At 69.0% G+C, this 111874-nt stretch carries 108 protein-coding genes and 1 tRNA gene (2 of these 109 running past the window's edge); 60 read left to right on the forward strand and 49 right to left on the reverse strand.

What is annotated here, in order from left to right:
* The 3 genes from NL115_RS10780 to NL115_RS10790 form a co-directional block, all read left to right on the forward strand.
* Positions 1 to 584: the final stretch of a hypothetical protein gene (locus NL115_RS10780; protein WP_254829373.1), read on the forward strand. Its footprint begins 1351 nt before the window's first position; 584 of the gene's 1935 nt are visible here — the last part of the coding sequence; the start codon falls outside the window, past its left edge; the stop codon is at positions 582 to 584.
* A gap of 114 nt (positions 585 to 698) precedes the next feature.
* Positions 699 to 2018 (forward strand): polysaccharide deacetylase family protein, encoded by a 1320-nt coding sequence (locus NL115_RS10785; RefSeq protein WP_254829374.1) that lies wholly within the window; start codon positions 699 to 701, stop codon positions 2016 to 2018.
* A 637-nt stretch (positions 2019 to 2655) separates the two neighbouring features.
* Positions 2656 to 2811 carry a hypothetical protein gene (locus tag NL115_RS10790; protein WP_254829375.1) on the forward strand — a complete coding sequence of 52 codons (156 nt, stop codon included), beginning with the start codon at positions 2656 to 2658 and terminating at the stop codon, positions 2809 to 2811.
* A 207-nt stretch (positions 2812 to 3018) separates the two neighbouring features.
* Here NL115_RS10790 and NL115_RS10795 read toward each other — a convergent pair whose 3' ends face one another.
* Positions 3019 to 4095, reverse strand: coding sequence for a glucosamine inositolphosphorylceramide transferase family protein (locus NL115_RS10795; RefSeq protein WP_254829376.1), 1077 nt, complete (start codon positions 4093 to 4095; stop codon positions 3019 to 3021).
* Positions 4096 to 4438: 343 nt separating this feature from the next.
* On the opposite strand from NL115_RS10795, the gene NL115_RS10800 reads away from it, so the two are divergent.
* The 3 genes from NL115_RS10800 (at position 4439) to NL115_RS10810 (ending at position 8267) form a co-directional block, all read left to right on the forward strand.
* Positions 4439 to 6550: a right-handed parallel beta-helix repeat-containing protein gene (locus NL115_RS10800; protein WP_254829377.1), complete on the forward strand. Its 2112-nt coding sequence runs from the start codon at positions 4439 to 4441 to the stop codon at positions 6548 to 6550.
* A 120-nt stretch (positions 6551 to 6670) separates the two neighbouring features.
* The gene (locus NL115_RS10805) at positions 6671 to 7999 is read left to right on the forward strand and encodes a glycosyltransferase family 4 protein (protein WP_254829378.1); all 1329 of its coding nucleotides are present in this window, start codon (positions 6671 to 6673) and stop codon (positions 7997 to 7999) included.
* 73 nt (positions 8000 to 8072) lie between these two features.
* Positions 8073 to 8267, forward strand: coding sequence for a DUF7511 domain-containing protein (locus tag NL115_RS10810; protein WP_254829379.1), 195 nt, complete (start codon positions 8073 to 8075; stop codon positions 8265 to 8267).
* Between the two features lie 508 nt (positions 8268 to 8775).
* On the opposite strand, the gene NL115_RS10815 is transcribed toward NL115_RS10810, so the two are convergent.
* A complete protein-coding gene (locus NL115_RS10815) occupies positions 8776 to 9390 on the reverse strand; it encodes a metal-dependent hydrolase (RefSeq protein ID WP_254829380.1) in 615 nt (204 codons plus the stop codon).
* The gene (locus tag NL115_RS10820; RefSeq protein ID WP_254829381.1) at positions 9391 to 10356 is read right to left on the reverse strand and encodes a DUF1616 domain-containing protein; all 966 of its coding nucleotides are present in this window, start codon (positions 10354 to 10356) and stop codon (positions 9391 to 9393) included.
* Positions 10357 to 10722: 366 nt separating this feature from the next.
* On the opposite strand from NL115_RS10820, the gene NL115_RS10825 reads away from it, so the two are divergent.
* The 13 genes from NL115_RS10825 (at position 10723) to NL115_RS10885 (ending at position 26130) form a co-directional block, all read left to right on the forward strand.
* Positions 10723 to 11826, forward strand: a complete 1104-nt coding sequence (locus tag NL115_RS10825) for a DegT/DnrJ/EryC1/StrS family aminotransferase (RefSeq protein ID WP_254829382.1) — start codon at positions 10723 to 10725, stop codon at positions 11824 to 11826.
* Positions 11819 to 12805 carry a Gfo/Idh/MocA family protein gene (locus NL115_RS10830; protein WP_254829383.1) on the forward strand — a complete coding sequence of 329 codons (987 nt, stop codon included), beginning with the start codon at positions 11819 to 11821 and terminating at the stop codon, positions 12803 to 12805. The genes NL115_RS10825 and NL115_RS10830 overlap by 8 nt, the downstream gene beginning before the upstream one ends.
* Before the next feature lie 372 nt (positions 12806 to 13177).
* The gene (locus tag NL115_RS10835) at positions 13178 to 13759 is read left to right on the forward strand and encodes an acyltransferase (RefSeq protein WP_254829384.1); all 582 of its coding nucleotides are present in this window, start codon (positions 13178 to 13180) and stop codon (positions 13757 to 13759) included.
* Entirely contained in the window at positions 13756 to 15081 is a 1326-nt protein-coding gene (locus tag NL115_RS10840) for a nucleotide sugar dehydrogenase (protein WP_254829385.1), read from the forward strand. Before NL115_RS10835 ends, NL115_RS10840 begins: the two co-directional genes overlap by 4 nt.
* 32 nt (positions 15082 to 15113) lie before the next feature.
* Entirely contained in the window at positions 15114 to 16190 is a 1077-nt protein-coding gene (locus NL115_RS10845) for a DUF354 domain-containing protein (RefSeq protein WP_254829386.1), read from the forward strand.
* On the forward strand, positions 16183 to 17457 hold the full coding sequence (locus NL115_RS10850; RefSeq protein ID WP_254829387.1) for a glycosyltransferase family 4 protein: 1275 nt from the start codon (positions 16183 to 16185) through the stop codon (positions 17455 to 17457). Before NL115_RS10845 ends, NL115_RS10850 begins: the two co-directional genes overlap by 8 nt.
* A gap of 299 nt (positions 17458 to 17756) precedes the next feature.
* On the forward strand, positions 17757 to 18770 hold the full coding sequence (locus tag NL115_RS10855; protein WP_254829388.1) for a glycosyltransferase family 2 protein: 1014 nt from the start codon (positions 17757 to 17759) through the stop codon (positions 18768 to 18770).
* Between the two features lie 209 nt (positions 18771 to 18979).
* Positions 18980 to 19600: a DUF7344 domain-containing protein gene (locus NL115_RS10860; RefSeq protein WP_254829389.1), complete on the forward strand. Its 621-nt coding sequence runs from the start codon at positions 18980 to 18982 to the stop codon at positions 19598 to 19600.
* A gap of 22 nt (positions 19601 to 19622) precedes the next feature.
* Positions 19623 to 20114 carry a helix-turn-helix transcriptional regulator gene (locus NL115_RS10865; RefSeq protein WP_254829390.1) on the forward strand — a complete coding sequence of 164 codons (492 nt, stop codon included), beginning with the start codon at positions 19623 to 19625 and terminating at the stop codon, positions 20112 to 20114.
* Between the two features lie 436 nt (positions 20115 to 20550).
* Positions 20551 to 22365, forward strand: coding sequence for a glutamine--fructose-6-phosphate transaminase (isomerizing) (gene glmS / locus NL115_RS10870; RefSeq protein ID WP_254829391.1), 1815 nt, complete (start codon positions 20551 to 20553; stop codon positions 22363 to 22365).
* Between the two features lie 393 nt (positions 22366 to 22758).
* Positions 22759 to 24120, forward strand: coding sequence for a hypothetical protein (locus NL115_RS10875; protein WP_254829392.1), 1362 nt, complete (start codon positions 22759 to 22761; stop codon positions 24118 to 24120).
* Positions 24121 to 24235: 115 nt separating this feature from the next.
* A complete protein-coding gene (locus NL115_RS10880) occupies positions 24236 to 24757 on the forward strand; it encodes a hypothetical protein (protein WP_254829393.1) in 522 nt (173 codons plus the stop codon).
* Between the two features lie 155 nt (positions 24758 to 24912).
* Complete coding sequence (locus tag NL115_RS10885) at positions 24913 to 26130, forward strand: S8 family serine peptidase (protein WP_254829394.1); 1218 nt, start codon at positions 24913 to 24915, stop codon at positions 26128 to 26130.
* Between the two features lie 117 nt (positions 26131 to 26247).
* Here the strand turns inward: NL115_RS10885 and NL115_RS10890 are convergent, their stop codons facing one another.
* The 4 genes from NL115_RS10890 to NL115_RS10905 all read right to left on the reverse strand — a co-directional run bounded on the left by NL115_RS10890 (position 26248) and on the right by NL115_RS10905 (position 28377).
* Positions 26248 to 26520, reverse strand: a complete 273-nt coding sequence (locus NL115_RS10890) for a DUF7521 family protein (protein ID WP_350355310.1) — start codon at positions 26518 to 26520, stop codon at positions 26248 to 26250.
* Positions 26520 to 26879: a helix-turn-helix domain-containing protein gene (locus tag NL115_RS10895; protein WP_254829396.1), complete on the reverse strand. Its 360-nt coding sequence runs from the start codon at positions 26877 to 26879 to the stop codon at positions 26520 to 26522. The genes NL115_RS10890 and NL115_RS10895 overlap by 1 nt, the downstream gene beginning before the upstream one ends.
* A gap of 131 nt (positions 26880 to 27010) precedes the next feature.
* Complete coding sequence (locus NL115_RS10900; protein WP_254829397.1) at positions 27011 to 27556, reverse strand: hypothetical protein; 546 nt, start codon at positions 27554 to 27556, stop codon at positions 27011 to 27013.
* A complete protein-coding gene (locus NL115_RS10905) occupies positions 27553 to 28377 on the reverse strand; it encodes a DsbA family protein (RefSeq protein ID WP_254829398.1) in 825 nt (274 codons plus the stop codon). Before NL115_RS10905 ends, NL115_RS10900 begins: the two co-directional genes overlap by 4 nt.
* Before the next feature lie 879 nt (positions 28378 to 29256).
* On the opposite strand from NL115_RS10905, the gene NL115_RS10910 reads away from it, so the two are divergent.
* The 9 genes from NL115_RS10910 (at position 29257) to NL115_RS10950 (ending at position 38711) form a co-directional block, all read left to right on the forward strand.
* Positions 29257 to 29949, forward strand: a complete 693-nt coding sequence (locus NL115_RS10910) for a twin-arginine translocation signal domain-containing protein (RefSeq protein ID WP_254829399.1) — start codon at positions 29257 to 29259, stop codon at positions 29947 to 29949.
* Between the two features lie 55 nt (positions 29950 to 30004).
* The gene (locus NL115_RS10915; RefSeq protein WP_254829400.1) at positions 30005 to 31873 is read left to right on the forward strand and encodes a spermidine synthase; all 1869 of its coding nucleotides are present in this window, start codon (positions 30005 to 30007) and stop codon (positions 31871 to 31873) included.
* Positions 31870 to 32472, forward strand: coding sequence for a DUF2617 family protein (locus NL115_RS10920; RefSeq protein ID WP_254829401.1), 603 nt, complete (start codon positions 31870 to 31872; stop codon positions 32470 to 32472). The genes NL115_RS10915 and NL115_RS10920 overlap by 4 nt, the downstream gene beginning before the upstream one ends.
* A 40-nt stretch (positions 32473 to 32512) precedes the next feature.
* Positions 32513 to 33478, forward strand: a complete 966-nt coding sequence (locus NL115_RS10925; RefSeq protein WP_254829402.1) for a DUF8108 domain-containing protein — start codon at positions 32513 to 32515, stop codon at positions 33476 to 33478.
* 162 nt (positions 33479 to 33640) lie between these two features.
* Positions 33641 to 36016: a pentapeptide repeat-containing protein gene (locus NL115_RS10930; RefSeq protein WP_254829403.1), complete on the forward strand. Its 2376-nt coding sequence runs from the start codon at positions 33641 to 33643 to the stop codon at positions 36014 to 36016.
* 296 nt (positions 36017 to 36312) lie between these two features.
* A complete protein-coding gene (gene rpl18a, locus NL115_RS10935; protein ID WP_254829404.1) occupies positions 36313 to 36489 on the forward strand; it encodes a 50S ribosomal protein L18Ae in 177 nt (58 codons plus the stop codon).
* On the forward strand, positions 36486 to 36962 hold the full coding sequence (gene pfdA / locus NL115_RS10940; RefSeq protein WP_254829405.1) for a prefoldin subunit alpha: 477 nt from the start codon (positions 36486 to 36488) through the stop codon (positions 36960 to 36962). The genes rpl18a and pfdA overlap by 4 nt, the downstream gene beginning before the upstream one ends.
* Positions 36963 to 36966: 4 nt before the next feature.
* Positions 36967 to 38274 (forward strand): signal recognition particle-docking protein FtsY, encoded by a 1308-nt coding sequence (gene ftsY, locus NL115_RS10945; protein WP_254829408.1) that lies wholly within the window; start codon positions 36967 to 36969, stop codon positions 38272 to 38274.
* A 50-nt stretch (positions 38275 to 38324) separates the two neighbouring features.
* Complete coding sequence (locus NL115_RS10950) at positions 38325 to 38711, forward strand: hypothetical protein (RefSeq protein WP_254829409.1); 387 nt, start codon at positions 38325 to 38327, stop codon at positions 38709 to 38711.
* A 32-nt stretch (positions 38712 to 38743) separates the two neighbouring features.
* Here the strand turns inward: NL115_RS10950 and NL115_RS10955 are convergent, their stop codons facing one another.
* Together NL115_RS10955 and NL115_RS10960 are read right to left on the reverse strand one after the other, a co-directional pair.
* Complete coding sequence (locus NL115_RS10955; protein WP_254829410.1) at positions 38744 to 39748, reverse strand: histone deacetylase family protein; 1005 nt, start codon at positions 39746 to 39748, stop codon at positions 38744 to 38746.
* Positions 39748 to 40203, reverse strand: a complete 456-nt coding sequence (locus tag NL115_RS10960; protein WP_254829411.1) for a histone — start codon at positions 40201 to 40203, stop codon at positions 39748 to 39750. The genes NL115_RS10955 and NL115_RS10960 overlap by 1 nt, the downstream gene beginning before the upstream one ends.
* 137 nt (positions 40204 to 40340) lie before the next feature.
* Between NL115_RS10960 and NL115_RS10965 the strand changes: the two genes are divergently transcribed.
* Complete coding sequence (locus NL115_RS10965; RefSeq protein ID WP_254820982.1) at positions 40341 to 40727, forward strand: hypothetical protein; 387 nt, start codon at positions 40341 to 40343, stop codon at positions 40725 to 40727.
* Between the two features lie 94 nt (positions 40728 to 40821).
* Positions 40822 to 42369: an aldehyde dehydrogenase family protein gene (locus NL115_RS10970; RefSeq protein WP_254829412.1), complete on the forward strand. Its 1548-nt coding sequence runs from the start codon at positions 40822 to 40824 to the stop codon at positions 42367 to 42369.
* A 70-nt stretch (positions 42370 to 42439) separates the two neighbouring features.
* On the opposite strand, the gene NL115_RS10975 is transcribed toward NL115_RS10970, so the two are convergent.
* Positions 42440 to 43423 carry a hypothetical protein gene (locus NL115_RS10975; protein ID WP_254829413.1) on the reverse strand — a complete coding sequence of 328 codons (984 nt, stop codon included), beginning with the start codon at positions 43421 to 43423 and terminating at the stop codon, positions 42440 to 42442.
* A gap of 156 nt (positions 43424 to 43579) precedes the next feature.
* Between NL115_RS10975 and NL115_RS10980 the strand changes: the two genes are divergently transcribed.
* Positions 43580 to 44203: a riboflavin synthase gene (locus NL115_RS10980; RefSeq protein ID WP_254829414.1), complete on the forward strand. Its 624-nt coding sequence runs from the start codon at positions 43580 to 43582 to the stop codon at positions 44201 to 44203.
* Between the two features lie 109 nt (positions 44204 to 44312).
* Here the strand turns inward: NL115_RS10980 and NL115_RS10985 are convergent, their stop codons facing one another.
* On the reverse strand, positions 44313 to 44522 hold the full coding sequence (locus tag NL115_RS10985; RefSeq protein ID WP_254829416.1) for a hypothetical protein: 210 nt from the start codon (positions 44520 to 44522) through the stop codon (positions 44313 to 44315).
* Between the two features lie 254 nt (positions 44523 to 44776).
* On the opposite strand from NL115_RS10985, the gene NL115_RS20835 reads away from it, so the two are divergent.
* Entirely contained in the window at positions 44777 to 44971 is a 195-nt protein-coding gene (locus NL115_RS20835; protein WP_491536937.1) for a DUF7317 family protein, read from the forward strand.
* A gap of 54 nt (positions 44972 to 45025) precedes the next feature.
* On the opposite strand, the gene NL115_RS10990 is transcribed toward NL115_RS20835, so the two are convergent.
* Positions 45026 to 45145: a rubrerythrin-like domain-containing protein gene (locus NL115_RS10990; RefSeq protein ID WP_254829417.1), complete on the reverse strand. Its 120-nt coding sequence runs from the start codon at positions 45143 to 45145 to the stop codon at positions 45026 to 45028.
* Between the two features lie 95 nt (positions 45146 to 45240).
* Here NL115_RS10990 and NL115_RS10995 point away from each other — a divergent pair, with 95 nt between their 5' ends.
* Positions 45241 to 45699 (forward strand): MaoC/PaaZ C-terminal domain-containing protein, encoded by a 459-nt coding sequence (locus NL115_RS10995; RefSeq protein WP_254829418.1) that lies wholly within the window; start codon positions 45241 to 45243, stop codon positions 45697 to 45699.
* Positions 45696 to 45968, forward strand: a complete 273-nt coding sequence (locus tag NL115_RS11000; RefSeq protein ID WP_254829419.1) for a DUF8152 family protein — start codon at positions 45696 to 45698, stop codon at positions 45966 to 45968. Before NL115_RS10995 ends, NL115_RS11000 begins: the two co-directional genes overlap by 4 nt.
* Before the next feature lie 8 nt (positions 45969 to 45976).
* Here the strand turns inward: NL115_RS11000 and NL115_RS11005 are convergent, their stop codons facing one another.
* The 8 genes from NL115_RS11005 to NL115_RS11040 all read right to left on the reverse strand — a co-directional run bounded on the left by NL115_RS11005 (position 45977) and on the right by NL115_RS11040 (position 53008).
* Positions 45977 to 46312, reverse strand: coding sequence for a DUF7977 family protein (locus tag NL115_RS11005; protein WP_254829420.1), 336 nt, complete (start codon positions 46310 to 46312; stop codon positions 45977 to 45979).
* Between the two features lie 50 nt (positions 46313 to 46362).
* The gene (gene corA / locus NL115_RS11010; protein WP_254829421.1) at positions 46363 to 47349 is read right to left on the reverse strand and encodes a magnesium/cobalt transporter CorA; all 987 of its coding nucleotides are present in this window, start codon (positions 47347 to 47349) and stop codon (positions 46363 to 46365) included.
* The gene (locus NL115_RS11015; RefSeq protein WP_254829422.1) at positions 47349 to 47600 is read right to left on the reverse strand and encodes a hypothetical protein; all 252 of its coding nucleotides are present in this window, start codon (positions 47598 to 47600) and stop codon (positions 47349 to 47351) included. The genes corA and NL115_RS11015 overlap by 1 nt, the downstream gene beginning before the upstream one ends.
* Before the next feature lie 60 nt (positions 47601 to 47660).
* The gene (locus NL115_RS11020) at positions 47661 to 48419 is read right to left on the reverse strand and encodes a DUF6517 family protein (protein ID WP_254829423.1); all 759 of its coding nucleotides are present in this window, start codon (positions 48417 to 48419) and stop codon (positions 47661 to 47663) included.
* A 69-nt stretch (positions 48420 to 48488) separates the two neighbouring features.
* Positions 48489 to 49988, reverse strand: coding sequence for a cysteine--tRNA ligase (cysS, locus tag NL115_RS11025; RefSeq protein WP_254829424.1), 1500 nt, complete (start codon positions 49986 to 49988; stop codon positions 48489 to 48491).
* Positions 49989 to 50056: 68 nt separating this feature from the next.
* Positions 50057 to 50542 (reverse strand): DUF7523 family protein, encoded by a 486-nt coding sequence (locus NL115_RS11030; RefSeq protein ID WP_254829425.1) that lies wholly within the window; start codon positions 50540 to 50542, stop codon positions 50057 to 50059.
* Between the two features lie 764 nt (positions 50543 to 51306).
* Positions 51307 to 52188, reverse strand: coding sequence for a ZIP family metal transporter (locus tag NL115_RS11035; RefSeq protein ID WP_254829426.1), 882 nt, complete (start codon positions 52186 to 52188; stop codon positions 51307 to 51309).
* Between the two features lie 133 nt (positions 52189 to 52321).
* Entirely contained in the window at positions 52322 to 53008 is a 687-nt protein-coding gene (locus NL115_RS11040; protein WP_254829427.1) for an SDR family NAD(P)-dependent oxidoreductase, read from the reverse strand.
* Between the two features lie 592 nt (positions 53009 to 53600).
* On the opposite strand from NL115_RS11040, the gene dapA reads away from it, so the two are divergent.
* From dapA to NL115_RS11070, 6 genes are all read left to right on the forward strand, one after another.
* Positions 53601 to 54500, forward strand: a complete 900-nt coding sequence (dapA, locus tag NL115_RS11045; RefSeq protein ID WP_254829428.1) for a 4-hydroxy-tetrahydrodipicolinate synthase — start codon at positions 53601 to 53603, stop codon at positions 54498 to 54500.
* Positions 54497 to 55255 (forward strand): 4-hydroxy-tetrahydrodipicolinate reductase, encoded by a 759-nt coding sequence (gene dapB / locus NL115_RS11050; protein WP_254829429.1) that lies wholly within the window; start codon positions 54497 to 54499, stop codon positions 55253 to 55255. The genes dapA and dapB overlap by 4 nt, the downstream gene beginning before the upstream one ends.
* A 6-nt stretch (positions 55256 to 55261) precedes the next feature.
* Complete coding sequence (locus NL115_RS11055; RefSeq protein WP_254829430.1) at positions 55262 to 56095, forward strand: 2,3,4,5-tetrahydropyridine-2,6-dicarboxylate N-succinyltransferase; 834 nt, start codon at positions 55262 to 55264, stop codon at positions 56093 to 56095.
* 348 nt (positions 56096 to 56443) lie between these two features.
* Positions 56444 to 57760: a diaminopimelate decarboxylase gene (gene lysA / locus NL115_RS11060; protein ID WP_254829431.1), complete on the forward strand. Its 1317-nt coding sequence runs from the start codon at positions 56444 to 56446 to the stop codon at positions 57758 to 57760.
* A gap of 80 nt (positions 57761 to 57840) precedes the next feature.
* Positions 57841 to 58806, forward strand: a complete 966-nt coding sequence (gene dapF, locus NL115_RS11065) for a diaminopimelate epimerase (RefSeq protein ID WP_254829432.1) — start codon at positions 57841 to 57843, stop codon at positions 58804 to 58806.
* On the forward strand, positions 58781 to 59917 hold the full coding sequence (locus NL115_RS11070) for a M20 family metallopeptidase (protein ID WP_350355241.1): 1137 nt from the start codon (positions 58781 to 58783) through the stop codon (positions 59915 to 59917). The genes dapF and NL115_RS11070 overlap by 26 nt, the downstream gene beginning before the upstream one ends.
* A gap of 190 nt (positions 59918 to 60107) precedes the next feature.
* On the opposite strand, the gene NL115_RS11075 is transcribed toward NL115_RS11070, so the two are convergent.
* On the reverse strand, positions 60108 to 60635 hold the full coding sequence (locus NL115_RS11075; RefSeq protein ID WP_254829434.1) for a DUF5813 family protein: 528 nt from the start codon (positions 60633 to 60635) through the stop codon (positions 60108 to 60110).
* 76 nt (positions 60636 to 60711) lie between these two features.
* Between NL115_RS11075 and NL115_RS11080 the strand changes: the two genes are divergently transcribed.
* Positions 60712 to 61935 carry an SPFH domain-containing protein gene (locus NL115_RS11080; RefSeq protein ID WP_254829435.1) on the forward strand — a complete coding sequence of 408 codons (1224 nt, stop codon included), beginning with the start codon at positions 60712 to 60714 and terminating at the stop codon, positions 61933 to 61935.
* Positions 61936 to 61946: 11 nt separating this feature from the next.
* Here NL115_RS11080 and NL115_RS11085 read toward each other — a convergent pair whose 3' ends face one another.
* Together NL115_RS11085 and NL115_RS11090 are read right to left on the reverse strand one after the other, a co-directional pair.
* Positions 61947 to 62567: a hypothetical protein gene (locus tag NL115_RS11085; RefSeq protein WP_254829436.1), complete on the reverse strand. Its 621-nt coding sequence runs from the start codon at positions 62565 to 62567 to the stop codon at positions 61947 to 61949.
* Positions 62568 to 63776 (reverse strand): pentapeptide repeat-containing protein, encoded by a 1209-nt coding sequence (locus NL115_RS11090; RefSeq protein WP_254829437.1) that lies wholly within the window; start codon positions 63774 to 63776, stop codon positions 62568 to 62570. It lies immediately after the preceding gene.
* A 119-nt stretch (positions 63777 to 63895) separates the two neighbouring features.
* Between NL115_RS11090 and NL115_RS11095 the strand changes: the two genes are divergently transcribed.
* Positions 63896 to 64519: a winged helix-turn-helix transcriptional regulator gene (locus NL115_RS11095; RefSeq protein ID WP_254829438.1), complete on the forward strand. Its 624-nt coding sequence runs from the start codon at positions 63896 to 63898 to the stop codon at positions 64517 to 64519.
* 54 nt (positions 64520 to 64573) lie between these two features.
* On the opposite strand, the gene NL115_RS11100 is transcribed toward NL115_RS11095, so the two are convergent.
* From NL115_RS11100 to NL115_RS11115, 4 genes are all read right to left on the reverse strand, one after another.
* Entirely contained in the window at positions 64574 to 64834 is a 261-nt protein-coding gene (locus NL115_RS11100) for a DUF7123 family protein (protein WP_254829439.1), read from the reverse strand.
* A gap of 486 nt (positions 64835 to 65320) precedes the next feature.
* Positions 65321 to 66541 carry a proteasome-activating nucleotidase Pan2 gene (gene pan2 / locus NL115_RS11105; protein ID WP_254829440.1) on the reverse strand — a complete coding sequence of 407 codons (1221 nt, stop codon included), beginning with the start codon at positions 66539 to 66541 and terminating at the stop codon, positions 65321 to 65323.
* Positions 66542 to 66673: 132 nt separating this feature from the next.
* Entirely contained in the window at positions 66674 to 68467 is a 1794-nt protein-coding gene (pepF, locus tag NL115_RS11110; protein ID WP_254829441.1) for an oligoendopeptidase F, read from the reverse strand.
* A 53-nt stretch (positions 68468 to 68520) separates the two neighbouring features.
* Positions 68521 to 69516, reverse strand: a complete 996-nt coding sequence (locus NL115_RS11115; protein ID WP_254829442.1) for a phosphate signaling complex PhoU family protein — start codon at positions 69514 to 69516, stop codon at positions 68521 to 68523.
* A 553-nt stretch (positions 69517 to 70069) separates the two neighbouring features.
* On the opposite strand from NL115_RS11115, the gene NL115_RS11120 reads away from it, so the two are divergent.
* The 9 genes from NL115_RS11120 (at position 70070) to NL115_RS11160 (ending at position 79189) form a co-directional block, all read left to right on the forward strand.
* The gene (locus tag NL115_RS11120) at positions 70070 to 71152 is read left to right on the forward strand and encodes a PstS family phosphate ABC transporter substrate-binding protein (RefSeq protein WP_254829443.1); all 1083 of its coding nucleotides are present in this window, start codon (positions 70070 to 70072) and stop codon (positions 71150 to 71152) included.
* On the forward strand, positions 71149 to 72192 hold the full coding sequence (gene pstC / locus NL115_RS11125; protein ID WP_254829444.1) for a phosphate ABC transporter permease subunit PstC: 1044 nt from the start codon (positions 71149 to 71151) through the stop codon (positions 72190 to 72192). Before NL115_RS11120 ends, pstC begins: the two co-directional genes overlap by 4 nt.
* A complete protein-coding gene (gene pstA / locus NL115_RS11130) occupies positions 72189 to 73811 on the forward strand; it encodes a phosphate ABC transporter permease PstA (protein ID WP_254829445.1) in 1623 nt (540 codons plus the stop codon). Before pstC ends, pstA begins: the two co-directional genes overlap by 4 nt.
* 26 nt (positions 73812 to 73837) lie before the next feature.
* The gene (gene pstB / locus NL115_RS11135) at positions 73838 to 74746 is read left to right on the forward strand and encodes a phosphate ABC transporter ATP-binding protein PstB (RefSeq protein WP_254833083.1); all 909 of its coding nucleotides are present in this window, start codon (positions 73838 to 73840) and stop codon (positions 74744 to 74746) included.
* Between the two features lies 1 nt (position 74747).
* Positions 74748 to 75416, forward strand: coding sequence for a phosphate signaling complex protein PhoU (gene phoU / locus NL115_RS11140; RefSeq protein ID WP_254829446.1), 669 nt, complete (start codon positions 74748 to 74750; stop codon positions 75414 to 75416).
* A 650-nt stretch (positions 75417 to 76066) separates the two neighbouring features.
* Positions 76067 to 76657, forward strand: a complete 591-nt coding sequence (locus tag NL115_RS11145) for a 50S ribosomal protein L15e (protein WP_254829447.1) — start codon at positions 76067 to 76069, stop codon at positions 76655 to 76657.
* A 150-nt stretch (positions 76658 to 76807) separates the two neighbouring features.
* A complete protein-coding gene (locus NL115_RS11150) occupies positions 76808 to 77215 on the forward strand; it encodes an ArsR/SmtB family transcription factor (protein WP_254829448.1) in 408 nt (135 codons plus the stop codon).
* A complete protein-coding gene (locus NL115_RS11155) occupies positions 77212 to 77640 on the forward strand; it encodes an arsenate-mycothiol transferase ArsC (protein WP_254829449.1) in 429 nt (142 codons plus the stop codon). The genes NL115_RS11150 and NL115_RS11155 overlap by 4 nt, the downstream gene beginning before the upstream one ends.
* 229 nt (positions 77641 to 77869) lie before the next feature.
* On the forward strand, positions 77870 to 79189 hold the full coding sequence (locus NL115_RS11160) for a hypothetical protein (RefSeq protein ID WP_254829450.1): 1320 nt from the start codon (positions 77870 to 77872) through the stop codon (positions 79187 to 79189).
* Positions 79190 to 79262: 73 nt separating this feature from the next.
* Here the strand turns inward: NL115_RS11160 and NL115_RS11165 are convergent, their stop codons facing one another.
* The 4 genes from NL115_RS11165 to NL115_RS11180 form a co-directional block, all read right to left on the reverse strand.
* Entirely contained in the window at positions 79263 to 79670 is a 408-nt protein-coding gene (locus NL115_RS11165; protein WP_254829451.1) for a helix-turn-helix domain-containing protein, read from the reverse strand.
* Positions 79671 to 79849: 179 nt separating this feature from the next.
* Positions 79850 to 82651 carry an alanine--tRNA ligase gene (alaS, locus tag NL115_RS11170; RefSeq protein ID WP_254829452.1) on the reverse strand — a complete coding sequence of 934 codons (2802 nt, stop codon included), beginning with the start codon at positions 82649 to 82651 and terminating at the stop codon, positions 79850 to 79852.
* Between the two features lie 243 nt (positions 82652 to 82894).
* On the reverse strand, positions 82895 to 85111 hold the full coding sequence (locus NL115_RS11175; protein ID WP_254829453.1) for an ATP-dependent DNA helicase: 2217 nt from the start codon (positions 85109 to 85111) through the stop codon (positions 82895 to 82897).
* A gap of 93 nt (positions 85112 to 85204) precedes the next feature.
* Positions 85205 to 86461, reverse strand: a complete 1257-nt coding sequence (locus NL115_RS11180) for a hypothetical protein (RefSeq protein ID WP_254829454.1) — start codon at positions 86459 to 86461, stop codon at positions 85205 to 85207.
* Between the two features lie 203 nt (positions 86462 to 86664).
* On the opposite strand from NL115_RS11180, the gene NL115_RS11185 reads away from it, so the two are divergent.
* Complete coding sequence (locus NL115_RS11185) at positions 86665 to 87324, forward strand: hypothetical protein (RefSeq protein WP_254829455.1); 660 nt, start codon at positions 86665 to 86667, stop codon at positions 87322 to 87324.
* A gap of 78 nt (positions 87325 to 87402) precedes the next feature.
* Here the strand turns inward: NL115_RS11185 and NL115_RS11190 are convergent, their stop codons facing one another.
* Positions 87403 to 88350 carry a cation diffusion facilitator family transporter gene (locus NL115_RS11190; protein ID WP_254829456.1) on the reverse strand — a complete coding sequence of 316 codons (948 nt, stop codon included), beginning with the start codon at positions 88348 to 88350 and terminating at the stop codon, positions 87403 to 87405.
* A gap of 84 nt (positions 88351 to 88434) precedes the next feature.
* On the opposite strand from NL115_RS11190, the gene NL115_RS11195 reads away from it, so the two are divergent.
* A complete protein-coding gene (locus NL115_RS11195; RefSeq protein WP_254829457.1) occupies positions 88435 to 88968 on the forward strand; it encodes a metallophosphoesterase in 534 nt (177 codons plus the stop codon).
* A gap of 176 nt (positions 88969 to 89144) precedes the next feature.
* Here NL115_RS11195 and NL115_RS11200 read toward each other — a convergent pair whose 3' ends face one another.
* Positions 89145 to 90158, reverse strand: a complete 1014-nt coding sequence (locus tag NL115_RS11200; RefSeq protein WP_254829458.1) for an ArsR/SmtB family transcription factor — start codon at positions 90156 to 90158, stop codon at positions 89145 to 89147.
* Positions 90159 to 90293: 135 nt separating this feature from the next.
* On the opposite strand from NL115_RS11200, the gene NL115_RS20615 reads away from it, so the two are divergent.
* Positions 90294 to 90428 carry a DUF7859 family protein gene (locus NL115_RS20615; RefSeq protein ID WP_286666403.1) on the forward strand — a complete coding sequence of 45 codons (135 nt, stop codon included), beginning with the start codon at positions 90294 to 90296 and terminating at the stop codon, positions 90426 to 90428.
* 30 nt (positions 90429 to 90458) lie between these two features.
* Here NL115_RS20615 and NL115_RS11205 read toward each other — a convergent pair whose 3' ends face one another.
* The 3 genes from NL115_RS11205 to sufU all read right to left on the reverse strand — a co-directional run bounded on the left by NL115_RS11205 (position 90459) and on the right by sufU (position 92263).
* On the reverse strand, positions 90459 to 91370 hold the full coding sequence (locus tag NL115_RS11205) for a ketopantoate reductase family protein (protein ID WP_254829459.1): 912 nt from the start codon (positions 91368 to 91370) through the stop codon (positions 90459 to 90461).
* 91 nt (positions 91371 to 91461) lie between these two features.
* Positions 91462 to 91761: a DUF7130 family rubredoxin-like protein gene (locus tag NL115_RS11210; RefSeq protein ID WP_254829460.1), complete on the reverse strand. Its 300-nt coding sequence runs from the start codon at positions 91759 to 91761 to the stop codon at positions 91462 to 91464.
* A gap of 85 nt (positions 91762 to 91846) precedes the next feature.
* Positions 91847 to 92263 (reverse strand): Fe-S cluster assembly sulfur transfer protein SufU, encoded by a 417-nt coding sequence (gene sufU, locus NL115_RS11215; RefSeq protein ID WP_254821031.1) that lies wholly within the window; start codon positions 92261 to 92263, stop codon positions 91847 to 91849.
* Positions 92264 to 92372: 109 nt separating this feature from the next.
* Between sufU and NL115_RS11220 the strand changes: the two genes are divergently transcribed.
* A complete protein-coding gene (locus NL115_RS11220; protein ID WP_254829461.1) occupies positions 92373 to 92816 on the forward strand; it encodes a hypothetical protein in 444 nt (147 codons plus the stop codon).
* 98 nt (positions 92817 to 92914) lie between these two features.
* Here the strand turns inward: NL115_RS11220 and NL115_RS11225 are convergent, their stop codons facing one another.
* The 6 genes from NL115_RS11225 to NL115_RS11260 all read right to left on the reverse strand — a co-directional run bounded on the left by NL115_RS11225 (position 92915) and on the right by NL115_RS11260 (position 102319).
* Positions 92915 to 93355 carry a hypothetical protein gene (locus NL115_RS11225; RefSeq protein WP_254829462.1) on the reverse strand — a complete coding sequence of 147 codons (441 nt, stop codon included), beginning with the start codon at positions 93353 to 93355 and terminating at the stop codon, positions 92915 to 92917.
* A 431-nt stretch (positions 93356 to 93786) separates the two neighbouring features.
* Positions 93787 to 95637 (reverse strand): DNA-directed RNA polymerase subunit A'', encoded by a 1851-nt coding sequence (locus tag NL115_RS20720; protein ID WP_350355242.1) that lies wholly within the window; start codon positions 95635 to 95637, stop codon positions 93787 to 93789.
* A complete protein-coding gene (locus NL115_RS11245; protein WP_254829463.1) occupies positions 95630 to 98602 on the reverse strand; it encodes a DNA-directed RNA polymerase subunit A' in 2973 nt (990 codons plus the stop codon). Before NL115_RS11245 ends, NL115_RS20720 begins: the two co-directional genes overlap by 8 nt.
* 21 nt (positions 98603 to 98623) lie before the next feature.
* A complete protein-coding gene (gene rpoB / locus NL115_RS11250; protein WP_254829464.1) occupies positions 98624 to 100450 on the reverse strand; it encodes a DNA-directed RNA polymerase subunit B in 1827 nt (608 codons plus the stop codon).
* Between the two features lie 73 nt (positions 100451 to 100523).
* On the reverse strand, positions 100524 to 102089 hold the full coding sequence (locus NL115_RS11255; RefSeq protein ID WP_254829465.1) for a DNA-directed RNA polymerase subunit B'': 1566 nt from the start codon (positions 102087 to 102089) through the stop codon (positions 100524 to 100526).
* A 2-nt stretch (positions 102090 to 102091) separates the two neighbouring features.
* Positions 102092 to 102319, reverse strand: a complete 228-nt coding sequence (locus tag NL115_RS11260) for a DNA-directed RNA polymerase subunit H (RefSeq protein WP_254829466.1) — start codon at positions 102317 to 102319, stop codon at positions 102092 to 102094.
* Between the two features lie 368 nt (positions 102320 to 102687).
* Between NL115_RS11260 and NL115_RS11265 the strand changes: the two genes are divergently transcribed.
* From NL115_RS11265 to NL115_RS11275, 3 genes are all read left to right on the forward strand, one after another.
* Positions 102688 to 102760: transfer RNA gene (locus NL115_RS11265), tRNA-Asp, on the forward strand.
* An 82-nt stretch (positions 102761 to 102842) separates the two neighbouring features.
* Positions 102843 to 103256: a group I intron-associated PD-(D/E)XK endonuclease gene (locus tag NL115_RS11270; protein ID WP_254829467.1), complete on the forward strand. Its 414-nt coding sequence runs from the start codon at positions 102843 to 102845 to the stop codon at positions 103254 to 103256.
* Between the two features lie 174 nt (positions 103257 to 103430).
* Positions 103431 to 104006 carry a response regulator transcription factor gene (locus NL115_RS11275; protein WP_254829468.1) on the forward strand — a complete coding sequence of 192 codons (576 nt, stop codon included), beginning with the start codon at positions 103431 to 103433 and terminating at the stop codon, positions 104004 to 104006.
* Between the two features lie 12 nt (positions 104007 to 104018).
* Here the strand turns inward: NL115_RS11275 and NL115_RS11280 are convergent, their stop codons facing one another.
* From NL115_RS11280 to NL115_RS11295, 4 genes are read right to left on the reverse strand one after another with little or no spacing between them, the layout of a single operon-like run.
* On the reverse strand, positions 104019 to 105038 hold the full coding sequence (locus NL115_RS11280) for a fumarylacetoacetate hydrolase family protein (protein ID WP_254829469.1): 1020 nt from the start codon (positions 105036 to 105038) through the stop codon (positions 104019 to 104021).
* Positions 105035 to 105883 (reverse strand): cyclase family protein, encoded by an 849-nt coding sequence (locus NL115_RS11285; RefSeq protein ID WP_254829470.1) that lies wholly within the window; start codon positions 105881 to 105883, stop codon positions 105035 to 105037. The genes NL115_RS11280 and NL115_RS11285 overlap by 4 nt, the downstream gene beginning before the upstream one ends.
* Positions 105884 to 105931: 48 nt before the next feature.
* A complete protein-coding gene (crcB, locus tag NL115_RS11290; RefSeq protein WP_254829471.1) occupies positions 105932 to 106279 on the reverse strand; it encodes a fluoride efflux transporter CrcB in 348 nt (115 codons plus the stop codon).
* Positions 106276 to 106686 (reverse strand): fluoride efflux transporter FluC, encoded by a 411-nt coding sequence (locus NL115_RS11295; protein ID WP_254829472.1) that lies wholly within the window; start codon positions 106684 to 106686, stop codon positions 106276 to 106278. Before NL115_RS11295 ends, crcB begins: the two co-directional genes overlap by 4 nt.
* 31 nt (positions 106687 to 106717) lie before the next feature.
* Between NL115_RS11295 and NL115_RS11300 the strand changes: the two genes are divergently transcribed.
* Both NL115_RS11300 and hmgA read left to right on the forward strand, forming a co-directional pair.
* Positions 106718 to 107218 (forward strand): DUF7382 domain-containing protein, encoded by a 501-nt coding sequence (locus NL115_RS11300; protein WP_434083995.1) that lies wholly within the window; start codon positions 106718 to 106720, stop codon positions 107216 to 107218.
* A 254-nt stretch (positions 107219 to 107472) separates the two neighbouring features.
* On the forward strand, positions 107473 to 108726 hold the full coding sequence (hmgA, locus tag NL115_RS11305; RefSeq protein WP_254829474.1) for a hydroxymethylglutaryl-CoA reductase (NADPH): 1254 nt from the start codon (positions 107473 to 107475) through the stop codon (positions 108724 to 108726).
* A gap of 414 nt (positions 108727 to 109140) precedes the next feature.
* On the opposite strand, the gene NL115_RS11310 is transcribed toward hmgA, so the two are convergent.
* From NL115_RS11310 to NL115_RS11320, 3 genes are all read right to left on the reverse strand, one after another.
* Positions 109141 to 109605 (reverse strand): hypothetical protein, encoded by a 465-nt coding sequence (locus NL115_RS11310; protein WP_254829475.1) that lies wholly within the window; start codon positions 109603 to 109605, stop codon positions 109141 to 109143.
* Positions 109602 to 110129, reverse strand: coding sequence for a DUF5817 domain-containing protein (locus tag NL115_RS11315; protein WP_254829476.1), 528 nt, complete (start codon positions 110127 to 110129; stop codon positions 109602 to 109604). Before NL115_RS11315 ends, NL115_RS11310 begins: the two co-directional genes overlap by 4 nt.
* A 119-nt stretch (positions 110130 to 110248) precedes the next feature.
* On the reverse strand, positions 110249 to 111874 hold the 3' portion of the coding sequence (locus tag NL115_RS11320; RefSeq protein WP_254829477.1) for a sensor histidine kinase. Its footprint extends 177 nt past the window's final position; the window shows 1626 of its 1803 coding nt (coding positions 178-1803); the start codon falls outside the window, past its right edge — the gene reads right to left on this strand; the stop codon is at positions 110249 to 110251.

Consider the following 111874-nt stretch of genomic DNA (forward strand, 5'->3'; position numbering starts at 1 on the left):
CGATGACGGCGTTCACGCTGCTGCCGCCGCTCATCGGTATCGGGACGTTCCTGTCCGGGCGCTGGTTCGCCTTCCTGTTCGCCGTGATGGCGGTCCTGACGGCGGTCGGGTTCGGCCACCTCCGGCGCGGGCTCGCGCCCACGCTGATGGTCGTCTTCCTCGTCGTCTTCCTCTACGCGTACCCCATCGCGATGGTCGCGTCGCCGAAGGCGACCGTCGACGCGCCGATGCTGGAGCACGAGCGCCCCCAGTTCAGCTACACCGAGGAGGAGCTGGCCGCGATGCGGACCGTCGGGTCGGTGACGACCGGGAGCGACGAGGACCCCATCTACACGGACTTCCCGTACAACTCGGCGTTCAACCGGTACCACTCCGAGCGCTTCGGGACGGCGACGGTGCCACCCGACGCGCGGGTGAACGAGTCGGAGGTGATCTACCGCCGGTACCAGACCGACGCCGCCCCCTACTTCAGCGACGGTGACGGCATGAACCGCATCCACCGGGTGCGCAAGTCGGCGATGTGCCCGACGGACCGCAACGTCGTCTACACGAACGGCGACGTGACGTTCTGCCGCGCCCCCTGAGCGGCGGAACCGCCGTCACTGTTTCACTCGGCGATTATCCACCGCGTAAACCGTCGAACGTGTAATTATTCCCCACATAGGAAGGGGTCTGTCGCTCCGTAGGGTGGCGTACAGATGTCCGACCGCAGTGACACGCGACGACGAGCGTTCCTGGCTGGCATGGCCGCTACGACCGCCGGCCTCGCCGGCTGTAGTATGCTCGACTCGGACGGGGGCTCGGACGGGGGCTCGGGCGGCACCACGAGCACGGCGACCGCCACCCCGACCGACACGGCGACCGCCACCCCGACCGACACGAACGACGGCTCGAACCAGAACCAGAAGACGCCGGACGACCCCGGCACCTACAAGCCGATGGAGCCCGCCGCGGCCTCGTTCGAGGACCTGTCGTACTGGACCTCGGACGCGGGCGTCAAGCTCCAGGCCGACTCCGAGACCTACTATCAGGCGACGCAGTCGGCCCGCATCGAGGGGCGTAGCGGTACAATCCGCCGGCAGTTCCCCGTCCCCGTCAACCTCCAGGGGAAGGATCTCTCGCTGGCACTGAAGATCGGCGGACCCCTCCCCACGACCGTCCGCATCTACCTGTACGATACCGGCGGGAACACTACCCGGCTCCTCCAGAACTACCACGGCAAGCAGCCCGAGGGCTGGGTCCGGGTCAACCCCTCGATCAACTCGGCGGGTGCGGACATGAGCAGCATCGAGCAGGTCCTCATCACGATCGACGGCCCGGCGCCGAACAAGAAGTACTGGGTCGACGACCTCAAGTTCCACGACAAGGCTGCGAAGCAGGGCCAGGTGATGTTCTCGTTCGACTACATCACCCGGAGCATCTACGAGGTCGCGTTCCCGATGATGCAGAACCGCGGCATCAAGGGCGCCGTGGCGGTCCCGGCCGACAACGTCGGCAACGCCGACCGACTCAACTGGGACGAACTGAAGGAGATGCAGAACGCGGGCTGGGAGATCTGCAGCATGACCAACGACTGGGAGTCGATGTACGGCCAGTCGCGGAACATCCAGCGCCAGCGGATGGAGCGGGCCATCCGGCTCATCAAGGACAACGGTCTCGGCACGCCGAAGGCGCTGATGTACCCGAAGGGCTTCGCCGACAACACGACCTACGAACTGGCCCAGGAACTCCACGATATCTCGTTCGTCCGGTACGGGAACACCGAGGCTGGCCTCTCGCAGTCGGCCATCATGGGCCCGACGTTCGTCAACCGCTCGCGGCCGAACACGCCGGAGGCGGTGAAGAACCAGCTCGGACCCATCAGCGACTACAACGGGCTCTACACCATCGTCCACAACCGGATCGGTGGGGACGCCCAGAACACGCGGTCCGAGTTCCGGGCCATGCTCGACACGGTTCGGAAACGCCAGAACCAGGGCGACATCCAGGTCGTCACACCGTCCGACGTCATCCTCTGACCGGCGCGTACCGACCTGCGCCCGGACGCGGCTTCCCGTCCCGCGTCCTCGGGCCCTCCGTCCCCGACGGGGGATAGGTGCGGGCCGACACGGTTCCTGTCATGTCCTTGCGACCGCGGCCTTCCTCCGTGATTCCTCGCTCGAGTTCGGGTGGCAACGCCCACGGTTGGGTGAACCTCCGGAGGTCCTCCTCCGTCGACCGTTCCATCACGTGGCGCCGGGGCTCTCGGTGGTGAAAGAGTTCGCTGTAGAATCATCAGGAGTATCATCTGTTTTGCTGGCCGCAACGAAGGGGGTAGAGTCCGCTCGGCTCGGTAATGGACCCTGAGAACGTCCACTCACGGCGGAGCGTACTCGGATCGATCGGCGGCCTCGTCGAGAGCGCCCTCCTCGGAGGTGCCGGACTGGCACGAACGAACAGTCAGGAGTCGAGCGCCTCGGATGCGGCTCCGTCGGTCGAGTGGAGCCGGCAGTACGGCGGCGAGAGGCGAGCGTACGAACTGTACGATCTGGTGACCGTCCTCCAGGCCGACGATGGCGGGTACACGCTCCCGGCGGAGGGGGCGCCCGTCCAGCGGTCCGGGGTGGAGGAGCCCCAGTTCGGACTCGTCCGTGTGGCCGCCGACGGGACGAAGCAGTGGGGGCGTTCGCGCCCCCCCTGGGCGGGACGGGCGACTTCGACTCCCCGCGCCAGCAGAACTTCTCCCCCACCGGCGACGGTGATGGTTCCGGGGGGTCCGCCGACGAGACGACGGACGAGACGACCGAGGCCGACGACCGTCCGGACGAATAGAGCCACTCTCCCCGTTCTCTCCTCTATTTTGAGAAAAATATGCGATATATGATGTCTGAAGCAAATACAAATAAGATATATCTGGTATCATCTGTCTGTGTTCCTGTCGGGTGGCGCGCATGTGGACTGACTGCCACCCCACGAACACAGCCACCGCTGGCGGGGTAATGCACGGGGACGGAGGGGGCCGAACCGCGACGGAATAGCCTACTGCGTGGTGTTGCCGCTCTCGTTGCCGCCGGGCGTGGTGCTCGCCGTGTCCGTCGACTCGCCCGAGGACTCACCCTCCGGGGGGACGTGGTAGATGCCGATGGACCAGCTCTGCTCGCCCCGTCCGTTGCCGTCGACCGCGCACCGCCAGCCCTCGCCGTCGCCGAGATACCACGGGTCGTAGTGGTGCATCCGGATCTCGTTCCAGTCACGGCCGTTCTCTCCTGAGCCGTCGATGACGGGTGACTCGGGCACCTCGCTATCCTGGAACGAGGTGGGGGTCAGGTCGCTGATGCTGTAAGCCCGAACTTTCTCGCCGTAGAAATCGACGCTGTCCTGGTAGAACATCAGGATATCGTCCTCGCGGACGATGGGTCGGCCGGCGGGGCGGGCGGCCTTCTTCCGGTTCTCGATGATGGGGTTGTTCTCGTGGGGCTGGTACTCGCCGGTGAGCGAGTCGCTGTAGTAGGCCCGGAGCCCGCTGTTTCCGATACCCGCCAGGTCCCACCACCTGCCCTCCCACTGGAACAGGACGTGGTCGGTGATGTCGTGGCCGTACTCGGTGGGGTCGTAGAGGTCCGTCTGGTGGGTCCACGTCGTCGGGAATTCCTCGGCCCGGTAGAGACGGGGCTTCGCGTTTGAGCGGCCCTCTTCGGTCGTCATGTAGTACTCGCCCTGCCACTTGAACACGTACGGGAACGAGAGATGGTACGGTCGCTGGAGGACGACCTGGTCGTACTTCCATGTCTTGCCGCGGTCGTCGCTCGTGGCGTGGCTGATGACGCCCCCGGAGTCGGTCGCCACCTCGAAGAACATGTGCCAGTCGTCGTCCTCCGTGACGAAGAGGAACGGGTCGGCCACGAAGTTGGCCTCCGCGTCCGTGACGTAACTCGCCTGCATCGCGGGGCTCAGTGACTCGGGGTCCGGTTCGGCCGCCAGCGGGGGGACGTCGTGGTCCCGGTACGGGTAGCTCGGGATGTTCTGCCCGCCGGCTGCTGGGGTGGGGGTTCCCGTATCAGTGGGGCTGGCTCCTCCCGTCCCCCCGCTATTGTTGGGCGTGCTGTCGTCCGACATCAACGCCTTGGTCGAACAGCCGGCGAGCCCGGCTGTACCGGCCGCAAGGCCCCCTAGCAACGCGCGTCGACTGATATCCCGCTGTGAACCGTCCATACGCTAGCTCCCCGCTACAACCGCTTTGTTACCTGTCGGCTAACTGGGATACCGGGTGGGCGCCACTGTGACCCAGTCGCAGTCTATCGATTTCACGGATATGTTCTAGAATCGTATAATTTCAATCGTATATTTCAATCCACACCATTTCAACCGCTTAAGTTCTATTTTTCTATGCTAAAACTGCCTGAATGGCCTCTCTGAATCGGTTTGTTTAACTCGCTCTCCCTCTCGTTCCCATCCAGCTATGGGAGACAGAGATGCCGGTTTCAGTCGCCGGACCTACCTTGGGATGGTTGGAGCAGCGTCGGGAGCGACACTGCTCGCGGAGCCGACGCTCGCCACAGACGAATACAGCGAGGTCGTCGATATCGTCGAGGCGGGTGCCGACAATACGGGCAACGAACCGATCGACGAGGTCTTCCAGGAACACGCGGAGGACGACACGCTCATCGAGTTCCCGGACGGGACGTACGTCGTCAACCAGCTCATCGTCTACCAGCTCTCGAACTTCGCGATGGTCGGGAAGGGCGACGCGACGCTCGTCCCTGGGGACAACTACGAGGAGGAGCAGTGGATCGCAGGCGCCGAAACCCGCGATCTCACCGTCCGGAACTTCACCCTCGACACGACCGAGGACGGCGTTTCGCCGGAGATCGACATCAGCGCGTACGATGGTCTCGAGTTTCGCGATATCGTCAAACGCGGCTATCAGGACAATGGCGGGGTCGCCATCGGACTCCGCATCATCGACAAGGACGGGAGCGGACTGATTCAGAACGTCAGAGCTCCCGATGGGGGGGAGAGCGTCGGTCTCTACATCGAGTCCGACGGGCCGATGACGGTCCGGAACTGCCAGTTCGAGGAGTTCTGTGACAACGGCGTCTACGCCTCAGCGTCCGCTGCCCCCATCCGAGTCGAGGGCGGCTTCTTCCGGAACAACAACATCTCGCAGGTCCGGCTGGGGAGTCCGGACAGCGTCGTCCGCGACGCAGAGATGGTGGTCGACAAGTCCGTGACGGCCGACGACAATCCAGTCAACATGCGCGGTGTCCGCGTCGCCGACGGTCCCGGTCCCGTCTACGTGGAGAACTGCGACATCAGCATGACTGGTGGCCAGGGGAATGGTGGTATCGTCAATGCCTTCTCGGGCGGCTCGATGGTCGTCCGCGACACCCGCATCAACGTCGGGGAGGAGTACACGACCGTCGGCTCCGACGGGAGCCGGACGAGCTTCGGCATCTTCGTCGACGACGCGACGGAGGCTGACCCCGGAAGCCGGACCCTCGAGAACGTCTCCATCACCGGCGGCGGTACCTACCGCGCGGCGATACTCCTCCGGCGGGGAGACAACACGATGGACGGGCTCTGTATCGACCAGTCCGGCGAGGGCCGGAACGGCATCATCCTTGAGAACTCCAGCAACAACACCCTCACGGACTCGGTCATCGACGTGTCCGACGAGGAGATCGTGCTGCGCGACTCCTCGGTCCGGCGCGCGGGCGTCGAGACCAGCGGCTCCTGTCCGGAGCCGGGGGAGCGTCTGAGTACCTCCCCCGGCGAGGGCTCCGGTCTCCCGGGCGAGGTCGGGTCGGTCGCCCACGAGCAGACCGCCGACGGTGACTGGCACGGCGTCGGCTTCGAGCGCACCCACGAGGCGCCGGTCGTCGTGAGCAAGCCGCTCTCCTACGCCGACGAGACGCCCTGCCATGTCCGGCTGAAGAACGTCACCGACGACGGGTTCGACCTGCAGCACGAGGAGTGGCTGTACCTCGACGGCGACCACCGGCCCGAGACCAGCCACTTCCTGACGCTCGCGGCGGGCGGCCACACGGTCGACGGTCGTCCCGTCGAGGCCGGCCGGGTCCGCACCGACAACCGGTTCACGGGTTTCTCGTTCGACACGGGGTTCGAGGACCGACCCGTCGTGTTCGCCCAGTCCCAGACCTACGAGGGTCCCAACCCGGTCGTCACGCGGCTCCGGAACGTCACGGCCGACGGCGCCGAGGCGATGGTCCAGGAGGAGGAGGGCGAGGAGCGCGGCGGCGCCCACCGGACGGAGACGGTCGGTTACGTCGCGGTGCCGACCGGCACGGGCACCGTCGACGGGCAGCCGTTCGAGGTTGGCGTCACGAGCGCCCACGAGGAGTGGCGCCGCATCGACTTCGAGCAGGACTACGAGGACCCGAAGTTCGTCGCCGGCATCCAGACGTTCCACGGGCCCAACACGGCCAACCTCCGCTACCGGGACCTCTCGGCGTCCGGCGTCGAGGTCCACGTCGAGGAGGAGCAGAGCCAGGACGAGGAGACGCTCCACCGCTACGAGCGCGTCGGCTACGCCGTCTTCGAGGGCGCCTGAGTCCACCGGGGACGCACCGGGCAGCACCGGCACCGTTCTCGCGCTTACGCCGGCGATAACTAACCCCGCGGACACCCTCGTTCCCCGTATGTACACAGCTCGCCAGCGGGTGGTGGCGCGGTGAGTGACGCGTCGACGGACCCGACGAGCGACGCGGTGGCGGCCGACGGGCGCCTCGACGTGGGGTTCGTCCCGGCCGAGTGCCCGGGTGCGGAGGCGACGGGCGCGGTCCAGACCTCGACACTGCTCATCGAGCACCTCTCGCGACACCACGACCTGACGGTGTACGTCGCGAGCCAGCTGGACGCGAGCGAGCGCGACCTGCCCGCGCAGGACCGCGTCGACTACGTCCTCCACGACGACCTGCCGAGCCTCCCTCATCCCATCTCGGTCATCGTCGACGCGCTGCGCGAGGAGACCGACGCACTGGAGACCCACGACCTCGTCCACGCGTACTCGCCGGCGTTCCTCCCGGTGCTGGCGGACCTCGAGACGCCGACGCTGGTGACGCTGAACTCCTACGTCCCGGTCTGTCCGAAGGGTGACATGATGTACGGTGGAACCGAGAAGTGCTCCGGCCCGGGCTACGCGAAGTGCGTCGGCTGCGTCGGCCGCACCGCCCTCGACCGGCAACAGGGCGTCGAGAACGAACTCCGGGCGGCCTACACCTCGCTCGGACGGCTGGGCTTCGTCCACGAGAACCTCGAGCGGAGCGACGATATCGACGCCTACCACGCGCTCTCACCCCACCTCGTCGAGGATTACGGCGACCTCGGCTTCCCGACCGACCGCATCGAGGTCATCCCCCACTTCTACGACGACGCGTTCCACCGGCCCGAGGCGGCCCCCGAACCGCCCGGTGACGACCTCTCCCTGCTGTACGTCGGTGGCCTGCAGGACATCAAGGGCGTGGACGTGCTGTTGCGCGCGCTCCCACATCTCGCCCGGCGCGGTATCGACGTCTCTCTGCGAATCGCGGGCACGGGACCGCTGGAGTCGAAACTGCGGGGGCTGGCCGCCGACATCGGTGTCGCGGACCGCGTGACGTGGCTCGGCTACGTCGACCACGCCGACCTCCCCGCCGAGTACGACCGCGCGGACGCGTTCGTCTACCCCGGGCGCATCGACGAGCCGTTCGGGCGCGTCCTGCTGGAGGCGCTCGCCAGCCGGACACCCGTCGTGGCCTCCGACGTGGGCAGTACGGACTACATCGTCGGGGAGGCAGGCGTCCGGTTCGCCTCCGAGTCCCCCGAGTCGCTCGCCGACGGCTGTGTCGACCTCGTGAACGAGTACGAGTCGTACGTGGGGGCCGTTCCCGCACAGCTGGAACGGTTCACGCCGGAGACCGTCGTCGGTCGGTTCCGCGACCTGTACGCCGCCGTCGCCCGCGGTGATTCCGATGCCGAGGACCGCGCTGAATCGCCTGAACGGGCGCGAAAAACGGTCTGAACGGTGTGAACGCGGTTCGACTGTCGGCACGGTTGAAGGGCGGTCCCGTCGTCGGCTGGGGCAGGGAAGACCGATGTCCACCGACAGCCACACCCTCGACCGGCGGACGGAGTCGTTCGACGACCCCGGCCTCTGTGTCCACTTCGAGCCGGACCCCGACGGAACGACGTGTACGATGTACCCACCGGATGTCTCGGCGCACGAGTGGACCACGACCTGGATAAGCGCTGATGCGGGCTCGTACGTGACGCTCTCGGAGATGCGGTGAGCGGGCCCGCGGCTACCGTCGGAGCTGTCGTAACTCGACGGTGAATGCTCGGCTGTATCTCTTCGACTTCGGCGTTGTTTATTGGCCCGCGCGCGAGGACCCGAGATTAGTCTCGCCGTCGTCGTGGTCGAGGTGTTCTTTCCGTTCGATCGATTGAACTGAAGCAATCGCTGCAAGCACACCAGCGCATCGGTTACACAGCTCTTCCTCCACAGCAGATCTGTTTAGAACGATATATCTGAATACCCCCGTGGCCTCCTGCGAACACATCCCACATTCCCCCATGACTCGGATGTGTATTCGTTCGTATATAGTGTCATCTACCAGTGTCACCAATGGAGAACGCTCAGTTAATCAGCGGAGGGAAGATCCCGCCGAGCGACTGACGACCTTCTGCTACACTCGCGCCCTGTAGTCAGCACGACCGGCGAAACCAATCATCGATTGAGGGGCCCAATATAAACGCTATCTCCTCTATTATCGAATAATACTGGGTATATTGCCGAATTTATCGGGATTGGTCATCAGTCCGCTCCTCCCCGTGCCGGCCTGCCGCGCCGTCGTCGCGGACCCAGGAGGGGCGCGGCACGCCGGGGACGCCGTCGACGAGCCAGAGGCAGAACGCCCCGAGCAGCGTCCCGACGTAGAGGGCGACGAGCCAGCCCTGGTCGGTCGCCAGCAGGTACTCGGCCCACTCGACGGCGTACTCGAGGACCCGGCCGGTCACGGCGCGTTGCTCGCCGGCCGGGAGGGCCGCAACCGGCCACAGCACGCGCTCGATGGCGTAGGGGTTCCGCAGCGCCACGCCGAACAGCACGTCACCGAGCAGGTGCGAGAGGTGGCCCACGGCGAACGCCAGTCCGGCCTCGGTCCGGTCGTACCGTGCGGCGAGCGAGACGACGAGGACGGCCAGCGGCACCGCGACGAAGACGGAGTGGCCGACGGTGTAGCCCTGGCTCGTCACGCCGAGCACCCACGCGAGTGGCTTGTCGAGCAGGTCGGGGAACTGGGTCCCGAGCGCGAGCGCGAGCGCGCCCGCCGCGGACGGGCCCCGCCGCCGGAGCAGGCGCACGGCGGGCGAGTACAGCAGGTAGCCCAGCGCGAGATGTCCCCACGGCCACATCTACGAGCCCCCGACGGAGACCCAGAGCCGCGACTCGCGGTACGCGTTCTCCGGTGTCGGGTTCTCGGGGACGTCGCCCCGGTAGAGGAGGAAGGAGAGCCGGAGGCGGTCCCCGGTCTGCTGGGGCGAGACGGTCGCCCGGACCCGTTCCGTCTGCCCGGCGCCGATGGTGGTGCTGAACCGGTCTCTCTCCTGCCCATCGAGCGTCATCACGACCGTGTACGGGACGCGCTGGCCCTCGTGGTTGCCGATGGCAACGTACAGGTCACGGGACTCGCCGGCCGCGAACTCGGTGGGGAGGTCCTCGGCGACGAACTCGCCGTTCTCGGTCTGCGTCAGCAGGTAGAACTCGCTGAACGGCTCGTCGTCCTGCGGGGGCGTCACGGTGGCGTAGCCCGCGGTCGCCGCGAGCGTCAGCAGGCTCACGACGAAGAAGACGTTGAGGAGCTGCTGGCCGCTGGTCGAGGGCTTCAGCGCCGGCGACATCCGGAGGTCACGGCGCGCCACCGAGAGAAAGGAGCCGGTGGTCTCGTCGAACCAGGCGCCGAGCGAGACGGCGTGGCGTCGCTCGCTCGGGAGCGAGAGCCGGCGGAGGACGGCCACCAGCGCGAGGAAGACGGTCAGGCCACAGACCGCCAGCAGCAGCGGCCGGAGGAAGAACCCGTACGTGTAGTTCACGACGAACCCGACCATCGGGACCAGCACGATGCTCAGGACGACCGAGAGGCCGAATCGTTCGACCCCCGTGAGGCTCATCGTCTCGTCCTCGCCTGCGGTGTCGGTCCCGAGCGCCTCGGGGAACAGCGCCGAGACGAGGCTGTAGCCGGGGAGCAGTACGACGAGCGGGACCGCCAGAACGGTCCTGACGGTTCCCGGTGGCAGGCCGGTCAGGACGGCTGCGCCGGCCGCGAGCGTCCACGCGAGTGCGACCAGCAGGTCTCCTGTCGACCGGAGGGGGCGACTCATTGCTCGGGTCTATCGTACGACCGGACAAAAGCGGGCCAGACCGTTCGGCATCGTTCCGGCTGATACGGGCCACCTAACCATCCCTCCGCCGACATGCTCGCTCCCTGAACGGCCTTACTGGACGCCTTACCGCCCGCCAGTGTGCGGTTCAGCCGCTTACCGCCTCTATAAGAAAACCGTGTCGTGTCCATCCACGGAACAGAACCGGGCGGTCCGGCCGCCTGACTGATCCATGACAACAGTACCACCACGGGCGCCCCTCGACGGGGGCGTCCGACGACACAGGAGACAGACAGCGCCGCCGTCGACGGCCACGGCGGGCGGTGTGACGCGTGGTGACCGGACGATGCAGGGGGTGCGTTCGGCGTGAGCGAGGTCCCCATCGCCGACCCGCAGCTCGGCGTCGCCGAGCGCGAGCGGGTCGCGGACGTGTTCGACTCGGGGATGCTCGCGGCCGGCGAGGAGGTCGCGGCCTTCGAGGCCGAGTTCGCCGACCACTGCGGGACCGACCACGCCGTCGCCACCACGAACGGGACGACCGCGCTCCACGCGGCGCTCGAGGCCGTCGGCGTCGGTCCCGGCGACGTGGTGGTCACGACACCGTTCTCGTTCGTCGCCACGGCCAACGCCATCCGGTTCGCGGGTGGCATCCCGAAGTTCGCCGACGTGGACCTCGAGACGTTCAATCTCGACCCCGAGGCGGTCGAGGCACGCATCCGGGCCATCGACGGGCCGGTCTCGGCCATCGTCCCCGTCCACCTGTACGGGCTGCCGGCCGACATGGACCGCTTCCGCGAACTCGCCGACGAGTACGACGCCGCGCTCGTCGCCGACGCTGCGCAGGCCCACGGTGCCTCGTACGGGGGCGAGCCGGTCGGCTCGCTCGCGGACGCGGCCACGTTCTCGTTCTACCCGACGAAGAACATGACCACCGGCGAGGGCGGGATGGTCACGACCGACGACCCGGACGTGGCCGACGCGCTCGAGCGGTTCATCGACCACGGACGGCCGGTCGACGGTGACTCGTACGAGCACGTCGAGCTGGGGCACAACTACCGGATGACGAACCTCGCGGCCGCCATCGGCCGCGCTCAGCTGGAGAAGCTCCCCGAGTTCACCGAGACCCGCCGCGAGAACGCCGCCGCGCTCGATGCGGCGCTCGCGGACACGCCGCTCCGGACGCCGACGGAACCCGACGACCGGCAGCACGCGTACCACCAGTACACGGTCCGGACGGACGACCGCGAGGCCGTCCGTGACCGGTTCGACGAGTGCGGCGTCGGCTCGGCGGTCTACTATCCCGAACTCATCCCCGAACTGGACGCCTACGAGGGGGCCGCCCACTCCCTCCCGGTCGCGGAGCGGCTCACGGACGAGGTGCTCTCGCTGCCGGTCCATCCCGGCCTCGACGAGGCGGCCCTCGAACGGATCGCCGACGCCGCCGCCGGCATGGAGGTGCCTCGTGTCTAGCGCCGCCCCGGTCCGGGCCGGCGTCATCGGCGTGGGGACGATGGGACAGAACCACGCCCGCGTCTACCGCGAACTGCCCGAGGCAGAGCTGCGCGGCGTCTTCGACGCCGACACCGAGCGCGCCACGCAGGTCGCCGAGACGTACGGCACCGAGTTCCGTTCGATGGACGACCTGCTCGACGGCGTGGACGTGGTCTCCGTGGCGGTCCCGACGGAGTACCACTACGAGACCGTCCGCGAGTGCATCGACGCGGGCGTCCACGTGCTGGTCGAGAAGCCGTTCGTCGCGGAGCCGGAGAACGGCCACCGCCTCGTCGAGTTCGCCGAGGACCGCGGGGTCACGCTCCAGGTCGGCCACATCGAGCGGTTCAACCCTGCCACCCGCAAGTTGATGGACATCGTCGAGGACCTCGATGTCATCGCGGTCGACGCCCGGCGGCTCGGTCCCCCGGTCGACCGCGACATCGACGACTCGGCGGTGATGGACCTGATGATCCACGACATCGACATCGTGACCGCGCTCGTCGACGAGGAGGTCGTCACCCTCGACGCCATCGGCAACGACGACGTGGACTACGCCGCCGCGAACCTCCAGTTCGACTCCGGCGTCGTCGGCCAGCTCACCGCCAGCCGGGTCACACAGGAGAAGGAGCGCCAGCTCTCGCTCTCGGCGGAGAACTGCCGGGTGAAGGTCGACTACATCGACCAGACCATCGAGATCCACCGCCAGTCCGCCCCCGAGTACGTCGAGGAGAACGGCGACGTCACCTACCACCACGAGAACGTCGTCGAGCGGGTCTCCGTCGAGAAGCGCGAGCCGCTGAAGAACGAGCTGTCGGCGTTCGTCGAGGCCGCGACCACGGACGCAGAGCCGGTCGTCACCGCCGAGGACGGCCTCCGGGCACTCCGCCTGTCCCGGCTCATCGAGGACCTCGCGGACGAGCGGACCCCCGTCGAACAGCCGGTCGCGGTGCGGTAACGTCCTTCCTGCTCGGTCTGTCGGGCGGTCGGTCGCGGTGCGGTAGCGTCCTTCCTGTTCGGTCTGTCAGGGCGGCCGGTCGCGGTTCGGACCCCTTGCTGACACCGGTCTCACGTCTCCGCCTCGAGAGTGAAACAGCCGATTTCGGCCCTAGCACGGCCCTAAGACGGTGCTTACCTCACGGATAAGAAAGCCGGCACGTCCCCCAGCGGCTGACACGAGCGAGTAGCCCAACCCGCTACCGCCCTCAACCATGACACACACGAGAACACTCATCGCCGTACTGGGAATCGCCGCACTGCTCCTGGGCCTCGGGAAGGCCCTCGGCAGTGTCGAGAACCGGCGGCCGACAGTGGAGATGGTGGTCTGACCATGCCCGCCCAGCTCGGCGATGACTGCCACGTCGACGACGGCGCCACGGTCGGCTACCAGCACCCGGACCACCCCGAACCGACCGTCCTCGGCGACGGCGCGACCGTCCGCGCGGGGACCATCGTCTACACGGGCGTCGAGGCCGGCGACGGACTGACGACCGGCCACAACGCCCTCATCCGCGAGGCGACCGTCATCGGCGACGACGTGGTCGTCGGAACGGACACCGTCATCGACGGGGCCGTCACCATCGGCTCGGACGTGAGCCTCCAGACGGGCGTCTACGTCCCGCGCCAGACGACCATCGGCTCGAACGTCTTCGTCGGGCCGAAGGCGACGCTGACGAACGACCCGTACCCGGTCCGCAAGGACGTCGAGATGGAGGGGCCGACCATCGAGGACGGCGCCTCCGTCGGCGCGAACGCGACCCTGCTGCCTGGCGTCACCGTCGGCGAGGGGGCGTTCGTCGCCGCCGGCGCCGTCGTGACCGAGGACGTGCCGCCGGAGACGCTCGCGATGGGGTCGCCTGCCGAACACCGTGACCTCCCCGCGGACCTCGAGGGGGTGAATGCCCTCGCATGAGCGGGAGTGTCCAGCAGGAGTTCGCCGAGACGGTGCCCGAGAGCGCGACCGTCTGTGTCGTCGGTCTCGGCTACGTCGGCATCCCGCTCAGTCTCGGCTTCGACGAGGAGGGGCTCGACGTGGTCGGCTTCGACATCGACCCGGACAAGGTCGAGCGCCTCGACAGCGGCGTCGACGTCACCGGCGACCACGGTGACGAGGCCGTCGCCGCCAGCGACATCGAGTTCACGGCCAACGAGGCCCACATCTCGCAGGCCGACTACGTCATCATCACGGTCCCGACGCCGGTCGACGACACCAAGAACCCGAACCTCGACTTCGTGAAGGCCGCCGGGCGGACCGTCGGCGAGTACCTCTCCGAGGGCGCGACGGTCGTGCTGGAGTCGACGGTGTACCCCGGCGTCACGCGCGATGTCCTCGGCCCGGAGATCGCGGCGGCCTCCGGACTCGAGATGACCGAGGAGTTCAACCTCGGCTACTCGCCCGAGCGCCTCTCGCCGGGTGACGAGGGCCGTGGCCTGCGCGACGTGATGAAGATCGTCAGCGGCGACACCGAGGAGACGCTCGACGAACTCGCCGCGCTGTACGGGATGGTCGTCGATGCCGGCATCTACCGTGCGCCCAACATCGAGACTGCCGAGGCCGCGAAGGTGACCGAGAACGTCCAGCGCGACGTCAACATCGCGCTGGTCAACGAACTCGCCATCATCTGCGACCACATCGGTATCGACAGCGACGAGGTCCTCGACGCCGCCGGCACGAAGTGGAACTTCCACGACTACCGTCCCGGCCTGGTCGGGGGGCACTGCATCCCTGTCGACCCGCTGTACCTCGCGCACGGCTCCGAGCGCGCGGGCTACTCGCCCGACCTCATCCTCACGGGCCGCGAGGTCAACGAGTACATGCCCAAACACGCCGCGGAACTGGCGCTGCGGGCACTCAACGAGAGCGGGAAGGTCCTCAAGGACTGCCGCCTGCTCGTCCTCGGGCTGTCCTACAAGCCCAACGTCGGCGACATCCGCACCTCCGAGGTCGGCGGCGTCATCACGGAACTCGACACGTACGGCATCGACGTCGAGGGCCACGACCCGCACGCGCCGGACGAGGCCATCCGGGACCAGTTCGGCATCGACACCGTCGACGACCCCGACTTCGAGGGGTACGACGGCGTCGTCCTCGCCACGCCGCACGAGGCGTACGCGGACCTCGACGTCGAGGCGATGGCGGAGTCGCTCAACGACGACCCCGTCCTGCTCGACGTGATGGGCACCGTCGAGGAGGAGCGGGCCCAGGAGGCGGGCCTGACCTACCGCACGCTGTGACCCGTGAGCCACGACACCACGCCCAGAACCCAATGAAGTACGTCGTCACCATCCAGCACCCCGGCCACGTCCACTTCTTCAGGCACGCCATCCGCGAGCTGGAGGACGCGGGCCACGAGGTCCACGTCTTCTGCAAGGACCTGGAGGTGGTCTGTGACCTGCTCGAGGAGTACGGGCTGGCGTACGAGGCCCTCGCGGGCGACCGCGGGAGCCTGCTCAACCTCGCGGTGACCCAGCTCACCTACGAGGCGCGGCTGCTGCGCCGTGCGCGGGCCATCGACCCGGACGTGATGACCGCCATCGGCGGCACCGCCGTCGCACACGTCGCGCCGCTCGTCGGGGCCCGCTCGGTCGTCTTCACCGACACCGAGCACGCGCCCGGCAACCGGGTCACGTTCCCGTTCGCCGACGAGGTGTGGACGCCCGAGTGCTACCACGGCGACGTGCCCGACGAGCACCACACCTACCCGGGCTACCACGAACTCGCCTACCTCCACCCGGACCGCTTCGAGCCGGACCCCGCGGTCGTGGCGGCGGCCGGCCTCGACCCGGACGACCGGTTCGTCGTCCTCCGCCTGACCGCGTGGGACGCCTCGCACGACGTGGGGCAGGGCGGCTTCGAGGACATGGCCGACGCCGTCGAGCGCCTCGAGGCAACGGGCGCGGAGGTGCTCGTGACGAGCGAGGTGGACCTCCCGCCCGACCTCGAGGACCGCCGCGCCAGCGTCGCACCCCACCGGATGCACCACCTGCTCGCCGCCGCCGACCTGTTCGTCGGCGAGGGGGCGACGATGGCCGTCGAGAGCGCCGTCCTCGGCACCCCGGCGGTCTACGTGAACACCCTGCGGATGGGCTACACGGACGAGGTGGAGGCCCGCTACGGCCTCCTCTACAACTGCCAGGGCTCGTTCCGGCACCAGCGCGCCCTCTCGACCGCCGAGCGCATCCTCGCCGGCGAGGAGGGCGGTGACTGGGCCGACCGCCGCGAGGCTCTACTCGCCGACACGGTCGACACCACCGAGGTCGTCCTGGCCGCACTGCGCGACGAGACACCGCCGACCGGCGCCGGGACCGACTCCACGGCGACGGTCGCCCCCGCCGATGACTGACCCCGACGACCCCCCGTCACTGACGGGGAGCGAGTGGTCTCGGTCCGGGGTGCCGGTGGCGCTCCGTGGCCCCGCCGTCGGCGACCGTGACCGGACCGACGACGGTGGCGACGCCGGCGACCGCGCCAGCCCCGATGTGGACGGTATCCCCCTCGCGGGGACGCCACTCCTCCGGGACGGCGGACAGCGCCCGGCGTCGGTCCCGGCTCCGGACGCGTCCGGCGGCGCGGGCGACACTCCGGATGGTGCCGCGGCCGACACTGGCGACGACACCCCGGACGGCACCGCAGGGACGGCCCCGGCGGCCAACACGACCGCCGACACCCCCGACGACGACCTCCGGGAGGCCGTCTCCGGCCTGCGCGTCCTGCAGCTGACGAGTTCGCGCCGGTCGTTCTTCGAGAAGCAGGTCGAGGGGCTGGAGGCCCTGGGCATCGAGTGCGAGACGGTCTCGGTCCCGACCCGTGACGGGCGCGAACGGGGCCGGGGCCCTCGCGAGTACCTCGCGTTCGCGCTCCGGACGCTGGGGCGTGGGCTGGAGGAGTTCGACCTCGTCCACGCCAACTACGGGATGCTCGGGCCGCTCGCGCTCGCCCAGCCGACCCGCCCGGTGGTGCTGACGCTCTGGGGCTCGGACCTGCAGGGCCCGGGCTGGCTCTCGCGGACCAGCCGGCTCTCGGCCCGCTTCGCCGACCGGACGGTCGTCCCGTGGCCGTCGATGGCCGCGGACCTCGACACCGACCACGACCTCGTCCCGTTCGGCGTGGACACGGACCTGTTCCGGCCCATCCCTCAGGACGCGGCCCGCGACCACCTGGGCTGGGCCCCCGACGAGCGCGTCGTGCTGTTCCCCTACGCCCCCGACCGGCCGGTGAAGAACCACCCACTGGCCGAGCGCGTGGTCGAGCAGGTCCCCGACGCCACCCTCCGGACCGTCTCGGGCGTCGACTACGAGGCGATGCCGTACTACATGGCGGCGAGCGACGCGCTGCTCGTGACCTCCGACCGCGAGAGCGGGCCGATGGTGGTCCGGGAGGCCGCCGCCTGCAACCTCCCGGTCGTCTCCCGCGATGTCGGCTTCGCCGCCGACGCCCTCGACGGGGTCGCCAACTGCGCCATCGCCGAGGGTGAGGCCGGCCTCGCGGCCGCCCTCGAACGCGTCCTCGACGCCGACGGCCGCTCGGACGGCCGCGCGACGGTCGACGAACTGGGTATCGACGAGACCGCACGCCACCTCGCGCAGGTGTACCGGTCGGTGCTGGACTGAGCGCCCCGGTCCTGGTCCCCCGTCCCGCTCCACGATTTTAGATTTCTGAGTGATATTCTTGGGAAATATCTTCCTTTCGCCGGAAATATCGACATTTCGTCATATCTGTTGGCGGGGTGGCCCCGTGGTACGGTTTCGAGAGGGCCTTACGCGGTCGCTAACGCTCCGCTCTCGCAGATTGTCTATCTCATAGTAAACTCGTTGTACCCTCCACGGGGACGTGATGACTCACGTCTCGCTGACGATGGGCGTGCCGGGTCGGTCCGGCGTCGTCCACCCGGCGGCAGGGGGTGTCGACCGTGTATAGGGACCACACCGTCGGTGTGGTCGTCCCGGCGTACAACGAGGAGACGCTGGTCGGTCGGGTGGTGGAGACGATGCCCGAGTTCGTCGACCGCGTCTACCTCGTCGACGACGCCTCGACCGACGACACCTGGGCGGAGATCAACGACGCCGTCGCGACCGCTCGCGAGGCGGAGGCCCTCGACGACGGCTCCATCCACGGCGCGTTCGACGAACGCTGGGTCCCCATCCAGCACGACGACAACCAGGGCGTCGGCGGGGCCATCCTCACCGGCTACCGGCGCGCGCTCGCCGACGACATCGACGCGACGGCGGTGATGGCCGGCGACGCGCAGATGGACCCCGACGTGCTGCCGCGCCTGCTCGACCCCGTGGTCGAGGGCGAGGCCGAGTACGTGAAGGCCAGCCGCTTGCTCCGCCGCGAGGACTGGACGGGGATGCCGCCGTTCCGCCTGTTCGGGAACCTCATGCTGACCGGGCTGACCCGCATCTCGAGTGGCTACTGGCGGATGACCGACCCGCAGAACGGCTACACCGTCATCTCCCAGCACGCGCTGACGGAGCTGGACCTCGATACGCTGTACGAGGACTACGGCTTCGCGAACGACCTGCTCGTCCGGCTCAACGCCCACGGGATGCCCATCGCCGACGTCGAGACCCCCTCCGAGTTCTTCTACGAGGACGAGGAGTGGGACAGCCACATCGACCTGAAGACGTTCGTCCCGAAGACCTCCGTGCTGTTGCTTCGGAACTTCTTCTGGCGGCTCCGGCGCGACGGTGGGCCCGGCCCGGTCCGGTCGTTCCTCGCGCTGTACGCCGTCGGCGCGGTCGGCGTGGTGGTGGCGCTCGTGCTGTTGCTCTCGAGCGTCGTGGCCCCCGCGGGTGATTCCCTCGACGGCTCCCCGTCGCTGCTGGTGGCCGGTGGCCTCTCACTCCTGCTCGGGTTCGCCCTCGACCTCGGCTCGAACGCGGGGCTGCACACGCGGGTGTACGCCGGGGCCGACGAGTGAGTCGCTGTCTACGCACGCTGCGCCCGACGGCCGACCGGTACTCGATGTCTCGTCCAGTCCTGTCGCGCCCTTCGGTTCAGGTGGGGTCCGGCATCGTCCCGAACAGCGACGCTATGCACGGTCTAAGGGCGTCTCGGGCCGTGCAACGGAGTGAAACAGGTGACAACAATCTCGGTCGTTTGTATGCCTCTGTTGCCAACGGTGGGTCGATGACAGCGACACGCGATGGCGCTCCCCCGGCGGAGCCGGCCGCCGAGGAGGAATCGGGGCCGCCGTCGGCCCCCGCTGGTACGTCGCCGCCCGGACTCTCGGCCGACGAGTTCTTCCACGCACTCCAGGAGGAACGTCGCCGGTACGCGCTTCGGTGCCTGCTGGACCACGAGGGGCCGGTCGAGGTCGACCGGCTCGCCGAATGGGTCGCCAGCCGGGAGCACGGGCAGGACCACGGCGGCCCGTCGGCCGAGGCGTGCCAGCGGACGTACCTCTCGCTCTATCAGTGCCATCTCCCCAAGCTGGACAGCCTCGGCCTCGTCGACTACGACCAGTCGAACGAGACCGTGACGCCGACCGTGACGGCCGACCACTTCGCGCCCTACCTCGGCGCCCCAGTTCCGGGCGACGAGCACGATGCCACTCCGGACGAGCCTCCTGCTGGCGGTGGGTGGTCCCGGGCGCTCGTGGGCGCGAACGCCCTTGGCGTCGGCCTGCTGGCGCTCGCGTGGTTCGGCCCCGTCGCCGCGCTCGCGGTCTCTTTCCGCGTCGCGGCGGCCGCCGTCCTCGCCATCCACACGGCACTGACGGCTGTCCTGGTCATCGACCGCGGACTCTGACCCAGCGATTCATCCTGTAGCTATGACATTCACGACCACCACCCAGCCGACAGCCACGCTCGCCCCCTCGGAACCCGGGGTTATCGCCCGCCCCTCGTTCGCCGTCCTCGGGACCGGTGTCGGTGAGCTCCAGCTGGCGTTCACCTTCCCACTGCTCGGGCTGTTCCTCGTCGGGGTCGCGGCCGTCCTCGCGTTGCTCACCAGCGTTCGCGACTGGCTGTCCGATGCCGTGGCCGCCACGAGAGTCGCCGACCGCCTGTCCGACGACGAGCCCGAATCGACGGCCGGCATCCCGTCGGCGGCGCGGCTCTCCGAGGAGGAGCAGTTCGTGGTGGACCTGCTGCGGCGAAACGAGGGTCGCATCCGGCAGTCGAACATCGTGGAGCTGTCGGACTGGTCGAAATCGAAGGTGAGCCGCCTCCTCTCGACGATGGAGGCGGAGGGCTACATCGAGAAGGTCGCCGTCGGGCGCGAGAACATCATCGTCCTGCCCGGCGAGGAGCCGGAGCGGTAGCCGTCCCCGCCCGGTCCGTCCCGGCGGTGCTCACCGGTACTTGCACGACCCCCACCGGGTCCGTCACGGCGGGGATGTCGATACGGTGACGACCCACGCCGGCCGCTTATCGTCTGACAAATCGGTTGTCGCGGCGATTATTACGCTCGTAATAGCCGCCGACCGGCGGGAACGCGTGTGCAAACCGCGGTATTACGGCTATACTGTCATCCGTACTCCCTCCGGCCCCGGATGCTGACGCGGTCGGTCCGCTTACCCGGCCGATAGTAATGGAACGTACTGCTCATTGGATGGTCACGGAGAGACGGACCCCCCGGCTCCGTGTGATTCGACCAATGACCCACCAGATACCTGCGACCCGGTTCCGACGTCCCCGATCGCCCGACGACCACGGCACGCCCGCCGTCAGCCCTGCCGGCCAGCGAGGGGGCTGACCATGTGTGGCATCATCGGCTGCGTGGGAACCGAAGACACCGCGTACCGCCTCGTCTCCGGGCTGGAGAACCTGGAGTACCGCGGCTACGACTCGGCCGGCATCGCCGTCCGGAACGGGCAGGACATCCGGGTCGAGAAGAACGCCGGGAAGGTCACCGAGCTGAAGCACGCCATCGTCGACGACGTCCCGCGCGGACAGCTCGGCATCGGCCACACCCGCTGGTCGACCCACGGCGCCCCGACCGACGAGAACGCCCACCCGCACACGGGCGAGACGGGCGAGGTCGCGGTCGTCCACAACGGCATCATCGAGAACTACGACGAGCTCCGCGAGGAACTCGAGGCCGAGGGCCGCGAGTTCACCAGCGAGACGGACACGGAGGTCGTCCCGCACCTCATCGAGCGCTACCAGGCAGCGACCGAGGACCTGACGGGTGCCTTCGAGCGTGCCGTCGACGACATCGCCGGGAGCTACGCCATCGTCGCGGTCGCCGAGTCCGCGGACCGCATCCTCGCGGCCCGCGAGGACTCCCCGCTCGTCGTCGGCTTCGACGACGACGCCACCTACATCGCGAGCGACGTGCCCGCTTTCCTCGAGCACACCGACGAGGTCGCCTACCTGCAGGACGGCGACACGGCGATGCTGTCGGCCGACGGCCTCCGCGTGACCGACGCGGACGGCGACGAGGTCCAGCGCGAGCGCGAGGTCGTCGAGTGGGACGCCGAGGAGACCGGCAAGGGCCAGTACGACCACTTCATGCACAAGGAGATCGACACCCAGCCCGAGGCCATCACCAACGCGCTGCAGGGCCGTGTCGACGACGGCGACGTCTCGCTCGAGAACTTCCCGCCGGGGACGTTCGAGGGCGTCGCGGCCGTCCAGTTCGTCGCCTGCGGGACCTCCTACCACGCCGGGCTCTACGCCGCCCGCCTGCTCAACAAGGCGGGCGTCCCGGCCAACGCCTACCGCGCCAGCGAGTACGCCAGCGGTGACATCCCCGCGACCGGGGACACGCTGGTCGTCGCGGTCACCCAGAGCGGGGAGACCGCCGACACGCTCAGTGCGCTCCGGAAGGCCCAGGATATGGGCGCGCGCACGACGACCGTTACGAACGTCGTCGGGTCGACCGCGGCCCGCGAGGTGGAGACGCCGCTGTACATCCGCGCCGGTCCCGAGATCGGGGTCGCCGCGACGAAGACGTTCTCCTCGCAGGTCACGACGCTCGCGCTCCTGTCCGAGCGCATCATCGACGACGTCGAGCCCGGGACGCCCCGCGAGGACCGCGCGTCCTACCTCGAGTCGCTCCAGCGCCTCCCCGACCAGATCGGCGAGGTGCTCGGCACCTCCGAGGCCGAGCGCGTCTGCCGCAACCACGTCCACAAGGAGGCGTACTTCTTCATCGGCCAGGGCGTCGCCTGCCCGGTCGCGAAGGAGGGCGCGCTGAAGTTCAAGGAGATCACCTACGAGCACGCCGAGGGCTTCGCGGCGGGCGAACTGAAGCACGGGCCGCTCGCGCTCGTCACGCCCGACACCGTCGTCTTCGCCGTCTTCACCGGCGGGGAGCGCGACGAGAAGACCCTCAACAACGCCAAGGAGGTCCAGGCCCGTGGTGCCGACATCGTCGCCATCGCGCCGGAGGGCGTCGACGTCTCGGCGTGCACCGACGAGGTGCTCCGGGTTCCGGAGACGGACTCGGACCTGACGAGTCTCCTCACGAACGTCCAGCTCCAGCTGCTCTCGTACCACTCGGCCGATATGCTCAACCGCGAGATCGACCAGCCGCGCAACCTCGCGAAGAGCGTCACGGTCGAGTGACACTTCCCGGGGCCTCCGTCTCGCGAACGACGAGCCCGGCTTCGTCTGCGATTTCGACCGACCACTGTACGGCCGATAGCCGCGGCATCGTCGCCCGCCGATGCTACTTTCCGCCCGGTCGGCGCCGCACCGTCGCTGGCCGATGACAGGCCGCGACTGCAGACCAGCCTTCCGACATCTAGCGCTATCGCCACTCTAAGCATCTCCTGAAACTGTTGTCGCGAGATAATCGGTCCGATAGCTTCGGGGGCGAACTCGTTCCCACGAGAGCGTCCGAATCTGCGCAATCGGGTGCCGGCGGTCGATTGTGGAACTTACACCGCCTGTAAGTTCGTGAACTGGTCTGAACGGCCGCTGTCGTTGATAGGGCTGTATGGCCCCACCGGCTGATGCATGGTACGCACGACGATTGCAGCCGCGGTCGCACTCTCACTGGTGCTGACCCCCGCCGCGGTCGGCGGTCAGTCCAGTGTCGCGTCGGGTGAGACGCCCGCCTCGATGGATGTCGGGCAACAGCTGCCGAACCTCGGCAGCGACACGCCTCAGTCAAGTCAGGCTGGCAGTTCGAACTCCGACGACGACCTGCAGTGCGAACCCGGTGAGGAGGATGGAGACGTGATCAACGACGACGATGTCGTCGACCCCGGTACGGGCGAGTCCCGCGACGGGGCCACCGACGGTGACAACGACATCACCAACGACAACGATGTCGTCGACGCCGACCCCGATGCACCGGGTCGGAACAGCACCGGCACGGACGACGAGTCCGGTGACGGCGACATCATCAACGACAACGACGTCGTCGACGGGGACGGGGACCTCCCCGGTAGCAGCGCCGGTGGCGACGACGGCACCCGCGACGAGGGCGACGGCGACGGCGACATCATCAACGACGACGACGTCGTCGACCTGGACGGCAACGACAACGGCCCAACCGGCAACTCCACCGACGGTGGTGGCGACGGGACGGCCGACGAGGGCGGCGACGGTGACATCATCAACGACAACGATGTCGCCGACGTCGACGCCAACGACAACAACCCCGACGACGGGACCAACGACGGCGGCAACGATGGCACGACCGCCGGCGGTGACGGCGACGGTGACATCGTGAACGACAACGACGTCGTCGACCTGGACGCCAACGACAACGCCGTTCGCGACGGTGCGAACGACGACGGCTCCGACGGCACCAGCGACGGGGGCGGCGACGGCGACATCATCAACGACAACGACGTCGTCGATGCCGACGCCAACGCCAACGCCGTGGTCGACGAGTCCGGTGACAGCGGCTCCGACGGCACGACCGACGAGTCCGGCGACGGCGACATCGTCAACGACAACGACGTGGTCGACGCCGACGCCAACGACAACAACGTCGTCCAGCGCTACAACGAGAGTTCGGACGGCGGCGACGACGGCACCAACCACGACGACGAGGTCCGCAACGACAACGATGTCGTCGGCCTGACCGTCAGCGGCAACACCCTCTCCGAGGGTGAGCGGGGCGAGAACGACATCTCCGTCAACCCGCAGAACGTCGAGGTCAACACGACCACCGTCGACGGCGGTACCGACGTCACCAACGACAACGATGTCGTCGACGTCGACGCCAACGACAACACGGTCGTCGAGTCCTCCGGTGACGGCGATGGCGGCACACCGAGTCCGCCGAGCAGTCCGTCGTCGCTCACGGAGACGAGCGAAACGACCGACGGTACCACGAGCGACGCGACGACGGACGCGATCGCGTAACGTCGCTCCGCCCCGTCGTTCATTTCTTCGGCTGCCACGCCCGGTAGCCGCAGGTCCCCGGTCCGAGAGCGCTTGGCGGGACCTAACCAAGGGGGAGCATCGCCAGGGGTGGGGTATGGGACAGACGACGCGTCGCGGAGTGCTCGCCACGATGGGTGTGCTCGCCACCGCCGGGTGCAGTAGCGTCTCCGGCCTCGGCTCGGGTGGCTCGGATGACTCGGGCGGTTCGGGCGACGGGGCGGACGGTGGCTCGGGTGGGAGCCTCCGGAAGGAGACGGTGAAAGACGTCTCGCGCTCGGTCACCCTGGAGACGGACCAGTTCGAGGCCGTGCCGCTCTCGTTCGACCGACAGACGGTGCTGTTCTTCTCCGTCGTGGCGGACCGGAACGTCGACGTGCTCACCTTCCGACGCCCGGACTTCGAGACGTACCGGACGGACGCGGCCGACCAGCTCCGGTTCGTCGACGCGCTGAGCGAACAGCGCACGGAGGCTACCTCGCAGGGGTCGGCGGTCTCGCCCGGAGAGCCGGTCGTCGTCGTCGACAACACGACGTGGGGCGAGACCCAGCCCAGTCAGCGCGTCGATATCGAGTTCGAACTGGAAGCGTTCATCCGCGACGACGGCAGTTCCCCCTGAGCCGGGCCCGGTGACGGCCCGGCCGCTCGCGGTTTCGGTTCCACAGGCACGCGGTTTCGGCTTCGAAGTGCACGGTCCGAGCTCCGCAGGCGCCGAAACGGTACGGTTTAGCCGAACAATAGGTACACCTGTGCCACCGGCACGTCGGGTGCATCATGGTAGTGGATGGCACTCGGACGCGGCGGGACGTTCTCAGAACAGCGGGCGGTAGCCTCGCGGTCCCCGGCCTGGTCTCGGTGGCCGGGTCGGCGGCCGCGAGTCCGGACGGAATCGACACGGCCACGGAGACGGTCCGGGCGACGGTGGGCTATCGCGACCACGCCGGCAGGCGTGCGGCAGAACAGCTCGCGGTCGCGACCCGGTACGATTTCTCGTTCGACGCGGTGACGGTCGACCTGCCGGCGAGGGCGCTCACCGCGCTCGCGGACGACCCGTCGGTCAGGTACGTCGAGCGCGACATCGAGATGCGGGCGCTCGGCGAGGTTCCGTGGGGTATCGACCGGACCGACGCGGACGTCGCCCACGGGAACGGCGAGACGGGCGCGGGCGCCGACATCGCCATCATCGACACGGGTATCGACGTCACCCACGGCGACCTGGCGGCCAACCTCGGCGAGGGTACCGCGTTCCTCGGGGGAATCCAGAGCAGCGAGTGGCAGGACGACAACGGCCACGGCACCCACTGTGCGGGCATCGCCGACGCCGTCGACGACGGGGAGGGTGTCGAGGGCATCTCGACCGCGGCCACCCTCCACGCGGTGAAGGTGCTGACGGCGCCGGGGTCGGGGCTCTCCTCCGACGTGGCGAAGGGTATCGAGTGGACTGCCGACCAGGGGTACGACGTGGGGAGCCTCTCGCTTGGGTCGAGTTCGCCCTCCGAGGCTGTCCGGGACGCCTGCGAGTACGCCCACGCCGAGGGGGTCTTCCTCGCGACGGCCGCCGGCAACAGCGGCCCCTGTACGGACTGTGTGTCCTACCCGGCCGCGAACGACTACACGGTCGCGGTCAGCGCGACCGACCGCGACGATTCGCTGGCGGACTACTCCAGTCAGGGCCCGGCGGTCGACATCGCCGCGCCCGGGACGGAGATCTACTCCACCTACCTCGGCGGGAGCTACACCCGCCTCTCGGGTACGTCGATGGCCGCTCCCCACGTCGCCGGCGCCGCCGGCCAGCTCATGGCCGACGGACTGAGCGCCGCCGACGCCCGTCTGGAGCTGCAGAACTCGGCAGAGGACGTGGGCCTGAGCGAGACCGAGAGCGGCGCGGGGCTCCTCGATGTCGCCAGTGCCCTCGGGCTGGACTCCAGCGACGACGGCCTCGGCAACGTCGACGACTCGGGCGGGGGCCTGCTCGGGCTCGGGCTGCTGTAGCCGTGCTCTCTCCCCGGGACGACGTGGTGACGAGCCCCTGGCAGGCTCGACGACGGCTGGATGCAGCGAGATGAAGAGACGCATCTGGTGCCTCCAGGCGGCCGACTCCCGCCCGGCTCACTCCTCGCCGAGCGTCAGCGACGCCAGCACCAGCAGCATCCCGCTCGAGACGACGACGGCCTGGACGAGCGCCGCGGAGAACAGCGTCGTATCGAAGACGAGGTAGATGAGGCCCTCGCAGACGGCGCCGACGCCGATGCAGACGAACCCGCCCGAGACGAACAGCATCGGCTGGTTTCCGCTCCGGCGGTAGCCGTGGAACGCCAGTCCGGCGACGACCAGGCTGAGCACGAGCGCGACAAGCTTCACGACGAGGAAGGAGGGCTGTATCACGTGTTCTCACGGAGGTCACTCCAGAGCGACGTGAAGCTGTCCGCGAGGTCGTCGCTTACCTCGACGGCCACCGAGAGGTCGCCCTCCGACAGGTCGACGTGGAGCTCCTCCAGCGTCGTCACGAACCGGCGGCGGTGGGACCCGTCGTCGTCGACGGTCGAGCGCTCCTCCAGCAGGCCGTGGTCCTGCAGCGTGGCGACGCGGCGGTAGACGGTGGCCAGCGAGACATCGCAGTACTCGCTCAGCGTCTTCGCCGTCTTCGGCTCCCCGTCCGCGGCGAGGAGGATCTGCCGCGAGTGGTCGTCCGCCAGAACCTCGAAGAGAGCGGCCGCGCTCGGCTCCTCCTCCTGTCCCATGTCCGGGGCGTATCGGTCCGTCGGCAAATGCTCGGTGGTGTCGCCTGCCTGTCCGAGCCCTGCCGTCAGGTGTGTCGTCGGGGAGGCTGCCCGGGTGCGCGGTGCCTGGCTCGTCCGCTGGTTCGGAGGACTCAGGCGCTCTCACCTGCCGGAGAGACGGAGCACTGGCGCGGGTCGCCGACGCGGGCGAGGTAGACGCCGAGCAGCAGAAGCCCCCCGAGCCGGAGCAGGTTCCCGTGGAACGGGAGCGTCGCCAGTGCCCCGGCGAAGCCGAGCAGCCCCAGCACGCCCGCCCCACAGCTCGCACAGCCCGAGGCGAGCAGGCCCGGGAGGACGCTGGACGCCCCGCTCGCGCCGCTACCGGCGCCGTACTGGAGTCGACCGAGCGCGGTCGTCAGCGCCACCCCGGTCGCGACGGCGTACGTCACGACGAGCGCGAGCCCGACCGTGCCGATGGTCGCGTACGTGTTCGCGGTGAGCGCCAGCAGCGCGTCGTCCAGATAGCCGATGCCGGCCCCGAGCATCTGGGCCGAGTACGACGGGAAGGTGCTCAGGATGAGCAGGACGTACGTGAGGACCGCGACGCCTGCTGCGAGGAGCATCCGCGGGGTGGACGTGAGCGGGTAGCCCAGCGCCGCGAGGAATCCCTCGACGTGGCGTTCGAGGTAGCCGCTCACGCGTTCTTCACCCGTGTTATCGCCTCGTCGAAGCGCTCGTACGGCTGTGCGCCGGTCACCTTGCCCGCCTTCTCGGCCGCGCGGTTGTAGAGGATGAACGCCGGCGTCCCGCCGATACCCAGTTCCTCCGCGGCGTACTTCCGGTGTGTCTCGAGGGACGTCTCGATGTCGCTCCGGTGTTCGTCCATGCACGTCTCGACGGCGGCCGCGTCGACGCCCTCGACGCCGCGTGTCAGGTCGAGGAGGTTCTCCTTCGCCATCCAGCCGGAGCCCTTCTCGCCCTGGGCGTCGTACATCGCCGCGTGCCAGCGCAGGTAGTGGCTCGGGTTCGACTCCCGGACCTGCCGCCAGACACAGCGGTCCATCACCGCCGCCGTCATCGACCCCTCGCTGAGATACGGGAACTGGATGAAGACGAGGCGGACGTTCCCGGTCCGGACGTGGTTCTCGACGAGTTTCGGGAACGCGCCGTGTTCGAACCGCTTGCAGAACGGGCACTGGTAGTCGGTCCAGTAGTAGATGTCCACGGGCGCGTCCATCGAACCCATGATGGGATGGCCAGCGAGGTCGATGCCGAGGCCGGCCGTCCCCGTGCTGTGGTGGAACCCCGTGTCCTGCGAGGCGCGTGTGCTGTCCCCGTTCGAGCCGTTCGTCCCGTCAGACCCGTTCACTCCCGTCGAGCCCGGGGCCCCTGGGCCCGACGGCTCGCTCGACTCGGCGCCGAGATGCGGGGCGGCGTAGACGACGCCACCGCCAGTGAGCACCGTTCCGACGCCACCGAGTACCGCCCGACGCGTGGTCAGCGTGTCCGGGATGTCCATACCACGGGGTCACTCTGGTCGGATAAAGGGTGACTGCCGATTTGCTGGGTCTGCAAATTTGCGCCGATTCTGTCTGGAAAACTTATGCGCGGGCGGTCGTTCGTGGGCAGCGACCGCTCGCGGATACGGGTCCTCGGCCGGTCGGAATCAGGTGCGAGCCGGGGACGTCGTCGGTGCTGGTCTCGTCGTGTCGGGCTGCCGCTGGCTGCTGTCGTCGGGGGTCCCGGTGCCGTTGGGCGTCCCGGTTCCAGTGTGATAGTACCCGGTCCAACTGGTCGCCACCGCTCCGGAGCGCTGGCTCCCGCTCTGGAGGCCTCGATAGCAGAAACCCCACCGTTTCCGGTCGAACTACCGCCGCTCGCGGACGTGGTCGCTGGTCCGTGTCTCCACGTGGAGCTGTCGGTCGTACGGAGCCACGCGATGTCGTCCTGCAGGCGGTGCGCCGCACGGAGTGCCTCGACAGTGTCGAACGACTCGCGGAGTTCCTCGTTCGTGAACAGCGCGTGGACCTGTCCTCGTCGGCATCTGCCGGCTGCGGCTGTCGTCGTGGTAGGGGCAGCACAGCGTGGCGGTGGGGCTGGTGGCACAGCGTGGCGGTGGGGCTGGTGGCACGTTCCTCCGAGCGGAGGTGGTGGTTCTGGATGGCCTGTGGGTCCCGGACCCCACCGAGCCGTCGGCGACAGCGCTCGTGCTCGACGGCTCCGTGGTGTGCGAGAAAAATCGTGAAAATACCCCGCAAGCAGACTGGATTCAAAATTTAATATAAATGGGGGATACAAAGTGCTTGTGATGGGTATAGGTGTCTTATCCGTCGTTGTAGTATATTTCATTCTCGGTGGAAAGATACTTGTGGGAATACGAGAAACGCTGGGTGACACCATGCAGCGACGCAAATTCCTCCGGGGAGTGGCTGCAGCGGGTGGAGTCGCTGCCCTGGCCGGCTGCTCGTTCCTCAACAGCGCGCCGCCGCCGCGGCGGTCCAATGCTATCGCGTCGGTGGAGCCACAGAACGGCGCCCTCCAGATCGAGCCCGTCGACAGTCCCTGGATCGAGTCCCGCAAGGACACCTCCGCGCCGACGGCCGCTGGGCTGCTGGCGCCGCTCAGCCCCATCGGCGGTGCCCGGGCTGCGAAGGGTGGCGGCAGCGGGGGTCGGGGGGCCACCGGCCGGGGGAGCGGCGGCTACGCCTCCGCACCGCGGACCCACCACGGGCGCGCCTGGTGGCACGGTGGCGACTACGCCGACGACTGGCGCGAGAACCACGAGGACGAGGTCCGACGCTATCGGGCCTCCATCGCCGCCATCGGGGTCGCCTTCCTCGGTAGCGACGAACGCTTCGAGGACGACCGACCCGGCGCCGGCGAGGTCCCGTGGGACGAGACGTTCCAGAACATCGACCAGGCCCACAGCTACGAGATCTCCCGGGAGGGGTGGTACCGGGTCGGCGCCCACATGGTCGGACCGGATGGCGACGCCGACTTCGGCTGGGAGTCCATCGACATGGAGATCGACCGGACCGCCGGCGGCGACTTCGTCGTCGACGAGAAGTGGAAGGTCTCGCCGCGCCTGTGACCGGCAGCGCGCCGGCCTGTCCGTCGCTTCCCGCCGGTAGTCACCCGACGCCCACATGACCGACAGCTCCCCCGCCGCCAGGTTCCCCGCGGTCGGCGTCCTGCACGCGCTGACGTTCGTCGTCGCGTTCTGTAGCTTCGCGTACGAACTCGTCTACGCCGAGCTGCTGACGGTCGTCTTCGGTGGCACCGTCACCCAGTACGGGCTCACGGTGGGGCTGTTCTTCTCGTCGCTCGGCATCGGCTCGTTCGCCTCGCGGGCGCTCGACGACGACCGGCCGGCGAACTTCCTCCGCGTCGAGTTCCTGCTCGCGCTGGTCGGGCCCGCCGGCTTCCTGTTCGTCCTGCTCGTGACGGCCGGCGAGCCGCCCGCCTATCTCCCGTACGGGGTCGTCGAGGTCGCCGCCCGGCTGCCCGTCGTGGCCGTCGGCCTGCTGTCGGGCTTCGAGCTCCCGCTCCTGACCGCGCTGGTCGAGCGCGAGGCCACCGACGGCCGCGGGGCGGGTCCGCTCGCCCGGGTCCGCGAGCGCCTCCGGGCGGGGACCTACCGTGCCGCCGGCCTCGTCTTCCACGTCTCCCGTGACGACGAGGCCGTCGAGGGCTATCCGACGGTGCTGGGGATGGACTACCTCGGCGGGCTGGCCGGGGCGCTCCTGTACGTCTTCTGGCTGTACCCCCGGTACGGGCTGGTGGCGACGGTGTTCGTGCTGGGGCTACTGAACGGACTGGCGGCCCTGGCGTTCGTCGCCCGGTTCAGCACGTGGAGCCCGCTCGTGGGTGGGGCCGAGCCCAGCGAGGACGGAACCGGCACGGCCGGCGAGAGTACCGCGGCCGACGGCGGGCACCGCCGGCTCCGCAGCGAGGAGGCCCGGGCGCTGATACTCGCCACGCTCCTGCTCACCGCGACCTACGCCGGGGTCGTCCTCGCCGCCGACCGCGTCGAGGGCGAGGTGGAGTCGTTCTACTTCGCGAATCGCATCGAGGCCGAGTACCCCGACGGCACCATCGACGCCACCGTCTCGACCGTCGAGCGGACCCGGTACCAGCGTATCGTCCGCTACGAGCGGACCTGGACCGGCACCGGCACGAACCCGTACTTCGCGGAGGCGAGCGAGGAGTGCCTGCGGCTCGGCACCGCCGTCCAGCTCTGCGAGTCGTGGGCGGACTCCTACCACCAGGGGCTCGTCGACGTACCGATGACGATGTACGAGAACGGGAGCGAGACGAACGTGTTACTGCTCGGCGGCGGTGACTGGATCGCCGCCGACCACCTGCGCGCGTACAACGTCACCGTCGACCACGTCGACCTCGACGGGGAGTTCATGGAGCGGACGCGAGACCGCGAGTTCTACGCCCGCTACCACGACGACGCCTACGCGTACGACCGACTGAACACGACGGTCGGCGACGCGTGGCGCTACCTCGGCGAGACCAACGAGACCTACGACCTCATCCTGCTGGACCTGCCCGGCGCCGAGGACGACGACCTGCTGCGGCTCTACTCGACGGAGTTCTACGACCGTCTCCGGACCCACCTCGAACCGGACGGCGTCGTCGGGACGTGGGTCTACTCCCGGTACGGCGCTGCCCGTCACCACGCCGCCTACGTCGAGACCGTGCGGGCGGCCGGCTTCGACCGGCACGTCGCGTACAGCGCCTGGGAGGACCTCGACGCCGACGACGAGACCGAGCGCGTCGAGCGGTTCTACCTGCTGTCGCCGGATGAAGGGCCCGCGTTCGACCCCGACGCGGGTGGGGCCTACGTCCGCCGGCACGCCGACCGCTACCGCGACCTGCAGTGGGAGCCGACGCCGGCCTACCGCGGCGTCCGGCCGAACCGCGTCCTCCACCCGAACTACGATATCCTCATCCGCCCCAGTCTCCGGAACGAGGACCGCCACACTACGGGGTGGTGGCCGTGGTGAGCGACGACCCGGCCGGCGACGGTGGGGCCGCCGACGCCGACGGGTCGGACATCCCGTCCGACGCCCCGGACCACACGTTGCTCCGGCTGGTGCATCTGTCGACCGCGCCCGACCTCGACGCGATGGACGTGAAACGGCGGGCCGAGGCCCGGCTGCTCGGAGCCCGTGCCGACGTGCGCGTCATCGGGAGTTCGCACTGTCTGAGCGTCCCCGGCGCGGGCTTCCACGAGCTCTGCTCCTGCCGGCCCCTCCCGGAGCTGGGCGTCCACCCCTCCGAGGACGCTGCCGCCCCCGGCGATGGCGCCCCGGCCGGCGCAGCGGGCGGACCGGGCGCCGTGTCGCCCCGCCGGATTCCGCTCTCGCCCGGCGTCGAGCGGACCCTGACGACCACGACGGGCGAGGTGCGCGCCGCCACGACGGTCGAGGGGCTCGGGCTGGACGCGTTCCCCGCCGACCGCGACTTCGACGTCCGCTACCGGTTCGGTCCGGACGCCGTCACCGCCATCACGCTCGACGGCGACCGGTTCGAGACCTACCACACCTACCCGGAGTTCGACCTCGCGCTCCGCTCGGAGACGGTGCTGGGGCGGCTGGAGTGACCGGGAGATTCACGGCGAACGACGCCGAACGGCTCCAGATATGACCGACGAACCCGCGTGGGCGGACGGACCGGAGGCGACACACTACGACGGGGACGTGACGCTGACGGGGGAGCCGGGGCCCGTCGTCGTGGAGGACCCCGCGGACACGTTCGTCCGGGCCGACGCCGTGACCGGCGACCTGAAACTGGTCGACGCGGAGTACGTCTTCACCGACACGCCGGTCGAGGGCGGGACGACCGTCGGCCAGCCCGAACTCCGGGTCGCGGGCGATGTCGAGGATGGCTACGTCGACCGGCGCGGCGTGGAGGGTGACGCCGTCGTCGCCGACGCCGAGGACGTGTTCGTCGCCGGCCGGGCCGCCGGGACGCTGGACGTGACGGGCGCCGAGAGCGTCTTCCGGGCGAGCGGCGACCCGCCGGACACGAGCGGCTTCGAGTCGTTCGTCGGCTGGCGGCGCTCCGGGAGCGTCGAGAACCCCGATGGCGTCGCGCTGGTCGGCGCCCGCCACGACGTGACCGTCTCCGGTGTCACCGACGACCTGACCGTCTACGTCGTCGGGCACGACCACCGCGTTCGCGTGGACGGGCCACGCGGGACCGATGCCGACGTGACCGTCCGGTTCGTCGGGTACGAGAACACCGTCCGGCTGGGGCCGTATCTGACCGTCGCCGACACCGTCGAGGGCGGCTACGACAACGTCGTCGACGCCGACCCGTTCCCGGTGAACGACCTCATCGAGACCAGTCACGACGAGGCCTACGGTGTCGCCTCCTTCGGCCGCACGAAGGTGACCTACCAGGCAGAGGCCACCGAGGACTGGTGTCCCAACTGCGGCGCCGAGGCCGACGCCATCATCGAGCGCCACCAGGAGGAGGTGTTCCTCCTGTTCGGTATCCCGGTGAAGACCTACGACGAGGGGGGCGTCTCCTACGAGTGCGAGGAGTGTGCGGTCCGGACCGACACGGCCCTCTCGGAGTCCGAGCGGCGGTCGGTGCTGCGCTGAGGGGCGTGCCGCCGGCTCGCCCCGCCCGGCGCTCGCTCCGTCCGGACGACGACCCGCGCCACCCGGCGCTCGCTTGTGTCCGCCCGCTCTCGTCGCACTCGGCCGGACGAACGGGGTCGAATCGGGGGAACGTATTAGTCGGTGAACGCACCAGTCCGTGCCATGTCCGACGAACAGGAGGCGGGTCCCGACCCGGACGCTGGCGGGGGTGGGGGGACGACACCCGAGAACGGCGACGGCTCGGTCGCCGATACGACTGCCGAGCCCCGCACCGACCCCGGCGACCTGCCCACCTACGACGACGTAGCGACCGCGCGGGAGGTGCTCCGCGCGTCCCCGGCCGAGCGCGACGAGCGCGGCCTCACCGACGACGACGTGCGGGCGGCGTTCCGGACGGTCATCGACGAGGGTGACCGGGAGGAGAAGGACCTCTCGGGGGTCACGCTCCCGGCGCTGGCCCTCGATTACGAGGTCGTCGACGGGACGAACAAGCACCCGGTCGACCTCCGGGGGGCGACCGTCGAGAAGCTCAGCGCCGAGCGGGGAACCATCCGGATTCCCCTCCACCTCGAGGACGCCACCGTCGGCGATATCCAGCTGGAGGGCGCACACGTCACGCAGGACCTCGTTCTCGACGGTGCGACCGTCACCGGCGACGTGGACACGTTCGAGGCCGTGTTCGACGGCGACCTGGAGTGTCGTGGTACGACGTTCGAGGGTGCGGTCGAACTGGACGAGGGGTCGTTCCACGACGACGTGAGCTTCGACCAGGCGACGTTCGAATCGGGGTTCGCCGCCCGCAACGCCGAGTTCTTCGGCGAGTCCCATCTGCTGGACGACAGCACCAGCTTCGACGAGGCGACGTTCGCCGGCGAGGCGGACCTCCGGCACACGGAGTTCGGCTACGCCCGGTTCGAGGACGTGGCCTTCGAGAGCGACGCGACGTTCGAGGAGGCCGACTTCCGGGGCGACGTCGAGTTCGACGGCGCGACGTTCGCCGACGAGGCCGACTTCGACGAGATCCGCTTCGGCGGGGACGCCTCCTTCGCCGGTGCGACGTTCGGCGGCCTGGCGCACTTCCGCGGCTCCGTCTTCGAGGGCGGGGCCCGCGTGCTGGAGGCCGACGCCGCCTTCCAGGACGTCTCCTTCGAGGGCGAGGCCGATTTCACCCGCGCCGGGTTCCGGGTGGCGGACTTCACGGGCGCGTCGTTCGCCGGCCCGGCGACGTTCGTGGAACTCGCGACGAGCGACGACCTGACACTCGTCGACTGCGAGTTCGGTGCCGAACTCCACGCCGAGGAGGCCGTTCTCGACGGGGACGTGGACGCCACGGGCGCGTCGTTCGCCGCGCCGGTACTGTTCGAGGAGGCGGAGTTCGGCGACGACGCCTCATTCGCCGAGTGCCGGTTCGACACGCTGGCGGACTTCGACGAGGTGCTGTTCGACGGCGACACCACCTTCGAGGGCGCGACGTTCGAGGGCGAGGCCGACTTCCGCGGCACCGAATTCCTTGGCGACGCCAACCACCTCGCCGACGGTGTCTCCTTCGCGGACTGTCGGTTCGAGGCGCACACGGACTTCGACGACGCGGCGTTCACCTCCGCGGACTTCGGCGGCGTCACCTTCGGCGCGCCCGCAGATTTCACGGGGGCGACGTTCGACGACCGGCTCGTCTGCCGGGCCAGTGCGACCACCGCCGCGACGTATCTCGACTTCACCGACGCGAAGATCAAGCGTGGTCGTATCGTCCAGCCCGAATCCAGCTGGGTCCACTACGACATGACCCGTGCTAGCCTCGGCGACGTGGCGCTGGATGCCGAGCGCGAGTCGGACCGCCGGGAGCTGCTGGACTACTTCCGCTTCTGTAATACGGAGTTCGACGAGTTCGACGGGCTGGCGTTCGACTTCTCGGACCACACGGACTACCTCGACCGCAACGAGTGGGTGCTCCACGACTTCGACGAGAACATCGATGTCGACTACGAGTTCGCGCTGGAGCTGACGCCGGGGGTGACCGAGACGACCTACCTGAAGGCGAAGAACGCCGCCTCCGCGGCGGGGGAGATGAAGGCCGCCGGCGAGTTCCGTGTGAAGCGGCAGGCGTTCTCGCGCCGGAAGCACATCGACATCGCCAAGGACCCGAGCGTGAGCCTCGGTGCCAGGCTCCAGAACGCCGCGAGAGCCGCCGAGAACGGTTTCCTCGGCCTCACCTGCGGCCACGGGATGCGCCTGCTACGTATCGCGCTGGTCTTCGTCCTCGCGCCGCTCCTGTTCGTCCCGTTCTACACGTTCGGTGGCCCGGCGTTCGCCACCACTACCGGCCAGTTGGACTCGCTCTCGGCACTGGCGACCCCCGCCGGGCAGGAGGTGCTGCTCGGCAATATCCACCTCAGCTACATCTCCTACACCACCATCGGCTACGGGAACGAGGCACCGACCGCCATCGCCGGCCGGCTGATGGCCAGCAGCGAAGCCTTCCTCAGCACCGTGCTCGCCGCGCTGGTCGTCTACGCACTGGTCAAGCGCTCGGAACTGTAGCGGCTCTAGCGGCTCGGGAGCGATGATGTCGAGGCCTCTCTCGCTGACATCTACCAGCCATCCAGCGCGCCGGTGACTCCCTCGTCCACTGCCGGGGCCCGGGGACGGGCCTCAGCTGCCCGAGCTGGGAGGCCGACCGGTCCCCGGCACGCGGCCAGCGTCGTCGCGGCGCTGCGAGGACGTGGTCCCGGTGTCCGGGCCCGCTCCGCGGCCCCCGTTCGCGAACCCGGTTCGATTTCGTGTTCGATGTTCCCCGAGTCGGAAGGACTTTCCCGCTCGCACGCCCGGTTCCGGACATGAGCGAGTATACGGTCAGCGGGCGCTTCCAGGCCCGCGACGGCTGGCAGGAGTTCGAGACGAACGTGGAGGCCCCCAACGAGGACGTCGCCCGCGAGCGGACGTACGCCAACGTCGGCTCCCGACACGGCAAGAAGCGTACGCAGGTCGAGCTCGAGGAGGTGCGTGCGGCATGAGTCTCGGTGGCGGCGGTGGCGGCGGCATGGACCAGCTGCAGCAGCAACTCCAGGCGCTCGAGCAGGAGAAGGAGGCCGTTCAGGAGGAAATCGAGGGCGTGCAGGCCGACAAGACCGACATCGACGAGGCCATCGACGCGCTGGAGGAGCTTGAGACGAACGACACCGTGAAGGTGCCGCTCGGCGGCGACGCGTACGTCAGCGCCGAGCTCGGGAGCATCGAGGAGATCGTCGTCTCCATCGGCGGCGGCTTCGCCGCCGAGCGCGACCAGGAGGGCGCCATCGCCACGCTCGAGAGCAAGAAGGACGTGCTCGACGAGCGAATCGCCGAGCTGGAGGCCGAGATCGACGAGATCGAGGAGCAGACCGAGCAGGTCGAGCAGAAGGCTCAGCAGGCCCAGCAGCAGCAGATGCAGCAGATGATGCAGCAGCAACAGCAGATGGAGGGCGGCGAGGGCGACGAGGACGAGTGACGCGATGTTCGACGGACTGAAGGAGAAACTCGGGAAGTTCCGCGACGACGCTACCGAGGAGGCCGTCGAGGTCGAGGAGCCCGACGAGGAATCGGAAGCGGCGGCCGAGTCGGACGCCGCCGAGCCCGACGACCCTCCCGAGTCCGCTGACGCGGCGGCCGACGCCGCTCCCGGGTCCGCAGAAGCGGAAGCCGACGCCGAGCCGGAGGCCGGCACGGTCCCCGACGACGCCGCTACGGACGAGAGCGGGGGCGAAGGTGCGGAACCCTCCGCCGACGCGGTCGCCGAGGCCGCCGAGGCCGCGCCGGACGACGAGTCTGAGTCCGAATCCGAGTCCGGCCCCGAGCGCGACAGCGATGTCCCCGACGCGCTCTCGCGCCGGACGGAGGAGGTGACCGCCGGCTCCGCCGAGGAGACCGGCGGTGAGAGCCTCTTCGGCTCGGTCAAGCGCGCCGCGACCGGGAAGGCGCTCATCAAGCGCGAGGAGCTGCAGAAGCCCCTCGAGGAGCTGGAGATGGCGCTCATCCAGGGCGACGTGGAGATGAGCGTCGCGCAGGCCATCACCGACCGCATCGAGGAGCAGCTGGTCGGCCAGACCCGGGCGCAGGTCCAGACCGGCGAGATCGTCGTCCAGCGCGCCATCGGTGACGCGCTCAAGGATGTCATCAGCGTCGGCCAGTTCGACTTCGACCAGCGCATCCAGGAGGCCGACAAGCCCGTCACCATCATCTTCACCGGCGTCAACGGCGTCGGGAAGACCACCACCATCGCCAAGCTCGCGCGGCGCTTCCAGAACCAGGGGCTCACCCCCGTTATCGCCAACGGTGACACCTACCGCGCCGGCGCCAACGAGCAGATCGAGGAGCACGCCGAGGCGCTCGACGCGAAGATTATCACGCACCAGCAGGGCGGTGACCCGGCGGCCGTCATCTACGACGCCGTCGAGTACGCCGAGGCCAACGACGCCGACGTGGTGCTGGGCGACACCGCCGGTCGCCTGCACACCTCGAACGACCTGATGGCCCAGCTGGAGAAGATCGACCGCGTCGTCGACCCGGACATGACCATCTTCGTCGACGAGGCGGTCGCCGGACAGGACGCCACCCAGCGTGCGAAGCAGTTCAACGACGCCGCCGAGATCGACGGCGTCGTGCTGACGAAGGCCGACGCCGACTCGCAGGGCGGCGCCGCCGTGTCGATTGCCCACGTCACGGGCAAGCCCATCCTCTTCCTCGGGGTCGGGCAGGGGTACGAGGACCTCGAACGGTTCGACCCGGATGTCATCGTCGACCGCATCGTCGGCGAGGAGTGACTGGCCCGCGCGCTGCACTTTTGTCGATGCCGGGCCAACGCCCGCGTCGAATGCCCGCAACGAACTCCAGCCGGATTCGCGAGTGGGTCACGGCCCAGCAGACCGTTGCGACGCTCGCCGCCATCCTCGTCGCACTCCCAGCGGCGTACGCGTTCGAGACGGCGTTCGCCGGGTCGTCCGGGAGCTTCCTCATTCTGATGACGCTGGGTGTCGGGGTTCCGATGGCCTACGACGAGTACTGGTCCAGTTACGACCGGATGCGGACGGCGGTGGGGTGGGTCCTCGTCGCCTGCGCGGTGGCTGCGGGGGCGTTCGTCGGCTGCTACCTCGTCGGGACGGGCCTCCTGTCACTCGACCCGTTCCTCGCCGGTGTCGGGGCCTTCCTCGTCACCGACCTCGGAGGACTCGCGCTGCTCCGGGCCCGGCAGCGCGAGTGACTCCCCGCCCTTGGGTGTTCCGGCGTGTCGTCTCACAACCCGTGTTCCTCGCGCACCTCGTCCAGCCGCTCGCGTGCCCGGTCGCTGACCGCCTCGTCGGTCTCGACGGGGTCCCGGCCGTGCATCGTCTCGTGGACCATCGCGATGGAATCCGCGAGCGCATCGAGGCTGTAGCCGCCCTCGAGGACGAACGCGAGCGCGGCATCGAGGTCGTCACAGAGGTCGTCCAGCCGGCGGGTCATCGCGCCGTACCCCTCGGTCGAGACCCGCATCCGGGAGATGGGGTCGTGCTCGTGGGCGTCGAAGCCCGCGCTGACGATGAGGAGGTCCGGGTCGTACCGCTCCAGGGCAGGCCGAAGCGCCTCGTCGATGGCCGCGAGGTACTCGGCGTCGCCACAGCCACCCCGGTAGGGGACGTTCAGGATGGAACCTTCGCCCTCGTCGCGACCGGGTTCGTCGACGTGGCCGGTGCCGGGGAAGAGGCCGCGCTCGTGGATGGACGCGTAGAACACGTCGCCGCGCTCGTAGAACATCTTCTGGGTGCCGTTGCCGTGGTGGACGTCCCAGTCGAAGACAGCGACGCGGTCGACGTCGTCGCGCTGGAGGGCGTCGGTGGCCGCGACGCCGGCGTTGCCGAGGAAGCAGAAGCCCATCGCGTCGTCCGGTTCGGCGTGGTGGCCGGGCGGCCGGCCGATGGCGAAGGGGGTGTCGTGGCCCTGGTGGCCGTCGAGCGCCGCGTTGGCCGCCCACACCGAGAGCCCGGCGCTGGCACGAGCGGCCTCCCAGGTGGCGCCCACCGCCACGGTGTCGGCGTCCCAGGTACCGCCGCCGTCCGCGCAGAACTGCTCGACCTCGTCCAGATACGAGGGGTCGTGGACGCGTTCGAGCGCCTCGCGGGTCGCCAGCGAGCCCTCCTCGTACTCGACGCCGTGGAGACGCGAGAGGCGCCGGCGGATGGCCCGGAGCCGGTCCGAGGACTCCGGGTGCCGGGCGCCGGTCTCGTGTCGCAGACAGGCGTCGCGGTAGCCGAATCGCATCAGAAGTACTCTGCGAGTCTGAAGTAGACCGCCACATCCTCCTCCTTGATGGTGCGGCGGTCGGCGTGTCGCGCGAGCACGGCCGCAGCGGCCGCCACGCGGTCGGCGTACCGTTCGAGGATGGTCGCCAGCGCGACCCGGGCGTCCATCGCGACCCGATAGGAGTCGTCGATGTCGAGCCGGGCGATGCGGTCGACCGGCGCGATGGGCAGTTCCAGCCCCTCCGGGTCGCTGTTCGCGGGCACGTCCCCCTCGGCGAGGTCGGCGAAGTCCTCGGCCATCAGGGTCTTGCGACCGTCCTCGGTGGCGCGTTCGGCGGCCTCGACCGCCAGTGCGGCCCCACGGGACTGGATACGGCGCGCGAGCTCCTCGGCCGCCTCTGCGCTCACGCGGAGGTCGCCCGCGCTCCGCCGGATGACGGTATCGACGGGGGCGAACGGTAGCTCGACACTCATACCGCGTATCCGGTCCGTTCGACACTTCAACCCGTCGGTCGTGGGGTGTTCACAGGCCGCCCCCGTGACGACGGCGCTCCTCCCGGTTCCGGCCGGATGCCGGGACTGTTATCGGCACCCCCTGCGTCGGTGCCACCGTGCTTCCCGTACTCCAGTCCGAACTCCCGTTCGCGCTGGTCGCCGGCGGTGGCGTCCTCGTGCTCGTTCTGCTGTTGCTCGGCCGCGCCATGCTGGGTGGCGGCGACGGCAAGTACGACGACCCCGAGGCCCAGGCCGCCCACGAGGCGGCCCAGCGCCGTGACGAGAGCGAGGCCGCACCCGTCGGCTCCGAGCAGACGGCGGTCGTCACCGAGACGAACGACACCGGCCACGGCCGCGAGGCCGTCGTCAAGGTGAACGGGCTGGTCGTGTTCGTCGACCAGAACGTCCCCGACACGGTCGAGACCGGCGACACCATCCGACTCAAGGTCACCTCCCACAGCGAGAACGCGGCGCACGCGATGTTCGTCACGAAGGTGGAGTGAGCGCCGCCGCTGTCGCGATGGGGTAACTGGATATATTTACTTTTATTGTGAAAATCCGGAATGAGTAACCGGTAGTAGAAACAACACCCACTCGATGCAGCGCGAGAACTTCCGCGGGAGCGCCGACGGCGTGAGCGAGTCGGTCCTCGAGACGCACCGGTCGACCGCCGAGGAGTTACTGGACGACGAGTACGGCCTGCTGATCGGCGGCGAGTGGGTCGAGGGCAGCGCGGAACCGGAGGCGGCTGTCGACGCTGTGACCGGCGAGGAACTGGCGACGTACCAGCGCGGGACGAGCGACGACGTGGACCGCGCGGTCGCGGCCGCCCAGGATGCGTTCGAGGGCGCGTGGGGGGACATGGACGGGCGCCAGCGCGCCGAGAAGCTCGAGGAGCTCGCCGACCGCATCGAGGAGCGGAAGGCCGACCTCGCGAAGATCGACCCGCTGGAGATGGGCAAGCCCAACCAGCTGTCGCTGTTCGCCGACTTCACCATCCTGCTGCGCCAGCTCCGACACTTCGCCTCGCTCGCCCGGACCGAGGACGCTGGCCGGAGTCCGAACACGAGCGGCGACAAGCTCGGCTACACGCAGCGCGAGCCGTACGGCGTCGTCGGGCAGATCAGCGCGTGGAACTTCCCCGCGATGTTCGTCGCGTGGAAGACCGCCCCCGCGCTCGCCGCGGGCAACACGGTCGTGTTCAAACCGTCTCCCCGCGCGGTGCTGTCGACGCTGGAACTCGCCGACCTCATGGACGACGTGCTGCCCGAGGGAACCGTCAACGTCGTCCCCGGCGACGGGCCGGAGGTCGGCGCCGCCATCAGCGAACACGACGACGTGCGGAAGGTGTCGCTGACCGGGTCCGAGCGCGCCGGCCGCGCCGTGATGCAGGGCGCTGCTGCGAACATGAAGGCCGTCTCCCTCGAGCTGGGTGGCAAGAGTCCCAATATCGTCTGCGCGGACGCCGACATCGAGGACGCGACGGAGGGGGCGATGGTGGCGAGCTTCTTCAACGCCGGCCAGCAGTGCACGGAGGGCGCCCGCCTCTTCCTCCACGAGGCCATCGCCGACGAGTTCCTGGAGACGTTCACGGAGAAGATGGAGCGGCTCGAACTGGGCGACCCGCTGGCGCCGAACACCACCGTCGGGCCGCTGGTCGACCACGAGCACCTCGAGACGGTGCAGGGCTACGTCGACACGGCCGTGGCCCAGGGAGCGGAGGTGCTCGCCGGCGGTGACGCGCCCGACATCGAGGGCTGTGGGGACGCCCCCTTCTTCGAGCCGACTGTGCTGACGAACGTCGACCACGACCACACGGTCGCCTGCGAGGAGGTGTTCGGGCCCGTCATCACGGTCCACGAGTGGAGCGACCGCGACGAGATGGTCGCGCAGGCCAACGACACGGAGTACGGTCTCGCGAGCGCGGTGTGGACGACGGACCTCGAGACTGCCCACACGGTCGCCGACGACCTCGAAGCGGGCACCGTGTGGGTCAACTGCTACAACGAGATGGGCGAGGCGATGCCCCACGGCGGCTACAAGCGCTCGGGCATCGGCCGCGAACTCGACGAGGAGGCGTTCGAGGACTACCGTCGGACCAAATCGGTACTGGTGAACTTCGGCAAGCCTGCACGACTGGGATAGCGACGACCGCTGACCACACGGCCCTCCACCGGTACGCGCCCTCGCGGGACCAGCTGTCGCCCCCCGGGCTTCAGGCCTCGTCTCCCCCCGTGAACCGGAGCCAGTAGTCGAAGTACGTCCCGTCGTACAGCACCATCCGACGACCGTCGTCTGCCACGCCGGCGTCCTTCTCGATGTTCCCGTCGAGGTAGGCCCGCCGGTGGAGCGCCCGCAGGACCTCCCGGTAGCCGTCCGAGTAGGGGTGGCTCTCGCTGTACCCGCCGTTCTCGGCCTCGCGGAGCACGTCGCGTGCCGCCTGCGAGATGTCGGCACGCGAGAACCGCGCGTCGACGAACTGTGCGCGGATGACGGCCTCCAGTTGCTCGGGCGAGTCGGCGACCGGCTCCGCGGTCGCACGGTAGACCGGCTCGTGGAAGGTCTCGCGCGTCACCCCGACGGCGTACACCGTCTCGCGGTGGGTGACGTGGTCCGGGCCGTCCGCCCCGAGCAGGTCGCTGGTCTCGACGGCCGTCTCGTCGCGGTAGACGTAGCCGCCGCGCTGGACCAGTCCCCAGGGGGCTCCGCCCACGTTCCCCCGGGCGCGAGCCGCCTTGTAGGCGATGCGAACCGCACGCCGGTCGCCGTCCGGAAGCGATTCCATGGGAACCCCGTCAGGCGTGTCCTCCGAACCGGCATCCCCGGCCGCCGAGAGGCGAAGGACCGGATGGGTGACCGTCTCCTCGTCGACGACGACCGCGCCGAGGCGGTAGTAGGTTCCCTCGTGCTCGACGTACTCCGGGTCGTCCGCGGTGGAGTAGAACGGCCGGCGGTACTGGCTGGTGTAGGCCTCGCCGTTCACGGCCGCCGCGAAGGCGTCCTCGTCGTCGGGCGACCGGGTCTCCGAGAGGTCGACGACGAACGACTCGCGGAGCGGTCCGTCCTCGCGGGAGAGCGAGAGCTCCAGCTCGCGTTCGGTCTCCCCACTGCGGAGGGAGTCGGTGCAGCCGGCCACGACGGCGGTCCCCGCAGCGAGCGTCGCGGACAGGAACTGGCGCCGGGAGGGTGTCGCGTCCATGCCTCGACTCGTCACTCCGGCACAAAGGACGTTCCCGTGACTCAAACAGCAGCTTGGGTGACGCGCGGTGACACACATCAGCGGTCGGCCGCTGGCGACCGGATGGAGGCCTCCCCGAGCCGGCACCCTTTCGGCCGCCTCGCTCCAAGCCCGGGTATGTTCACCGGCATCGTCGCGGAGACCGGCGAGATTCTCGCCCGGGAGGAGACCAACGAGGGGCTTCGGATGCGCGTCGCGGCCTCGTTCGCGGACGAACTCGAACACGGCGAGTCCATCGCCGTCTCCGGTGCCTGCCTCACCGTCGAGGCCCACGACGACGAGTCCTTCGAGCTGTTCTGCTCCGAGGAGACCATCGAGCGCACCTATCTCGGGTCGCTCGCGGTTGGCGATGTCGTCAACCTCGAACGGGCGCTGCCTGCCGACGGGCGCTTCGACGGCCACTTCGTCCAGGGGCACGTGGACGGGACAGGCCGGGTGACGGGTATCGAGCAGGTGGGGGAAGACTGGACGTTCTCGTTCTCGCTGCCGCGCCCGCTCGCGAAGTACGTCGTCGAGAAGGGGTCCATCGCGGTCGACGGTATCTCCCTGACGGTCGCGCGACTGGAGACGCCAGGAACGGGCTACGAGGACGGCGCCGAGGGCGAGTTCGACGTGGCCGTCATCCCCGCGACCTACGACCTGACGAACCTCCGGGAGAAGTCAGTGGGTGACCCTGTCCACCTCGAGGTCGACGTGGTCGCGAAGTACGTCGAGTCGCTCACCGAGGGGTACGTAGAGTAGGGTGGGTGTCTGGCGGCTATCGATGTACCCCGAGATGACGTCGCACGTGTACGGAGCTGTCGCAGGGAGATAGCAAACGCCGCTCCTCTGCCCGTCGGGGGTACCCCTCCTACACCGATTTCTCGCTGATGCCGATGGAGAGGACGCCGATGACGACGGTGATGACGCCGACGGTTCCGAGGACGATCTGGAGCGACTCGGACTGGACTCCGGCGAAGGTGACCAGGCCGAGGATGAGCACTCCCGCGAGGAAGAGTACCGCGCCGCCGCCGACCTTCTCTTTCTCACCCAGTGCGTTGAACCGTTCGGTCACGCTCATAGGGAACCGTTCGTGCCACCACCTATTTGACGCCCGCGTTTCGGACCGACGAGGACCGGGCGACCCCCCTCTTCTCACCCGACCCGACGGCCGATTCCCCGTATCAGTTCGCTCAGTGCTACCGTCTATCACTTCTGCACTTGTCGAGAGGTTCTGATGGCATCCGTTTGGATATTGGTTTCTGAGGTTGTCATACTATGAGATATTCTCCGAAAAAGTTATGACTACTGGTCTATTCGGTCGAAGTGTAACCGATGCGTGCAGATACACTTCGGACGGCGGTGACCTTGTACGAGAACGGGACTGTCGACATCGCGGGGGCGGCTCGTTCGGTGGGGGTATCGCAGACGCGGATGCGCCGCTGTCTGCGGGCCAACGGGGTCACGGTGCGTACCCCGACTCCCGAGGAGGCCCCCTCGACCGGGGAAGCCGCTGTCGGGGTGCGGTAACCGACCTCCGTGGAGCGTGGTGGCTCGGCGCCGCTGGCTCACTCCGGCGGTCGCTCACTCGCGCCGGACGGTGAGGTTCAGCAGGTTCGCTCCACAGTCCCTGCAGCGGCCAGGGTACCCCTGCGCCATCACGCGCGACCCGCACCCGACACACTCGTAGATTCGGACGGACATATGTTAGTTAATGACTCACAAGGACATAACCGTTGCGAGCGCGCCGTTCCGCCACTGTGACGTGAATTTAACCACGCGCCCCTCGAACGGCCGATATGTGCGCATTCGAGGATATGGCGGTCGGGTGGGGCGAGACCTACGGGAGCCACGAGATGACCACGGACGGCATCGTCGCATTCGCCGAGCAGTTCGACCCGCAGCCGATGCACACGGACCCGGAAGCCGCGGCAGAAACGCAGTACGGCGGGCTCATCGCGAGCGGGCTGCACACGGTCGGCGTCGCCACCCGCTTGATGGTCGAGCACTTCCTCAACGACTCCACCAACCGCGGCGGCCTCGGCATCACGGACCTCACCTGGCACCGGCCGGTGCGTCCCGGTGACGTCCTCCGGGTGCGCCACGAGGTGGTCGAGCGCCGGGACTCGGAGGGCCACCCCGACGCCGGCGTCGTCGTCCGCGACATCGAGGTGCTGGCGGGCGACGGCGAGGGCGGCGACGAGACAGTCGTCTGCTCGTGGACGGTGGCCATCCTGATGGGGAAGCGCGAATCGTGAGCGACGCGTTCGACCGCGAGGCGCTCGAGGAACTGCACGACCACCTCGCGGCCACGGCCGAACGGCCCGTCGAGCGGACGGCGAGTCGATGGCTCGGGGAGGCCGAGGCCGTCGCCGCCGACGCCCGCCACATCGACGACCCCGCGGTCGCGCGCGAGCGCGTCGCCGAGGTCGCGGAACTCCTCGCGAACGTCGAGGGCACGGGGGACGCGGCGGCCGACGAACACGTCCGGGCGGCCGAGCGGCTGGCGTCCGAACTCGTCGAGTGAGGGCCCACTCAGGGCCGTGTCGTCGCCCACACCGCGAGTGCACCGAGCACGATGGCCGGCAGCAGCGGCAGGACGAGGAACGCGTCGCGTAGCGAGAGGCCCAGCGAGGCGACGAACCCCTGCGCCCGCGGGAGGAAGTACAGCGCGACGGGGATGACGACGAACGCGAACAGGATGGCGACGACCAGAATCCACCCGCGCCAGTCGAACTCGCGGGCGTCGCCGCGGGGGATGTCACCGGGCGCCGTGTCGCTCGCCGCCGACGGTCCACCCCCCTCGTCCGCCGCCTCCTCGTCCTCCCCGAAGGCCGCCGGGTCGTGGACGTACCCGTCGTCGTCGCTCATGCCTCGAGATTCGGCGCCAGCCACCTGAACCTGCCGTGTCGCGGCGACGCTCAGAGGTAGCCCTGCTCGTTGAAGTAGAGCGCGAGCACGGCGGCGACGCCGGTCATCCCGAACAGCGCGGCGTGGTAGGCGTACGGCCACCCGAGTTCGGGCATCGTCTCGAAGTTCATGCCGAACACGCCCGCGAAGAAGGTGAGCGGGAGGAAGATGACCGCGACGACGGTGAGCCGCTTCATCACCTCGTTGGTGGACTGGGAGAGCGTGTTGAGGTAGATATCCCGGGAGCCCCGGACCAGCTCGCGGTAGGTCTCGACGAGGTCGACCACCTGCACCAGGTGGTCGGCGACGTCCCGGAAGTACTTCTCCGTCTCCGGTGCGACCTGGTCGGGGTCCCCCCGGGCCAGCCCCCCGATGGCGTCGCGGGCGGGCCAGGCCAGCTTCCGGAACGCAAGCAGCTCCCGCCGGAGCCCGTTCACCCGTTCGAGCACCTCGATGTCCGTCGTGACGAGGACGAGCTCCTCCAGCGCCTCGATGCTGGTCTCGATGTCGTCGAGCACGTCGAAGTAGCCGTCGACGACTACGTCGAGGACACGATATGCGGTGAAGTCGGGGCCGCGCTGGAGCAGGCGCTCGTCCTCGCGGGCGAGGGCCTGCCGGACTCGGTCGACGGCGGGGAGCCGCGCGGTCGACATCGTCACGACCCAGTCCGGGCCGAAGAAGACGCCGACGGGGTCGTCCCGGACCACCTCGTCGAACGCGGGCGTCTCCGCGTCGTCGCGCAGGAGTTCGGTCGACTTCAGCAGGCAGAACGTGTAGCTCGGGAACTCCTCGACCGTCGGCTGGACGTTGTTGACGACGTCCTCGACGGCCAGCGCGTGGATGCCGAACGTCTCGGCGACGCGGTCGAACGTCTCGCGGTCGGTCTCGTGGGCCCGGACCCAGGTCGTCCCGTCGGCGTCGCGGGCCGCCCCGAGCGAGTCGCCGGCGTCGAACTCGCGGACGCCGTGCTCGCGGTCGAAGACGACGGCGTCCAGCATCAGGGTGCCTCCCCGCCGGTTTCGGCTGCTGCCGCCGCTTCGTCGGCTGTCTCGGCGGCGGCCGCCGCCTCCGAGGCAGTGGCGGTCAGGTCGTGGTCAGCGGCGAGGCCGACGGCCAGCATGGTCAGGCCCACCATCAGCCCCGGGAGCGTGAGTGCCCGCCCCGGGTACGGGGCGACCGTCGCGAGCGCGTAGCCGACCGTCGCGAGGACGGTCAGTCCCGCGCCGCCCAGCGTGACGCTGTCCATCATACTCCGGTCGCGGATGGCTGGGAGAAAAGCGTTGTCGCGAGTGCCCCAGGTGGGCGGGTCTCAGACGAGGCCGTCGTCGGTCGGCGTGGCGGTGGCGCCGCCGGAGCCGCTCCCCTCGGTCGCGGTCGGGGTGCTGTCGCCGCCGTCACTGCTGCTGCCGTCGTCTCCGCCGTCGCTACTGCCGTCGTCACTACCGCTGCCGGGGTGCTGGACTCCGTTCAGGAGTGTGTCGACGTTCTCCTGCTCGCTGTCGAGCTGGGCCGGGTAGACCGCGATGGCGACGACGTAGTCGTCACCGCTCCGGGTCTGGGCGATATGCATGAACACCTCGGTGTCCGTGCCCTGCGTCGTCTGGGCGTCGGCGCGGAACTTGCTGACGGTCACCTCGTCGCCGAGCATCGTCGCCGTCCGGTTCCCCTCGAACCGGACGTTGTCGATGGTGTCGTACTGGGCCTGGAGCTGCAGCGCCAGCTGCGTGTTGTTCAGGTCCGCGACGGGGTTGAACGGTCCCTGGCCGGCCACCTCGACCGCCGGCGTGGTGAACACGCTGAATCGGGCGACCTGCTGGTCACCGAACACCGGCAGGCTGGTCGAGCGGGCGTACTCCGTGAGCTGGTTCTTCACGACGACCTCCTGCCCGGCGAACGAGCGAGTGACCTCCTGTGTATCCTCGTTCGCCAGCGAGTAGCCCGTATCGGACTGTGCCGACTCCGAGACGGTCCCTCGCTCGGCGGTGAAGGTGGTCGCCCCGGAGAGGGCCGAACAGCCCGCAGTGATCGTCAGTAGCGCGAGTAACGCGGCGACTGCACGTCGTGTCATCGGCTGTCGGTTCTCGATTGCCGGGGATAAGTCCGGTGGCCTGTGTCCGCCGGAACGCCGAACGGACGGTCAGGGAAGCCGGAATTCCGGCCCGTCGTCGGTGTCCTGCACCTCGACGCCGAGCGCCGCGAGGTCGTCGCGCAGCTGGTCGGCGCGCTCGTAGTCGCCGCGAGAGCGGGCGTCCTCGCGGGCGGCGAGGACGAGTTCGACGAGGTCCTCGGCCAGCTGGACGTCGCCGCCCCCGCCCGCGTCGCCGAGTTCGAAGCCCAGCACCTCGCCGCCCAGCTGCTCGAACGTCTCGACGGCGCGCCGGAGGCCGCGGTAGTCGTGGGGTTCCTCGGCGACGTGACGGTTCACGGCGCCCACGAGGTCCAGCAGCGCGGTCAGCGCCTCGCGCGTGTTGAAGTCGTCGTCCATCGCGGCGGCGAAGGCACCGTGCGCGTCGGCGACGGCCTCGCGGAGTGCCTCGTCCGTGACGCTCGCGCGGGCGGCGGTCGAGTCGCAGCCACTCACCGCGGCCTCGTACCCGCGTTCGAGTCGCTCCCAGCGTTCGGCGGCCTCGTCGAGGGTCGCCGGCGAGAACACGGCCTCCGTGTTGTACGCGGCCGAGAGCGCCCACATCCGCGCGACGTTCGGCCCGCGCTCGCGGACGAGTCCCGAGACGGTCGAGAAGTTCCCCAGCGAGGAGGACATCTTCTCGCTCTCGTCCTCGCCGCTCTCGACCTGGACGAGGGCGGTGTGGAGCCAGTAGCGCGCGAACGTCTGGCCCGTCGCGGCCTCGCTCTGGGCGATCTCGTTCTCGTGGTGCGGGAACACGAGGTCGCGGCCGCCGACGTGGATGTCGATGGTGTCGTCGAGATGGGTCGTGGACATCGCCGAGCACTCGATGTGCCAGCCGGGGCGCCCCTCGCCCCACGGTGAGTCCCAGGTCTGTGCGCAGGCGGCGGCGTCCTCGGCGGGCGCGGCCTCGTCGTGGCGGTGCTCCGCGATGTCCTCCGGCCCGACGCCGTCGGCCTTCCAGAGCGCGAAGTCGGCCGGGTTGCGTTTCTCGCTCCGCTCGTCGGGGTCGCCCTGCGATTCGAGTTCGTCCAGCGTCTGGTTCGAGAGCTTGCCGTAGTCCTCGAACGTGGTCACGTCGAAGTAGACCGAGCCGTTCGACTCGTAGGCGTGGCCCTCCTCGACCAGCCGCTCGACCATCGTGATGATTTCCCCGATGTGCTCGGAGACGCGGGGGTACACCTCCGCCCGCTTGAGGTTCAAGGCCCGCATATCCTCGATGAGGTCGGCGATGTAGTGCTCCGCGACCTCGGCCTCGTCGTCGCCGGCCTCGCCGACGCGGGCGACGATCTTCTCGTTCACGTCGGTGAAGTTCTCCACGTGGCGCACGTCGTAGCCCCGGTGCTCGAGCCACCGGTGCATGACGTCGACGTGGAGCCACGAGCGGGCGTGGCCCATGTGCGCGGGGTCGGAGGTGGTGAGGCCGCAGTAGTAGAGCAGGACCTCGTCCTCGTCGCGCGGCTCGAAGACCTCCTTCTCCCCCGTCAGCGTGTTCGTCACGCGGAGCGTCATGTCCCGGGATTGCCCCGGTCGGGATTTCAACGATGCGGTCCGCGTGAACTGGTCGTGACCCGCCGGGCCTACAGCGTCTCTTCGACCACCCGGAGCGCCGTCGGGCCATCGCGCCGGGGGACCACGACGACGGCGCTCTCGTCGGTCGCACCCGCCGCGTTCACGTCGATGTCGGCCAGTCGGAGGCGGTCGAGGACCTCGGCGAGCCCCGTCGGGTCGAGGTCGCCCGTGGCGACGATGCCGGTGTCGTCGCCGCCGGTCGGCGCGAGGATGACCCCGCCGACCGAGAGGACGGCGTCCGCGCGGTCGTCGGTCGGGCCGATGCCCGAGCGCATCTCGACGCGGGCGCTCGTCCCGGCGGTGGTGGGCTCGTACTCCCCGAGTTCGTCGGCGTAGCGGCGGAGGGCGGCGGCGACGGCCTCGTGGTCCTCATCGGTGTCGCCGAGGTCGAGAAAGCGGGCCGCGGCGGTGTAGTTGACCACGCCCGCCTGGAGCGCGGCGTGGAGGAAGGGCCGCTCCCGGACGGCCTCGCGCGTGTCGGCTGCCAGCGTCATGGTACGTGTGGCTCGGGGGAGCGTCGTCAACGTGTTGGTGGGGGCAGGACGTTCGTGATGGCGATGGAATCCGATGGAGCGCACTCGGCCGCTCCAACGACGACAGCGACGACAGCGACAGCGACGATGGAACCGGGTAGAAAGCCCCCGGCCGCTCGACCAGCCGCGGCTCGCTGCGCTCCTCGCGGTCCGGGCGTGCGGCGGCTCCCTCCGGTCGCCCCCGTTCCGGGCATTCGCTGCGGTGCTTGCATCGCCGGGGCTGGGTCGAGCGGCCGGCCCCTTTCAGTCCCGCCCTGGTGCCTGTTCGGCTGGGCGTCTGCACGTGGTGGTTCCAGCGAGGCGCAGGATCCCCAAACCTCCCCGCGCTCGCGCCGAACGGGCTCCGGCACGCTCACTGACGTTCGCGGCCTCCGCTGGATGGCGCGAGCGCGCTTCCTGGTCTCGGAACCGGCTGACCAGGCAACCACCGCCGGGCCGGGAGCGCGTGGCCGAGCGCGGACGCGCGAGGCCCGCGCGACCCGGGGAAGGGCAGGGCCGCCGCGAGCCTCCACAGTCAGTATCGGGTGGGAATGGAAGGGGCCGCGGGCTCGACCGTTCCCGGGCGACGCAAGCACCGCAGGGAGTGAGCGGAGCGAACGACTGAGGAGCGCAGCGAGCCCCGGAACGTCGAGCCCGCGGGGGCTTCCTATCTGTTCACCTCTTCGGTCTTGGAATCTGCCGTTAATTAAGAAATAATGTAGGGAATAAAGACGGAAATATCAATATTACGCGATAACGAGCCACGCGCCGAACACGGCCAGCGCGCCGAGCGCGGTACTCCCGACGGCGTGCACGCGGAGCCGGTCGAGGAAGTGGTGGGCCTCGCCGTCCATGTCGTCCAGCTCGGCCACCTGCCCGACCTCCCCGCCAAGCTCGCACTCGGGCAGGAAGTCCATCGCGAGGTGGAGGAAGATACCGGCGGCGAAGCCGAACACCGCCGCACTGACGTTCGCCGACAGCGGCGGCTGGATAGCGGCCACCGGGATGGCTGCGAGCGCGACGCCGGCCGCGGGGAGCAGCAACAGCGAGATGCGCTGTCCATCGTGGCGCAGGCGGCGGGCGGCCGCGTAGCCCGCCGGGCCCTTGTGCGAGACGATGGACAGCCCGAGCAGGAGGCCGGGGTCCGGGAGCGCGGCGTAGATGACGCCGATGATGAGCCCCGCGGCGAGCGAGTGCGCGGTGAGCTCGACCGCGGCGGAGTTGATGCCGTCGAGGTGCGAGAGGCGGTGGCTGGCGGTGTGGGAGGCGTAGCCCGCCAGCAGGCCCGCGGCGACGCCGAAGCCGCCGATCTGCCCGCCGAGACCGAACGCCTGTGGCAGGAGGAAGACGGCAGCGGAGGTGACCATCGCGCCCGCGGCGAGACCGTAGCCCCACACCAGCCCGAACGCGTCGCGCGTGCGGGCCGCGCGGTTCCCGAGCAGGGCAGCGCCGGCCATCGCGACGAACGCCACCCAGCCGACGATCAGCAGTTTCCACAGCTCTTCCGAGACGGCCAGCGCGGAGACGGCTAGCAGACCGATGGCGGCCGCCACTCCGACCCTCGAGAGCCCGTCCAGACTCGCCGACAGCGTCGATTCGTCACCGTCCGTCCGTGTCTCCGCACTCATCTTTGATAACAACTCAAGTCCCTTCGTTAATAGAACTGTCGGAGGAAAGCTCACTGAATTAATAACTCTGGGTGGAACGAGCCCAAGCGGCCAGCTGCCGGTCGGCTCGGCGGTTCTCGCCGCTTCCGACGGCTCACCGCGTCGCTTGCTTCCACGCCCGCAGGTCCAGCACGCTGTCGTCCAGCTCCTCGGCCGGTGCCTCGGTCGCGGCCCAGTGGAACAGGTCGGCCACCTCCGCCGGGTCGCGGCCGGGCCCCTCGCCCGTGAGTTCGGTCGAGACCTGTCCGGGGTCGACGACGCCGACGGGGATGTCGAGTTCGGCGGCGGACTGGCGGGCGACGGCCTCGGCCAGCGCCTTCGACACCGCGTAGCTCCCGAAGCCGGGTTTCGCGTCCCGGGCGATGCTTCCCGAGGGCACCAGCACCCGCGCGTCGTCGGCGAGGTGGGGGACGGACTCCCGTATCGTGGCGAACACGCCCCGCCCGTTCGTCCGGAGGTGCTCGTCGAACGCGGCGTAGGACTCGTCGGCGAGCGGTGTCTCCCCGGGGTCACCGTGGTAGACGCCGGCGTTCGCGACCACGAGGTCGATGGGACCGCCCTCGCGGGCGGCCGTCTCGGCGAATCGCTCGACGTCGAACTCGTCGCGGACGTCCGCGCGCTGGGTCGTCGCCTCGCCGCCGGCCGAGACGATATCGGCGGCCACCTCGTGGAGCGGCTCCTCGTCGCGGGCACAGAGCGCGACGTGCGCCCCCGCCTCGCCGAACCGACGGGCGACGGCGGCGCCGATGCCGCGACTGCCACCCGTGATGAGTACGTTCATGACCCGGCGGACGGCCGGAGGAGGCATGGTCGTTTTCCCCGCGGCAGTCCAGGTCGCAGGTGAGCCGTGGCAGATGGTCCGGAGATTCTTCGACTAGAAGGAACGCCTCGGAAGCCCCTGGCCGCTCGACGCTCCGGGGCTCGCTGTCGTTCGAACGGCGGCGGAGCCGCCTTTCGTGATGACGAGAGACGCCGCCAGCCGGCCAGCCCCTTCCATTCCCGCCCGAGATGGCTTGTTCCGGGAAGCGCACGCACGCTCGGTCTCACGGGCCAGCGAAGAGAGACCCGTATCCGGACACCAGCCGGAGCCGTGACGTAACGGCTAAGTTCGCGGCTCCTGATTCGGCACGTATGCGACGGCTCGCGCACGCTCGGTCCCGCACGACGCCGAGCGGCGCGTCCCCCCGTCCGTTCTCGAAGGCCGGGAAGCGCAAGCGCACGCGTAGCTGATGGCTCGCGGCGGGTTGGCACCCCGTCACGGGCCGCATCCGGCCGCCCGAACTACAACTACATAGGGGAGCGACCCGAGGACCTCCCCACGAACGGCCGTTCGGTCCGCTCTGCGGCGCCGCGGCCACCGACACCACACGAACATGACACACGACACCTTCGACGGCGTGTTCCCCGCGATGACCACGCCGTTCCACGAGGACGAGAGCATCGACTTCGAGACACTGCAGGCCAACGCTCGCCGACTGGAGACGGCAGGCGTCGACGGCGTCGTCCCCGTCGGGACGACCGGCGAGTCCGCGACGATGACTCACGACGAGCACGTCGAGGTCATCGAGGCGGTCGTCGAGGCCGTCGAGGACGTGCCCGTCATCGCGGGTAGCGGCTCGAACAACACCCGCGAGGCGCTGGAGCTCTCCCGGCGCGCCGAGGCTGCCGGCGCCGACGCACTGTTGCTCATCTCGCCGTACTACAACATCCCCGAACCGACCGGGATGGAGCGCCACTTCCGGCAGGTCGCCGACGAGGTGGACCTACCGCAGATCATCTACAACGTCCCCGGCCGGACCGGACGCAACATCGCCGTCGAGACCGCAGTGAATCTCGCCGAGCACGAGAACGTCGTCGGCTACAAGGCCGCCAGCGGCGACATGGGGCGCATCTGCGAGGTCATCGAGCGCACCCGCGACGAGCACTTCACCGTCCTCTCCGGTGACGACGGGATGACCCTGCCCGTCGTGGCGACGGGCGGCACCGGCTGTATCAGCGTCGCCGCGAATGTCGAACCCGAGCGGACCGTGGAGATGGTCCACGCAGCGCTCGCCGACGAGATGGACCGCGCCCGCGAACTCCACTACGAACTGGGGCCGCTGTTCCGCGCGCTGTTCGTCCAGACGAACCCCATCCCCATCAAGGAGGCCATGGAGATGCGGGGCCACCACTCCCGGCGGATGCGCTCGCCGCTGTCGCTCCTGAGCGACGAGAACCGCGACCACCTCCGCGAGGTGCTGGCGGCCCTCGAACCCGTCGACGCCGAAGCATGAAGGTGGTCGTCACTGGCGCGACCGGTCGGACCGGCGGCGAAGTGGCCCGCGAGGTCGCCGAGCGTGACCACGACCTCGTCCCCGTCTCGCGCGAGCCCGCGGGCACCGTCGCGGGGGCCGACCTCCAGCCACCGGAGGACCTGCCCGCACTGCTCGACGGCGCGGACGCGCTTGTCGACTTCACGGTCCCCGTCGCGAGCGGGGAGTACGTCGCGGAGGCAGCCGACGCGGGCGTCCCGGCCGTCGTCGGGACGACCGGCTTCGACGACGAGGGACTGGCGACGCTCCACGAGGCTGCCGAGTCCGCACCCGTCCTCAAGGCCTCGAACTTCGCACGGGGGGTGCACGCGCTCCTGAGCGTGGTTCGGGAGGCCGCGACCGCGCTCCCGGGCTACGACGTCGAGCTCACGGAGACCCACCACAACGGCAAACGCGACGCACCGAGCGGGACCGCGAACACGCTACTCGACGAGCTCGACGACGCGCGCGGCGAGGCGCTCGACCGCACGTACGGGCGCGAGGGCGAGGACCCTCGCGAACCCGGGCAGGTGGGCGTCCACGTCCGGCGCGCGGGGAACGTGCGCGGGGAACACGAGGTCATGTTCGCCGACAACGACGAGGTGCTGAGCCTCACGCACCGCGCCGAGTCCCGCGGCGTCTTCGCCGCCGGCGCGGTCGACGCAGCCGAGTGGCTTCCCGGGCACGAGGCGGGCTGGTACGAGTTCGGGGACGTTATCGGGGACGGGGGTGACTGACGACGCATGAGCACGCTGGAAGCGGACGTGACGGAACTGGCAGCGCGGTACGATGCCGGCAACGTCGACGCGGTCGGAAGCGAGGAACTGGACACGCTGGAGGCCTTCCTCGATGCCCTCGAGTCGGGCGAGATTCGCGCCGCCGAACCCAGTGACGACGGATGGGAGGCGAACGAGTGGGTCAAGCGCGGCATCCTGCTCAACTTCGGTCTGCGCGACATCCAGGCCTTCGAGCACGGCGGCGTCACGTACCACGACGTGCTGCCGCTCCGCGAGACCGGCGACCTGCCCGAGCGCGGCACCCGGAACACGCCCACCGGCACCGTGGTCCGCCGGGGCGCGTACGTGGGTGCGGACGCCATCATGATGTCGCCCGCGTTCGTCAACATCGGCGCGTACGTCGGCGACGGGACGCTCGTGGACTCCTGTGACACGGTCGGTTCCTGTGCGCAGATCGGCGATGACGTGAAGCTGGGCGCGAACACGCTCATCGGCGGCGTCCTCGAACCCGTCGAGGCCGAGCCCGTCGTCGTCGAGGACGGCGTCTCGCTGGGCGCCGGCTGCCGGGTCACCTCGGGCTTCGAGGTCGGGGAGAACAGCGTCGTCGGCGAGAACACGCTCCTGACGCCCCGGATTCCCGTCTACGACCTCGTCGAGGAGGAGGTCATCTACGGCCGGCTCCCACCCGAGCGGCGGGCGTTCATCCGGTACGTCGAGTCCAGCGTCGGCGAACACGACCTGTTCGACGGCGGCGCGTACAAGCCGGCGGTCGTGGCGACCCACGTCGAGGAGTCGACGCTGGAGGCGACCGAGCGCGAGGACGCACTGCGGGACAACTGAGACTCAGTATGGTTTCCACTCGAACGCACAGCGACGACGGACAACGGCGGAGCCTCGGAAGCCCTCGCGCTCTCGACTCGCGCGCCTCGCTGCGCGCTTCGGCCTCGCTTCGCGCTTCGGCCTCGCTTCGCTCGGCCTGCAGTGCTTGCGTCGTCCTCAGAATCGAAGATTCTGCTGGGCTGCGGGAGAGCGAAGCTCTCCCGAACGGCGTGCTTCGTCGAGAGGATTGTCGGCTCCGCCGACAATCTATTAGCTGGCGGCTTCGCCGCCAGCCGCGCTCGCCCTTCCAGTCCGCCAGGACATCGCCTGTCACACCGAGCGACGCTACTTGCTGGAGAGGTGCGTGCCATGCCTGATGGCGAGGGCTGGCCGTCGACGACGGAGAACCCGGCTGTTCGGCGGCTGTCGGACTGGCCGGCGGAGCCCCTGCGCGACCTGGCCGACGAGTACGAGACACCGCTGTACGTGCAGGACCTGGACCGCGTGAAGGCCAACGCCTCGCGGTTGCGGTCGGCGTTCCCGGATGCGGACCTGAGCTACGCGGTGAAGGCCAACACGACGCGGCCGGTGCTGGAGACCCTCGCCGACCGCGGCGTCGGCGCCGAGTGCGCGGCCGCGGGCGAGGTGAAGCGGTCGCTGGCGGCCGGCTTCCCCGCGAGTCGAGTCCGGTACACGGCGGTCAACCCGCCGGCCCGGGACCTCGACTACGTCTGTGGGCTGGACGCCGCGGACGAGATGGTCCTCACGGTCGGCGCGATGGACACCCTGAACCGGGTCGCACAGCGCGACTTCGAGGGCCGGCTCTGCGTCCGCGTGAACCCGGGCGTCGGCGCGGGCCACCACGCGAAGGTCTCGACCGGCGCGGAGCCGAAGTTCGGCGTCCCCTACGACCGGACGGCGGCCGTCGTCGAACGGGCGCTCGACCACGGCTTCGAGGTCGTGGGGCTCCACGCCCACGCCGGGAGCGGCATCTCCGGCGATGACCTCTCGGCCCACCGCGAGCTCGTCCGGCGGATGGGCGCGCTCACGGGCGAGGTGGACGAGGCGCTCGACTTCGTCGCCGTCGGCGGCGGGTTCGGCGTCCCGTACCACGAGGACGAGCCGCCGCTCGACCTCGACACGGTGGCCGAGGCGACCCGTGAGGCGTACCGCGAGGGGTGGCTGGAGGCCGTGGCGGGCGACGATAGTGAAGACGCGCCGGCGCCGCCACAGCTCGCCATCGAGCCCGGGCGCTACTTCGTCGCGGACGCGGCCGTCCTCCTGACGACCGTCAATACGGTCAAGCCGACGCCGGAGACGACCGTCGTCGGCGTCGACGCCGGGATGACGACCCTGGTTCGGCCGGCGATGTACGACGCCTTCCACGAGATGCGGAGCCTGGAACCGGATGTCCCGCGGCGCGACACCGTCGCCTGTGATGTCTCGGGGCCGGTCTGCGAGACCGCAGATGTCCTCGCCCGGGACCGGCCGCTGCCGGACCCGTCGCGCGGCGACCTGCTCGCGGTCGGGAACGCCGGCGCGTACGGCTACGAGATGGCCAGCAACTACAACTCTCGGCCGCGGCCGGCGGTGGTCGCGCTGGAGCACGGCGAGCCACGGCTCGCGGCACGACGCGAACGGCTCCCCGAATTAACCCGCCTAGAGTCAGAAGCGGAGGACTCTTGAGCGCGTCTCACATCTAGCCCTCAACGAGCGACGTGTCAGACGGTCTCACGGGTCGGCACGTCACCCCACGCGAGGACACGATGGTACACATCCAGAAATACCACGGAACGGGCAACGACTTCGTCGTCGTGGACGCCGCCGAGCGGGTCGGCGACCGGCGGGCGTTCGCACGAGCACTCTGCGACCGAACGACCGGAATCAGCCACCCGGACAGCCCCCACATCGGGGCGGACGGCGTGCTCTTCCTCCATCTCGAGACGGAGTACGCCTCCCCGCGCGTCGTGATGACGCTCGTCCAGCCGGACGGGTCCGTCGCCGCGATGTGTGGCAACGGCGCGCGCTGTGCGGCCCGCTGGGCCGCCGAACGCACCGGGAGCGACGAGGTGATGATCGATACGCAGTCCGGGACCCGTCGCGCGGTCATCGCACGAGAGGCCCCGGACGACGGCAACCGTGGCCACGGTGACGACCGCGGGTTCGGCGACGATGTCACCATCGAGATGGGTCGTCCGCGGTTCCTCCCGGGCGTGGTCCCGGTCCAGACGGCCGAACCGCTCGTCCAGGAACACGTCGAGGGGCTCACCGTCACGGCCGTCAACACGGGCGTCCCGCACGCGGTCTCCTTCGTCGAGGACGTGGACGCGGTCGACCTCGAGGACATCGCGCCGGCGGTCCGACACGCCGACGTGTTCCCGGAGGGCGCGAATGTGACCCTCGCCTCGCGCGTGGCCCCGACTGGCGACGAGGACGCGGCCTTCCGCCAGCGGACCTACGAGCGCGGCGTCGAGGGTGAGACGGATTCCTGCGGGACAGGTGCGGTCGCCATCGCGGCGGTCGCCCACCGACTCGGCCGAATCGGAACCGGCGAGACCGTCCGGGTCACCCCGCCGGGTGGTGACCTGTTCGTCACCGTCACCGACGACGATGCGCTCCTTCGCGGGCCAGCAGTCTTCGAGTTCGAGGCCGAGGTCCCGGAGCCGGGCGTGGGGCCGGACGCCGAACTGGATGTCGACCTGACGGATGCGGGTACCAACACGGGCGACTAGACGCGTGAGTGCTGCCCCCCGGTTCGACCCGCTCGCCTTCCACGAGCGTGCCGTCCGGACCGCCTCCCACGAGTCGGTCGGGGCGATGCGCGACCTGCTCGTCGAGACGCTGGCCGACGCGGGTGTCGACCCACGTGTCGACGACGCCGGCAACACGCTCGCCGTCCGCGAGGGCGACGGCGACGGCCCGCACCTGGTTCTCAACACGCACATCGACACCGTGCCGCCGCACGTGCCATTCACGCTCGACGCGGACGGGGCCATCGTTCGCGGGCGCGGCGCCTGCGACGCGAAGGGACCGCTGGCGGCGCTGGTCGACGCCTTCCTCGACGCGCCCGTCGAGCGTGGCCGGCTGACGCTGGCCATCACGCCGGACGAGGAGACCACCTCGGCCGGCGCGGACGCGCTGGCGTTCGGCGACGACCCACTCCGGGCGGACGGCTACATCGTCGGGGAGCCGACCGGCCTGGACGTCTGCACGGCCGGCAAGGGTCGGTTCGAGGGGACGCTGACGGTGACGGGCGAGGCCGCACACGCCGCCGAACCCGAATCCGGGACGAACGCGCTCCGGGCGCTGCCACCGCTGCTGGCGGCGCTGGACACGTTCGATGCCGAACGGGGCCCCGGGACGGACCCACAGCTGGGCGCGCCGACGCTGACCGCGACGACCGTCGATGGTGGCGAGGCCATCAACCAGGTGCCCGCCGAGGTCCGGGTCGGCATCGACCGCCGGAGCGTCCCGCCGGAGACAGCCGACGGCTTCGAGCGGGCGCTGAACGAGCACCTCCGGGCAGCCGCGATGGACGACGCGGGCGCCGCGTTCGCGCTGACCGAGCGCGAGACCCCGTTCCTCGAGGCGTGGACGACCGACCCGGACGAGCCGCTGGCCGAGGCGCTGGTCGACGCCTCCGGCGGCGACGTGCGCGCGTTCGGCGCCGCCTGCGAGGCCTCCTACTTCGCTGCGGACGCGCCGACGGTCGTCTTCGGTCCCGGCGTTCTGGCGGACGAGGAGGGGGCCGTCGCCCACGCCGACCGCGAGTACGTCCGCCGTGAGGAGATCACGGCGGCGGCCGACGCCGTCCGCGAGACGCTCGCGTCGCTGCTGGGGTAGGGCGAACAGGCGGTACTGTGGCCGAGTCCGGCGCGCGTCGCACCACACACCAGCAGCCGCGCACCAGGCAGCGTTCAGGGCACACGGGCCTTGCTCCCGTTCCGGTACTTGAACCTACGCCGGGTGGGTCCTGTGGCACCCACTTGGTCAGAACATCGGCTTCGAGACCGGAGAGCAGTCCCTTCAGAGATTACAACGGCATCGGGTCGCCGGACCCCTCGTCACCGCCCGCGCCCCGGGCCGACGCGAGCATCTCGGAGACGGGCGGCTGGTAGTCGTAGCCCGGGACCACACCCTCCATGTACGTCCCCTCGACGTACTCGGCGAACGCCTTCGCGATGGCGGCGGCGCGGTCGGAGTCCCCGGACTCGAACCGGTAGGTCGCGACCGCGTCGCCGGCCTCCTCGGTCACGTCTAGGTCGATATCCACGGAGTCACGGACCGCCCCGGGGGCGTCCTCCAGCCGGAGCGCCAGCGTGTCGAACCACCCCTCTTCGACGGTGGGGCCGACCTCGTCAGCTGTCGCCGTCGAGAGCATCGGCGCCCGGACCTCCAGCTCGTAGGTCAGCGCCCACTCGGGCTCGCCGCCGTCGCGCGCGGTGACGGTGGCCTCGAACTTCGTGGTCGTCAGCACGAACGCCGGCCCGCCTGCCGCTCGCTCGTATGCGTCGTGTGCGTCGAACGCCCGGGCCGCCGCGGCCGGTAACTCGTCAGGCATCACCGTGTCGTAGACGGGGGAGTGACAAGAGCGCGTCGGGGCCAACCTTCAAGCACCGTTCGCCCGAAGGCGCCGTATGGCCCTCCCTCTGTTCCCGGCACAGGCGGGCGTCGTCGGTGGTATCGTCACGCTGGTCATCCTGGCCATCGCCATCGTCGCCGTCTACAAATCCGTCGTCATCGTGCAGGCGTACGAGCGGAAGGTGTGGACGCTGTTCGGGCAGTACCGCGGCATCAAGGAGCCCGGCATCTCGTTCATCCCACCGTTCGTCTCCGCCACCTACGCGTTCGATATGCGCACGCAGACACTCGACGTGCCCCGGCAGGAGGCCATCACCCGCGACAACTCGCCCGTGACGGCCGACGCCGTTGTCTACATCAAGGTGATGGACGCCAAGAAGGCCTTCCTCGAGGTCGACAACTACAAACGCGCCGTTTCCAACCTCGCCCAGACCACCCTGCGTGCGGTGCTGGGCGACATGGAACTCGACGACACGCTGAACAAGCGCGGCGAGATCAACGCCCGCATCCGGAAGGAACTGGACGAACCCACCGACGAGTGGGGGGTCCGGGTCGAGTCCGTCGAGGTCCGCGAGGTCAATCCCTCGCAGGACGTCCAGCAGGCGATGGAGCAGCAGACCTCCGCCGAGCGCCGCCGCCGTGCCATGATTCTCGAGGCACAGGGTGAGCGCCGGTCGGCCATCGAGAAGGCCGAGGGTGACAAGCAGTCCGACATCATCCGGGCACAGGGGGAGAAGCAGTCACAGATTCTCGAGGCACAGGGGGACTCCATCTCGACCGTGCTCCGCGCCAAATCCGCCGAGTCGATGGGCGAGCGCGCGGTCATCGAGAAGGGGATGGAGACGCTGGAGTCCATCGGCCAGAACGAGTCCACGACGTTCGTCCTGCCGCAGGAACTCACCTCGCTCGTCGGGCGCTACGGCAAGCACCTGACCGGCAGCGACGTGCAGGGCGACGGCCAGGAACTGGAGGCGCTCGACTTCGACGCGGAGACGCGTGAACTGCTCGGCCTCGACGATATCGAGGAGATACTCGGGCAGATCGAGCAGGAGACCGAGATGGACGTCGAGCAGATGGAGGCCGAGGCCCAGGCCATCAAGGAGGGCGAGGACGCCGCCGACATCCGCGATCCCGACGAGGTCATCGAGGAGATGGACCAGGAGATGGGCGAGGACATCGACGTCGGCGCGGGCGACAACACCGGGGCGGCGACGCCGGAGCGGGACACCGAAGACACGGGTGCCGACAGCGACGGCGAGCGCGAACCCGAGACGGAGTAATCCCGTCGCGGCTACCGCTGGACCGACCGGGTCAACGCGAAGACGAACAGGGCGATGAGGAAGCCGCCCAGGAACCCTTCTGACGAGGCAAGCAGTCGGACGGGGAGCGTCGCGCCACGCGGGACGCCGCCGAAGATGAGGCTCACGAACGACTGGAGACTGAATGTCAGGTTCTCGAGCACGACGGTCACGAGCGACGCGTCCGGTCGCGTCACGGCTCCCAGGCCGGCGAACACCGCCCCGTACCCGGCTACGAGCAGCAGGGAGACCACGACCGTTCTGAGCGGGCGCTCGCCGTAGCCACAGCTCAGTCCGAACAGCGCGTTGGTGACCCAGCCGCCGGCCGCCCGCAGCCGGTCGGCGGCGGTCTCGCCCGCCCCGACCGCATCCCGTTTGAGCCGACGGCGGTAGCGCATCTCCCGGACGAAGAACTGCGAGGCCGCGGTCCGGTCGCCGGTGGCGTCGGCCCCACGACGGGCCTTGAGATACGTCGACTCCAGCACCTTCGGCTCGAGGTCGGTATCGACGCCCCGGCCGCGGCCAGGGTCGTGAACCCGGTGGAGGTTCCACGTCTCGCCGAGTGCGCCGCGGTGGTCCTCGAACGCGAACCCGTCGAACGAGGTCCGGGCCACCTAGAGGTGGTCGAACGGCACCACTCCCGAGTCACCGCCGACGATGGTGATGTCGGCGATGGCCCCGTCGGTGCAGTCGAAGACGATACGTTCGTCGTCGGGCAGGTGGAGCTTGCCGTCGGCGATGGTGGCGTCCGTACAGTCGACGACGACGCGCTCCTCGGCCGACCGGTCCGGCCCCGGCACGAGTCCCGAGCAGTCGAGCCCCCCGTCGATGCCGGCGCCCCGGAGTCCGAGGTCACCGACGAGCGTCGCCCCGGCGAACTCCACGCCCGACCGGAACGTGGCGTTCCTGAACTGGAGGTCCGCTCGCGGTCCGGACCGGTGCCGTCGTCCGCCGTGGATACCGACGAACCAGGTCCGGTCGGCGAACGTGGCGTCGAGGAAGTCCGTGCCACCCTCGAAGCGACAGTCGGTGAAGTGGGCCTCCTCGTCGAAGCGCGCGCCACCGAACCCTGCATCCCCCTCGAAACGGGTGTGGCGGAACCACGCGTCGCCGCCGAACTCGACGCGCCGGAACCCGGCGGCCCCGCGGCAGCGAGCCCCCGCGAATCGGACCGTGCCGTCGAAGACGGCTCCGCTCGCGCGAACCTCGCCGAACGAACAGGCGTCGAGTCGGAGTCCCGTCCCGAACCGGGCGTCCGAGAGGTCGGCCCGGCCCGAGACGGTACAGAACCGAAGGTCGACGGGGCGGTTGTACGCTGGGTGGTGGACGTAGCCGGCGAGGTCGAGGTGGTCGAACGACGCCCCGACGACGACGTGGCGTGCCGGGTCGTCGGCCGACAGCGCCTCGTGGAGCGCGTCCCGGACCGCCGCGGGTGACGCGTCGCCGTGGAAGACACACCGGTCGCGCCCATCGGTCGCGGGGTGCGGACACTCGGTCGGCAGGTCCTCGTCCGTGCGGTCGTTGCTCCCGCGGCGGACGAGCAGGTCGACGACGTCGTCAACCGTCCGCCCGAGGGTCTCGGCGTCCGCGTCGGCGACGACGCTGGCGGCGCCCCGACCCAGCAGGTCCTCGTCGACCGGAGTGTCCGCCGGGAGCGCCTCGCGGAGCCGTTGCCGTCCTCTCTCGACCCCGTTCCCCTCCTGGTCCGCCCCGTTGAACCCCTCGGGAGCCGTGCAGAACGCCCGGACCGTCACCAGCTCGTCCGCGAGTGCGACCAGATGGTCGCGCCACTCCTCGTCGGCGAAGTACGTGCAGCTGTCCATCCGCTCGACGGTGCCGGGGGCGTGGACAACACTGTTTCGGCGGGCGCCGGCCGTGGGGTTCTGTATCCCCGTGCATCACCGCCGACGGGCTTTTATCGGGTGTGCGCCTTGACCCGACAATGAGCCAGGAGTCGGTCGACGAGGAGAAACGGGCCACTCTCCGCAGGTTCGCCGCGGTCGGCGCCGGCGGCCCACTGGCTCGACTCGCCGGCTCCGACGCGGATGCGGACGACCACGAGACCACTAGCGAGGTCCCCGCGGCCATCCGCGGCTACCTCGCCACCACGCCCGGCGCGCACTTCTCGAAGCTCCGCGACGACCTGCAGCTCGGGACGGGGGAAGCCCAGTACCACCTCCGCCGCCTGGTCGAGCGCGACGCCGTCGACTCCTGGAAGGACGGCGACTACCGCCGATACGCCCCTGCCGGCCGGTTCTCCGACTTCGAGCGGCGCGCGCTGGGCTTCCTCCGACGCGATACCGCCCGCGGCCTCGTCGTGGGCCTCCTCCGGGAGCCGGACGCGACCGGCGCGGAACTCGCCGACCGCCTCGGCGTCTCGGCCCCCACCGTCAGCAAGTACGCCGCCGAACTCGCGGAGGCGGGCCTGCTGGACCGCTCGGACGGCTACGACCTCACGCGCCCGGAGACGACGCTGTTGCTCCTGGTGCGGTACGCCGACTCCTTCGGCCCCGACGCCGTTGCGCTTGCCGCTGACGCCGACGAACTCGTCGAATATTCGGGCTAACAGCGAGAGAACCCACGAGAGTGGCGGATTATAGATGAATGGCGCCAGCTGTCCTCAGACCGTGACTTTCCACGTCGTGCCCGAGGAGTAGCCCCACTTCTCGACCTCGAACGGGGCGGCCTCCGTCACGGCGCGCATGTTCGCGCCGACCTCCTTCGCGCTCATGTCCAGCGCCTCGCCGATGAGCCGCGACTTGAAGTAGGCCGTCCCGTCGGCCTCCGTCCGGAGATAGTCGACGATGCGCTGCTGTTTCTCGTTCAGGTCCTCGGTGAGGTCGGTCTCGGTCTCCGCGGTCTGTGCCGCCGTCGCGCTCATACCACACCGGATGGGAGAGACACGGATAGTGGGTTTGGTACGGTGGGTTAATCGAGTGGTAGAGGACTCAGAACGCACTTTAGGACGATTTATCGGGCTACCAGATTACCAACGGGACCCCTCGCGGCGCGGTGGTTGGTACGACAGAGAAACTGTCGACGATACGGTGCTGTCATGTAGTGGCTGCATACGCGCGAGCAGGGCGGGACTCCGTCCCGCTTGCAGTCGGACGTAGTCCGACGACGAAGCGAGCGCGTTTGGGTTCGAGACGGCTTCGCCGTCTCGTCCTCCCGAAAATCTCCGATTTTCGGAGACACCAGCCCGAGCGACCGGAGGGAGCGAGGGCTGGCATTTTTTCTGAATGTTTTTTGGCGTCATCAGAACGCGAAGCGTTCTGATTGCCCGTGGAATCGCTCCGCGATTCCACGACGGCGAGCGGTGGCCGGAGGCCACCCGAGCCGTCAAAAAAGCTCGCGGTGAAGAAGCTCAGTGGAACGCGATGGGCGTCCCGAGTTCGTCGCCCTCGTGGTCGATCTTCGCCATCGCCTCGTCGAAGTCCTCGCGGCGGACCTCGGTGCGGTCGTCGCGGATGGCGAACATGCCGGCCTCCGTCGACAGCGACTCCAGTTCCGCGCCGGTGAAGCCCTCGGTGGCCTCGGCCAGCGACGCGAGGTCCACGTCGTCGGAGAGGTTCATGTCGCGCGTGTGGATCTTGAGAATCTCCGTGCGGCCCTCGTCGTTGGGTTCGGGCACCTCGATGAGGCGGTCGAAGCGGCCCGGCCGGAGGATAGCGCGGTCGAGCATGTCGAAGCGGTTGGTGGCGGCGATGATGGAGATGTCCCCACGCTGGTCGAAGCCGTCCATCTCCGAGAGCAGCTGCATCATCGTCCGCTGGACCTCGGCATCGCCCGACGTTTTGGACTCCGTGCGCTTCGAGGCGATGGCGTCGATCTCGTCGATGAAGATGATGGCGGGCTCGCGCTCCTCGGCGAGTTCGAACAGGTCCCGGACGAGCCGGGCCCCCTCGCCGATGAACTTCTGGACGAGTTCGGAGCCGGCCATCTTGATGAACGTCGCGTCGGTCTGGTTGGCGACCGCTTTGGCCAGCATCGTCTTCCCGGTCCCCGGCGGGCCGTGCAGCAGGACGCCGGTGGGCGGTTCGATGCCGACGGTCTCGAACACCTCGGGGTTGGTGAGTGGGTCCTCGACGGCCTCGCGGACCTCGATGATCTGTTCCTCGAGCCCGCCGATATCGTCGTAGGTGACCGTCGGGGAGGCGTCGACCTGCATCGCCTGTGCCCGGGCGTCCTTCTCGGTATCGAGGACGGTCTGGATGGCGAACGAGTCGTTGATGGCGACGCGGTCGCCGGCCTCGAGCTTGTCGGCGAGCCGCGGGGAGACATCCGTGAGGACCTCCTGGTTGTTGCCGTGCTGTTTGAGGACGACCTCGTCGTCGGCGATCTCCTCGACGGTGGCGAGATAGAGCGAGGAGGTCTTCAGCGCCTCGTTCTCCCGCTGGAGCTTGTCGACCTCCTCCCGGAGCTCGGACTGGCGGTCCTGGGCGGCGTCGAGCTGACTCGTCAGCTCCTCGTGGACGCGCGTGACCTCGGCGAAGTGGTCCTCCAGCGCGGCCAGCCGCTCGTCGGGCCCCATATCCGGGTCCAGGTCGAGCGTGGGTTGGTCTGGTAGTGAGGGACTACGCGACATCAGGTGTATGCAAGTTGGGCGTTCTCGTTAGAAGTGTCTTTGGGTTGCTACAGGTACCCATACCAAGTGCAGGGGGGGCGAACGCCCGTTCGAGCAGCCCTGGCGAGCGGTGTCCGTCGCGACCCGCGGTCCCTACGTCAGCGACTCGAACTCCGCGACGAGGTCGCCATACGCGTCGATAGCGTGCTCGACGGGGTCGGGCGAGGCCATGTCCACGCCGGCGCCACGCAGGAGTTCGAGCGGATACTCCCGTGAGCCCTTCGAGAGGAACTCGCGGTAGTCGGCAGCCGCGGGCTCGCCCTCCTCCATGATGCGGTCGACCAGCGCGTTCGCCGCCGAGATGCCGGTCGCGTACTGGTAGACGTAGAACCCGTAGTAGAAGTGGGGGATGCGCATCCACTCCCGCCGGATGCCGTCGTCCAAGGCCATCGGCTCGTAGTACTCGGCCTTGAGGTCACCGTAGATTTCGTCGCAGACATCCGGCGTGATGGCCTCGCCGTCCTCGGCGAGTTCGTGGGTCCGGTGCTCGAAGTCCGCGAACATCGTCTGGCGGAACAGCGTCGAGCGGAACCGCTCGAGGTACTCGTCGAGGACGTGCCGGCGGAACTCCTCGTCCTCGACCGTCTCGAGCAGGTGCTCGGTGAGCAGCGCCTCGTTCACGGTGGAGGCGACCTCGGCGACGAAGATCTCGTAGCCCGAGTAGACGTGTGGCTGTGTCTCGCTGGTCAGTTCGGAGTGCAGCGAGTGGCCGAGTTCGTGGGCCAGCGTGTACATCGAGGTGATGTCGTCCTGGTAGTTCATCAGGATGTACGGCTGGCTGTCGTAGGTCCCACCGGAGTAGGCGCCCGAGCGCTTGTTCGCGGTCTCGTAGACGTCGACCCAGCGCGAGTCCAGGCCCTCGGCCACACGAGACTGGTAGTCCTCGCCCAGTGGGGCGACCGCCTCGACGACGTGGTCGCGGGCTTCCTCGTAGGGGACCTCGACCTCGCCCTCGGCGAGCGGGGTGTAGAGGTCCCAGCTCCGGAGTTCGTCGACCCCGAGTACGTCGCGCTTGAGTTCGGCGTGCCGGTGGAGGGTGTCGAGGTTGGCCTCGACGGTGTCGACGAGGTTGTCGTACACCCCGACCGGGATATTGGCGTCGTCGAGGCTCGCCGCACGAGCGGTGTCGTAGTTCCGGGCCCGGGCCAGCTTGATATCGGCCTTGACACTGTTCTTGTACGCCGTACCGACGGCGTTCCGGAGGCCAGCCCACTCGTCGTAGAAGGTCTCGCTGACCCGCTGGCGGAAGTCGCGGTCGCGGTTCTTGAGCAGGGTGGTGAAGTTCGAGAGTGTGGGGCGGACCTCGCTCCCGTCGGGCTTCTCGACCGGCGGGAACTCCATGTCCGCGTTCGTCAGCATGTTGTACACCTCGCCGCCCGCACCCGTGACCTCCGAGAGGTCCGCCAGTAGCTCCTCGACCTCCGAGGAACGGGTGTGGGGCTTCATCCGGAGCACGTCGTCGAAGTAGTGCTCGTACTGCTCGAGTGCGGGGTTCTCCTCGACGAACGCCTGCAACTCCTCGCGGGTGCACTGCTGTAGCTCGGGCTCGATGAACGAGGCGGCCGAGGACGCGTCGGCCGACAGCGACTGCGCCCGCGCCGACAGCGCCTGGTAGTGCTGGTCGGCGGTGTCCTCGTCGCTTCGCATGCGCGCGTACGCGGAGACATCCGCCACCTCGCGCATGATCTCCTCGCGTGTCTCGAGGACCGCCTCGAGCGCGTCGGCGTCGGCCGTGACGCGCCCCTCGTACGCCTCGAGGTCGTCGAGGCGCTCGTTCACCGCCTCGAACGCCTCCTCCCACTCACCGTCGCTTGCGAACAGGGAGTCGAGGTCCCACTTGTACTGCTCGTCGACCTCCTCCCGTTCCGGAACGTCCGCGGCACTCATAGCGCGACCTAACGGTGGGGTCGTGGTAAACGCATCGTCCGGGCTGATACCCCCTACGGTTTGGGGGCAGCCTTCTGGAGGGCGGTTTCGGCAACGTTCCCCCCGTAGTCCGCCGCCCGGGTGAGCGAGTCCACGACCAGCCCCAGGAGCTGGGCCTGCTGTGGGTCGAGGTCGCGGATGAGGGCGTCGACCTCGCGGGCCTGCGCGTCGATATCCTCGATCTGTCGACGAGCATCGTTGGCCATCGCCGTCGCCTCGTCGGAGTCGTCCTCCAGCAGCGCGTCCATTGCGGTCTCGATGACCTCGACGGCGGCCGCATGGAGCTCCTCGAGCGCGGCGGCCGCGTCCTCGGGGACGGTCTCCAGTTCACGGCTGTGCGTGGCGATCTTCGTGGCGTGGTCGGCCACGCGCTCGAGCTGGCGCGCCGAGGAGTGGTAGTCGAAGCAGGTCTCGCGGTCCAGTCCCACGTCGGCGGCGGCAGCGGGGTCCCGGAGCACCGAGCGGAACACGCGCGAGACCATCGACCAGAGCCGGTCCACGTCGTCGTCGCGCTGGATGACGTCGGCCGCGAGGTCGTCGTCGTCCTCGACGAGCGCGGCGACGCTGTCGTTGAGCATCGTCACGGCGACGAGCCGCATCCGAGTGATGGCGTTGTGGAGCGACAGCTCCGAGGAGTCCAGCAGGTCCTGCAGTCGCACGCGTTCGGAGGTCTCACCGATGACCTCCAGCCCGACCAGCGACTGGACGGCGTCGCGGATGGTGCGGCGCTGGGCCGCGGTCACGCGCGTCGACTCCAACGTGATGATGTCGAACCCGCTGACGTACATCGTGACGACCGCGCGCATGAGGTCGCGGTCCTCGAGCCCACCGATGTCCAGCGTTCCCTCGACCTTCTCCTCCTCGCGGCGCGGCGTCAGGAGGAGGGCGTCCTCTTCGGGATGGAACTCCACGACGCTCCCGCCACTGACCCCGTTCTCGGTCGCCCAGTCCTTCGGGAGCGAGACGGTGAACGTCGACCCGCCCGTCACCTGCACCTTGCGCGTCTCCATAGCCGACGGTGTGTGCCACCGGGTAATAAAATATGGTCCTTTCTATATACATTTGAGTTCATCTCTGGTCTGTGCCGGAGGTCCTCCGACAGGGGACGGATGGCCGCCGTTCGTGGGCCATCCGGATGTGGATGTATATGCATCTATACATCTGTATACTGCCGTCTCGTCAGCAGAACGTATGTGGGTGTTGCCGAATATTCTGATATATAGATATGGCTCGGGGTGCAGAGTTCGTAGCATCCTCCCGCTCCGGAACTCCACTGTATTCCGCGATAGTACGACAGGAGCGCGACGCAGTATCCCGGCGGGAACCACCGACCACGGTGGGGGATTACCAACTGCGATGGGGGTGCCGGCCTGGAATCGTCGTGGGAACGAGGATACACGACGGGTTCAGCCACGGAACCGGCCGCGTTCCTCCGGGCGCTGTCCTGGGGTTCGGGCCGGATGACTTCGTCACGCCCGCCGGCCGAGCGCGACTGTGTGAGAACATTTCTCTATATAGGTGACATAGTAGGATATTTACTTCGACTGTTGATACGGTCTGGTGATGTCGGATCGCCCTGTCAGCCGCCGCGCACTCCTCGCGGGCGCGGCTGGCACTGCCGCCTCGCTCGCGGGCTGTATCAGCACGAGTCCACAGCCGCCCGGCGCCAGCGCCGCCACCGACGACGGCGGCGGTGGCGGGTCGACGGCCGTTCTCAAGCTCGGCGGGTCATCGACTGTGTACCCGATAGCGAACCGCGGAGGGTCGTTCTGGAACTCGAACCCACCGCCGTCCGACGAGGAGTACTGGGGCCCGTCCGAGTACGGAATCGCGACCAACGACCGACTCGCCGACTACTTCGCCGGCAAGTACGGGTTCGAGGCGACTGGCGACTCCTCGCCGCCGTTCCGCGTCTCGGTCGGCCTGAGCCACTCCGGCACCGGCCTGGAGAAGGTCGAGGCCGGACAGGTCGACATCGGGAACGCCTCGGCACCGGTCGCCGCGGAATTCCCGGGCCGCTCCGAGGAGGAGCTCTCGAAGTTCACGAATCACGTCGTCGGCGTCGACGCCCAGCCCATCGTGGTGAGCAAGGAGATCTACGACGCGGGCGTCACGGAACTCACCGGCGAGCAGGTCCGGGCCATCTACCGCGGCGAGGTCACCTCGTGGAGCGAAATCGGCGCGTACGACGGCCCTGACCGGGATATTCAGGCTATCGGTCGCTCCGTCGGGTCGGGGACGGACACCGCCTTCCGCGCGAACCTGCTCGGCGCGCCCGACGCCGACATGTCCGGCGTCGACATCCGGCGCGGCCAGAACCAGCAGGTGAAAGCCACGGTCAGCCGGTCGGACAACGCCATCGCGTACATGGCACTGGCCTTCGTCGACCAGCAGGCGGCCCCGGCCATCTCGCTGACGTTCGAGGGCACCACCTACACGCCCGGAGAGAACCTCTCGGACCCCGGGTACCCGCTCGCGCGTGACCTCCACTGCTACACCTGGGACGGCACCTCGAAGAAGGAGGCCGCCTTCCTGCACATGCTCATCAGCGACTTCGGCCAGCAGAACTTCGTCGCGTTCGCGGGCTACTCGAAGCTGACCGACGAACGGCAGCAGGAAGAACTCGACAAACTCCCGGACCAATGAGCACGCACACGAGTCGCCTCGACCGGGTCCGCGACGCCGACCACGGGCTCAAGCTCGTCGGGAGCGTCGGCGGTGTCGCCATCGCCGCCGCGCTGGTCGCGTTCCTCGTCGCGCCGGCACTCACCCTCTACCCGCTGCTGGCGTTCGTCGCCGTCGTCGGCTACGGGTGGGTCCGCTACCAGGAGTCGACCGCCCGGTTCCTGATGTTCCTCACGACGGTGTCGACGGTCATCATCCTCGGTCTCATCACCGTCTATCTCCTCATCCGCTCGCTCCCGGCCTTCGGTGAACTCGGCATCGACATGTTCACCGGGACGGAGTTCGGCGCGGCCGGCTACTCGCTGGTCCCGATGATATGGGGCACACTGCTGACGACGCTCATCGCGATGCTCATCGCCGGGCCGCTCGGAATCGCTGGCGCGCTGTTCCTCGCCGAGATTGCTCCCGGCTGGGTCCGGGAACTGCTCAAGCCCGCCGTCGAGGTGCTGGCGGGTATCCCCTCCATCGTCTACGGCTTCCTCGGGCTGGTCGTGCTGAGCCAGTACCTGTTCGACCAGTTCGACATGCCCGTCTTCGGGAGCCTGCTCGCCGTCGGCCTCGTCGTCGGCGTGATGGCGCTCCCGACGGTCATCTCCGTGGCCGAGGACGCCATCACCAGCGTCCCCGACAGCATGAAGGACGGCTCGCTCGCGCTCGGCGCGACCGACTGGCAGACCATCAAGAGCGTCACCGTCCCGACCTCGTTCTCTGGTGTCTCCGCGGCAGTCATCCTCGGTGTCGGCCGGGCGGTGGGCGAGACGATGGCCGCGACGGTCATCCTCGCCAACATCGCCGACCTGCCGGACCCGCTGTACGACGTCTTCGGCAACACCGTCACGCTGACCAGCCTCATCGCCAGCCAGTACGGCAACGCCAGCGGCCTCCAGATGTCGGTGCTGTTCGCTGCCGGCGTCGTGCTGTTCGTGACGGTGATGACGCTCTCCATCGGTTCGCAGTACGTCGAGATTCGCATGGAGCGCAAGCTCGGAGGTCGACAATGAGTACGGACACACGCGCACTCGTCGCGACGGAATCGTCGACGCTGGAACTGGCCGGCGGGGGGCTCGTCGCCCTCTCGCTCCTGCTGGTCGCCGGGGGCCTCGTCGGGCTGTTCGGGCTCGTCCCGGTCGCCGCGACCGTCGGTGGCGTCCCGTTCGCCACGCTGCTGGGCGCCGGCCTGCTGGTGCTGGGTGCCGGCGTCCTCGGTATCGGCGCCGCCTCGCGGACGGGGCTCGTGACGACCGAACCGAGCCGGAGCGCCGGACTGCTCGCCGGCGGCGTCTTCGCACTGTTCGGCCTCGTCGTCGGTGGGCTCATCGGCGCGTTCGCACTCGGCCTGTCGACGTTCTGGCCGGTGACGGCACTGCTCGTCGGGGGCGCCGCGGGCGCGGCCACGGTCCTCCCACGCGAGGACCTCGGGAGCACGCTCGTCCCGGGGAGCGTCGCCATCGTCTCCGGGCTGACCTTCCTGTCGGGGCTGGTCGGTCCGGGCTGGTCGTGGCCCGTCGGCGACCTCTCGGCGACGCTGTACGCCGAGGTCGCCATCCCGCTGCTGGCGGCCGTCGCCGGCCTGCTGGCCGCCTGGACCGCGGCGAAGGCGTACGGCGGCTTCGGGAGCCGCGGGCGACAGCTCGGCGCGTACCTCCTCATCGGCGCGAACGCGGCCTGGATGGTCGCGCTGCTGGTGGGGCTGGTCGCGTACGTGCTCGTACAGGGATTCGCCCCGATGACCCGGGGACTCCGGTTCGGGCTGTTCGTCCAGCCCTGGACCTGGTTCTACTTCCCGCCCATCGAGGAGTACGTCGTCATCAGCGGCCCCGTAGTCTGGTTCTACTGGCCGTTCGTGATGGAGGGCGTGGCGCTGACGAACGAGATAAACGGCGTCCTGCCGGCCATCGCGGGGACGTTCTGGCTGGTCCTCGGGGCGGTGACGTTCGCCGTGCCGCTGGGGGTCGGTGCGGCCGTCTTCCTCACGGAGTACGCCGAGCAGGGCCGGTTCACCGGGCTCGTCGAGGTCTCGACGAACGGGCTCTGGTCGACCCCGAGTATCGTCTACGGCCTGTTCGGCCTCGCCTTCCTCGTCCCGCGACTCGGGAACACGACCTCCATCCTCGCGGGCCAGCTCGTGCTCGGGTTCATGCTGCTCCCGCTGGTGGTCATCACCTCGCGGGAGGCGCTCAAGAGCGTCCCCGACGCCTACCGTGACGCCTCGGCGGCGCTGGGCGTGAGCAAGTGGGAGACCATCAAGAGCGTCGTCCTGCCGGCGGCCATCCCGGGGGTCATCACGGGCATCATCCTCGGGGTCGGCCGCATCGCGGGCGAGACCGCCCCCATCCTGCTGGTGATGGTGTCGGACCCGTTCCCCAGTGCGGCGGCACAGGTCGTCCAGGGGTCGTTCCGCTTCACGGGCTCGTTCCCGTTCGTGGCGGCCCCGACCGTGGACCTGGTGCAGTCGTCCTCGGCGCTCCCCTACCAGCTGTACGCCGTCATCAGCGCCGGACTCGACCAGAACATGGACTTCGCCTGGGGAACGGCGCTCGTGTTGCTTCTCGTGGTGCTGAGCTTCTACGCGGTCGGAATCGCGTCGCGGGTCTACTTCCGGAGGAAACTCAACCAATGAGCGAATCATCACTCACCGACAGCGAGATGGAGACCGGAGAACTGGACGAGAGCACCGCCGGCATCGACGCCTCGACGACCACGACCGACGGGGAGACCGAGGAGGAGGTCCGGGCGGAGTGGACCGACTACAGCTTCGACGGCGAGCCGAAGATCTCCGTCGAGGACCTCGATGTCTGGTACGGCGACGACCACGCCATCCAGAGCGTCTCGATGGACATCCCCGAGGAGTCCGTGACGGCGCTCATCGGCCCCTCGGGCTGTGGGAAGTCGACGTTCCTGCGGAGCATCAACCGCATGAACGACCGCATCAACATCGCCCGGACGGAGGGGCGGGTCGCCATCGACGGGCAGGATATCTACCAGGACGGCACCGACCTGGTCGAGCTCCGCAAGCGCGTCGGGATGGTGTTCCAGTCGCCGAACCCGTTCCCCAAATCCATCCGCGACAACATCGCCTACGGCCCGCGCAAGCACGGCGACATCGAGCGCGGCCTGCTCGCCCGGCTCCTCGGGCGTGACGAGAAAGCGGAGGAGGACCGACTCGTCGAGCGCTCGCTCCGGCAGGCGGCGCTGTGGGACGAGGTGAGCGACCGCCTCGACGACAACGCCATCGGCCTCTCCGGCGGCCAACAGCAGCGCCTCTGCATCGCGCGCTGTCTCGCGGTCGACCCAGAGGTCATCCTGATGGACGAGCCGGCCTCCGCGCTCGACCCCGTCGCCACCTCGAAGATCGAGGACCTCATCGAGGAGCTGTCCGAGGACTACACGGTCGTCGTCGTCACGCACAACATGCAGCAGGCGGCCCGCATCTCCGACCAGACCGCCGTCTTCCTCACGGGTGGCGAACTGGTCGAGTACGGCGACACCGACCAGATATTCGAGAACCCGGAGAGCCAGCGCGTCGAGGACTACATCACCGGCAAGTTCGGGTAACGTGCCCCGCGAGGAGTTCCAGGCCGAACTCGACGACCTCCGAACGGCTATCGTCGAGCTGGGCCGCACGGTGCTGGCAGGGTTCGAGCGAGCCGCCGCCGCGCTCGTCGAGAACGACGCCGAGGCCGCCCGCGCCGTCGTCAGCGGTGACGCGACGGTCAACCAGCGCTACCTCGACCTGGAGTCGCGATGCATCGACCTCCTGGCGCTCCAGCAGCCCGTCGCCGGCGACCTCCGGTTCGTCGCGTCCTCGTTCAAGATCCTCACCGACATCGAGCGCATCGGCGACCTCGCGGTCAACCTCGCCGAGCGCGCGCTGGCGAAGCGCGAGGACTACCTCCCCGAGGTGAACGTCGACGACCTCACCGGCATCGCCGCGGAGATGCTCGACCGCGCACTGGACGCGTACGCGGCCGGTAACGCCGACGCCTGCCGCGCGGTCGCGGACCAGGACGACGAACTCGACGGCCTCTGCGAGCGCGTCGCCGGCCTCGTCATGGAGGACCTCGTCGGCCGAGAGGTCGGCCACGAGATGGCGGACGACCTGCTGGCCGGCGTCCGCCGCCTGCTGCTCACGGTCCGGGACATCGAACGCGTCGGCGACCACGCCGTCAACATCGCCGCGCGGACGCTGTACATGGTCGAAGGGACCGAGACGTTGTTGTATTAGACCGAGAATTTCTCTCGTATATTCTGCACAGCGAGATTTCTGCTATGATTGAGCACTAAAACGGAAATCTCGAAGAGAATCATCAGGCTGGTTCCGAGAACAGGAAGCGCGCGAGCGCCCACCACCGAGACCGCGACCGGGGGGAGCGTGTCGAGGCAATCGGCGCTCGCGCGGGGAGGTGTGGGGACCCCGCACTCCGCTGGAACCGCCACACGCGAAGCCCGGTGCAACCAGCAACAGGGCGGGACTGAAAGGGGCCGGGCGCTCGGCGGTTCCCCGGCGTTCGGGAGAGCGAAGCTCTCCCGCAGCCCATCAGAAATCTCCGATTTCTGAGGACGACGCAAGGACCGCAGCGAGCGAACGAAGTGAGCGACCGAGGACCGTGGCGAGCCGCGGGACCCCGAGCGGCCGGGGGCTTTCAGCGGCCATTGGTCTCCGTCCGATGGCTGCCCCCGTGCGGCACCGTCCCTCGCGCCAACGTTCCGAAGCCCTTAGAAGCCCGAACCGAGAAGATAGCTCCAACTCGTCGGTCGCGGGCACCGACGGGCACCTGCTACGGCAGGATGGAATGTGGCCAGCGGGGGCGAAGCCCCCGGAGAGGCGGCGCAGCCGCCGATGGGCTGAACCACGCAACGCCCGCGGTGACACACATGACACGAAGCTTCTATTCGCACATCCGGGAGGCCTGGAACTCCCCGAAGGAGGGCAAGCTCGCGGAACTGCAGTGGCAGCGCCAGCAGGAGTGGCGCAACCAGGGCGCCATCGAGCGCATCGAGCGGCCCACCCGACTGGACCGCGCGCGCTCGCTGGGCTACAAGGCAAAGCAGGGTATCGTCGTGGCCCGCGTCGCCGTCCGGAAGGGCGGGGCGCGCAAGCAGCGGTTCAAGGCCGGCCGGCGCTCGAAGCGCCAGGGTGTCAACAAGATCACCCGCCGGAAGTCCATCCAGCGCATCGCCGAGGAGCGCGCTGGCCGGAAGTTCCGGAATCTGCGGGTCCTGAACTCCTACTGGGTCGGCGAGGACGGCTCGAAGAAGTGGCACGAGGTCATCCTCGTGGACCCCGAGCACCCCGCCATCGAGAACGACGACGACCTCAACTGGATCTGCGACAGCAGCCAGCGCGGGCGCGCCTACCGCGGGCGCACCTCCGCGGGCCAGAAGGGTCGTGGCCAGCAGGGTCGCGGCAAGGGGACCGAGCACACGAAGCCGAGCCTCGGTGCGGACCGACGGCGCGGCAAATAACGGTACCGGCGGCTTCCTGCGGTTTTCTCGTCCGACCCAGCGACAGCGACGACCGCACGCTGGCGGCAGTCCCGCCGGGACTCGGACCACCACCGAGACCGTCACCGGTGGTCCCGGAAGTGTTATCTGAAGACTTGCTCAAGCGAAGATATGGGCGACGCCGAACTGGCGGTCAACACCGACCGTCTCCGACGGTTGCTGGGCGACCAGCTGGAGGACTGCTGTGACAGCGATGTCGACGAGCGGGTCGCGGAGCTCCGTGCGCTGGAGCGCGAGACCACCGCGCCCGGCGGCGATCTGACGGCGCTCCAGGCACTCGGCGGCGAGACGCGCTACCGACTCGCCCGGCTGCTCGTGGCCGGCGGGGAGCGCTGTGTCTGTGAACTCGCACCGCTCGTCGACGTCTCCGAATCCGCGGTGAGCCACGCACTCTCCTCGCTGGCCGACGCCGGGCTGGTCGAGCGACGGAAGGCGGGCCGCTGGCGGTACTACCGCGCGACCGACCGCGCGACCGCGCTGCTGGATGCGCTCGACGCGACCCGGGAGGTGCCGGCATGAGCCGCCGGACGCTGGGGTTCGTCTGCGTGCAGAACGCCGGCCGCTCGCAGATGTCGACCGCCTTCGCCGAGCGCGAGCGCGGGCACCGCGGACTGGCTGACGAGGTCGACATCGTCACCGGCGGCACCGACCCCGCCGACGAGGTCCATCCGGAGGTCGTCGAGGTCATGGCCGAACTCGATATCGACCTCGCGGACCGCACCCCGCGCGCCGTGAGCGACGCGGAACTCGACGCCTGTGACGTGGTCGCGACGATGGGCTGCTCGACGCTGTCGCTCTCGGTCGATACCGAGGTCCGGGACTGGGCGCTCGCGGACCCGCACGGTCGGGACGTCGAACGCGTGCGCGAGATCCGCGACGAGATAGAAGGGCTCGTCGTCGACCTGTTCGACGAGGTCGAGGCCGACCTCGCCGCCGAGCAGTAACGACCGCGAGCCGCCATCTCTCCCCACGTCCGTCTCCTGCGAGCCGATTCATTCCCCCCATCGCTCGACCCACGGGATAATACCCCACCTCACAAATGTGGGGGACCACCTACCGTGGTGGCTCCGTAGAAACGAGTATGAACTCGCCGAAGGTTCGTCTTGAATCGTCACACAGCGTCTCCAGTCGGGGGCAGGTACCACGAAACGGCAGCTATCGGAGAGTTGGCCGATGACGGAGACGGTTCCGTTCACGCCGCTGGACGAGGCGGTCCTCCACCTCGAGGAGGAGCTCGAGCCGTGGAACGTTCAGATAGAGGTCGGGTCGGCGACCAGCCTGGACGCCGAGCGACTGTACGACGCGGTCGAGGCGGCCGCGGCGGCGCACCCACTCGCCCGGGCGCGCCTGCGCGACTACGGCGCCCTCGACGACGAGTACGTCTGGGAGATTCCCGACGAGCCCGACACGGTGCCGCTGAAGCGGACCGAGGCGGCCGACACCGAGGCGCTGGCGGCCCTCCGGACGCAGTTCTACAGTCCCCGCGTCGAACTGCGCGAGTCGCCGCCGTTCCGGGTGGCGCTGGCCCGCGGCGGCGGCATCGACGGCGGTGACCGGCTCATGGTCTGTGGCAGCCACGTCGCGATGGACGGCGTCGGGACGCTCCGGCTCGCACGCTCGGTCTGTCAGGCCTACCGCGGCGACCCGGTCGACGAGGACCCCGTGGGGCTGGCGGAGTCGCGCGCCGTGCTGGCGGAGAGCGGCCCGAGTTCGCTCGCCGAGGCCGGCACCCGGCTCGCGGAGGGGCTGGGTCGGCTCCCGGACGCGCTGGACGAGCCGACTCGCGTGGCCGTCGACGGCGGCACCGACGAGTCCGGGTGGGGGTTCGTCCACCGGGAACTGGACGACGACCTCGTCGCGACCGTCGTGGGGAACCGGCCGGACAGGGTGTCGGTCAACGACTGCTTCCTCGCGGCGCTCCACCTCGCCATCGACGGCTGGAACGCCGACCACGGCGAGGAGCGCGACCGAATCAGCCTGATGATGCCGGTCAACGCCCGGCAGCCGGAGTGGTTCTACGAGACGGTCGGGATGTACGCCCCGTTCGTCAGCATCGATACGAAGCCCCGCCACCGGACGAGTCCGGGCGCGGCCGTCGAGCGCGTTGTCGGGCAGACCAGCCGGCACAAGCGTCACGACGGCGCCGGCTGGGTCACGGACGCACTGGGCCCGCTCTCGTCGAGCCTCCCGGTCGGCATCAAGCGCCTCGTGCCGGGGCTGCTCGGCGCGACGCAGTACCGTTTCGTCGACAGCGCCGTCGTCTCGAACCTGGGTCGGGCCCCCGAACTCCCCGCGCTCGGCGGCGATGACGACGCGACGGACCTCTGGTTCTCGCCCCCATCGATGATGCCGCTCGGTGTCGGCTTCGGCGTCGCGACCCTGGATGGCCACGTGCGGCTGGTCACCCGGTACAGTCAGCAGCAGTTCGACCGCGATGCCGCACAGCGGTTCACGGACCGCTACCTCGACCGCCTCGGTGCGACGGTCCCGTGACGCGTTCGGGAAGCGTTTCGAGAGCGGGCGGGAGCGCCGGCGCTACCTCCGCGCGGTCGGGCTCGGCGACCAGTTACCGCCCGACATCTCCGGTTTCGGGGCCGAACTCGTCGATGCGTTCGTGGACGTAGGCGGTCCACTCGTCGAGCGTCTCGTGCATCAGTTCGCGGGCTTCCGAAAGCGGTGTGGCGGTGTACTGGTAGACGTGCCCGCCCGAGTCGAGCAGGCGGCGTTCGCGGGTGGCGAGGTTCTTCTCACGGAGCGTCGTGAGCGAGCGGTTCACGTTCGAGCGGTCACGGTCCAGCGTGTCCGCCAGCTCGGCGACCGTGCTGCCGGGGGTCTCGAGCAGTACGAGGTAGGTTCGTGCCTCGTGGTGCTGGACACCGAAGACGCAGGCCATCACGTCCGTGACTCCCGGCTCGTCGTCGATCATCAGCTCCCGGAACCGACTCGGGTCGGGGTCAGACGCGGAGGAATCCATCTGTGCCCGATTCTACCGTCGAGACCGGAATAAATCCCGCCGTTACCTCGAGTTCACCTGGAATCGTCCGCGCTCCCCGCCCAGGTCCGGTGTCCCCACCCTCCGAGAAGCGGGGGAACGGACGCCGCCGCCCAGTGCCGCCACGGGCGCCGGCGCTCGTGGGCCGATGGACTGTCCCGTCAGGCCTCCAGCTTCTGCTTGAGGATGTCGGGCGCCGCGGCCAGCGCGTCGTCCAGCGCGTCGGCGTCGGGGCCACCACCCTGCGCGAAGTCCGGCGGACCGCCACCGCCGCCGCCGACCCGCCCCGCGAGGTCGGCGACGACCTCGCCGGCGTTGATACCGACGGCGTCCGGGACGGCGACGACGAACGTGGCGCCGTCGACGCCCGACCCGATGACCGCGACCTTCCCTTCCTCGGCCAGCGCGTTCGCGGTCGCGCGGAGTTCGTCCATGTCGGCGTCGAGCCGCTGGACCACGGCCGTCGTCCCGCCGAGGTCGACCTCCTCGCCGGACTCACCGCCCTGGGCACGGGCCTCGGCGAGCTGCTCTTTCAGCTCGTCGATGCGCTTGCCCCTCTCTTTCCACTCGTCGAAGAACCGCTCGGCCGTGTCGGGGACCTCCTGGGGGTCCACGTCGAGCGTCTCGGCCGCATCGTACAGGGCGTCCTCGGTGCGCTGGGTGGCCTCGATGGCGGCGTCGCCGGCCGCGAAGACGAGCCGTTCGACGCCGTCCTGGACCCGCTCCGTACCTAGCACTTTGATGGTCCCGATCTCCCCGGTCCGCTCGACGTGGGTACCCGCACAGGCCTGTACGTCCTCGCCGACGGTGATGACACGGACCTCCGTGCCGGCGGGGATACCCCCCTGGAACAGGTCGAAGCCGTACTTCGCCTGCGCGTCGTTCCGGTCGAGCCACTCCTGTCTCACGGAGAGGTTCTCCCGGATGATGTCGTTCGCGACCCGCTCGATGGCCTTGACCTGCTCGCGGTCGATGCGGTCGTAGTGGGTCACGTCCAGCCGCGAGGAGTCGGTCCCCTTCTGTGCCCCGGCCTGCCGGATGTGGTCGCCGAGCACCTCGCGGGCGGCGTGCCCGATGACGTGCGTCGCAGTGTGGTGGGCCATCAGCCGGCGGCGGCGGGTGCCGTCGACCTGCCCGCGGACGAACTCACCCTTGCCGGGGTCGGCGTCGGTCCGGTGGAGGACCACGCCGTCGACCTCCTGTACGTCGCGCACCTCGGCGGTGACGTCCTCGGTCGAGAGGGTGCCGGTGTCGGCCGGCTGGCCACCGCCCTCCGGGTAGAACATCGTCTGGTCCAGCGCCACGTCGTACAGCGTCTCGTCCTCGCCGCCCGCGTCGGGACGTTCGATGACGTCCAGGACGACAGCCTCGAACTCCGTGCGGTCCTGGTCCTCGTAGAACAGCTTGTCCGTCTCCGGGAGGTCGGCGACCTGCTCGTCGATGCCCTCCGAGTCGTCGTCGAAGGCCGTCCCGCCGCCGTGGCGCGAGGCCACCAGCGAGTAGAAATCGTCGGGGACCTCGACCGCGGCGCCGCGCTGGACCGCGATCTCCTCGACCATGTCCGGCTGGATGCCGTGGCTGTCGTACAGCTCGATGACCTCTTCCAGCGGGATGGGCTCGTCACGCTCGGCGTAGTCGTCGGCCAGCTGCTCGACGCGGCGGCCGCCCCGCTCCAGCGTCTCGCGGTACTTCTCGACCTCCGTCCGGACGATATCCCGGACGGTGTCGCGGTTCTGGTAGCCCAGGCGCTCGGCCTGCATGTCGACGAGCTCGTCCAGCGGGGCGTCGACGCCGACGCTGTCGACGAGTCGCTTCGTCCGCCGGAGCACCATCCGCGCCAGGTAGCCCGTCCCCGCGTTGGAGGGGACGATGCCGTCGCCCAGCATGTACGCCAGCGTCCGGCAGTGGTCGGCGATAGCGTAGATCTCCTCCAGCGGCTCCATCAATGCCTCCAGCCGCTCGACGTCCACGTCGAGTCGCTCGGCGATCTCCCGGCGGGCCGTCGCCATGTCCTCGGCCTCGTCGATGTCCATCCGGCCGGCCAGCTTGGCGGCCCGGTGGACGAGGTCCTCCTGGGCCTCGGTGTGCTCGATGCCGGCGTTTGCCTTGAGGAAGTCGATGGTCTCGGGGTAGACGGCCTCGTAGACGGTGGGCGTGCCCTGGCTCATCCAGGTCCAGCGCTCCAGCCCGTAGCCCGTGTCCACGATGTACGTGTCCATCGGGCTGTAGCGGTTGCCGTCCTTCAGCTCGTACTCCCCGTCGGGGTCCTGCTCCATCGACATGAAGACGAGCGTCGCCAGCTCGGCTCCCTTGTAGATGACCTCGATAGCGGGGCCGGCGTTGCCGCCGCCGACCCACGGGTCCTCGATGTAGGTTATCTCCTCGAGGTCCGCACCCAGCTCCTCGAACAGCCCCTCGCAGAGTTCGACGGTCCGGTCCTTCCAGTAGACCTCGCCCTCGTACGCGTACTGCTCGGGGTCCTCGATGTCCTCGCGGGCGTTGAACGCGTGGTGGGCCATCATCTCGAACGCCATCGTGTGCCGGCCCGTCTTGCCGACGTTGTCGATGTCCTGCATCCGGATGCAGGGCTGGGAGATACACAGCGGGTTGGCCGGTGGCGGGGTCTTGCCACTCGTGACGAGCGGCTGGAAGTCGTAGATGGAGGCCTGTGTCAGCAACACGTCGTCACGCCAGCGGTTCGCCGCGACCGGGTACGGCTCGATGCGCTCGTGGTCGTGGTCCTCGAAGTACGAGAGGAACGCCTCCCGCATCTCCGAGAGGGAGCGTTCCTCCTCGAACCCCGGGTCGTCGATGAAGCCGTACTCCTCGCAGGGGGGCTCACCGCACAGCTCGCGGCCCTCGTCTCGCGTCCAGAAGTGGTCGCCGCACTCCGGACACTCCCGCCGGACGAACCCCTCCTCCCGGAAGTACTCCAGTTGATACTCCTCCGTGAGGTCACTCATTACAGGTACGTGGCCCGGGTTCGGCCAAAAGGGTTCCGAAGGGGTGGGTTGGCTTCGAGACGGGCTGAACGTTCGGTTCCTCCCGGAACCTCCGTTCGGCGGCTGCTGGATCCGTGGATGTCACTCTCACGGCACACCTTCCGGAATATCGGCCCCCACGGCAACAACGACGGATATCCTGGGAACGTTCCCCCATACTCCGCGACGCGCTGGAGCCGAACCGGGTACGTTACCGAAACTCGGTCATGGGCGCGGGGGAGCTCCGTCGTAGGCGTCCAGCTCCTGGTAGAAGTTCAGCATCGCGAACTTGAGTTTCTCCGGCGACACGTCCACGAGTTCCTCGCGCTCCTCCTCGGGGAACGTGTCGTGCACCGAGTACCGGCCGAGGTCGTCGGCCCGCGAGCCCGCGTAGCGCTCGTCGACCAGGGCCCGCACCCCGAAGTCCTCCGGCGAGCGGACGACGCGCCCGAGCGCCTGCCGCGTCTTCCGCACCGTCGGAATCTCGACGGCGTAGCGCCAGCCCTGGTCCTCGCTGCCGAACGCGCCCGCGAACGCCTCCTCGACGGCCTCCATCCGGTCGTCGAGGTGCGGATACGGCACCCCGACCACGAGGACGGTTCGGGCGTCGTCGCCGTCGTAGCTCACGCCCTCGGCGAGCGTGCCCCACAGGGAGGTGAACAGCACCCCGTTGTCGCCCGCCGTGAACCGCTCGCGGAGGTCCTCGGCGCGCTCGCCGGGCCGGTCGAGGTACGGCGTCGAATCGGTCCCGACGCGGTCGTAGTAGCGCTCGGCCTCGGCGTACGAGGGACAGAAGACGAGCGTGTTGCCCGGCGTGAAGCGCACGGCGTCCTCGATGGTCCCCGCCACGGTCGACTGCACGCCCGGGTCGTCGCGCTTGCTGGCGAACAGCGCGGGCGAGGTGACCGCGAAGGTGCGCCGGCGCTCGGGCGGGAACTGGAGCCCGTAGGCCATCGTCACGGGGTCCTCGAGGCCTAGCACGTCGCGCTGGACGTCGAACGGCCGGAGCGTCGCGCTCATCAGGACGGAGGCGTGCAGGTCGTCGAACAGCGGCTCCGTGACCTGTCGCGGGATGCAGGTGTACAGCTCCGCGCGGCCGCGGACGCCGGCCTCGGTTCGGCGGACGCTGACGACGGGATACGTGCCCGGCTCCGCGGAGCCGTCCATCCAGTCGTCGATGAACGCGGCCGCGGCGAGCGTCTGGCACTCCTTGCGCGTCGTCGTCTCGCCCTCCTTGTACGCCTCCTGGTAGGACTGGTCGAGCGTCTGGCCCAGGTTCAGGGCGTGTTCGAGGTCCTGCTTGTAGCCCGGCCCCTCGTAGCGCTCGAGGAAGGCCATTGTCAGGTCGTCGCGGCCCGTGTCGGCGTCGATGGTCACGTCCTCCCAGTCCTCGCCGAGGGACTCGCGGGCGCCGAAGCCCATCCCGGCCTCGTAGATGTCGACGAGCGCGTCGTGGAACGCGCGGACGACGCGCTCGGTGGCCTCGGCCCGGAAGTCGTCGGTCTCGTCGAGTTCGTCCAGTGCGCTCGCCAGCGTCACCTCGTTACACGTGCGGGTGGCGTGGTCGCGTGCGGCGTCCTCGATGTTGTGGGCCTCGTCGAACACCGCCACGATGTCCTCCGGGTCCCGGTCCAGCCACCGGAAGAACTGCTCGCGGATGTTCGGGTCGAGCAGGTGGTGGTAGTTGCAGACGACGAGGTCGACCCCCTCCATCCCCTCCTTCAGCAGTTCGTACCCGCACAAGCCGGCCTCGTGGGCGGCGTCGTAGATCTCGTCGGGCGTGCGCACGTCCGCGTACAGCCAGTCGTAGAAGTCGCTCGTGTCCTGGGTCAGGTTCCGGTGGTAGCGGTCACAGACCGTTGCATCGGCCTGCACCTCGTCGAGCTGGTCCTCGGCGGACTGGAGCTCGTCCAGTACGGCCGCACGAGCCTCCGCGATATCGCTGCCGCCGGCCGCCGGCTCGGTCGCTCCCCCTCCGGCCGCGGTCCCACCGTCCTCGTCGTTCGCGGCCTCCCGGAGTTCAGCGGCCTGCTGTTCAAGCGCCGCCACCTCCTCGGCCTGGTCGACGACCTCCCTGGTCGCGTCGCGGAGCGCCTGGCACTCCTTGTAGTCGACGTCGATGTGGCACATCGACCCCTTGCCCCGGAAGACGACGGTCCTGATGGGCTCGCCCGTGTTGATGGCCCGGGCTTCCTCGATGAACTGGCGGGTCTGCTGGTGGACGTTGGTCGTGATGACGACGGTCTTGTTCGCGGCCCGGCCGTACTCCAGCGCCGGTGCGAGCGCCGCGAGCGTCTTGCCCGTCCCGCAGGCCCCCTCGAACAGCACGTCCCGCTCCGTGACCAGGGCCTCGCGGATGGTCTCCATCGCGTCGTGCTGGTGGTCGTACGGCTGGTCGTACGGGAAGAAGCGCAGGTAGCCCGGGCCGTCACTCGTCGCCACACCGGCGGGTTGTTCGCTCTCGGGCAAAAGGGTTCGTGCGGCGGAGTGGAAGTGGTCGTGGCCGGTGGTCGGCCCGGCGCCGCGACGGCGCAGTCAGTCGCGGCGGATGACCAGCAGCGCCACGGCCAGCAGCCCGCCTACCGCGGCCAGCGGACCGAATCCGGGACCAGACCCGGCCGTGGGCGTCACCGGTCCCGCGTCCTGTTGCTGCTGGTTCTGTTGCTGATTCCGTTGTTGCTGGTTCTGCTGCTGTTGCTGCTGTGGTTCGGGCGTGGCGGTCGGTGTCGCCGGGTCGCTGCTGGCGGGGGAGGGTGTCGGCGTGGCGGTCGGCGTCGACTGGCCGCTCGGCTCCGGGGTCGGCGTGGCGGTCGGTGTCGCCGGGTCACTGCTGGCGGGTGAGGGCGTCGGCGTCGACTGGCCGCTCCGCTCTGGCGTCGCTGTCGCGGTCGGCGTCGAGCCGCTGGGCGGTGGGGTCGCGGTCGGCGTCGAGCCGCCGCCACCACCCCCACCACCGCCGCTGGACGGGTCCTCTCCCCGTTTGTAGTACGTGCCGTCCTCGGTCCGGCAGGTCCACTCCTTGTCGGTGATGCCGGTCGTCCCGCTCGGCATGACGCCCGCCGCGGGACAGGTCTGTGGCGGCGGACCCAGTTTCTCGATGGCGGCCTGGCGGCTGTCACAGCCCTCGCAGATGTAGACGTAGTCCGTGACAGCGACGGCGAAATCCGTCTGTGTGTCCATCATGGTCGAGCCATTGCTCCGTGCGTACGCCCGGTACCAGCCCGGCTCGGACGGGTTCTTCTGGCAGCCGTTCAGCCCGGCGATGACCTGGTCCTCGACGTTGATCTTGATGGGGCCACCGGCTAGCTTCTCCTCCTTGTAGTAGCCGGTGTAGATGCCGTCCGAACGGAACTTCAGCACCTTGGCTGCCGACAGGAGCGAGACGTCGGTCTCGGTTCCCCCGTTGTCGTTCCCCCGGTCGACACCGTAGGCGGCGGCGTTGCTCGCGGTACAGCTACTCCAGCTGAAATCGGGCTGGTAGAGGATGTTCCAGTGGAGCCGGATGTCCTCCTGGAATCCCGAGGCGTAGAGGGCGAAGCCGGACGACGCGCCCGGATTGTGGTTCTTCACGCCGAACGTGAAATTCCCCACGTACTGCATCTCCTCGTCGTCCTGCCGGCCGGCGACGAACTTCCCGCCGCCGCCCTTCGCGAGCGCGGTGCCGTTGTCCAGCCGCTCGTCCTGTACCTGCAGCCGTTGCTCCGCCGTGGCGCCCGTCCCGCCGGCGGTCACCACCGGTGCGACTAGGACCACGGAGACCATGATAGCGAGTGCCACGTTGGTGTGTTGCACGTCGCCTCCCTCTGGTGGTTCCGGCGAAACCTTTCTGCCGGGGAAAGCCGGGGATTTTTACTGAATGATTAGTCTGCCCGTTGCCCCGGACACCGTACCACGAACGCCGCCGTGGTGACCGTCTCCGGCGCCCGCAAGCGCCCCGTGATACCACGCCGCGACCCACCGCAAGACCGTTGCCGCGGGGGTCGCAAGTGGGGGGCATGACAGGGGACGACGACGAAGCCGAGGTGGAGCCGCCGCGGACGTTCGTGGAACCGTTCCTGGAGCGTGAGCGCGCCGCACGGGACGTGCTCGACGAACTGGAGGCGGACCTCCTCGTGGGGGAGACAGAGAGCGTCCGCGAGCGTCTTCGGGAGATGGCCCACACGGACCACGACACCTTTCTCACGCTGTGTCTCTGCTGTAACGGCAACGACCAGTTCTTCGCGGACGTGGCCGAGCAGTTCGACGAGGAGACCGCCGACCGACTGGGTCGGCTGGGCGAGTCCCACGACCAGCTCGCCGACGCGTTCCGCATCGTCCGAGAGGAGGTGGACATGGGTCGGGAGAACCCCGTGACGGGCGTGAACTTCTCGGGTGCGTACCGCGAGCGCGAGCAGGTGCCGCTCATCCGCTACCAGCTCTACTCCGGTAGCGTCGAACTGCTGGAGTCACGGGAGTCGCCCGACGAACTCCTCCAGGTCGCGTCCTTCCTCGTCGGTGCGACCTCGGAGACCCTGGAGAACGCCGTCGAACACGGCGACACCGTCAACACCGAGGAGCTGAGCGACCTGCTCGACCGCCGGGACGACCTCGAGACGCGGCTGGGCGAACTGGAGGACACGCTCGACGACCTGCGGACCCAGCCGATAGAGGACTGAACCGGGATGTTACGCCTGATGTCGGACCTGCCGGCAAAACCAGCTTTCCGCCAGTGAACCGATAGGTTCGACGAGAATCTACACCTCGGGTTCGACGTAGACCTTCCGGATGCCGGAGTGATGCTCCATGAGGGTGTCCTCGATAGCGGTGATGCGGTCGTCGATCTCCTCGGTTCCGAGCGTCTCGCCGAACTCGACATCGGCCATCACGACGACCTTCTCGGGCCCGAAGTAGACGGTCCGGAAATCGACAACACGGTCGACACCGTCCCAGCTGGCGACGATTCCACGGAGTTCGGCCTCGTCTTCACGGGGTATCGACTCGCCGAGCAGGAGCCGCTTGTTCTCCCAGGCCAGCGCCACTGCAAAGCCCATCAGCATCACTCCGATGAGGGTCGCCGCGATGGCGTCGTAGATCGGGTTCTGGGTGATACGAGAGAGGTAGACGCCGAACAGCGCGATACCGGCGCCGGCCATCGCGATGAAGTCCTCGGTGAGCGCCGTCAGCACGGTCACATCGGAGGTCTTCTTGAACGCCTCCCGGAGGCCACTCCAGTCGTTCTCCTCGATCTGTCGGCTCATGTTGGCGTACGCCTTCTTGAACGCCCACGCCTCGAAGACGATGGCGCCGATGAGGACGGCGTAGTTGACGAAGATGGCGTCGAAGGTGATGTTCACGACCGGCAGCGTCGCGTTCCCCGTGGCGGGCGGGTGCGGGTGGCGGATGGCGTCGACACCGTGTTTCAGGCTCTCCCAGCCGGCGATACCGAACAGGAAGACGCTGACGAGGAAGGAGTAGAAGAACTGCGCCTTCCCGTAGCCGAACGGGTGCTCCCGGGAGGCGTCCTTCCCGCTGTAGCGGATGCCGATGAGGAGGAACACCTGGTTCCCGGTGTCGGAGATGGAGTGGTAGGTCTCCGAGAGCATCGCGGCGCTTCCGGTCAGGAGGAACCCGACGAACTTCAGAATCGCGATGAGCCCGTTAGCGACGAGCGCGGCGAGGACGACGGATTTGCTGCTTGCCATCGGTTGTGCGAGGCCTCACGCGACGGTGCAAAAGACCTTGTCGTCCGACCGGGGCTTTAGTCATCCCCCGTCGAACGCCCGCCCATGCTAACCGTCATCTCCGACACGCACGGCACCGACGACCCGCGCCTCGACGGCCGGACCGCGACCGCGGTCGCCGACGCCGAGGCTGTCGTCCACGCCGGGGACTTCACCACCGAGCGGGTCCTCGACGCCGTCCACGACGCCGCCGGCACCCTCCATGCGGTGTACGGCAACCGTGACACTCCCGGCGTGACCGACCGCCTGCCGGCGCGACGTGTCCTCGACTACGGCGGCGTGCGGTTCGTCGTCGTTCACGGGCACGAACACAGCGAGCAGGCGCTCTCGCTGGCGGCCCGTGAGGCCGGCGCGGACTGTGTCGTCGTGGGCCACTCCCATCGGCCGACGCTGCGGGCGCTCGGGGAGGTGACGCTGCTCAACCCGGGGAGTCACGCCGACCCCCGGCGGTACCAGCCGGCCCACGCCGAACTCGAGGCCGACGGGGACGGGCTGGCCGGGCGGCTCGTCCAGCCGGACGGGACGCTGCTGGAGGCGTTCAGAATCGACCGGAGCGCGGGGCCAGCGGGGACCGAGTGACGGCCCCGCGACCGGGCGATGCACCGAACCGGGGGACGGTAGGGGAGAGGGCCGAAGGGGGGACCGGCCTGGAGGGCCGAAGCGTTCGGCGCACCATCCGCTACAGTGGGATATAGAAAATAGTCGCCGGAAGCTCAAAGAGACGCTTTACCAACGAGAGGGGCGCTCGCGGCGATTCAGCGGTAGGTGAGTGCGACCGCGACGCCCAGCACGATGGCGCCGCCGAGGAAGAACGCCACGCCCGGGGGGAGCCCCATGGCCGGGTCGCCAGCCCCAGCAGCCGCCTCGGTCGTCATCCGGACCGTCTCCGTCACCGTCTCGTTGACCGGGGTCGGCGTCGGGGTCGCACCCGTCGCGGCACCGTCGGCCGCCGCCTGTGTGGCGGTCGATGTCGCTTCGGGGGCCTGAGTCGCGGTATCCATCGCGGTCGGCTCGGCGGTAGGCTGTGGCGTCCCGGCCGGCGTGGCCGTCACCGACGGGTCCGCGGTCGCGGTGGCGCTGCCACCATCGCCTCCGGCGCCGCCGCCGGCAGCCGCCGTCTCGGTGGCGGTAGCGCTCTCGTCTCCCGTGTTGAAGATACCCACGTCGCCACCGCCGCTGGTCGTCTCCGGAGGCGGTGTCCGAGAGGGTGTCTGCCCGGGCGTCTGCGTGGGCGTTCCCGCTCCGGTCGCGTTGCCCGACAGGTCACTGCCGCCCGCGCCACCACCGTCCGCACCGCTCGAGCCGGTGCCGAACAGCGATGGCGCGAGGCGGCCGACGCCGCGGCCGAACACCTCCTGTACCGCGACCGCACCGAACAGGAGCGCGAAGAGGCCCCCCACCAGTCGCCGGAGCGCCGCACGGATACCCGAGGCCTGGTCCTCGCGACCGGCGAAGATGACCAGCGGCTTGTCCGCCGGCGCGTAGACGTCCATCTCGCGGCCCTTCTCGGAGTAGGCGGTGCCGACGACCTCGATGGCGCCGGCGTCGGAGAGCCGTTCGAGATGGTACTGGGCGTTCTGGAGGGTCGTATCGACCTCGTCGGCGAGTTTCGACGGCGGCAGGGGCTCCTCGTGGAGCGACGACAACATCTCGCGCGCGGTGTCGGAGGAGAGCGCACGCATCAGCGCGTCCGCCTCGTCGCTGTCGAGGCCGACCACCCGTGGGTTCTCCTCGACGGACACCTCCGGGCTGGAGGGCAGGAGGCTCATCACCCGTTCAAACCGGGTGGTCGCGCATGAATCTTGTGTGCGCACGGTCCACTGTGACGGCGCACAGGGCTCCGGACCGGGAGACTGGCCGCAGGTGTCGAAACGCCTTTGCGCGCGCCGGCACCACCGGCGCGTATGGTACAGGTGGACCCGGTACTGGTCGCCATCGTCCTGGTGCTGCTGTTCATCGTGTTCGCCCTCTTCCTCCTGTTCCGGCGCACGATGAAGGGGTTCACCGACGGCCTCCGCGAGGGACAGCGCCGCGACTAGCCCGCCGGCGGTCGGCGCCACCGACCCGCTTCAGCGCAGGTCCCGGTCCCGCTCCCAGGCGCACAGCAGGTCGGCCAGCGTCCGGAGCGTCGGCACCGCCACACCGTGTGCGTCGGCGCGGTCGAGCGCCGTCCCGAGGATGGCATCGACCTCCGTCCGCCGCCCGGCGAGCACGTCCTGTTGCATCGAGGAGGTGTTCGCAGCGGTCGCGGCCGCGACCCGTTCGACGGCCGCCGTCGCCGCCCCGTCCCCGAGGTCGACCCCCTCGGCCCGGGCGACGCGAGCCACCTCGCGCGCCGCACGCCGGGCCACGTCGTTGCCCGGGCCGTCCAGCAGGGCCCCGTTCTCGACCCGGGCGAGCGCGGTCGGGGCGTTGATGCCGGCGTTGACGGCCAGTTTCTCCCACAGCCGCCGGGGCATATCCGCCGCAACCGTCGTCTCGATTCCGGCTTCGGTGAAGCCGTCCCCCACGCGGTCGGCGGCGGTCGAGGGGCCGCCGTCGCGTGCGCCCAGCACCACCTCGCCGACGCCCGTACACCGGACGGTCCCCGGCTCGGGTGACATCGCGCCGTAGGTGCAGGTACCCGCGAGCACCTCACAGTCGTCGGCCAGCGCGTCGGCCAGCACCGCCTCGTTGCCCAGGCCGTTCGAGAGCGACAGTGCCGCATCGAGGTCCGTCCCCGCGGCTGCGAGGTCCCGTGCCGCCGCTGCGGTGTCGAACGCCTTCGTCGTCACGAGCGCGCAGTCGAACCGCCCGCCGGGCACGTCCGCGCGGGCGTCCGGGTGCACGTATGTCTCGATGGCCCCCTCGACGGTGAGCCCGGAGTCGCGGACGGCGTCGACGTGTGGCTCGCGGCCGACGAGGGTCACGTCGTGCGCGCGAGCCAGCAATCCCCCGAGCAGGCTGCCCAGCGAGCCCGCGCCGACGACGAGGAACTCCATACCCGCGGGTCCGGGCGAGCGAGTAAAGGCGTGTCGTCAGCGACGTGGGCGGAGGAACGGGGTGGCGGTGACAGCCGACACGACGGCCGAGTTAGTCCTGTGCCCAGTAGTAGAGCTCCTCCTCGGCCGCGCCACAGGAGGGACACTGGCTGGGCATCTCGTCGAGGTTGCCGATCTCGCCGCACTCCCAGCACCGCCAGTGGAGCTCCTTGTGCCCGGACCGCGCGTCGGCCTCGTGGTCGACGGACATCGCCGTCACCCCTTCCGACGTGGCCACGTAGAACCCGTGCTCGTCGAGGCCGCGTACCCGACCGAGTTCGTTCCCGTCCTCGTCGTACACGGTCTCGCCGAACGGTACTTGCCGCTCGGTGTCTGCCTGTTCGCTGGACATGATGCACGGTACCATACGGCGTGCTGCGGCAAAAAGCTATCCGCGCCCACGGCGCGACGGCCGAGGCAGACGCCGCCCGCGGCGCTCACTCCTCGGTGGTCGTCTGGTCGAGGTCCTTCTCGCCGAGGTGGATGGCCGCACCGTCCTGGGCCACCTTCTCCGCGAGCACCGCGCACTTGACCCGCATGGGGTTCACGTCGATGCCCAGCAGTTCGAAGATGTCGTCGCGGTCCATCTCGCGGATCTCGTCGAGCGTCTTCCCGTGGAGGTCCTGCGAGAGCATGCTGGCCGAGGCCTGCGAGATGGCACAGCCGTCCCCGACGAAGGAGACCCGCTCGACCGTCTCCCCGTCGTCGTCGAGCTTCACGTACATCTTGATCGTATCGCCGCACATCGGGTTCTCCCCGACGTGTTCGAAGTCCGCGTCCTCGAGCTCCCCGTAGTTGCGCGGGTTCTTGTAGTGGTCGAGGATTTGCTGGCGATACATGTCACGGCCGCTCATTGTCGTCCGTGGGTAGTGGACTGCGGCGCAAAAGGCTTCGCTTCCGGACACCGCTGCCCACGACACACGGGGTCGCAAGGCACATACGCCCCGCTGCCGACCCGCAGGTATGAGCGACGGGGACGTCGAGGCGGACGGAGATGCCGAGAGCGACGGGGGGCTCTCGGCCGAGGGCGACTTCATGCTCATCTTCGGGCTCTCGGCGGCAGTCGTCACCGGACTCTACGCCCTCGGCGGCGGCCTCCCGACGGCCCTCCTCCTGGGCACCATCGCGTCGGTCGCCTCGCTGGGCGCCGTCGTCGCCGACCTCACCCGCCCCGACTTCCGCCCCTCGACCGGCCTCCACAGCCTCATCACGCTGTCGGCCGCTGCCGGCGCGCTCGTCGCGTACGTCTACAGCAACGCCCTCCTCACCGCGACCGGCCTCGGCGTCGTGGCCATCGCCAACGCCGGCCGCGTCTTCGAGGTCGACTTCCGCGACGAGGACTCGCTGCTCGACCCGCTGGAGGAGGAGGAGGAGGACGCGGATTCCGAGAGCCGAGAGGCCGAATAACCAATAAATTATAAATTTTGGCTGATTATTCTACGTATAATATACAAATTACGATTCATCAGATATTATGCGCACGGGAGGGAACCGAACTGCACACGTCAGGACGGGGCAGCTTCGGCTGCTGGTCCCCGCACACGCCGCTCGACGAGTCCGCTACCGACTGCCAACCCGAGCACCACCGGCCAGCCGACCAGGTAGATGTCGAACGGAGTTCCGGGGAGTAGCGTGACCGACTGCCGGAGAAGCACCCACATCCGGTAGACGGCGACGGCGAACGCCGTAAAAACGACCAGCGACGGCGTCGCGAGTCGGTATCGGACGGCGGAGACGGCTACCACCGCGCCGACGACGAACGCCCCGCCGAACGCGTAGACGAGCCACGGGCCGACCTGGACGGTGAACAGCCCCGCCGCCAGCCCGTCGAATCCACCGTAGACGAGGAACCACGTCGTCAGGAGTAGCGACACGTACAGCACCCCGCCGGTCGCGGCCAGCCGCTCGTTCCCCCGCAAGCCGCGCAACAGGCCTGATTTACTCATGGGCGCGTGAACGAGACTAGCAGAACGCACTGGGGTAGCTCTTGGGTCGAAATCCAGCGGCTGGTTACGCGGGGAGCGGGAACCGACTCCCTGTGAAGACGGACCCGTTGCTCCCGTGCGAGGAGCCACTGCGGTTCACTCCCTGTATACCGCGCCGCAGGCGCGGTTTCACTCCTCCGAGACGAGTGTCCTGCTGCTCGGAAGAGCGTAGCTCTTCCGTACCCATCAGAAATCGAAGATTTCTGAGGATGGCCGCAGGCCAGCAGGTCCGAGTCGAGGAGGAGCCTTTTTTGAACGTTTTTTGCGCAAGTGGTTCGCGCAGAGCGCCGTTCGGGAGAGCGGAGCTCTCCCGCAGCCCATCAGAAATCGAAGATTTCTGAGGACGGCGAAGCCGGCGCACAAGCGAACCCGCAGCGGAAAAAAGCTCGAGTTCAGTCGTCGGCCGGGCCGCCGCTCTCGCCGGTCTGCTTCGCGCCCATCCGCAGGTTGACATCGCCGGTGCCCAGCTTGATGGGCTTGCCGACGATGACGTTCTCCGTGACGCCGTTGAGGTCGTCGACCTCGCCGTGGATGGCCGCGTCCAGCAGGTGGTTGACCGTGACCTCGAACGCGGCGCGGGCGAGCACGGACTGCTTGTTGCCGGAGATGCCGTGCCGGCCGATGGACTCGATGGTGCCGCGGTTCGTCATGATGTCCGCGACCAGCATCAGGTGGCGGATGTTCACGTCGTCGAGGCCCTGCTCCTCGAGGGTGTTCATCGTCTCCTCGATGATGGCCTCGCGGGCGGCCTCGATGCCGAGTTCCGCGCGGATCTCGTGGATATTGTTACACGTGGTCCGGGAGGCGTCGACGCCCTCGATCTTGAGCGCGTCGCCGAAGGCACTCCCCTCCGTGTAGAGGACGAACTCCTCCTCGGCGTCGAGTTCCTCGGCGATCTCCTCGTCGTCGATCTCCTCCTTCCGGATGACGACGCGGGACACCTCGTCGATGCCCTTGAACACGATGTCGCGCAGCTCCTCGACCTGCTGGAGCAGGTCCCGGTAGGAGGGGTCCTCCGGGCCGAACTCGATGGCCGAGCCGTCCGTGCCGACCATCGTGCTGGTCTCGACGCTGAGCTTCTTCTCGATGGTAGAGGCGATCTCCTCGACGATCTCGGCGGTTTCGTCGACCGTGGGCCAGCGCTCGTGGAGCGTGTCCTCGTTGAGGTCGATGCGGACGATCATGTCCGCGACGTTCGTCGACACGTCACCGAGCGCGAGGATACGCGTGGCCTCGATGCCCCAGACGACCTCGTGAGCGCGCTCGCGGTCGACCGCGTACTCGTCCTCGAGGTGGACCGTCATCATCGGCGTGTCCGGGGTCTTCCGGGCGTCCACCAGCTCGATGAGCCGGGGCAGCCCCTGCGTGACGTCAATCTCCGCGACGCCCGCGTAGTGGAAGGTGTTCATCGTGTTGTGCGTGACGACACCCTCTGCAGTCGTGAACGTCTCCAGCCCCGCGACAGAGAGGTCGTAGACGTACTCGTGGTCGCTGGTGACCGTCTCGACGGAGTCGATGCGGTCCCAGGCGACATCCGCTGCGATGACGTTCTCAACCGGGGCAGATACGGCCGTACCGCCGTCCGCAGCGACCGTCCGGTCGAGTGCCGTGGCGTCGATACGGCAACTCTCCGCAACGAAGTCCCCGACAACAGGCAGTTCGTCACCAGCATCCAGCGTTTCGGCATCGACAGGTCGAATCTCACCGGCCTGCCGCGTGACGAACGAGTGAGCCTTCGTCGCTCGAATCGAGCGGCCGGACTCCAGCTCGAACCGAAGCAGTTCGTCGGGCGTCTCGTGCCGACTCACCTCCTCGATAGCCTTCCAGCGCATCCGCTCGTCACGGTCCAGGCTCGGCACCTCGATGCCTTCGGGAGCCAGCGCGACCTCGTGGTCGTCGATGGACCGCGACTCGCGAGGCTCGACCAGCGAGTCCACGAACGGGCCGATCTCGACCACGTCGGTTTCTCCATCCCGGCGAACGATTACCTCCTCGTCGGCCGGAACAGACATCTGCGTTCCCGGCTCCCCGATGGACTGCGCGGAGACGGTGCCGACGGGGTCGAGCGGGTCGACGCGCGTCTCGAGGTAGCGCGACTCGACCGCCTGGGCGATCTCGTCGACCTTCTCCGTGGGCACGTCGCGGCCCTCGATGGCCTCGTACACCTCCTCCTTGAGCCGCCGCGGAAGCTCGGTGTCCTCGACGAGCGCCTCGGCGTCGTCGGAGACGTCGAAATCAGTCATCCGACTCCACCTCCGTGCTCGTCCCGGCGGTGCGGCCGGTCTTCCAGGAGTCCTGGTGCTCCGAGATGTTCGTCTCGACGGCCTCGCGCGAGAGGAACTGCTCCTTCTCGGCCTCGTCGGCGAACTCCTCGTCCATCACGCGCTCGGTGATGGCCTCCACGTCGATGTCGTTGTCGTCGTCCGAGGAGACCTGCACCGGAGAGGTGCCGTCCTCGCCGAACTCGAACTGGACGATGGTGTCCGACGTATCGCGGACGGTGCCGTCGTACTGTGTCTCCAGTTCCGACAGCGCGTTGATGAGCCGGCGCTGGAGGTAGCCGGACTTCGAGGTCCGGACGGCGGTGTCGACCAGCCCCTCGCGGCCACCCATCGCGTGGAAGAAGAACTCCCGCGGGGTCAGGCCGTTCCGGTAGGAGTTCTCCACGAAGCCGTGGGCGTCGGCCGACAGGTCGTCGGGCAGGTAGTGCGAGAGCGTGCGGCCCTCGTAGCCACGGTTGATGCGCTCGCCCCGCACGGCCTGCTGGCCGACGCAGCCGGCCATCTGGGTCAGGTTCAGCATCGACCCACGCGCGCCGGACCGGGCCATGACGACGGCCGGGTTGTCGTCGTCGAAGTAGTCCTCCGCGATGTCGCCGGCGGAGTCACGCGCCTTGCCCAGCGTCTGCATGATCTTCATCTCCAGCGTCTCGTCGACGGTCCGACCGGGGAGCGATTCGAGCTCGCCGGCGTCGTACGTCGAGATGAGTTCCTGGACCCGCTCCTCGGCGTTCTCGATGGCCTCGTCGATCTGGGCCTCGGCCTCGGGCTCGATGGACTCGTCGTCGATGGCCAGCGAGAACCCGAAGTGCATGATGGACCGCATCGCCAGCGTCGCGACCTCGTTGACGAACTGGCGGGCCCGCGTGTTCGAGTGGAGCTTGCAGATGGTGTCGACGATTTCGCCGCCGAACGCGCCGACGGCGTCCTCGTCGATGGTCCCCTCGGTGAGCTGGCCGTCCTCGATGAGGACGGTGTCGCCGGCGCTGGAGGTGAACTCCAGGTCGAGGTCGTCCGGCAGGAGTTCCGAGAACACCGTCCGGCCGGTCCAGTACGGCTCGCCGGTCTCCTCGTCCTCGCCGTCTGCCTCGGGCAGTTCGTCGATGGACGTGGCCCGAAGCAGGTCCAGTGCCTGCGTCTCGTTGAAGTGCGGGTTCTCGTGTGTGAGGAGATAGGTCCCGCTGATGTGGTCCTGGATGGCCCCGATGATGTTCTCCCCGAAGCGGGGGCTGAGAATCTGCTCCTGGACCCGCATCAGGACCCGTGCCTCCGCACGCGCCTCCTCGTTCTGGAGCGCGTGCATGTTCATCTCGTCGCCGTCGAAGTCGGCGTTGTACGGCGGACAGACGACCGTGTTCAGGCGGAACGTCTTGTACGGCATCACGACCACCTCGTGGGCCATGATTGACATCCGGTGGAGCGACGGCTGCCGATTGAAGATGACGATGTCACCGTCGATGAGGTGACGCGCGACCTCCCAGCCGGGCTCGACCTTCTCGGCGAGCTCCTCGCAGTTCTTCTCGGTCACCTTGAGTCGTCGGCCGTCCGGTCGTCGGACGTAGTTGGCACCCGGGTGGCCTTCGGGCCCGTTCGAGACGTATCGGCGGGCGTCATCCAGGTTCCGGGCGTTGACGTTCATCGTCTGGGTCATCTCGCTGGCGACGCGCTCGGGGACGCCGACCTCGTTGAGTGAGAGGGTCGGGTCCGGCGAGATGACCGTCCGGGCGGAGAAGTTGACACGCTTGCCGGACAGCGAGCCACGGAAGCGGCCCTCCTTGCCCTTCAGGCGCTGGGAGAGGGTCTTCAGCGGCCGGCCCGAGCGGTGGCGGGCCGGCGGCGTCCCGGATATCTCGTTGTCCATGAACGTGGTCACGTGGTACTGGAGCAGCTCCCAGAGGTCCTCGATGATGAGCTGGGGCGCACCCGCCTCGCGGTTCTCCATGAACCGCTGGTTGATGCGGATGATGTCGACCAGCTTGTGCGTGAGGTCGTCCTCGGAGCGCTGGCCGTTGTCCAGCGTGATGGACGGTCGCGCGGTGACCGGCGGGACCGGCAGCACCGTCAGGATGATCCACTCCGGCCGGGACTTGCTGGGGTCGATACCCAGCGTCTCGATGTCCTCGTCCGGGATATCCTCGAACCAGTCCCGGATGTCGCTGGGCATCAGCTTGTTCATGTCCTCCTCGGTGAGGTCGATGGAGAGGGCCTTCTCGATCTTCTTGCGCATGTCCTCCTTCGGCCGGAACTCGGCCGAGAGGATCTCGTTGATGCGCGAGACCTCGATGCCGGTCTCCTCGGAGAGCTCCTGGGGCGGCATCGGCTCACGCTCGGTCTCCTCGTCCTCGTCCAGCTGCGTCACGGGGCGGCCCTCCATCGCGGCCGCGACCATCTCGGAGTACTCCGAATGGAGCACGTCCTGGACCTCGTAGTAGGTGGTCGGCTTCTCGTGCTGGATGTCGTACTGGACCTCGCCACAGTGCGGACAGCGGTCCTTCTTGCGGGCCTGCCGGATGGCGGCCTTCGTCACGTCGTTCAAGTCCTCGCCGAGCTGGCGGGTCCGGGTGAGCTGCGAGCGGAACTCCTGGGCCTCGTCCTCGGTCAGACAGAGCCGGGAGCAGTCCCGGCACGTGCCCCGGAGCAGCCGCCGGATGAGCTTCGAGAACCCGACGTGGATGACCGGTGCGGCCAGCTCGATGTGGCCGAAGTGGCCGTTACACGAGCCGCTGTGCTTGCCGCAGGTCTTGCACTCCAGTCCGGGGTCGATGACGCCCAGCCGCGGGTCCATCAGCCCCATGTCGATGGGGAAGCCGTCGTCGTCGTACGTGTCGGCGGTGATGACCTTCGTGGCCGACATCTCGCGGTACTCCTCGGGGTCCATCAGCCCGAAGCTGAGCGACCCGATCTCCTTGGGGGATTGGCCTGTTGACATTGTGGGTGGGGTAGAGCGTGGTTAGACCGCGTCCGCCAGTTCGACGCGCGGGGCGATGCCGAGCGCCTTCATCTCGTCGAGGAGGAGCTTGAACGCGTAGCTCATCTCCACCTCGTGGACGTCCGTCTCCTCGCCGCAGTTGGGGCAGTAGACACGGCGCTGCTCGACGTTCTCGACCGCCGTCATGCCACACTGGGCACAGACGTAGATCTCCTCGCGGTCGGACTCGTCCAGCAGCCGCTCCTTCAGGGCGAGGGCCGCGCCGTGCCCGATGAGCACGTCGCGCTCCATCTCCCCGACACGGAGGCCACCCTCGCGGGCACGCCCCTCCGTGGGCTGGCGGGTCAGCACCTGCACCGGGCCGCGCGAGCGGGCGTGGATCTTGTTCGAGACCATGTGGTAGAGCTTCTGGTAGAAGATGGTCCCGACGAAGATCTCGGCCTCGATACGCTCGCCCGTGACCCCGGAGTACATGACCTCCTTCCCGGAGTCCTTGAAGCCGCGGTCGACGAGCGCCTCGCGGAGTTCGTCCTCGTCCTCGCCCGTGAAGGCGGTGCCGTCGACACGGCGCCCTTCCAGCGAGCCGACCTTGCCGCCCAGCATCTCCAGCACGTGGCCGACCGTCATCCGGGAGGGCAGCGCGTGCGGGTTGATGATGAGGTCCGGCACCACACCCTCCTGGGTGAACGGCATGTCCTCCTGCGGTGCGATGTGGCCGACGACACCCTTCTGGCCGTGCCGCGACGCGAACTTGTCGCCCATCTCCGGGATGCGCTCGTCGCGCACGGAGACCTTCGACAGCTTCGAGCCGTCCTCGCCCTCCATCAGCGTGACCGTGTCGACGACGCCGCTCTCGCCCGAGCGCATGGTGACGGAGGTCTCGCGGCGTTTCTGCGGGCTGAGTCCGCCCATGTCGTCGGGCTCTTCGAGGAACCGCGGCGGGGAGGTCTTGCCCAGGAGGACGTCGTTCTCGCCGACGTCGGTCTCGGGGTTGACGAGGCCGTCCTCGTCGAGGTGGGTGTAGGCGTCCTCACCGCGAGCGCCGCGCACCTCGTCGTCGGGAATCTCGAAGCGGTCCTCCTGGCCGCCGGGGTAGCGTCGCTCCTCGCCCTCGTAGGTCCGGAAGAAGTGCGAGCGCGCGAGTGCGCGGTCGACGCTGCCCTTGTTCAGGACGAGCGCGTCCTCGATGTTGAACCCCTCGTAGGACATGACCGCGACGACGAAGTTCTGTGCGGCCGGGCGCTCGTCGTAGCCGATTTGCTCGGTCGTCTGGGTCTTGACCAGCGAGAGCTGCGGGTAGTGCAGGAGGTGCTGGCGCGTGTCCGGCCGGATGCGGTAGTTCGCGCTCGGCAGGCCGAGCGACTGCTTGATCATCCCCGAGCCCATCGTGATGCGGGGCGAGGCGTTGTGCTCCGGGTAGGGAATCATCCCGGCGCCGATGCCGAAGATGAGCTGCGGGTCGATTTCGAGGTGGGTGTGTTTCTCGGTGAGGTCCGTCTCGTCGACGGCGACGTAGATGTCTTCTTCCTCCTCGGCGTCGATGAACTCGACGTAGCCCCGGTCGACGAGGTCCTCGAACTCGAGTTCGCCCTGCTTCAGCGCCTCGACCTCCTCCTGGGTGGCGAGGGGCTCGCCGTCCTCGATGACCAGCAGCGGGCGCCGGGCCCGGCCGGCGTCCGCGTTGACGATGACCTCGTTGGTGCGTCCCTTGACGGAGACGTTGACCATGTCGCTTATCTCGCCGCGCCGACGGGCCTCGCGGATGTTGTCCGCGAGTGCCCGGGGCTCGGGGTGCGTTCCGACCAGACTGCCGTTCACGTAGACCTTGGCTTCTCGTCCCTGACTCATATCGTGGTTGTGTGCCGCGTGTGCCGTGTGTTCGGGTGCGCTGCCGCCACCGTGCTCGTGTGCTCCATCCGTGTCAGTCGTCCGCGGGCTGGGTGCCCGGCGTCTCGACGCCGGGGATGCCCTCGACGCCCATGGTCGCGAGCTCGCGCTTGAGCTCGATCTCGTCCTCCACGTTCTGGCTCAGCTCCATCGCCTGGGCGAAGTTCTTCACCAGCCCACAGTTCGGCCCCTCCGGCGTCTCGGAGGGACAGATGCGCCCCCACTGGGTGGCGTGCAGGTCACGCGCCTCGAAGTGGGGCTGCGAGCGGCTCAGCGGCGAGCGGAGTCGCCGCAGGTGGCTCAGGACACCCATGTAGTCCGTCCGGTCGACCAGCTGGCTCACGCCCGAGCGCCCACCGACCCAGTTCCCCGTCGCGATGGGGTGCTCGAGGCGCTCGGTCAACACGTCAGAGCGGACCACGGTGGAGACCGAGAGGTTCCGGTTCCGCATGTTGGCGCGCTCGAGCTGGTACTTCACGTCGCGTGCCAGCTTGTTGAGTGCCGTCCGGAACAGGTCCTTCATCAGGTCGCCGCTCACCTTGAGGCGCTTGTTCGCGTAGTGGTCCTTGTCGTCCGAGTCACGCCGCCCGAGCGCGAGTTCGAAACACGCCTCGGCCATCCGGCAGAGGTAGTAGGACTTGTTGATGCGGACCTCCTCCTCCTCGACCCCCTCCTCGTGGAGGTGCGGCAGGAGGTAGCGGTCGATGACGTAGTTGGCCCGCTTGAGCTGGTAGTTCTTCCCCTGGCCACTGGCGACGCGCTTGCCCAGCTTCTCGATGGCCTCCTCGGTCGTCTCGACCTCCGCCGCTTCGAGGTTCTCCAGCATGAACTTCACCACCTCCGGGTCGTCGCTGACCCGGTGGACGATCTCCTCGTCGGATTCGAGGCCGAGCGCGCGAACGAGCGTGACGAAGTTGATGCTCCCCGAGACCGACGGGAAGGATACCTCGAGCAGCCCCTCGCGGTTGCGCTCACAGAGCACCAGCGCGCGGTAGCCTCGGCGCTGGCTGAACGTCTTCGCGACCTGGATCTCGTCGCCGTACTTCGAGTCGTACTCCGCGAGAATCTTGTTCGGCGCGAGGTCCTCGCTCGTCATCAGCACACGCTCGGAGCCGTTGACGATGAAGTAGCCGCCGGGGTCGGCGGGGTCCTCGCCGATCTCGATGAGCTCCTCGTGGCTGAAGTCTGCGATGTTACACTTGTCGGAGCCGATCATTATCGGCATCCGGCCGACCTTCGTCTCGGACTGGTCGACGATGTGCTCTTCTTCCTCCTCGCCTCCGCGCACGATGGTCATCTCCATGAACACCGGCGCGGAGTAGGTGATGTTGCGGAGGCGGGCCTCCTGCGGGTAGAGCAGTTCCTCGGAGCCGTCGGCCTCACGCACGCGTGGTGTCGTGATGCGGACGTTACCGAGGTCGACGCGGACGGGCTCTTGCCCCTCCTTGTCGCCGATATCGGTCTCGATGCTCTCCTTCTCGTCGACTACCTCTTGCATCCCGCTGCCGAGGAACGCGTTGAACGAGCGGAAGTGATGCTCGGCCAGGCGTTCACGGGAGAAGTACTGTCGCGATATCGTCCGACGGGTCTCTCTGTCCATACTCATTCTACCACCAGTCGATAGACGATGGCCTGGTCAGTGGTCCGGGAGTCGCGTGTCACCTTCACCACGTCCCCCGGCTGGGCGCCGTCCGGGGTCGCGGGGTCGCGACGCTTGATCTTCGGCAGGTCGGTGCGGTCGATGTCGTACTCTTCGAGCACCCCCTCGAGGACATCCTCCTCGAGGAGCTCGTGCTCTGGAACGAGTTCGTGGTCGGTTACGTCTACCATGGGTGGGCGGTTGAGAACACGGTCACGAGATACTACAGCCGGTTACTAGCGGGGCGGCAATAAGCGTTGCTGAACGCGACGGCTACCGCTACGCGTCACCGGCCCGGCCCGAGCGGGCCACCGGCCGGATGCCCCCCGCGAGGGGCGGCGTATGCTCTCAGTAACGTACGTGACTACTAAAAACATGACGACGCTGCGAACACACCCCACACCTCACCACGCGCTGATTCACGGCGCCGACCTCCGGAAGTGTGATGCGGCGGGCACGTGTCACGTACACATCCCACCGGTGTGCCGCGGTATCACGGGACGACTCGGTCCTGTCTTGGAAAGCCTTATGTGCAAAACCGGGCTACGAGGAATTGCGTGCCCGGATGGTGTAGTGGCCCATCATACGACCCTGTCACGGTCGTGACGCGGGTTCAAATCCCGCTCCGGGCGCTGTCCTTTCACTGATTACCTTCGAGCGCCCAGCTCCGAGACCGACCATAGATTCGTGTATCAACGGGCGGGGAGGTGCGGTATGAGTGCGAAACAGGTCGGCGACGGCTCAGAAGCAGTCGTGCTCGCCGAACTCGTCGATCGCGGCTACTCCGTAGCGATTCCGTTCGGGACAACGACCCGTACGACCTGCTCGAACAGGACCGGCACCGAGTTGTACCGGCTCCAGGTCAAGACGGGGTGGCTCGAACGCGGTCGAGTCCGGTTCAAGACCGGGTCGAAGACGACTCGTGACGGCGAACCCACGGTAGCCGACTACACCGACCAGGAAGTCGACGCGTTCGCTGTCCGCTGTGAGGAGTTAGGAACCCTGTACTGGGTCCCGTTCGCGCAGGTCGGCTCGAAGAGCACGTATCTCCGAGTGGAGCCAGCCGAGACCGACCACCCGAGCATCAACGACGCCGCAGAGTTCCGCTTCGACGAGAACCTCCCATAGGAGGACGGAGCGCGACTGACCGAGGGTGAGACCTCGTTTACCAGGAGTGATGCCACGGCCACAATTATAAGATTCCTGAGTCTATACGGTAGGTGTGGTGATGACCGACAACGCCCGGCATCGACGGGACCCGGTGACCGGCGCCCGAGGTCGAGCGGCGCGTGGGGGTGAGCGATGACCGCGAGCGACGGCGAACGGACGGTTCTGGTAGTCGACGACGAACCGGACCTGACGGACCTCTACGCCGCGTGGCTCGACGAGGGGTACGAGACCCGGGTGGCATACGGTGGGAAGGAAGCCATCGAGGCGTTCGACGAGGACGTGGACGTGGCACTCATCGACCGGCTGATGCCGGAGATGTCCGGAGACGAGGTGCTCGAGCACATCCGGGAGACCGGCCACGACTGCCAGGTCGCGATGGTGACCGCCGTCGAGCCGGACTTCGATATCATCGAGATGGGGTTCGACGACTACCTCGTCAAGCCCATCCTGCGCGACGAGCTGCTGGAGGCGGTCCAGAACCTGTTATCGCGGGTGGAGTACGACAACCAGCTCCGCGACCTCTACGCGCTGGTGTCGAAACGCGCCGCACTGGTGACCCAGAAGAGCGAGGAGGAGCTCTCGAACAGCCAGGAGTACCAGAAGCTGGAGGCCGAGATCGAGGAACTCCAGGCCGAACTCGACCGGACCGCCATGGAGCTGACCGACGACGACTTCGAGGTCGCCTTCCGCAAGCTCTCCGAGAACTGACCGAACGCCCGCTTACCCGCCGCTGTCGGCGCTGACGACCGTGTTCTCCAGCCGACCGATACCTTCCACTTCGAGCGCCACGGTTGCGCCGTCCTCGAGGAACTGCCCGAGTTCGAGCCCGCAGCCCTCCCCGACTGTTCCCGACCCGAGCACGTCACCGGGATGGAGCGGTTCGCCGTCCGAGACGTGTGCAACGATGTCGGCGAAGGAGTGGTGCATCTCGCCGGGGGTCCCCTCCGACCACGTCTCGCCGTCGACCTCGGCGGTCATCGTCGCCTCGGTCGGGTCGAACGCGTCCGCCGTGACGAGATACGGCCCGAGCGCGTTCGCGAAGTCCTTCCCCTTCGCCGGGCCGAGGTTGGCGTCCATCTCCTCGCCCTGCGTGTCGCGCGCGGAGAAGTCGTTGAAGACGGTGTAGCCCGCGATGTACCTCTCGGCCTCGTCGGGGTCGACATCGGTGCCACGTTTGCCGACCACCGCGGCGAGTTCGAGTTCGTAGTCCCAGAGGTTCGAGTAGTCGGGCCACTCGACCTCCGCTCCGGGTCCGACCACGGTGTCCGGGTTCCCCTTGTAGCAGACGGGGATGTCGAACCAGACCTCGGGCGGCTCGCCCAGCGTGTTGCGGACGTGCTCCTCGTAGGCCATGAAATCGCGGATGGTGTTGGGCCGGGGGATGGGCGCGAGCAGTTCGACGCCGTCCTCCGTGGGCGAGAATCGGACCCGGGCACCGTCCTCGGTGCGGACGAACTCGCCGCGGTCGGTGTCCCCGGGAGCAGGCACGCCGTCGAGTGCCTCGCGTGCGGCGTCGATCGCCCGGTCACCACGCCGGAGGAACTCGCGCATCTCCGGTGGCGTCACGGCAGCAGCGCGGTCCCGGGCGGCCGGCTCGCCGTCGCGTTCCAGCAGCCACGTGTACCCGCTCGTCACGTCGACGAGCGCGCCCGCCTCCTCTGCCTCACGGGCCTCGTCGCGGACACAGACCCGGCACTCGTGGCCGACCGGCGTCGCGACCTCGATGGTGGCGAGTCTCATGCCCGAACACCTCCGTCGGCCGCGAGTGCGTCCCCACCATCGGGGAGCGTCTCGGGCTCGAACATCGCGACCGGCCGCACCCAGCCGGCGGAGGCGCCCTCGATGGAGATGGGGAAGCAGACCACCGGCACGTCCGTCTTCCGGGGAAGTCGGTCGAGGTTCGCCATCTTCTCTATCTGACAGTACTCCACGTCACGGCCGGCGAAGTGTGCGGGCCACAGCTCCTCGTTCTCATCCGAGTCGGCGAACCGGCGACCCATCTCGGCGAACGGCTTGTCGAAGCCGTACGCGTCGGTACCGATGACCCGCACGCCCTGCTCGACGAGGTGTTTCGTGGCGGCGGCGCCCATCCCCGGGAACTGCTGCAGGTACTCGGCCTCGCCCCACAACTCGTCGGCACCCGTCTGGAGGAAGACGAGTTCGCCCGCGCTCAGCTCGTGGTCCAGGGCGTCGAGCCGGGCGTCGATGTCGTCGGGCGTTATCTCGGCACCGGGGTCCATCTCCCGAACGTCGAGTACCACCGCGTTCCCGCGGCACCACTCCAGCGGGACCTCGTCGATGGTCCGAGCGGGTCCGCCGCCGGATTCGGGACCGTAGTGCCACGGCGCGTCGAGGTGCGTGCCCGTGTGCGGGATTGCGTGGACCTCTTCCCAGGCGAGGCCCTGTTCGTCGGGGAAGTCCTCGGCGTCGACGTCGAAGCCGAGGCCCTGCAGGTTCTCGGAGAGCAGCTGCGCGCCCTGGTCGTGGTCGAAGTACTCCACGTCGGGAGGCCAGGGCTCGCTGGCCGCCCCCGGTTCCAGGCCGATACTCAGGTCGACGAGTTCGGCGTCCGCGAGCGAGAGCATCGGGTGGAGTGCGGGTGGCTGGACCGTATAGATTGGGCCCGGTCGCGGTCAGACCGCCCCCGCCACCAGTGCCCCCAGCCCGACGGCCGCCAGCGCGCCGACCAGGTTCACTGTCGCGTTCAGCACCGCCCGCTGCACGCGCCCGGACTCGGCCAGCCGCACCGTCTCGTACGCGAACGAGGAGAACGTCGTGAACGCGCCACAGAAGCCCGTCCCCGCCAGCAACAGCAGGTCGCTCCCGACGGGCGCAGCCACGAGCATCCCCAGCACGAACGACCCCAGCACGTTCACCGCGAGCGTGTCGTAGGTTGCCTCCTCGACGCGCTCGCCGACGAGGTGGCGCGCGAGCGCGCCGGCCACGCCCCCCAGCCCCACGAGCAGCGTCGGGTCGGTCATGCTAGCACCCGGGCGACGACCTGCCCGAGACCGATGGCGGCGAATCCGAGCACGTAGTTCACCGCGACGTTCGCAACCGCGAGCAGCGGAAGGCTGGCACCCGTGGCGACGCCGGGGAGCCCGGCGAGCGCGGCCGTCTCGACGGCGAACGTGGAGTAGGTCGTGAACGACGAGCAGAAGCCGGTACCGACGACGAGCCGCGTTTCCGGGCTCAGCGCACCGACGAACCGGTTCTCGTACAGGAGGATGCTCAGGAGGAAGGCGCCGGCGACGTTGGCCGCGAGCGTGCCCCACGGGAGCGCCGACGAGGGAAGGGCCTCGGCGACGGCGAACCGGAGCGCGGCCCCGACGAACCCGCCGGCGGCGATGAGGAACAGGGGTTCCAGCCGGCGGAGCCGTTCGCGCATGGCCGGCAGCGAGAGGCGACGGGGCTTGAAGATGTGGAATCCGGTTGCGACGAAGATTGAAGTACGATTCCGCGCCAGCCGCCCCGTGCGACCGAGACGACTCGCGGACGACGACCGCGGCATCGAGGGGTTACCGGTCAGGCTGGTCATCGCGCTGGTGGTGGGCGTGGCCAGCCTCGGCGTGATGCTGAACATGGTCTCCGGGCTCTCCGGGCTCGGCGTGACCGAACTCGACGTCGCGCCAGAACCCGAAGTGACGGCGCCAGGCGAGACGAACGTGACCGTCCGCGTGGTGGACCCCGACGGTGGCGGGGTGGCGAACGCGACGGTCGTGGCCCGGAGCGGCTCCGCGCGCCTCGACGGGCCACGGGTCGCGAAGACCGACCGCAACGGGACCGCCAGCCTCCGGCTCGACCCGAACCTGGGGACGAACCAGGCCGAGGGGACCGTGGAGTTCGAGGTGAAACCCCCCGCCGGGAGTCCGTTCGCCGACCGCCGGGCGAACACCGTACTGCTGGTGGTTCGGGGGTGAACGCGCGGATACTCGGCCGAGCTAGCCACAGGACGGGACTGAAAGGGGCCGGCTGCCGCGGGAAGCACGACGACACAAGCACCGCAGTCGGCGCGCGAGTACTGCGAGCGCGCCGACGAGGAGCGCAGCGAGTCGCGCGACCGCAGCAGTCGGGGGCTTTCGAGAACTGGTGGGCATCGTCGCCGATATCGATGACGGTTCCGAACCATCTACGGACCCGAAGCCTTAGGCGCGGACGCCCCGACCCGACGGCCATGACCGAGGACGCCGACGCCGAGACGGCCGCCGACCTGGCCGAGCGGGTCCGCGAGGGCGACCTGCGCCTGTACGAACTGGAGGAGCACGCCGACGCCGCGACCGCCGCGGCCGCCCGCCGGGAGTTGCTCGCCGCCGAGACCGCGGCCGACCTCGGCGCCATCGGCGCGTACACGTTCGACGCGGCCGACGCCGAGGCCAACATCGAGAACATGGTCGGCGCTGCACAGGTGCCGATGGGTGTCGTCGGCCCCGTCCCTGTCGACGGCGAGGCGGCGTCGGGCGACGAGTACCTCCCGCTCGCGACGACCGAGGGCGCGCTCGTCGCCTCGGTCAACCGGGGCTGTGCGGCCATCCGGGCGGGCGGCGGCGCGACCGCGCGGGTGCTGAAGAACGCGATGACCCGCGCGCCCGTCTTCCGGGTGGCCGACGTGGGCGAGGCCGCCGAGGTGTCCTCGTGGGTCCGGGCGAACGTGCCGGCGCTGCGCGAGGCCGCGGAGTCGACGACGAGCCACGGCGAACTCCGGGACGTGACGCCCTACGTCGTCGGGGACAACGTCTTCCTCCGGTTCGCGTACGACACGAAGGACGCGATGGGGATGAACATGGCAACCATCGCGACCGAGGAGGCGTGCGACGTGGTGGAGGCCGAGACGCCGGCCTCGCTGGTGGCGCTCTCGGGCAACCTCTGCTCGGACAAGAAGCCGGCCGCCGTCAACAGCGTCGAGGGCCGGGGCCGCACCGTGGCGGCGGACGTCGTGATTCCCGCGGAGACGGTCCAGTCCGTCCTGAAGACGACCCCCGATGCCATCGCCGAGGCAAACACGCGCAAGAACCTCGTCGGGAGCGCCAAAGCGGGGTCGCTCGGGTTCAACGCCCACGCCGCCAATACGGTGGCGGCGGCCTTCCTCGCCACCGGGCAGGACGCCGCGCAGGTCGTCGAGGGTTCCAACGCCATCACGACCGCGGACGTGCGCGAGGTGGAGACCGAGGACGGCACGCAGGAGGCCCTCTACGCCAGCGTCACGCTCGCGTCGCTGGAGGTGGGTACGGTCGGCGGGGGGACGAAGCTCCCGACGCAGGCCGAGGCCCTGGACGTGCTGGGGGTCCGGGGCGGCGGCGACCCCGCCGGGTCCAACGCCGACGCGCTCGCGGAGGTAATTGCGACGGGGGCACTCGCGGGCGAACTGTCGCTGCTGGGGGCGCTGGCCTCGTCACATCTGGCGAGCGCTCACGAGGAACTTGGGAGGTAGATTGGATATTCTGGGTATACTTTTGCAATAGTGCGCGTTTTCTTCAATTCGGAAGTAACGGAAACATCTTCGAAGCCCTCACGCGCTCCGGGTCCCTGACTCGCTGCGCGCCTCGCTCGCGTTGCTCACTGCGGTGCTTGCGTCGTCAGTGTACCCGGAGCGCGTTCGCCCTTCGATTCCACCAGGAGCTGTATCTCCAGCCGAGCGATGCGCGTGGTGGTTCCAGCGGAGTGCTAGTCCCCCAACACCTCCCCGCGCTCGCGCTGTGGTGTTCCGGGGACTCGGCAGCGGTGCGCCTCGTCCCCTCCACGGAAGAGCGCGAGCGCGCTTCCTGACCACGGAACCGGCTGGCCACTACCGGGTCGGGAGTACGAGCGATTCGAAGCTGGTCCGAGTCCCCGGGTACCCCTGTGTTCACCGGTACCGCCGTGATTCCACTGCGAGTGCGACCATCCCGACCACCAGCACGACGATGGAGACCAGTAGTACCGTCCCGTTCCCGGCCGCGGTGCCGAGGACGATGCCGGACCAGCCGACCGCGCCGACGCCGTGCGCGCCGCCCACCAGCCGCTTCCCACGTCGGAGGTAGACCGCGGCGCCGAGCCAGAGTCCCACGGCGAGCGCGAGCGCCGAGAGCGCGACCGGGCGCACGCGGAGCGCCCCTATTTCGACGAACGGCACCACGGGCTGGACCAGGAACAGCAGGCCCGCGAGCCCGACGAATGCCCCCGTCACGAGCGGGCCGGGGTCGAAATCCGAGAGCGTGACGCCGTCGAGTCCGTCGGGGGCGAGTCCGTCACCGAGACCCCTCTCGGGCCCGAGGTCGTCGTACTCCGTGCCGTCGTCTGCTGTCCCTTCGTGGGCGTCGTCAGGGCTCACAGCAGGCGATACCCCCCGTCGGCCGTCCGCGTCACCTCGCCGGCCCGCTCCAGTTTCGAGAGGAACCGGGCGACGTAGTCACCGGGGACGCCGTGGTCGGCGGCGAACTCGCGGACCGCGCCCTCGCTCGGCGTGTCGAGTTCGCGGAGCGCCGTCCGCACGGCCGCCTCGCGCGAGAGATTCCGCTCCCGGCCGGACTCGGCGCGCTCGCCGGCCGCCTGTACCTCGTCGGCGTCGAGTCCGGCGGCGGCGAGGAACTCGTCGTCGCTCATCCCCGACTCCATCGCTGTCTCGCCGAGGCGCTCGAACGCATCCAACTCGGCGGCCGCCTCCGCGAACCCGCCACGCTCCGCCAGCAGCCGCGACCGCGCGTCCTTGGCGGCCTCGGCCGTCTCGCAGGTGACGAACTTCTTGAGCTTCTTGTGCTGGTGGCGTTTCTGACAGCGCGGACAGGAGGTGGTGTCGGGCCGACCCTCGACGACCCACAGCGCCTCGCAGTTCGAACACCCGACGACCGCGTACATGGTCGGGAGTTGGGCCCGGCCGGTCTTGAATCCGCGGACCCGGGGGGCGGCAGACGGTGGCGCTTCGGACACCGGCAGGCGGCGGCTCCCGGGGCTGGCGGCGTTCCGGCAGCGGCGGCTCAGTCGGTGCGCACGACGCCGGTGACCTCGAAGCGGGCGCCGCCCCACTCGCTCTCGACGACCCGGATGTCCCAGCCGTGTGCGGTGACGATCTCCCGGACGATGGCGAGGCCGAAGCCGGTCCCGCCGTCGGCGGTCGTGTGGCCCGTCTCGAACACGCGGTCGCGGCGCCCCTCGGGGATACCGGTGCCGTCGTCGGCCACGTAGAACCCCTCGCCGTTCTCGAGTGGGCCGACGCGCACCGTCAGTGCCGCTTTCCTCCCGCTCGCCACGGCGTCGTCGGGGGCGCCGTGCTCCACGGCGTTGCGGAAGAGGTTCTCCAGTACCTGACGGAGCCGCTCGGGGTCGGCCTCGAACCGGAGGTCGCCACCGACTTCGAGGTCGCATCCCTCGCCGCCGGCATCGACCCGCGCCCAGCACTCCGAGGCGAGCGCTTCCAGCGAGACGGGTTGCGTCTCGCCGATGTCCCGGCCCTCGCGGGCCAGCGTCAGGAGGTCCTCGATCATCGCCTCCATCCGGGCCTGCTCGTCGGCGACCGCCGCGAGATGTCGGTTCTCGCCGTCGAGTTGCTCGCGGGCGACCTGGAGCTGCGCGTTCGCGGCGTTCAGCGGGTTCCGGAGGTCGTGCGAGACGGCGCTCCCGAACCGCTCCAGGCGCTCGTTCTGCCGCTCGAGCGCCCGTCGCTGCTGCTCGGCCTCGGTCACGTCGACGAGCACGAGGCGCCGGCCGTAGCGGGTCCCTCCGAGTTCGACCGGCGTGGCCGAGGGCTGGTAGTACCGGGTCCCCTCGTCGGTCGATACCGGGAGGACGGACGGCTCCGCTGCCGGGTCGTCGTCGCTGTCTGCATCGGAGTGGCCGGTATCGTCGGCATCCGAGCGGCCGCTCGGACTGCCACTGCCGCTCCCGTCGCCACCGCCACTGCCATCGCCGCCGATGGGCTCGGCCTCGAGGTACTCGGCGAGCTGCGGGACGGAACTGGCCAGCGGCTGGCCGGCGCTCCCCGTCAGCGACGGGAACACCGCCGCGGCCGGCTCGTTGTGGTCCCGGACACGGTTCGCGTCGTCGAGGACGATGACCGGGTCGTCGACGTCGCTCGTGAGGCGGACGGCCGCGAACCGCTCGGTGTACAGCACCAGCGTACCGACCGCGAAGACGGCGACGCCGAGCGGCTCGTGGGTGATCTCGACGAGGAACGGCGTGGCGTAGCCGAGCAGATCCAGCCCGATGGGCAGGCCGACGAGGAACAGGAGAACCGTCAGCGGCGTGGTGTCGGCGTCCGCCCGGCGGAAGCGGTCGAGCAACGCGAACCCGCCGAACGCCGTCAGTGCGTAGGCGAGCCCCGCGACTATCCAGTGCAGCGCCTCCGGCTCGACCGCCAGGTGTGGGAACGGCGTCGCGGCCGGCGTCGGCGTGACGTACAGCCCGTGGAGGGGATTGGTCAGCTTCACCACCGTGATGAGGACGAACGCGCCGACCGCGACCAGCCGGTAGGTGCGGTCGCGGTGGAGGGTCCGGCCGGTGTACGCCGAGCAGAAGTAGAGCCACGGGCCCACCGTCGCCAGCCCCACGACCAGCCCGACGAGGTAGAAGGCCATCTTCAGCCCGTCGTCGGGGGCGAGGAGGAA

The sequence above is a fragment of the Haloglomus salinum genome (genome assembly GCF_024298825.1).
Lineage (GTDB): Archaea > Halobacteriota > Halobacteria > Halobacteriales > Haloarculaceae > Haloglomus > Haloglomus salinum.

What these genes read in the sequence shown, in the direction of transcription:
- NL115_RS10785 (WP_254829374.1), top strand. Translation starts at nt 699, where the DNA reads ATGTCCGACCGCAGTGACACGCGACGACGAGCGTTCCTGGCTGGCATG.
- NL115_RS10795 (WP_254829376.1), bottom strand. Translation starts at nt 4,095, where the DNA reads ATGTCGGACGACAGCACGCCCAACAATAGCGGGGGGACGGGAGGAGCC.
- NL115_RS10800 (WP_254829377.1), top strand. Translation starts at nt 4,439, where the DNA reads ATGGGAGACAGAGATGCCGGTTTCAGTCGCCGGACCTACCTTGGGATG.
- NL115_RS10810 (WP_254829379.1), top strand. Translation starts at nt 8,073, where the DNA reads ATGTCCACCGACAGCCACACCCTCGACCGGCGGACGGAGTCGTTCGAC.
- NL115_RS10815 (WP_254829380.1), bottom strand. Translation starts at nt 9,390, where the DNA reads ATGTGGCCGTGGGGACATCTCGCGCTGGGCTACCTGCTGTACTCGCCC.
- NL115_RS10820 (WP_254829381.1), bottom strand. Translation starts at nt 10,356, where the DNA reads ATGAGTCGCCCCCTCCGGTCGACAGGAGACCTGCTGGTCGCACTCGCG.
- NL115_RS10835 (WP_254829384.1), top strand. Translation starts at nt 13,178, where the DNA reads ATGCCCGCCCAGCTCGGCGATGACTGCCACGTCGACGACGGCGCCACG.
- NL115_RS10840 (WP_254829385.1), top strand. Translation starts at nt 13,756, where the DNA reads ATGAGCGGGAGTGTCCAGCAGGAGTTCGCCGAGACGGTGCCCGAGAGC.
- NL115_RS10845 (WP_254829386.1), top strand. Translation starts at nt 15,114, where the DNA reads ATGAAGTACGTCGTCACCATCCAGCACCCCGGCCACGTCCACTTCTTC.
- NL115_RS10850 (WP_254829387.1), top strand. Translation starts at nt 16,183, where the DNA reads ATGACTGACCCCGACGACCCCCCGTCACTGACGGGGAGCGAGTGGTCT.
- NL115_RS10860 (WP_254829389.1), top strand. Translation starts at nt 18,980, where the DNA reads ATGACAGCGACACGCGATGGCGCTCCCCCGGCGGAGCCGGCCGCCGAG.
- NL115_RS10865 (WP_254829390.1), top strand. Translation starts at nt 19,623, where the DNA reads ATGACATTCACGACCACCACCCAGCCGACAGCCACGCTCGCCCCCTCG.
- glmS (WP_254829391.1), top strand. Translation starts at nt 20,551, where the DNA reads ATGTGTGGCATCATCGGCTGCGTGGGAACCGAAGACACCGCGTACCGC.
- NL115_RS10875 (WP_254829392.1), top strand. Translation starts at nt 22,759, where the DNA reads ATGGTACGCACGACGATTGCAGCCGCGGTCGCACTCTCACTGGTGCTG.
- NL115_RS10880 (WP_254829393.1), top strand. Translation starts at nt 24,236, where the DNA reads ATGGGACAGACGACGCGTCGCGGAGTGCTCGCCACGATGGGTGTGCTC.
- NL115_RS10885 (WP_254829394.1), top strand. Translation starts at nt 24,913, where the DNA reads ATGGTAGTGGATGGCACTCGGACGCGGCGGGACGTTCTCAGAACAGCG.
- NL115_RS10895 (WP_254829396.1), bottom strand. Translation starts at nt 26,879, where the DNA reads ATGGGACAGGAGGAGGAGCCGAGCGCGGCCGCTCTCTTCGAGGTTCTG.
- NL115_RS10905 (WP_254829398.1), bottom strand. Translation starts at nt 28,377, where the DNA reads ATGGACATCCCGGACACGCTGACCACGCGTCGGGCGGTACTCGGTGGC.
- NL115_RS10910 (WP_254829399.1), top strand. Translation starts at nt 29,257, where the DNA reads ATGCAGCGACGCAAATTCCTCCGGGGAGTGGCTGCAGCGGGTGGAGTC.
- NL115_RS10915 (WP_254829400.1), top strand. Translation starts at nt 30,005, where the DNA reads ATGACCGACAGCTCCCCCGCCGCCAGGTTCCCCGCGGTCGGCGTCCTG.
- NL115_RS10925 (WP_254829402.1), top strand. Translation starts at nt 32,513, where the DNA reads ATGACCGACGAACCCGCGTGGGCGGACGGACCGGAGGCGACACACTAC.
- NL115_RS10930 (WP_254829403.1), top strand. Translation starts at nt 33,641, where the DNA reads ATGTCCGACGAACAGGAGGCGGGTCCCGACCCGGACGCTGGCGGGGGT.
- rpl18a (WP_254829404.1), top strand. Translation starts at nt 36,313, where the DNA reads ATGAGCGAGTATACGGTCAGCGGGCGCTTCCAGGCCCGCGACGGCTGG.
- pfdA (WP_254829405.1), top strand. Translation starts at nt 36,486, where the DNA reads ATGAGTCTCGGTGGCGGCGGTGGCGGCGGCATGGACCAGCTGCAGCAG.
- ftsY (WP_254829408.1), top strand. Translation starts at nt 36,967, where the DNA reads ATGTTCGACGGACTGAAGGAGAAACTCGGGAAGTTCCGCGACGACGCT.
- NL115_RS10950 (WP_254829409.1), top strand. Translation starts at nt 38,325, where the DNA reads ATGCCCGCAACGAACTCCAGCCGGATTCGCGAGTGGGTCACGGCCCAG.
- NL115_RS10955 (WP_254829410.1), bottom strand. Translation starts at nt 39,748, where the DNA reads ATGCGATTCGGCTACCGCGACGCCTGTCTGCGACACGAGACCGGCGCC.
- NL115_RS10960 (WP_254829411.1), bottom strand. Translation starts at nt 40,203, where the DNA reads ATGAGTGTCGAGCTACCGTTCGCCCCCGTCGATACCGTCATCCGGCGG.
- NL115_RS10970 (WP_254829412.1), top strand. Translation starts at nt 40,822, where the DNA reads ATGCAGCGCGAGAACTTCCGCGGGAGCGCCGACGGCGTGAGCGAGTCG.
- NL115_RS10975 (WP_254829413.1), bottom strand. Translation starts at nt 43,423, where the DNA reads ATGGACGCGACACCCTCCCGGCGCCAGTTCCTGTCCGCGACGCTCGCT.
- NL115_RS10980 (WP_254829414.1), top strand. Translation starts at nt 43,580, where the DNA reads ATGTTCACCGGCATCGTCGCGGAGACCGGCGAGATTCTCGCCCGGGAG.
- NL115_RS10985 (WP_254829416.1), bottom strand. Translation starts at nt 44,522, where the DNA reads ATGAGCGTGACCGAACGGTTCAACGCACTGGGTGAGAAAGAGAAGGTC.
- NL115_RS20835 (WP_491536937.1), top strand. Translation starts at nt 44,777, where the DNA reads ATGCGTGCAGATACACTTCGGACGGCGGTGACCTTGTACGAGAACGGG.
- NL115_RS10990 (WP_254829417.1), bottom strand. Translation starts at nt 45,145, where the DNA reads ATGTCCGTCCGAATCTACGAGTGTGTCGGGTGCGGGTCGCGCGTGATG.
- NL115_RS10995 (WP_254829418.1), top strand. Translation starts at nt 45,241, where the DNA reads ATGTGCGCATTCGAGGATATGGCGGTCGGGTGGGGCGAGACCTACGGG.
- NL115_RS11005 (WP_254829420.1), bottom strand. Translation starts at nt 46,312, where the DNA reads ATGAGCGACGACGACGGGTACGTCCACGACCCGGCGGCCTTCGGGGAG.
- corA (WP_254829421.1), bottom strand. Translation starts at nt 47,349, where the DNA reads ATGCTGGACGCCGTCGTCTTCGACCGCGAGCACGGCGTCCGCGAGTTC.
- NL115_RS11015 (WP_254829422.1), bottom strand. Translation starts at nt 47,600, where the DNA reads ATGATGGACAGCGTCACGCTGGGCGGCGCGGGACTGACCGTCCTCGCG.
- NL115_RS11020 (WP_254829423.1), bottom strand. Translation starts at nt 48,419, where the DNA reads ATGACACGACGTGCAGTCGCCGCGTTACTCGCGCTACTGACGATCACT.
- cysS (WP_254829424.1), bottom strand. Translation starts at nt 49,988, where the DNA reads ATGACGCTCCGCGTGACGAACACGCTGACGGGGGAGAAGGAGGTCTTC.
- NL115_RS11030 (WP_254829425.1), bottom strand. Translation starts at nt 50,542, where the DNA reads ATGACGCTGGCAGCCGACACGCGCGAGGCCGTCCGGGAGCGGCCCTTC.
- NL115_RS11035 (WP_254829426.1), bottom strand. Translation starts at nt 52,188, where the DNA reads ATGAGTGCGGAGACACGGACGGACGGTGACGAATCGACGCTGTCGGCG.
- NL115_RS11040 (WP_254829427.1), bottom strand. Translation starts at nt 53,008, where the DNA reads ATGAACGTACTCATCACGGGTGGCAGTCGCGGCATCGGCGCCGCCGTC.
- dapA (WP_254829428.1), top strand. Translation starts at nt 53,601, where the DNA reads ATGACACACGACACCTTCGACGGCGTGTTCCCCGCGATGACCACGCCG.
- dapB (WP_254829429.1), top strand. Translation starts at nt 54,497, where the DNA reads ATGAAGGTGGTCGTCACTGGCGCGACCGGTCGGACCGGCGGCGAAGTG.
- NL115_RS11055 (WP_254829430.1), top strand. Translation starts at nt 55,262, where the DNA reads ATGAGCACGCTGGAAGCGGACGTGACGGAACTGGCAGCGCGGTACGAT.
- lysA (WP_254829431.1), top strand. Translation starts at nt 56,444, where the DNA reads ATGCCTGATGGCGAGGGCTGGCCGTCGACGACGGAGAACCCGGCTGTT.
- dapF (WP_254829432.1), top strand. Translation starts at nt 57,841, where the DNA reads ATGGTACACATCCAGAAATACCACGGAACGGGCAACGACTTCGTCGTC.
- NL115_RS11070 (WP_350355241.1), top strand. Translation starts at nt 58,781, where the DNA reads ATGCGGGTACCAACACGGGCGACTAGACGCGTGAGTGCTGCCCCCCGG.
- NL115_RS11075 (WP_254829434.1), bottom strand. Translation starts at nt 60,635, where the DNA reads ATGCCTGACGAGTTACCGGCCGCGGCGGCCCGGGCGTTCGACGCACAC.
- NL115_RS11080 (WP_254829435.1), top strand. Translation starts at nt 60,712, where the DNA reads ATGGCCCTCCCTCTGTTCCCGGCACAGGCGGGCGTCGTCGGTGGTATC.
- NL115_RS11090 (WP_254829437.1), bottom strand. Translation starts at nt 63,776, where the DNA reads ATGGACAGCTGCACGTACTTCGCCGACGAGGAGTGGCGCGACCATCTG.
- NL115_RS11095 (WP_254829438.1), top strand. Translation starts at nt 63,896, where the DNA reads ATGAGCCAGGAGTCGGTCGACGAGGAGAAACGGGCCACTCTCCGCAGG.
- NL115_RS11100 (WP_254829439.1), bottom strand. Translation starts at nt 64,834, where the DNA reads ATGAGCGCGACGGCGGCACAGACCGCGGAGACCGAGACCGACCTCACC.
- pan2 (WP_254829440.1), bottom strand. Translation starts at nt 66,541, where the DNA reads ATGTCGCGTAGTCCCTCACTACCAGACCAACCCACGCTCGACCTGGAC.
- pepF (WP_254829441.1), bottom strand. Translation starts at nt 68,467, where the DNA reads ATGAGTGCCGCGGACGTTCCGGAACGGGAGGAGGTCGACGAGCAGTAC.
- NL115_RS11115 (WP_254829442.1), bottom strand. Translation starts at nt 69,516, where the DNA reads ATGGAGACGCGCAAGGTGCAGGTGACGGGCGGGTCGACGTTCACCGTC.
- NL115_RS11120 (WP_254829443.1), top strand. Translation starts at nt 70,070, where the DNA reads ATGTCGGATCGCCCTGTCAGCCGCCGCGCACTCCTCGCGGGCGCGGCT.
- pstC (WP_254829444.1), top strand. Translation starts at nt 71,149, where the DNA reads ATGAGCACGCACACGAGTCGCCTCGACCGGGTCCGCGACGCCGACCAC.
- pstA (WP_254829445.1), top strand. Translation starts at nt 72,189, where the DNA reads ATGAGTACGGACACACGCGCACTCGTCGCGACGGAATCGTCGACGCTG.
- pstB (WP_254833083.1), top strand. Translation starts at nt 73,838, where the DNA reads ATGGAGACCGGAGAACTGGACGAGAGCACCGCCGGCATCGACGCCTCG.
- NL115_RS11145 (WP_254829447.1), top strand. Translation starts at nt 76,067, where the DNA reads ATGACACGAAGCTTCTATTCGCACATCCGGGAGGCCTGGAACTCCCCG.
- NL115_RS11150 (WP_254829448.1), top strand. Translation starts at nt 76,808, where the DNA reads ATGGGCGACGCCGAACTGGCGGTCAACACCGACCGTCTCCGACGGTTG.
- NL115_RS11155 (WP_254829449.1), top strand. Translation starts at nt 77,212, where the DNA reads ATGAGCCGCCGGACGCTGGGGTTCGTCTGCGTGCAGAACGCCGGCCGC.
- NL115_RS11160 (WP_254829450.1), top strand. Translation starts at nt 77,870, where the DNA reads ATGACGGAGACGGTTCCGTTCACGCCGCTGGACGAGGCGGTCCTCCAC.
- NL115_RS11165 (WP_254829451.1), bottom strand. Translation starts at nt 79,670, where the DNA reads ATGGATTCCTCCGCGTCTGACCCCGACCCGAGTCGGTTCCGGGAGCTG.
- alaS (WP_254829452.1), bottom strand. Translation starts at nt 82,651, where the DNA reads ATGAGTGACCTCACGGAGGAGTATCAACTGGAGTACTTCCGGGAGGAG.
- NL115_RS11185 (WP_254829455.1), top strand. Translation starts at nt 86,665, where the DNA reads ATGACAGGGGACGACGACGAAGCCGAGGTGGAGCCGCCGCGGACGTTC.
- NL115_RS11190 (WP_254829456.1), bottom strand. Translation starts at nt 88,350, where the DNA reads ATGGCAAGCAGCAAATCCGTCGTCCTCGCCGCGCTCGTCGCTAACGGG.
- NL115_RS11195 (WP_254829457.1), top strand. Translation starts at nt 88,435, where the DNA reads ATGCTAACCGTCATCTCCGACACGCACGGCACCGACGACCCGCGCCTC.
- NL115_RS11200 (WP_254829458.1), bottom strand. Translation starts at nt 90,158, where the DNA reads ATGAGCCTCCTGCCCTCCAGCCCGGAGGTGTCCGTCGAGGAGAACCCA.
- NL115_RS20615 (WP_286666403.1), top strand. Translation starts at nt 90,294, where the DNA reads ATGGTACAGGTGGACCCGGTACTGGTCGCCATCGTCCTGGTGCTGCTG.
- NL115_RS11205 (WP_254829459.1), bottom strand. Translation starts at nt 91,370, where the DNA reads ATGGAGTTCCTCGTCGTCGGCGCGGGCTCGCTGGGCAGCCTGCTCGGG.
- NL115_RS11210 (WP_254829460.1), bottom strand. Translation starts at nt 91,761, where the DNA reads ATGTCCAGCGAACAGGCAGACACCGAGCGGCAAGTACCGTTCGGCGAG.
- sufU (WP_254821031.1), bottom strand. Translation starts at nt 92,263, where the DNA reads ATGAGCGGCCGTGACATGTATCGCCAGCAAATCCTCGACCACTACAAG.
- NL115_RS11220 (WP_254829461.1), top strand. Translation starts at nt 92,373, where the DNA reads ATGAGCGACGGGGACGTCGAGGCGGACGGAGATGCCGAGAGCGACGGG.
- NL115_RS11225 (WP_254829462.1), bottom strand. Translation starts at nt 93,355, where the DNA reads ATGAGTAAATCAGGCCTGTTGCGCGGCTTGCGGGGGAACGAGCGGCTG.
- NL115_RS20720 (WP_350355242.1), bottom strand. Translation starts at nt 95,637, where the DNA reads ATGACTGATTTCGACGTCTCCGACGACGCCGAGGCGCTCGTCGAGGAC.
- NL115_RS11245 (WP_254829463.1), bottom strand. Translation starts at nt 98,602, where the DNA reads ATGTCAACAGGCCAATCCCCCAAGGAGATCGGGTCGCTCAGCTTCGGG.
- rpoB (WP_254829464.1), bottom strand. Translation starts at nt 100,450, where the DNA reads ATGAGTCAGGGACGAGAAGCCAAGGTCTACGTGAACGGCAGTCTGGTC.
- NL115_RS11255 (WP_254829465.1), bottom strand. Translation starts at nt 102,089, where the DNA reads ATGGACAGAGAGACCCGTCGGACGATATCGCGACAGTACTTCTCCCGT.
- NL115_RS11260 (WP_254829466.1), bottom strand. Translation starts at nt 102,319, where the DNA reads ATGGTAGACGTAACCGACCACGAACTCGTTCCAGAGCACGAGCTCCTC.
- NL115_RS11270 (WP_254829467.1), top strand. Translation starts at nt 102,843, where the DNA reads ATGAGTGCGAAACAGGTCGGCGACGGCTCAGAAGCAGTCGTGCTCGCC.
- NL115_RS11275 (WP_254829468.1), top strand. Translation starts at nt 103,431, where the DNA reads ATGACCGCGAGCGACGGCGAACGGACGGTTCTGGTAGTCGACGACGAA.
- NL115_RS11280 (WP_254829469.1), bottom strand. Translation starts at nt 105,038, where the DNA reads ATGAGACTCGCCACCATCGAGGTCGCGACGCCGGTCGGCCACGAGTGC.
- NL115_RS11285 (WP_254829470.1), bottom strand. Translation starts at nt 105,883, where the DNA reads ATGCTCTCGCTCGCGGACGCCGAACTCGTCGACCTGAGTATCGGCCTG.
- crcB (WP_254829471.1), bottom strand. Translation starts at nt 106,279, where the DNA reads ATGACCGACCCGACGCTGCTCGTGGGGCTGGGGGGCGTGGCCGGCGCG.
- NL115_RS11295 (WP_254829472.1), bottom strand. Translation starts at nt 106,686, where the DNA reads ATGCGCGAACGGCTCCGCCGGCTGGAACCCCTGTTCCTCATCGCCGCC.
- NL115_RS11300 (WP_434083995.1), top strand. Translation starts at nt 106,718, where the DNA reads ATGTGGAATCCGGTTGCGACGAAGATTGAAGTACGATTCCGCGCCAGC.
- hmgA (WP_254829474.1), top strand. Translation starts at nt 107,473, where the DNA reads ATGACCGAGGACGCCGACGCCGAGACGGCCGCCGACCTGGCCGAGCGG.
- NL115_RS11315 (WP_254829476.1), bottom strand. Translation starts at nt 110,129, where the DNA reads ATGTACGCGGTCGTCGGGTGTTCGAACTGCGAGGCGCTGTGGGTCGTC.